The sequence below is a fragment of the Cognatishimia sp. SS12 genome (assembly GCF_028369055.1).
In the GTDB taxonomy this organism is placed as follows: Bacteria; Pseudomonadota; Alphaproteobacteria; order Rhodobacterales; family Rhodobacteraceae; genus Cognatishimia.
This window is the reverse complement of record NZ_JAQNCZ010000003.1, coordinates 1-114,053: the sequence shown is the minus strand read 5'-3', so window position 1 is coordinate 114,053 and position 114,053 is coordinate 1. Positions and strand designations below refer to the sequence as shown.

The 114,053-nt window shown below is 58.3% G+C and carries 106 protein-coding genes and 1 tRNA gene (1 of these 107 running past the window's edge); 69 read left to right on the top strand and 38 right to left on the bottom strand.

Features of this window, described 5'->3' with window-relative positions; all coding sequences use genetic code 11:
• From meaB to N6L24_RS07600, 5 genes are all read left to right on the top strand, one after another.
• Window positions 1-976 carry the 3' portion of a methylmalonyl Co-A mutase-associated GTPase MeaB gene (meaB, locus tag N6L24_RS07620; protein ID WP_271844079.1) on the top strand. Its footprint begins 11 nt before the window's first position, so 976 of the gene's 987 nt are visible here — the last part of the coding sequence; its start codon lies off the left edge, out of view; its stop codon occupies window positions 974-976.
• A gap of 197 nt (window positions 977-1,173) precedes the next feature.
• Window positions 1,174-1,464 (top strand): 50S ribosomal protein L28, encoded by a 291-nt coding sequence (gene rpmB / locus N6L24_RS07615; protein WP_271844078.1) that lies wholly within the window; start codon window positions 1,174-1,176, stop codon window positions 1,462-1,464.
• Window positions 1,465-1,568: 104 nt separating this feature from the next.
• Window positions 1,569-1,916 carry a hypothetical protein gene (locus N6L24_RS07610; RefSeq protein ID WP_271844077.1) on the top strand — a complete coding sequence of 116 codons (348 nt, stop codon included), beginning with the start codon at window positions 1,569-1,571 and terminating at the stop codon, window positions 1,914-1,916.
• 40 nt (window positions 1,917-1,956) lie between these two features.
• Window positions 1,957-2,481: a copper chaperone PCu(A)C gene (locus tag N6L24_RS07605; protein WP_271844076.1), complete on the top strand. Its 525-nt coding sequence runs from the start codon at window positions 1,957-1,959 to the stop codon at window positions 2,479-2,481.
• Window positions 2,482-2,607: 126 nt separating this feature from the next.
• Window positions 2,608-3,063 (top strand): low molecular weight protein-tyrosine-phosphatase, encoded by a 456-nt coding sequence (locus tag N6L24_RS07600; protein WP_271844075.1) that lies wholly within the window; start codon window positions 2,608-2,610, stop codon window positions 3,061-3,063.
• Window positions 3,064-3,198: 135 nt separating this feature from the next.
• Here the strand turns inward: N6L24_RS07600 and N6L24_RS07595 are convergent, their stop codons facing one another.
• Complete coding sequence (locus N6L24_RS07595) at window positions 3,199-4,164, bottom strand: LysR family transcriptional regulator (RefSeq protein WP_271844074.1); 966 nt, start codon at window positions 4,162-4,164, stop codon at window positions 3,199-3,201.
• A 92-nt stretch (window positions 4,165-4,256) separates the two neighbouring features.
• Here N6L24_RS07595 and hisD point away from each other — a divergent pair, with 92 nt between their 5' ends.
• On the top strand, window positions 4,257-5,531 hold the full coding sequence (hisD, locus tag N6L24_RS07590; protein ID WP_271844073.1) for a histidinol dehydrogenase: 1,275 nt from the start codon (window positions 4,257-4,259) through the stop codon (window positions 5,529-5,531).
• A gap of 6 nt (window positions 5,532-5,537) precedes the next feature.
• Here the strand turns inward: hisD and N6L24_RS07585 are convergent, their stop codons facing one another.
• Both N6L24_RS07585 and N6L24_RS07580 read right to left on the bottom strand, forming a co-directional pair.
• Entirely contained in the window at window positions 5,538-5,858 is a 321-nt protein-coding gene (locus tag N6L24_RS07585; protein WP_271844072.1) for a hypothetical protein, read from the bottom strand.
• A gap of 104 nt (window positions 5,859-5,962) precedes the next feature.
• Window positions 5,963-6,622, bottom strand: a complete 660-nt coding sequence (locus tag N6L24_RS07580; protein ID WP_271844071.1) for a hypothetical protein — start codon at window positions 6,620-6,622, stop codon at window positions 5,963-5,965.
• A gap of 143 nt (window positions 6,623-6,765) precedes the next feature.
• Here N6L24_RS07580 and N6L24_RS07575 point away from each other — a divergent pair, with 143 nt between their 5' ends.
• Both N6L24_RS07575 and N6L24_RS07570 read left to right on the top strand, forming a co-directional pair.
• Entirely contained in the window at window positions 6,766-7,083 is a 318-nt protein-coding gene (locus tag N6L24_RS07575) for an antibiotic biosynthesis monooxygenase family protein (RefSeq protein WP_271844070.1), read from the top strand.
• A gap of 8 nt (window positions 7,084-7,091) precedes the next feature.
• Window positions 7,092-7,499, top strand: coding sequence for a universal stress protein (locus N6L24_RS07570; RefSeq protein ID WP_271844069.1), 408 nt, complete (start codon window positions 7,092-7,094; stop codon window positions 7,497-7,499).
• 12 nt (window positions 7,500-7,511) lie between these two features.
• On the opposite strand, the gene uvrB is transcribed toward N6L24_RS07570, so the two are convergent.
• Window positions 7,512-9,695, bottom strand: a complete 2,184-nt coding sequence (gene uvrB, locus N6L24_RS07565; protein ID WP_271844068.1) for an excinuclease ABC subunit UvrB — start codon at window positions 9,693-9,695, stop codon at window positions 7,512-7,514.
• A 632-nt stretch (window positions 9,696-10,327) separates the two neighbouring features.
• On the opposite strand from uvrB, the gene N6L24_RS07560 reads away from it, so the two are divergent.
• The 5 genes from N6L24_RS07560 to ilvD all read left to right on the top strand — a co-directional run bounded on the left by N6L24_RS07560 (window position 10,328) and on the right by ilvD (window position 16,851).
• A complete protein-coding gene (locus N6L24_RS07560) occupies window positions 10,328-10,639 on the top strand; it encodes an ETC complex I subunit (protein ID WP_271844067.1) in 312 nt (103 codons plus the stop codon).
• A 265-nt stretch (window positions 10,640-10,904) separates the two neighbouring features.
• Window positions 10,905-12,344, top strand: coding sequence for a glucose-6-phosphate dehydrogenase (gene zwf, locus N6L24_RS07555; protein WP_271844066.1), 1,440 nt, complete (start codon window positions 10,905-10,907; stop codon window positions 12,342-12,344).
• A gap of 32 nt (window positions 12,345-12,376) precedes the next feature.
• Window positions 12,377-14,188, top strand: coding sequence for a phosphogluconate dehydratase (edd, locus tag N6L24_RS07550; protein ID WP_271844065.1), 1,812 nt, complete (start codon window positions 12,377-12,379; stop codon window positions 14,186-14,188).
• Window positions 14,188-14,835: a bifunctional 4-hydroxy-2-oxoglutarate aldolase/2-dehydro-3-deoxy-phosphogluconate aldolase gene (gene eda, locus N6L24_RS07545; RefSeq protein WP_271844064.1), complete on the top strand. Its 648-nt coding sequence runs from the start codon at window positions 14,188-14,190 to the stop codon at window positions 14,833-14,835. The genes edd and eda overlap by 1 nt, the downstream gene beginning before the upstream one ends.
• Before the next feature lie 165 nt (window positions 14,836-15,000).
• On the top strand, window positions 15,001-16,851 hold the full coding sequence (gene ilvD / locus N6L24_RS07540; protein WP_271844063.1) for a dihydroxy-acid dehydratase: 1,851 nt from the start codon (window positions 15,001-15,003) through the stop codon (window positions 16,849-16,851).
• 107 nt (window positions 16,852-16,958) lie between these two features.
• On the opposite strand, the gene N6L24_RS07535 is transcribed toward ilvD, so the two are convergent.
• On the bottom strand, window positions 16,959-17,183 hold the full coding sequence (locus N6L24_RS07535; RefSeq protein WP_271844062.1) for a DUF1127 domain-containing protein: 225 nt from the start codon (window positions 17,181-17,183) through the stop codon (window positions 16,959-16,961).
• 142 nt (window positions 17,184-17,325) lie between these two features.
• Here N6L24_RS07535 and N6L24_RS07530 point away from each other — a divergent pair, with 142 nt between their 5' ends.
• From N6L24_RS07530 to N6L24_RS07520, 3 genes are all read left to right on the top strand, one after another.
• Window positions 17,326-17,793 (top strand): hypothetical protein, encoded by a 468-nt coding sequence (locus N6L24_RS07530; RefSeq protein ID WP_271844061.1) that lies wholly within the window; start codon window positions 17,326-17,328, stop codon window positions 17,791-17,793.
• Window positions 17,794-18,158: 365 nt separating this feature from the next.
• Window positions 18,159-18,839: a ribulose-phosphate 3-epimerase gene (rpe, locus tag N6L24_RS07525; protein ID WP_271844060.1), complete on the top strand. Its 681-nt coding sequence runs from the start codon at window positions 18,159-18,161 to the stop codon at window positions 18,837-18,839.
• 140 nt (window positions 18,840-18,979) lie between these two features.
• A complete protein-coding gene (locus N6L24_RS07520) occupies window positions 18,980-20,215 on the top strand; it encodes an MFS transporter (RefSeq protein ID WP_271844059.1) in 1,236 nt (411 codons plus the stop codon).
• Here the strand turns inward: N6L24_RS07520 and N6L24_RS07515 are convergent.
• A complete protein-coding gene (locus tag N6L24_RS07515) occupies window positions 20,212-21,198 on the bottom strand; it encodes a 2-hydroxyacid dehydrogenase (RefSeq protein WP_271844058.1) in 987 nt (328 codons plus the stop codon). The two genes, N6L24_RS07520 and N6L24_RS07515, sit on opposite strands and share 4 nt — an antisense overlap.
• Window positions 21,199-21,310: 112 nt before the next feature.
• Between N6L24_RS07515 and N6L24_RS07510 the strand changes: the two genes are divergently transcribed.
• Complete coding sequence (locus N6L24_RS07510) at window positions 21,311-21,844, top strand: SH3 domain-containing protein (RefSeq protein WP_442872587.1); 534 nt, start codon at window positions 21,311-21,313, stop codon at window positions 21,842-21,844.
• Window positions 21,845-21,850: 6 nt separating this feature from the next.
• On the opposite strand, the gene N6L24_RS07505 is transcribed toward N6L24_RS07510, so the two are convergent.
• The 3 genes from N6L24_RS07505 to panC are packed head-to-tail and all read right to left on the bottom strand — an operon-like array spanning window position 21,851 to window position 24,438.
• Window positions 21,851-22,762 (bottom strand): glutaminase, encoded by a 912-nt coding sequence (locus tag N6L24_RS07505; RefSeq protein WP_271844057.1) that lies wholly within the window; start codon window positions 22,760-22,762, stop codon window positions 21,851-21,853.
• Between the two features lie 30 nt (window positions 22,763-22,792).
• Window positions 22,793-23,602, bottom strand: coding sequence for a 3-methyl-2-oxobutanoate hydroxymethyltransferase (gene panB, locus N6L24_RS07500; protein WP_271844056.1), 810 nt, complete (start codon window positions 23,600-23,602; stop codon window positions 22,793-22,795).
• Window positions 23,599-24,438, bottom strand: coding sequence for a pantoate--beta-alanine ligase (gene panC / locus N6L24_RS07495; RefSeq protein WP_271844055.1), 840 nt, complete (start codon window positions 24,436-24,438; stop codon window positions 23,599-23,601). The genes panB and panC overlap by 4 nt, the downstream gene beginning before the upstream one ends.
• A 236-nt stretch (window positions 24,439-24,674) precedes the next feature.
• Between panC and N6L24_RS07490 the strand changes: the two genes are divergently transcribed.
• The 3 genes from N6L24_RS07490 (at window position 24,675) to N6L24_RS07480 (ending at window position 26,383) form a co-directional block, all read left to right on the top strand.
• On the top strand, window positions 24,675-24,989 hold the full coding sequence (locus N6L24_RS07490; RefSeq protein ID WP_271844054.1) for an antibiotic ABC transporter: 315 nt from the start codon (window positions 24,675-24,677) through the stop codon (window positions 24,987-24,989).
• Between the two features lie 112 nt (window positions 24,990-25,101).
• Entirely contained in the window at window positions 25,102-25,239 is a 138-nt protein-coding gene (locus N6L24_RS07485) for a hypothetical protein (RefSeq protein ID WP_271844053.1), read from the top strand.
• Between the two features lie 121 nt (window positions 25,240-25,360).
• The gene (locus tag N6L24_RS07480; RefSeq protein ID WP_271844052.1) at window positions 25,361-26,383 is read left to right on the top strand and encodes a hypothetical protein; all 1,023 of its coding nucleotides are present in this window, start codon (window positions 25,361-25,363) and stop codon (window positions 26,381-26,383) included.
• On the opposite strand, the gene N6L24_RS07475 is transcribed toward N6L24_RS07480, so the two are convergent.
• From N6L24_RS07475 to xdhA, 8 genes are all read right to left on the bottom strand, one after another.
• Complete coding sequence (locus N6L24_RS07475; RefSeq protein WP_271844051.1) at window positions 26,380-27,351, bottom strand: aldo/keto reductase; 972 nt, start codon at window positions 27,349-27,351, stop codon at window positions 26,380-26,382. The genes N6L24_RS07480 and N6L24_RS07475 overlap by 4 nt on opposite strands.
• Window positions 27,352-27,486: 135 nt before the next feature.
• Window positions 27,487-28,557: a BMP family ABC transporter substrate-binding protein gene (locus tag N6L24_RS07470; RefSeq protein ID WP_271844050.1), complete on the bottom strand. Its 1,071-nt coding sequence runs from the start codon at window positions 28,555-28,557 to the stop codon at window positions 27,487-27,489.
• A 44-nt stretch (window positions 28,558-28,601) separates the two neighbouring features.
• A complete protein-coding gene (locus N6L24_RS07465; RefSeq protein WP_271844049.1) occupies window positions 28,602-29,522 on the bottom strand; it encodes an ABC transporter permease in 921 nt (306 codons plus the stop codon).
• Between the two features lie 133 nt (window positions 29,523-29,655).
• On the bottom strand, window positions 29,656-30,741 hold the full coding sequence (locus tag N6L24_RS07460; protein WP_271844048.1) for an ABC transporter permease: 1,086 nt from the start codon (window positions 30,739-30,741) through the stop codon (window positions 29,656-29,658).
• The gene (locus tag N6L24_RS07455) at window positions 30,738-32,276 is read right to left on the bottom strand and encodes an ABC transporter ATP-binding protein (protein WP_271844047.1); all 1,539 of its coding nucleotides are present in this window, start codon (window positions 32,274-32,276) and stop codon (window positions 30,738-30,740) included. Before N6L24_RS07455 ends, N6L24_RS07460 begins: the two co-directional genes overlap by 4 nt.
• Window positions 32,273-33,220, bottom strand: coding sequence for a xanthine dehydrogenase accessory protein XdhC (gene xdhC / locus N6L24_RS07450; protein WP_271844046.1), 948 nt, complete (start codon window positions 33,218-33,220; stop codon window positions 32,273-32,275). Before xdhC ends, N6L24_RS07455 begins: the two co-directional genes overlap by 4 nt.
• Window positions 33,213-35,516 carry a xanthine dehydrogenase molybdopterin binding subunit gene (gene xdhB / locus N6L24_RS07445; protein ID WP_271844045.1) on the bottom strand — a complete coding sequence of 768 codons (2,304 nt, stop codon included), beginning with the start codon at window positions 35,514-35,516 and terminating at the stop codon, window positions 33,213-33,215. Before xdhB ends, xdhC begins: the two co-directional genes overlap by 8 nt.
• Entirely contained in the window at window positions 35,513-36,883 is a 1,371-nt protein-coding gene (gene xdhA / locus N6L24_RS07440) for a xanthine dehydrogenase small subunit (protein WP_271844044.1), read from the bottom strand. Before xdhA ends, xdhB begins: the two co-directional genes overlap by 4 nt.
• Window positions 36,884-37,155: 272 nt before the next feature.
• Here xdhA and dnaE point away from each other — a divergent pair, with 272 nt between their 5' ends.
• Window positions 37,156-40,674 (top strand): DNA polymerase III subunit alpha, encoded by a 3,519-nt coding sequence (gene dnaE / locus N6L24_RS07435; protein WP_271844043.1) that lies wholly within the window; start codon window positions 37,156-37,158, stop codon window positions 40,672-40,674.
• Window positions 40,675-40,763: 89 nt separating this feature from the next.
• Here the strand turns inward: dnaE and N6L24_RS07430 are convergent, their stop codons facing one another.
• Window positions 40,764-40,958 carry a SlyX family protein gene (locus tag N6L24_RS07430; RefSeq protein ID WP_271844042.1) on the bottom strand — a complete coding sequence of 65 codons (195 nt, stop codon included), beginning with the start codon at window positions 40,956-40,958 and terminating at the stop codon, window positions 40,764-40,766.
• Between the two features lie 84 nt (window positions 40,959-41,042).
• Between N6L24_RS07430 and N6L24_RS07425 the strand changes: the two genes are divergently transcribed.
• The 6 genes from N6L24_RS07425 to N6L24_RS07400 all read left to right on the top strand — a co-directional run bounded on the left by N6L24_RS07425 (window position 41,043) and on the right by N6L24_RS07400 (window position 45,713).
• Entirely contained in the window at window positions 41,043-41,525 is a 483-nt protein-coding gene (locus N6L24_RS07425; protein ID WP_271844041.1) for an MgtC/SapB family protein, read from the top strand.
• 76 nt (window positions 41,526-41,601) lie between these two features.
• A complete protein-coding gene (gene hisS, locus N6L24_RS07420) occupies window positions 41,602-43,101 on the top strand; it encodes a histidine--tRNA ligase (protein WP_271844040.1) in 1,500 nt (499 codons plus the stop codon).
• Window positions 43,101-44,183, top strand: coding sequence for an ATP phosphoribosyltransferase regulatory subunit (locus tag N6L24_RS07415; RefSeq protein ID WP_271844039.1), 1,083 nt, complete (start codon window positions 43,101-43,103; stop codon window positions 44,181-44,183). Before hisS ends, N6L24_RS07415 begins: the two co-directional genes overlap by 1 nt.
• Complete coding sequence (gene hisG / locus N6L24_RS07410; RefSeq protein WP_271844038.1) at window positions 44,180-44,872, top strand: ATP phosphoribosyltransferase; 693 nt, start codon at window positions 44,180-44,182, stop codon at window positions 44,870-44,872. The genes N6L24_RS07415 and hisG overlap by 4 nt, the downstream gene beginning before the upstream one ends.
• A 191-nt stretch (window positions 44,873-45,063) precedes the next feature.
• Window positions 45,064-45,309 carry an AbrB/MazE/SpoVT family DNA-binding domain-containing protein gene (locus N6L24_RS07405; RefSeq protein ID WP_271844037.1) on the top strand — a complete coding sequence of 82 codons (246 nt, stop codon included), beginning with the start codon at window positions 45,064-45,066 and terminating at the stop codon, window positions 45,307-45,309.
• Between the two features lie 86 nt (window positions 45,310-45,395).
• Window positions 45,396-45,713, top strand: a complete 318-nt coding sequence (locus N6L24_RS07400; RefSeq protein WP_271844036.1) for a hypothetical protein — start codon at window positions 45,396-45,398, stop codon at window positions 45,711-45,713.
• Between the two features lie 76 nt (window positions 45,714-45,789).
• Here N6L24_RS07400 and N6L24_RS07395 read toward each other — a convergent pair whose 3' ends face one another.
• Complete coding sequence (locus tag N6L24_RS07395) at window positions 45,790-47,550, bottom strand: serine protease (RefSeq protein WP_271844035.1); 1,761 nt, start codon at window positions 47,548-47,550, stop codon at window positions 45,790-45,792.
• A gap of 152 nt (window positions 47,551-47,702) precedes the next feature.
• Between N6L24_RS07395 and N6L24_RS07390 the strand changes: the two genes are divergently transcribed.
• The 8 genes from N6L24_RS07390 (at window position 47,703) to glmM (ending at window position 58,076) form a co-directional block, all read left to right on the top strand.
• Window positions 47,703-48,635 (top strand): glycine--tRNA ligase subunit alpha, encoded by a 933-nt coding sequence (locus N6L24_RS07390; protein ID WP_271844034.1) that lies wholly within the window; start codon window positions 47,703-47,705, stop codon window positions 48,633-48,635.
• On the top strand, window positions 48,632-49,159 hold the full coding sequence (locus N6L24_RS07385; RefSeq protein ID WP_271844033.1) for a DUF6446 family protein: 528 nt from the start codon (window positions 48,632-48,634) through the stop codon (window positions 49,157-49,159). Before N6L24_RS07390 ends, N6L24_RS07385 begins: the two co-directional genes overlap by 4 nt.
• 2 nt (window positions 49,160-49,161) lie before the next feature.
• Window positions 49,162-51,213, top strand: coding sequence for a glycine--tRNA ligase subunit beta (gene glyS, locus N6L24_RS07380; RefSeq protein WP_271844032.1), 2,052 nt, complete (start codon window positions 49,162-49,164; stop codon window positions 51,211-51,213).
• A 205-nt stretch (window positions 51,214-51,418) separates the two neighbouring features.
• Window positions 51,419-53,911, top strand: a complete 2,493-nt coding sequence (gene ppdK / locus N6L24_RS07375) for a pyruvate, phosphate dikinase (protein ID WP_271844405.1) — start codon at window positions 51,419-51,421, stop codon at window positions 53,909-53,911.
• A 152-nt stretch (window positions 53,912-54,063) separates the two neighbouring features.
• A complete protein-coding gene (locus N6L24_RS07370) occupies window positions 54,064-54,705 on the top strand; it encodes a cell wall hydrolase (protein WP_271844031.1) in 642 nt (213 codons plus the stop codon).
• A gap of 67 nt (window positions 54,706-54,772) precedes the next feature.
• On the top strand, window positions 54,773-55,684 hold the full coding sequence (locus N6L24_RS07365) for a dihydroneopterin aldolase (protein WP_271844030.1): 912 nt from the start codon (window positions 54,773-54,775) through the stop codon (window positions 55,682-55,684).
• Between the two features lie 39 nt (window positions 55,685-55,723).
• Window positions 55,724-56,743 carry a dihydropteroate synthase gene (folP, locus tag N6L24_RS07360; protein ID WP_271844029.1) on the top strand — a complete coding sequence of 340 codons (1,020 nt, stop codon included), beginning with the start codon at window positions 55,724-55,726 and terminating at the stop codon, window positions 56,741-56,743.
• A complete protein-coding gene (gene glmM / locus N6L24_RS07355) occupies window positions 56,733-58,076 on the top strand; it encodes a phosphoglucosamine mutase (RefSeq protein ID WP_271844028.1) in 1,344 nt (447 codons plus the stop codon). Before folP ends, glmM begins: the two co-directional genes overlap by 11 nt.
• Window positions 58,077-58,079: 3 nt before the next feature.
• On the opposite strand, the gene N6L24_RS07350 is transcribed toward glmM, so the two are convergent.
• The 4 genes from N6L24_RS07350 to ilvC form a co-directional block, all read right to left on the bottom strand.
• Window positions 58,080-58,985 carry a DMT family transporter gene (locus tag N6L24_RS07350; protein ID WP_271844027.1) on the bottom strand — a complete coding sequence of 302 codons (906 nt, stop codon included), beginning with the start codon at window positions 58,983-58,985 and terminating at the stop codon, window positions 58,080-58,082.
• A 68-nt stretch (window positions 58,986-59,053) separates the two neighbouring features.
• Entirely contained in the window at window positions 59,054-59,620 is a 567-nt protein-coding gene (locus tag N6L24_RS07345; RefSeq protein ID WP_271844026.1) for a hemerythrin domain-containing protein, read from the bottom strand.
• Between the two features lie 102 nt (window positions 59,621-59,722).
• The gene (locus tag N6L24_RS07340) at window positions 59,723-60,190 is read right to left on the bottom strand and encodes a GyrI-like domain-containing protein (protein ID WP_271844025.1); all 468 of its coding nucleotides are present in this window, start codon (window positions 60,188-60,190) and stop codon (window positions 59,723-59,725) included.
• A 114-nt stretch (window positions 60,191-60,304) separates the two neighbouring features.
• Window positions 60,305-61,327 carry a ketol-acid reductoisomerase gene (ilvC, locus tag N6L24_RS07335; RefSeq protein ID WP_271844024.1) on the bottom strand — a complete coding sequence of 341 codons (1,023 nt, stop codon included), beginning with the start codon at window positions 61,325-61,327 and terminating at the stop codon, window positions 60,305-60,307.
• Window positions 61,328-61,456: 129 nt separating this feature from the next.
• Here ilvC and N6L24_RS07330 point away from each other — a divergent pair, with 129 nt between their 5' ends.
• Entirely contained in the window at window positions 61,457-61,912 is a 456-nt protein-coding gene (locus tag N6L24_RS07330) for an Lrp/AsnC family transcriptional regulator (RefSeq protein WP_271844023.1), read from the top strand.
• Window positions 61,909-62,364, top strand: coding sequence for an Lrp/AsnC family transcriptional regulator (locus N6L24_RS07325; RefSeq protein WP_271844022.1), 456 nt, complete (start codon window positions 61,909-61,911; stop codon window positions 62,362-62,364). The genes N6L24_RS07330 and N6L24_RS07325 overlap by 4 nt, the downstream gene beginning before the upstream one ends.
• On the opposite strand, the gene N6L24_RS07320 is transcribed toward N6L24_RS07325, so the two are convergent.
• Window positions 62,361-63,563, bottom strand: coding sequence for a UbiH/UbiF family hydroxylase (locus tag N6L24_RS07320; protein WP_271844021.1), 1,203 nt, complete (start codon window positions 63,561-63,563; stop codon window positions 62,361-62,363). The two genes, N6L24_RS07325 and N6L24_RS07320, sit on opposite strands and share 4 nt — an antisense overlap.
• 64 nt (window positions 63,564-63,627) lie before the next feature.
• The gene (locus N6L24_RS07315; protein ID WP_271844020.1) at window positions 63,628-64,272 is read right to left on the bottom strand and encodes a pyrimidine 5'-nucleotidase; all 645 of its coding nucleotides are present in this window, start codon (window positions 64,270-64,272) and stop codon (window positions 63,628-63,630) included.
• A gap of 103 nt (window positions 64,273-64,375) precedes the next feature.
• Between N6L24_RS07315 and N6L24_RS07310 the strand changes: the two genes are divergently transcribed.
• On the top strand, window positions 64,376-65,014 hold the full coding sequence (locus N6L24_RS07310) for a GntR family transcriptional regulator (protein WP_271844019.1): 639 nt from the start codon (window positions 64,376-64,378) through the stop codon (window positions 65,012-65,014).
• Window positions 65,015-65,020: 6 nt separating this feature from the next.
• Here N6L24_RS07310 and N6L24_RS07305 read toward each other — a convergent pair whose 3' ends face one another.
• Window positions 65,021-66,925 carry a glycosyltransferase gene (locus N6L24_RS07305; protein WP_271844018.1) on the bottom strand — a complete coding sequence of 635 codons (1,905 nt, stop codon included), beginning with the start codon at window positions 66,923-66,925 and terminating at the stop codon, window positions 65,021-65,023.
• A 64-nt stretch (window positions 66,926-66,989) separates the two neighbouring features.
• A complete protein-coding gene (carA, locus tag N6L24_RS07300) occupies window positions 66,990-68,153 on the bottom strand; it encodes a glutamine-hydrolyzing carbamoyl-phosphate synthase small subunit (RefSeq protein WP_271844017.1) in 1,164 nt (387 codons plus the stop codon).
• A 189-nt stretch (window positions 68,154-68,342) separates the two neighbouring features.
• On the opposite strand from carA, the gene N6L24_RS07295 reads away from it, so the two are divergent.
• Window positions 68,343-68,798 (top strand): GatB/YqeY domain-containing protein, encoded by a 456-nt coding sequence (locus N6L24_RS07295; protein ID WP_271844016.1) that lies wholly within the window; start codon window positions 68,343-68,345, stop codon window positions 68,796-68,798.
• 213 nt (window positions 68,799-69,011) lie between these two features.
• A tRNA-Gln gene (locus N6L24_RS07290) sits at window positions 69,012-69,086 on the top strand.
• Window positions 69,087-69,167: 81 nt separating this feature from the next.
• On the opposite strand, the gene N6L24_RS07285 is transcribed toward N6L24_RS07290, so the two are convergent.
• Window positions 69,168-70,064: a LysR family transcriptional regulator gene (locus N6L24_RS07285; RefSeq protein ID WP_271844015.1), complete on the bottom strand. Its 897-nt coding sequence runs from the start codon at window positions 70,062-70,064 to the stop codon at window positions 69,168-69,170.
• A gap of 163 nt (window positions 70,065-70,227) precedes the next feature.
• On the opposite strand from N6L24_RS07285, the gene N6L24_RS07280 reads away from it, so the two are divergent.
• The 6 genes from N6L24_RS07280 to N6L24_RS07255 all read left to right on the top strand — a co-directional run bounded on the left by N6L24_RS07280 (window position 70,228) and on the right by N6L24_RS07255 (window position 78,455).
• Complete coding sequence (locus tag N6L24_RS07280) at window positions 70,228-70,854, top strand: glutathione S-transferase family protein (protein WP_271844014.1); 627 nt, start codon at window positions 70,228-70,230, stop codon at window positions 70,852-70,854.
• Window positions 70,855-70,906: 52 nt separating this feature from the next.
• The gene (locus N6L24_RS07275) at window positions 70,907-72,574 is read left to right on the top strand and encodes an FAD-binding oxidoreductase (protein WP_271844013.1); all 1,668 of its coding nucleotides are present in this window, start codon (window positions 70,907-70,909) and stop codon (window positions 72,572-72,574) included.
• Between the two features lie 478 nt (window positions 72,575-73,052).
• On the top strand, window positions 73,053-74,096 hold the full coding sequence (locus N6L24_RS07270; RefSeq protein WP_271844012.1) for a TAXI family TRAP transporter solute-binding subunit: 1,044 nt from the start codon (window positions 73,053-73,055) through the stop codon (window positions 74,094-74,096).
• Window positions 74,097-74,155: 59 nt separating this feature from the next.
• Entirely contained in the window at window positions 74,156-76,750 is a 2,595-nt protein-coding gene (locus tag N6L24_RS07265; RefSeq protein WP_334312319.1) for a TRAP transporter permease, read from the top strand.
• A complete protein-coding gene (locus tag N6L24_RS07260; protein WP_271844010.1) occupies window positions 76,743-77,168 on the top strand; it encodes a universal stress protein in 426 nt (141 codons plus the stop codon). Before N6L24_RS07265 ends, N6L24_RS07260 begins: the two co-directional genes overlap by 8 nt.
• Before the next feature lie 147 nt (window positions 77,169-77,315).
• Window positions 77,316-78,455, top strand: a complete 1,140-nt coding sequence (locus N6L24_RS07255; protein WP_271844009.1) for an NAD(P)/FAD-dependent oxidoreductase — start codon at window positions 77,316-77,318, stop codon at window positions 78,453-78,455.
• Window positions 78,456-78,560: 105 nt separating this feature from the next.
• Here the strand turns inward: N6L24_RS07255 and N6L24_RS07250 are convergent, their stop codons facing one another.
• Complete coding sequence (locus N6L24_RS07250) at window positions 78,561-79,946, bottom strand: trimethylamine methyltransferase family protein (RefSeq protein WP_271844008.1); 1,386 nt, start codon at window positions 79,944-79,946, stop codon at window positions 78,561-78,563.
• Between the two features lie 303 nt (window positions 79,947-80,249).
• On the opposite strand from N6L24_RS07250, the gene N6L24_RS07245 reads away from it, so the two are divergent.
• The 6 genes from N6L24_RS07245 (at window position 80,250) to N6L24_RS07225 (ending at window position 87,809) form a co-directional block, all read left to right on the top strand.
• On the top strand, window positions 80,250-83,867 hold the full coding sequence (locus N6L24_RS07245; RefSeq protein ID WP_271844007.1) for a hydantoinase B/oxoprolinase family protein: 3,618 nt from the start codon (window positions 80,250-80,252) through the stop codon (window positions 83,865-83,867).
• A 14-nt stretch (window positions 83,868-83,881) separates the two neighbouring features.
• Window positions 83,882-84,637: an SDR family NAD(P)-dependent oxidoreductase gene (locus tag N6L24_RS07240; RefSeq protein WP_271844006.1), complete on the top strand. Its 756-nt coding sequence runs from the start codon at window positions 83,882-83,884 to the stop codon at window positions 84,635-84,637.
• Window positions 84,638-84,640: 3 nt separating this feature from the next.
• Entirely contained in the window at window positions 84,641-85,339 is a 699-nt protein-coding gene (locus N6L24_RS07235) for a GntR family transcriptional regulator (protein WP_271844005.1), read from the top strand.
• Window positions 85,340-85,473: 134 nt separating this feature from the next.
• Complete coding sequence (locus N6L24_RS07230) at window positions 85,474-86,112, top strand: GntR family transcriptional regulator (protein ID WP_271844004.1); 639 nt, start codon at window positions 85,474-85,476, stop codon at window positions 86,110-86,112.
• A 15-nt stretch (window positions 86,113-86,127) separates the two neighbouring features.
• Window positions 86,128-86,427, top strand: a complete 300-nt coding sequence (locus N6L24_RS15575; protein WP_442872586.1) for a (2Fe-2S)-binding protein — start codon at window positions 86,128-86,130, stop codon at window positions 86,425-86,427.
• On the top strand, window positions 86,424-87,809 hold the full coding sequence (locus tag N6L24_RS07225; RefSeq protein WP_271844003.1) for an FAD/NAD(P)-dependent oxidoreductase: 1,386 nt from the start codon (window positions 86,424-86,426) through the stop codon (window positions 87,807-87,809). The genes N6L24_RS15575 and N6L24_RS07225 overlap by 4 nt, the downstream gene beginning before the upstream one ends.
• A 263-nt stretch (window positions 87,810-88,072) precedes the next feature.
• Here N6L24_RS07225 and N6L24_RS07220 read toward each other — a convergent pair whose 3' ends face one another.
• The 7 genes from N6L24_RS07220 to N6L24_RS07190 all read right to left on the bottom strand — a co-directional run bounded on the left by N6L24_RS07220 (window position 88,073) and on the right by N6L24_RS07190 (window position 95,427).
• Window positions 88,073-88,873, bottom strand: a complete 801-nt coding sequence (locus N6L24_RS07220; RefSeq protein ID WP_271844002.1) for an HpcH/HpaI aldolase family protein — start codon at window positions 88,871-88,873, stop codon at window positions 88,073-88,075.
• Between the two features lie 8 nt (window positions 88,874-88,881).
• Window positions 88,882-89,664 (bottom strand): 2-oxo-hept-4-ene-1,7-dioate hydratase, encoded by a 783-nt coding sequence (hpaH, locus tag N6L24_RS07215; RefSeq protein WP_271844001.1) that lies wholly within the window; start codon window positions 89,662-89,664, stop codon window positions 88,882-88,884.
• 30 nt (window positions 89,665-89,694) lie between these two features.
• A complete protein-coding gene (locus N6L24_RS07210; protein WP_271844000.1) occupies window positions 89,695-90,288 on the bottom strand; it encodes a carboxymuconolactone decarboxylase family protein in 594 nt (197 codons plus the stop codon).
• A gap of 1 nt (window position 90,289) precedes the next feature.
• A complete protein-coding gene (locus N6L24_RS07205; protein WP_271843999.1) occupies window positions 90,290-91,564 on the bottom strand; it encodes a TRAP transporter large permease in 1,275 nt (424 codons plus the stop codon).
• A complete protein-coding gene (locus tag N6L24_RS07200) occupies window positions 91,561-92,019 on the bottom strand; it encodes a TRAP transporter small permease (RefSeq protein WP_271843998.1) in 459 nt (152 codons plus the stop codon). Before N6L24_RS07200 ends, N6L24_RS07205 begins: the two co-directional genes overlap by 4 nt.
• Window positions 92,019-94,343: a xanthine dehydrogenase family protein molybdopterin-binding subunit gene (locus N6L24_RS07195; RefSeq protein WP_271843997.1), complete on the bottom strand. Its 2,325-nt coding sequence runs from the start codon at window positions 94,341-94,343 to the stop codon at window positions 92,019-92,021. Before N6L24_RS07195 ends, N6L24_RS07200 begins: the two co-directional genes overlap by 1 nt.
• 82 nt (window positions 94,344-94,425) lie before the next feature.
• Window positions 94,426-95,427, bottom strand: coding sequence for a TRAP transporter substrate-binding protein (locus tag N6L24_RS07190; protein WP_271843996.1), 1,002 nt, complete (start codon window positions 95,425-95,427; stop codon window positions 94,426-94,428).
• Window positions 95,428-95,606: 179 nt separating this feature from the next.
• Between N6L24_RS07190 and N6L24_RS07185 the strand changes: the two genes are divergently transcribed.
• Genes N6L24_RS07185 through N6L24_RS07170 form a run of 4 tightly spaced genes read left to right on the top strand, consistent with a single transcriptional unit; the run spans window position 95,607 to window position 98,363 of the window.
• Window positions 95,607-96,197 (top strand): cupin domain-containing protein, encoded by a 591-nt coding sequence (locus N6L24_RS07185; protein WP_271843995.1) that lies wholly within the window; start codon window positions 95,607-95,609, stop codon window positions 96,195-96,197.
• A gap of 20 nt (window positions 96,198-96,217) precedes the next feature.
• Complete coding sequence (locus N6L24_RS07180; RefSeq protein WP_271843994.1) at window positions 96,218-97,108, top strand: dioxygenase family protein; 891 nt, start codon at window positions 96,218-96,220, stop codon at window positions 97,106-97,108.
• A 27-nt stretch (window positions 97,109-97,135) separates the two neighbouring features.
• The gene (locus N6L24_RS07175; protein WP_271843993.1) at window positions 97,136-97,621 is read left to right on the top strand and encodes a (2Fe-2S)-binding protein; all 486 of its coding nucleotides are present in this window, start codon (window positions 97,136-97,138) and stop codon (window positions 97,619-97,621) included.
• A gap of 1 nt (window position 97,622) precedes the next feature.
• Window positions 97,623-98,363: an FAD binding domain-containing protein gene (locus tag N6L24_RS07170; RefSeq protein WP_271843992.1), complete on the top strand. Its 741-nt coding sequence runs from the start codon at window positions 97,623-97,625 to the stop codon at window positions 98,361-98,363.
• Window positions 98,364-98,965: 602 nt separating this feature from the next.
• Here N6L24_RS07170 and N6L24_RS07165 read toward each other — a convergent pair.
• Entirely contained in the window at window positions 98,966-99,721 is a 756-nt protein-coding gene (locus tag N6L24_RS07165; protein WP_271843991.1) for an IclR family transcriptional regulator, read from the bottom strand.
• A 214-nt stretch (window positions 99,722-99,935) separates the two neighbouring features.
• Here N6L24_RS07165 and N6L24_RS07160 point away from each other — a divergent pair, with 214 nt between their 5' ends.
• The 10 genes from N6L24_RS07160 (at window position 99,936) to N6L24_RS07115 (ending at window position 108,555) form a co-directional block, all read left to right on the top strand.
• Window positions 99,936-100,772 (top strand): cyclase family protein, encoded by an 837-nt coding sequence (locus N6L24_RS07160; protein ID WP_271843990.1) that lies wholly within the window; start codon window positions 99,936-99,938, stop codon window positions 100,770-100,772.
• Between the two features lie 66 nt (window positions 100,773-100,838).
• A complete protein-coding gene (locus N6L24_RS07155; RefSeq protein ID WP_271843989.1) occupies window positions 100,839-101,183 on the top strand; it encodes a cupin domain-containing protein in 345 nt (114 codons plus the stop codon).
• A 1-nt stretch (window position 101,184) separates the two neighbouring features.
• The gene (locus N6L24_RS07150) at window positions 101,185-101,979 is read left to right on the top strand and encodes an SDR family NAD(P)-dependent oxidoreductase (protein ID WP_271843988.1); all 795 of its coding nucleotides are present in this window, start codon (window positions 101,185-101,187) and stop codon (window positions 101,977-101,979) included.
• Window positions 101,980-101,982: 3 nt separating this feature from the next.
• The gene (locus tag N6L24_RS07145; protein ID WP_271843987.1) at window positions 101,983-102,906 is read left to right on the top strand and encodes a 3-hydroxyacyl-CoA dehydrogenase family protein; all 924 of its coding nucleotides are present in this window, start codon (window positions 101,983-101,985) and stop codon (window positions 102,904-102,906) included.
• Between the two features lie 48 nt (window positions 102,907-102,954).
• Window positions 102,955-104,235: an ABC transporter substrate-binding protein gene (locus N6L24_RS07140; RefSeq protein ID WP_271843986.1), complete on the top strand. Its 1,281-nt coding sequence runs from the start codon at window positions 102,955-102,957 to the stop codon at window positions 104,233-104,235.
• A gap of 50 nt (window positions 104,236-104,285) precedes the next feature.
• Complete coding sequence (locus tag N6L24_RS07135; protein ID WP_271843985.1) at window positions 104,286-105,014, top strand: ABC transporter ATP-binding protein; 729 nt, start codon at window positions 104,286-104,288, stop codon at window positions 105,012-105,014.
• Window positions 105,007-105,714 (top strand): ABC transporter ATP-binding protein, encoded by a 708-nt coding sequence (locus N6L24_RS07130; RefSeq protein ID WP_271843984.1) that lies wholly within the window; start codon window positions 105,007-105,009, stop codon window positions 105,712-105,714. Before N6L24_RS07135 ends, N6L24_RS07130 begins: the two co-directional genes overlap by 8 nt.
• A gap of 1 nt (window position 105,715) precedes the next feature.
• Window positions 105,716-106,579, top strand: a complete 864-nt coding sequence (locus N6L24_RS07125; RefSeq protein WP_271843983.1) for a branched-chain amino acid ABC transporter permease — start codon at window positions 105,716-105,718, stop codon at window positions 106,577-106,579.
• On the top strand, window positions 106,576-107,604 hold the full coding sequence (locus tag N6L24_RS07120) for a branched-chain amino acid ABC transporter permease (RefSeq protein ID WP_271843982.1): 1,029 nt from the start codon (window positions 106,576-106,578) through the stop codon (window positions 107,602-107,604). The genes N6L24_RS07125 and N6L24_RS07120 overlap by 4 nt, the downstream gene beginning before the upstream one ends.
• Window positions 107,605-107,616: 12 nt before the next feature.
• Window positions 107,617-108,555: a 3-keto-5-aminohexanoate cleavage protein gene (locus N6L24_RS07115; protein WP_271843981.1), complete on the top strand. Its 939-nt coding sequence runs from the start codon at window positions 107,617-107,619 to the stop codon at window positions 108,553-108,555.
• A gap of 420 nt (window positions 108,556-108,975) precedes the next feature.
• Here the strand turns inward: N6L24_RS07115 and N6L24_RS07110 are convergent, their stop codons facing one another.
• On the bottom strand, window positions 108,976-109,698 hold the full coding sequence (locus N6L24_RS07110) for an SDR family NAD(P)-dependent oxidoreductase (protein WP_271843980.1): 723 nt from the start codon (window positions 109,696-109,698) through the stop codon (window positions 108,976-108,978).
• Window positions 109,699-109,845: 147 nt separating this feature from the next.
• Here N6L24_RS07110 and N6L24_RS07105 point away from each other — a divergent pair, with 147 nt between their 5' ends.
• The 3 genes from N6L24_RS07105 (at window position 109,846) to N6L24_RS07095 (ending at window position 113,772) form a co-directional block, all read left to right on the top strand.
• Window positions 109,846-110,574: a GntR family transcriptional regulator gene (locus N6L24_RS07105; protein ID WP_271843979.1), complete on the top strand. Its 729-nt coding sequence runs from the start codon at window positions 109,846-109,848 to the stop codon at window positions 110,572-110,574.
• Between the two features lie 36 nt (window positions 110,575-110,610).
• Window positions 110,611-111,615 carry a TAXI family TRAP transporter solute-binding subunit gene (locus N6L24_RS07100; protein WP_271843978.1) on the top strand — a complete coding sequence of 335 codons (1,005 nt, stop codon included), beginning with the start codon at window positions 110,611-110,613 and terminating at the stop codon, window positions 111,613-111,615.
• Between the two features lie 144 nt (window positions 111,616-111,759).
• Window positions 111,760-113,772 (top strand): TRAP transporter permease, encoded by a 2,013-nt coding sequence (locus N6L24_RS07095; protein ID WP_271843977.1) that lies wholly within the window; start codon window positions 111,760-111,762, stop codon window positions 113,770-113,772.
• Window positions 113,773-114,053 lie beyond the last annotated feature (281 nt).

The window sequence follows — 114,053 nt, the reverse complement described above, 5'->3', positions numbered from 1 at the left end:
CGCACTGCGTGAAAAACTGATCGGGCAGGACCGCCGCGCGCTGGCGCGGGCAATCACGCTGGTGGAAAGCGGGCGCGCCGATCACCGCGCCATGGCCACCGAGCTGCTGGACAGTCTGTCGGGTCAGCCCCACAAAGCTTTGCGCATTGGCCTCTCGGGCACGCCGGGGGTCGGTAAATCGACCTTTATCGAAAGCTTTGGCATGTTCCTGATCGGGCAGGGCAAACGGGTTGCTGTTCTGGCGGTTGACCCCTCCTCAGCGCGCTCCGGCGGTTCGATCCTAGGGGATAAAACCCGGATGGAGCGACTGACACGCGAAAGGGCGGCGTTTATTCGCCCTTCCCCCAGCCAATCGCATTTGGGCGGCGTGGCACGGCGCACCCGCGAGGCAGTCGCGCTTTGCGAGGCGGCTGGATTTGACATTGTTCTGATTGAAACCGTGGGGGTTGGCCAATCGGAAACCGTGGTGTCGCAAATGTCTGATCTGTTTCTGTTGTTGCTGGCCCCGGCGGGTGGGGACGAATTGCAGGGCGTCAAGCGCGGCATCATGGAAATGGCGGATATGATTCTGGTCAACAAGGCCGATGGTGACCTGAAGGCGACCGCCACCCGAACCTGCGCCGATTACGCCGGGGCGCTGCGCTTGCTCCGAAAACGGCCGCAGGACCCGCAAGGCTTTCCAAAGGCCATGACCGTTTCCGCGCTGGAGCATGAGGGGCTGCAAGCTGCTTGGGAGGATATGCAGGCTTTGAAGTCCTGGCGGCAAGAAAATGGCCATTGGAACAGTCGCCGCGCCGCGCAGGCCCAATTCTGGTTTGAAGAGGAGCTGCGCCAGGGGCTGCTGGCGCAGCTTGATGCCGCCCCGATCAAGGCCCAGATTGCCAGTCTGGCGGATAAAGTGGCTGCCGGGCAGCTCTCGCCCAGTTCGGCGGCGCAGGACATCTTGTCTGCGCTCAAGCTCTCCGCGCGGGGGTGACGCCGGGGCAAATTGCCACGCGGCGGCGGAATTGCTGTCTTTGTCTGCAGAAAGTCATTTCCTTTGGGTGAATCACTTGACGCCCGCCGAATTCAGGCCTAAAGACGCCCAACGAAATTCTGGGTGTTGCCCTTGGCAGCGCCCGTTTGCTTTAGCGGGGCCGTTATCCCCGATGACCGTAAAACGAGGATGATCCTATGTCGCGCCGTTGCGAATTGACCGGAAAAGGCCCGATGACTGGCAACAATGTCAGCCACGCCAACAACAAAACCAAGCGTCGTTTCCTGCCGAACCTGAACGATGTGACACTGCAATCCGAAACTCTGGGTCGCGGTGTAAAGCTGCGCATTTCGGCATCTGCTCTGCGTTCCGTTGACCACCGCGGTGGCCTGGACGCATTCCTGGCAAAAGCCAAGGATGTTGAGCTTTCTGCCAACGCGCTGAAAGTCAAAAAAGAGATCGCAAAAGCTCAGGCAGCACAAGCCTAAGCTTTTTGGTCTACTGGACAGTGAATGCGCCTCGGTCTGATACCCAGACCGGGGCGTTTTTTTGTCGCCTTTCCAAATCAGGCCGCCCGGGGTATGGCACCTGCATGACCATGTTGCGCCGATATATTGCCTATGGCCTGGTGGCGGTGCTGCTCTTGACCGGGCAGGGCATGGCTGTGGCGCGCGGCATGCCGACGGCTGTCGGGTATATGGAGCTTTGCACCGGCACGGGCCCGGATATGGTGCCGGTTGACGCCAATGGCCAGCCAACAGGCGCGCCGCATATCTGCCCGGAATTTTCGTTGATGCTGATGCAGGGCGTGATTGCGGATGTCGATCTGCCCAGCTGGCAGGCCCCGGCTGCACCGTTTCGCCCCGCTCTGTTCACCCAAGCGCCTGCAGAGCGCGTTGCTTTCGCAGCCTCAGCGCGCGGACCTCCAGTGTTGTCCTGACCAGATCAAGACAACGTTCAAACATATACTGGAGCTAACGATGACCATTAAATCCATAACTCTGGCCAGCAGCCTGATTGCTGCGCTGGCCGCCCCTGCCTTGGCTGAGGGCGAAATCATGATCAAAGACGCCTATCTGCGCGTCGCCACCAAAGCCGCAAAATCCGGCGCTGCCTTTATGGAGCTGCACAATATGGGCACCGACAGGGATCAGCTACTGTCGGTGCATTCAGATATCGCTGCGCGCACAGAACTGCATACCCATGAGGACATGGGCGATGGGGTGATGAAGATGCGACACGTGGAAGAAGGCTTTGCCATTCCGGCGGGAGCAAGCCACGACCTGGCGCGGGGCGGAGACCACGTGATGTTCATGGGGCTGACCCGATCGCTGACCGAAGGGGACACCGTGCCGCTGGTGCTGGTCTTTGAACACGCCGGTGAAATCACCATTGAGGTGCCGGTGGACAACAGCCGTGCCGCAGGGGCCATGACGCAAGGCGGCCACGATCATTCCGGCGGCCAAGGGGACGCCGCGGCAACTGGCAAACACAAGCATCATTAAACAACCTCTAACGGGGCAGGTTCAAAGGCTGGACCTGCCCCCGGAGCTTGCGTTGCAAGAGCCGCACCGTTGCGTTTGGCGACCCGGCACCGCTACACATGAGGCATCTAACCAAAGGAGCACGTCGTGAAGGTTCTGTTTGTTTGCCTTGGAAATATCTGTCGCAGCCCCGCCGCCGAGGGCGTGTTTCGCATGATGTCGGGCGCGACGGTTGACAGCGCGGGCACCGCAGGCTGGCATGTTGGTAAACCGCCTTATGGACCAATGCAGGCCGCGGCGGCCCAGCGGGGGATTGCGCTGGGCGATTTGCGCGCGCGGCAATTTGGGCGCGGTGATTTTGAAGCCTTTGATCTGATCATCGCCATGGACGCCAACAACCTTGAAGATATCGAGGCGCAGCGCCCGCGGGGCAATGAAACATCCGTGCGCCTTTTTACCGATTACGCGCCTGATTTGGGGGCATCCGAAGTCCCTGATCCCTATTATACGCGCGACTTTGATGGGGCGCTTGATCTGATCGACGCCTGCGCCAAGGGCCTGACTGAGGCGCTAAACGCGCAGTCGCGGGACAAGCTAGATTAAGATTTTCCAAAACTCCCGACTGAACTTTCGGAATGGCAGTGCTACACACTTGCCCAAAGCCTCGGCCTCTGGCGCTATGGCTCGGGTCAATCGAAAGTGTTCACCGTGCCGGATCTATGCCTTTACATTCAGGGGTCATCCCGTCAGCACCGTCAATTCCCCTTCAAGGAATGGATGGCCGCGCAGCGCAGGTGTGATGATGTTGTCCTGCACCAGATGGCGCACGGTTTGCGCCACGTCGCGCGGGACTTGATCAGTCCAGTCCATGCTGGCGTAAAGCGATATCTGCCGCGAAAAATGTGCAAATGGCAGCGGGTGGGCCGCCACCTGATCGTGAAAGCGGGTTGCGCGCATAAAGCCAAGGGGCGTGGTGATCGCCCAGCCGATGCCGCGCGCCACGCAGGCCATCAGGGCCAGGTGGCTGCCGATCTCAAACCGCTCCGGAATGTCGAGTTTCATCCGCGACAGATGCGCTTCGATCTGGCGCGAAATCAATTGACTGCGTTCGTACCGCAGAAACGGCAGCGTGCGCATCGCCTCGCGCAGATCCCCGCCGCGCGGTGTATGCTCACTTGGGGTGACGAGGATGAAGGGGTCGCGCACCAAAGGATGCTCCACCACGCCATCCAGCACTTCGCCGCTGCTGGCCGAAATGCCCAAGTGCAGGCGTTTGGCCTTCATGTCGGCGGTGATATCGATACTGCTTGCCGTGATCATCTTGAACCGGCAGTTTTGCATGTTTTCCGCCAGGGTGGTGACAAGGCGCGGCGTCAGGTCATTGTCAAAATCGTCAATGATCCCAATCGACAGATTGCTGAGGTGCCCCAGATCCATCACCGTGAGTTCAGATTGCGCCAGACGCAATTCGGACAGCACAGAGGTGGTGCGCGCCAGAAAGCTGCGTCCGGCCGCTGTCAGCTGCATCGGACGTTTGCCGTGATCGATCAAGTCCACGCCAAGCGCGGTTTCAAGGTTGCGCAACTGCTGGCTGACCGCCGGTTGGCTCAGCCCTGTTGCTGTCGCGGTCAGCGCCACGGAACCGCTGGATGCCAGCGCCTCAAACACTTCAAGCCCGCGCAGGGTCACGCCTTTGCTCAACATGGCACTGTCCATCCTAGATTTGCCTTTTGTGAATATAGCCATTCTTTGCGCCAACCGGAACCTCAAGTGATTCAAAACAGCGGAGGGTCCCGATGACACGTGAGTATCTGAAAAAATCCGTAGGGCTGCCGCCCCTGGAGAAACAAGAAACCGGCAAGATTGTCAGCGCGATGCTGGCGCGTATCACGGCAGAAGGCGAAGAGGCGGTCCGCGCTTTCTCGCGTGAGCTGGACGGGTGGCAGGGGGACATCATCGTCGGTCCGGATGCGCTGGCGGCAGCGGCCGCGCGGCTGCCGCCCGAGGTGAAGGATGACATCCGCTATGCCCATGGCAATATCCGCGCCTTTGCCGAGGCGCAGCGCGGCTCGGTTCAGGAATTTGAATGCGAGCTGCGCCCGGGGCTTTTTACCGGGCAGCGGGTGATCCCCATGAAGGCAGCAGGCTGTTATGTCCCGGGGGGGCGGTATTCTCATGTGGCCAGCGCGCTGATGTCGATCACCACGGCCAAGGTCGCAGGTGTCAGCGATATCACCGCCTGTTCGCCGCCCCGCCCCGGGCAGGGCATACCGGACGCGATCTTGTTCGCCATGCACTTGGCAGGCGCTGATCGGGTTTGGGCGCTGGGCGGGGTGCAGGCCGTAGCCGCCATGTCAGGGGGGCTATTTGGGGCGATGCCGGCGGATATTCTGGTGGGGCCGGGCAATCAATTTGTGGCCGAAGCCAAGCGGCAGCTCTTTGGGCCGGTCGGTATCGACATGTTTGCCGGGCCGACGGACAGCCTGATCTTGGCCGATGACACAGCGGATGCGGAAATGGTGGCGCTGGATCTGATTGGGCAGGCGGAACATGGGCACAATTCGCCCGTTTGGCTGGCGACCACGCACCGGCCGCTGGCCGAAGAGGTGCTGCGCCTGATCCCGGGGTTCATTGCCAGCCTGCCAGAGCCGAACAAATCCGCAGCCCATCAGGCCTGGTCGGCGCTGGGCGAGGTCATAATCTGTTCTGATCGTGAAGATATGGCGCAAGTGGCGGATGAATATGCGCCAGAGCATCTGCATGTGCAGGCCGCAGACTTGCCTTGGTGGCTGGCACGCCTGCAGGCCTATGGGTCGTTATTCTTGGGGCAGGAAACCACCGTGCCATTCGGCGACAAAGCCAGCGGTCCCAACCATGTGCTGCCGACCAGCCGCGCGGCGCGCTATACCGGGGGGCTGTCGGTGCACAAGTTTCTGAAAACCGTCACATGGCAGCGGGTCGAGACCGAAGCGCTGCCGGATTTGGCGCGCGTCTCGGCGGCCATCTCGCGGCTGGAGGGCATGGAAGGCCACGCCCGCAGCGCCGAGATCCGTTTGGCAAAATGCCTGTGAGGGCGATCAGCTACGCTGCGTGCAGGCGGCGGCCACGGTCTGCCCGTACCCCTTGTAGCGCAACCAGAACTTCTCATGGGTGCGGCGATCAGATTGACGAATTTCCTGCGCCTTGTGCGGGTCTTTGAAAAAGCTTGCCGCAATGCGTTGATCAGAGCGCGACAATTCGCTGTTCGCGACGCTTTGCAAGCAATTGCACAGCCGCCGGGATACGGCTTTGCGATCTGATTTGATGCAGGCGGTAGAAATAGGGCCTGCCTGGGTGATCTCTGCCTGTAACGGGACCAGCGCAACCGCCAGTGCCATACTCAGAATGAGTGGTTTCATCTCGAGCCTCTTATGCATGTCCGCGCTTTGCGCGTGTGTTTATACGCGCAATTATGCCAGAGATTCGCGATTTTTCAAAGTGGGGTTCAAACGGCTGGCTGGCCTTAGAATTCCTGCCAAACGCCGACTTTTAGGCCGATATCCGCTGGCGCGCGACTTTCGGTGTAAAGACCGACCAGCAGATGGGTCTCTGCGCTGAGCGGGATCGCAATGCTTGGCGCAAGACGACCCTGCCAATCGCGGCCATCGAGTTTGTCGGCCGTGGCTTGCAGGATGTATTTCCAGCCGCCCGTGCCATTTAGCCCCAGCGTCGCTTCGACCTTGCTGGTGCTGCCGACGTCTTGAAAATCATGATAGCCCATCAGGCTGACCCAACCGCTGCGCGCCCCAAACGAAATGCCGCTGCCGATCGCCGCCCCCGCGCGCACAAAGGCACGGGCCTGCCCGGACACATCGCGTTGCCCAATGCCCAGTTCATAGGAGGCACGGGGCCCGCCCTCGGTGGCGAAGAGACTGCGTTTTAGGCTGACGACGGCATCGATGTTGTCGCTGCGGTCAATCCCGGCGTGGAATATCAGGGTGGTGTCGCGCGACAGCCCATATTCGAAAAAGACGCTTGAATAGCGGTCCTGCAAGGTGCCGCTTTCGCTATAGCGGCTGGTGTCCTCAAGGGACAGAAAGCTGCTGCCCTCATCGCGCAGCCAGGGGTTCGCTGCAATCGGGGTGGCAAGACAGGTTGCAATAATAAGGCTGAGCCAACGCATAAATCGTCCAATAAGCTATTAAAATATATCGATACTCCCGGAATACGGGAATTCTGGTTGCGGGCAAAGTCCGTTTCGGAGAAATTTCGATAGCGCTTGCCCGTGCAACAGCGTTAAGCTGAGGAAAAGTCAGGGAGGAACATATGCCAACCATTCGAAAAGGCGAATTGCGTCAGACGGTTATCACCACATTTGAGGTCACGCCTGGAACCTGTCAGGACCTGGTGGATGCGCTGACGGAGGCCTATGATTTGTTCATCTCCAACCAGCCGGGGTTCATTGCGGCTGGCATCCATGTGAATGACGCCCAGACACGTATCGCCAATTATTCGCAATGGGCCAAACGGGAAGATTTCCAAGCCATGCTGCGCACCCCTGAAATGCGCGAACGGAATCGGCGGTTCAATGAGATGTGCAAGACCTTTGAACCGGTGATGTATGACGTCGCCGCGACCTTCTAGCCACGCCCATGTATGATCGCATTCTGATCCCGCTCTCGTTTGACGAGGATAAGAACACGGATGATGTTCTGCGGGCCGCCGCGGCCTTGGCGCATGCTGAGACGGTTGTGACCTTGCTGCATGTGATGGCACCCATCCCCAAATATGCCAGCAGTTACCTGCCCGCGGGCTACCGACATGATGCCCAGGACACGATTGAGGCCGCGATGACCGATATGGCGCGCGGTCTGCCGAACGCCAAGGGGATCGTGCTGGAGGGGCAGCCGGGGCGCAGCATTCTGAATTGGGCCAAAGAGCACAATGTGGATTGCATCGTCATGGCGTCACACCGGGCGGGCCCGCAAGAAGAGCTGCTGGGCTCCACCGCGGCGCAGGTGCTGCGTCACGGGCGCTGCGCCGTGCATCTGGTGCGCTGATCGCTTTCCGATCTAACTGCGGCGGCGGCGTACGTTGCCGCCACGCTGCCCTGGCCGACCGGCTGTGGAGCGGCCCTTGGGTTTCGTGGCGCTGTCCACGGCCATATCGACCGCCGATTGCCGCGCCAGTGGATCATCGGCGACAACAAGATCCACCGCTTCCAGTCGCTTGACCTCATCGCGCAGACGGGCGGCTTCTTCAAACTCAAGGTTCTCAGCGGCTTTGCGCATGTCTTCACGCAGCCCGTTCAGGTGCGCCTCAAGGTTGGCACCGTGCATGGGTTTGTCGATTGTGGCGGTGACGCGCGACATATCAGTGTCGCCTTGATACAGACCAGAAAGCACATCTTCGACGTTCTTTTTGACAGTCGCGGGGGTGATGCCATGCGCTTCGTTGTAAGCAATCTGCTTGGTGCGCCGGCGGTCGGTCTCTCTCAGCGCGCGCTCCATGCTGCCGGTCATGCGGTCGGCATACATGATCACGCGCCCCTCGGCGTTGCGCGCGGCGCGGCCAATGGTTTGCACAAGTGAGGTTTCGGACCGCAAGAAGCCTTCTTTGTCCGCGTCCAAAATAGCCACCAGACCACATTCCGGGATGTCGAGCCCTTCGCGCAAAAGGTTGATGCCGATCAGCACATCAAACGCCCCTAGGCGCAGATCGCGCAGGATTTCGATCCGTTCGAGCGTGTCGATATCGCTGTGCATATAGCGCACTTTGATGCCCTGTTCGTGCAGATATTCGGTCAGATCCTCGGCCATACGCTTGGTGAGTGTTGTCACCAAGGTGCGGAAGCCATTGGCGCTGACCTTGCGGATTTCATCCAGCAGGTCATCGACCTGCATCTCGACCGGACGGATTTCGACCTCAGGGTCCAAAAGGCCGGTGGGGCGAATGACCTGTTCGGTGAACACGCCGCCAGATTGCTCAAGCTCCCAAGCGGCGGGGGTGGCCGACACAAAGATCGACTGCGGGCGCATGGCGTCCCATTCCTCAAACTTCAGCGGGCGGTTGTCCATGCAGGAGGGCAGGCGGAAGCCATGTTCCGCTAGGGTGAATTTGCGTCGGTGGTCGCCTTTGTACATCGCGCCGATTTGGGGCACGGACACATGGCTTTCATCTGCAAAGACAATCGCATTGTCGGGGATGAATTCAAACAGGGTGGGGGGCGGCTCCCCCGGGGCACGGCCCGTCAGATACCGCGAATAGTTTTCGATACCGTTGCAAAAACCTTGCGCTTCCAGCATCTCAAGATCGAAATTTGTCCGCTGCTCCAGTCGTTGCGCTTCCAGCAGTTTGCCGTCTGAGACCAGTTGATCCAGCCGCATGCGCAGCTCGTTCTTGATGTTGACAATGGCCTGCTGCAGCGTTGGTTTCGGCGTGACGTAGTGGGAATTAGCATAGACGCGGATCTTGTCGAATGTCCCGGTGCGCTCCCCCGTCAGCGGATCAAATTCGGTGATGCTTTCCAGCTCTTCGCCAAAGAATGACAGCCGCCAGGCACGATCCTCAAGGTGGGCCGGGAAAATTTCGAGGCTGTCGCCACGCACCCGGAAAGAGCCGCGTTGAAATGCCTGATCATTGCGCCGGTATTGCTGCGCCACAAGGTCGGCCATGACGGTGCGCTGGTCATACTCTTTGCCCGCTTCCAGATCCTGCGTCATGGCCGAATATGTCTCGACAGAGCCGATGCCATAGATGCAGGACACAGAGGCCACGATGATCACATCATCCCGCTCCAGCAGGGAGCGGGTGGCCGCATGGCGCATGCGGTCGATCTGTTCGTTGATCTGGCTTTCTTTCTCAATATAGGTGTCGCTGCGCGGCACGTAGGCTTCGGGCTGGTAATAGTCATAGAAGGACACGAAATATTCGACCGAGTTTTCGGGAAAGAAGCCTTTGAATTCGCCGTAAAGCTGCGCCGCGAGGGTTTTGTTGGGCGCGAGGATGATCGCGGGGCGCTGGGTCTCTTCGATCACCTTGGCCATGGTAAAGGTCTTGCCGGTACCCGTCGCCCCAAGCAGCACCTGATCGCGTTCGCCGTCCTTGATGCCGCCACTCAGCTCAGCAATTGCGGTGGGCTGATCGCCTGCGGGGGTAAACTCGGTATTCATGACAAACCGCTTGCCGCCTTCCAGCTTTTCGCGGGCGGGGATTGGTTTGGCTGGAATCTGAATATCGGTGCTGGGTTGAGACATGCGGTTTCCTTTGCTGCCCCATAATTTGATCTGTTTTTGTTCTCTTGCAACCCCTCAATGCGGGCGGCGTGTGATTGAGGGGGCTCTGTACAGGTTTCGGGGCGCTAGCGGGAATCGAATCCCTCCGCAGGCTCTTGATCTCGTAGCATTTGCTGCGGGTGCGCGAGAATGTCGCAGCCTGTGATCCGGTCTGAAGTTACCGAAAGTGACGCTAAGTCAACTTATTGGTGTTTTACCGCCCAATCAAATAATGAACCTAAGTCGTTCAATCCAAACCAAAAGACCTGCGGTGTGAAAGAATTGGAAAGAAATCCGGATTGGATTGAATTTTTATTCCAAACTTTGGTTGCTAAGAGTTTCACATAATTCGTATATTCAGGGTGCAAGCAGCGCTTGGTTGCTGAAAAGACCACAAATACCCCTCGCTCCCCGTGGGCTGATCGGCAACCAAGACCGCTTGACGTCTCCCGAATATGATTTCGCATTGCCGCCTGGAACGGCAAAGCGCATTTGTGCGCCAAAGCCACGGCATGGATGCCGCATTTGGCGGAAAATCACGGCCTGTTTGGGCAAATCCCCCTTGCCGCTGGCGCGCAAATTTCAGATAAAGCCCAAAGTTCTAGGAGTTCGAGATGATCGCACGAATTTATCAGCCTGCCCGAAACGCCATGACCTCGGGCACTGCAAAGACCAAAACCTGGGTGCTGGAATATGCGCAGGCGGCGGCACGCGATATTGATCCCCTGATGGGCTGGACCGGCTCAAACGATACGCAATCTCAGGTCAAACTACGGTTTTCCAGCAAAGAAGCGGCGCTGGAATACGCAAAGGAACATGGCATTCAGGCGCAGGTGACGGAACCGAACAAGCGCAAGCCTGTGATCCGCAAGGGCGGCTATGGCGAAAACTTCGCAACCGACCGTCGCGCCCCCTGGACCCACTGACCGCGCTGACGCTTGGCTTTCCGAAAGCGGCCCCTGCAGGCCGCTTTTTATTTGCGGTGCCGAAAATTCGAAATCGGATACCTTGTGGATATCGTAAAATAACGCTATGTTAGCGCTATCATTCGCGAGTCGTGATCGGCGCGCTGTGATGGGGAGAGACATGGCCATTCTGGATTGGTTGCGCAGCGCTGCGCGGCCTCTCTGTGTTTTGCGCGCGATTTCCTCATCTATTGCGCTACGTCGGTGACGTATCTAGGAGGAAACGATGGTTTCACGAGTCATCCCGGTTAATTCCTTTGACCTGGTGCTGTTTGGCGCGACGGGCGACCTTGCCCGGCGCAAGATATGGCCGGGGCTGTATCACCGGTTTGTTGCGGGGCAATTTGATCAAAGCAGTCAGATCCTCGGGGTTTCGCGATCAGAACATGCGCGCGCCGAGTTTCAAGACATCGTGCGCCAAAGCCTGCTTGAGGCTGGGGCAGGTGATGATGCCACGCTGACCGGTTTTCTTGATTTGGTGGATTATATCTCGCTGGATGCTGCAGGGGATCGTGGTTGGGAGGCCCTGACAGCGGCGGTCCGCGACGATGCTGTGCGTGCCTTCTATCTGTCTGTTGCCCCGCGCTTCTTCGGCCCGATTGCGCGCCGTTTGAAAGATCGCGGCATTGCCACGCCCGACAGTCGCATTGTGGTGGAAAAGCCCTTTGGTCACGATCTGGCCTCCGCCAAAGAGCTGAATGCCGAGCTGCGCGCCTGTTTCCAAGAGCACCAGATTTACCGCATTGACCATTATCTGGGCAAAGAAACCGTGCAGAACCTGATGGCGCTGCGCTTTGCCAATTCGCTGTTTGAACCGCTGTGGAATGCATCGCACATTGATCATGTGCAGATCACGGTTTCAGAAAGCCTGTCGGTGGACGGGCGCGGCGAATATTATGACCAATCCGGCGCAATGCGCGACATGGTGCAAAACCACCTGATGCAGCTCTTGTGCCTGACCGCGATGGAGCCGCCGTCAAAATTCACGCCCAACGCCGTGCGCGACGAGAAGGTCAAAGTGATCGAAGCGCTAGAGCCGGTCCCCATGTCCGACATTGCGCGCGGACAATATCGCAAGTCTGGCGATCAGGCCGGTTATCTGGAACATGCCGGCAACCCGGACAGCGCCACCGAAAGCTTTATCGCGATGAAGGTGAATGTCGCCAATTGGCGCTGGGCGGGCACGCCATTCTACCTGCGCACCGGCAAATGCCTGCGCGAACGTCTGTCGGAAATCGCTGTGTTCTTCCGCGCGCCGCCGCATATGATTTTCCCGGGTACGGAAACGCCGCAGGGCAATGTGCTGGTGATCCGTCTGCAACCGGACGAAGGCATGACGCTGCATACAACGATCAAAGACCCGGGGCCGGGGGGCATGCGCCTGACCGAGGCGTCCTTGGACATGACCTTTGCTGACAGTCTGAAAGGGTCCGAGCAACCGCAGGACGCCTATGAGCGGCTGATCATGGATGTGATCCGCGGCGATCAGACTTTGTTCATGCGCGGCGATGAGGTCGAGGCCGCCTGGGCCTGGGCCGACCCGATCATTGAAGGGTGGTCCGAACGCCGCCTGAAACCGCAGCCCTATGACGTTGGCGGCTCCGGCCCCGAAGATGCGCTGCTGCTGATGCACCGTGATGAGCGCCGCTGGCGCCCGATCGGTTAACCCACGGACCTGAAAAGAGAAAGCGACCCAAGATGACCTTGAACGCCACCATTCAATCCGTAACCGAGCGCATTATCAAGCGCAGCGAAACGCCGCGCAGCGCCTATCTGGCGCGTATGGCCGCAGCCACCCACAAAGGACCAAGCCGGGCGCATCTGTCCTGCAGCGGACAGGCGCATGCCTATGCTGGCGCGGGCGAAGATCAGGACCGGCTGGCGACGGAAAACGCTGGCAACCTCGGGATTGTCACCGCCTATAACGACATGCTGTCCGCGCACCAACCGTTTGAACGCTATCCCGCGCTGCTGCGCGAGGCGGCGCGCTCGGTCGGGGGCACAGCGCAGGTGGCTGGCGGCGTGCCTGCCATGTGTGATGGTGTGACCCAGGGCGAAGCCGGCATGGAGTTGAGCCTGTTCTCCCGCGATGTTATCGCCATGGCGACGGGCGTGGCGCTGAGCCACAACACTTTTGACGCAGCCGTCTTTCTTGGCGTGTGCGACAAGATCGTCCCCGGTTTGGTGATCGGCGCGCAGGCCTTTGGGCATCTGCCTGCGGTGTTTGTGCCGGCAGGCCCAATGACCAGCGGCATTTCCAACGATGAAAAAGCGAAGGTCCGTCAGCAGTTCGCCAAGGGCGAAGTGGGGCGGGATGCGCTGATGAAATCCGAAATGGCCGCCTATCACGGCCCGGGCACCTGTACATTCTACGGCACGGCGAACACCAATCAGATGCTGATGGAGTTCATGGGGCTGCATCTGCCGGGATCCAGCTTTGTGACGCCCAACACCGAGCTGCGCGATGCGCTGACCGCAGAAGGCGCGCGGCGTGCGCTGTCGCTCTCGGCCCTCGGCAATAACTATACGCCGACCTGCGATATTCTGGACGAAAAGGCCTTTGTGAACGGCATTGTCGGGCTGATGGCCACGGGCGGCTCCACCAACCTGTTGATCCATTTGCTGGCGATGGCCCGCGCTGGCGGTATTGTGCTGGACTGGGAAGATTTTGCTGATTTGTCTGGGGTGGTGCCGCTTTTGGCGCGGGTCTATCCAAATGGCCTTGCGGATGTGAACCATTTCCACGCCGCGGGCGGGCTCGGGTATATGATTGGCGAGTTGCTGAATGGTGGCCTGCTGCACCCTGATACCAAAACCGTCGCAGGCGAAGGCCTTGAACATTACACCGCAGAGCCTTTCCTGTCTGACGACGGCCTGACATGGCGCGCCGGGACCAAGGTATCGCTGAACGACAAAATCGTGCGTCCCTTGTCTGAGCCGTTTCAAGCCAATGGCGGTCTCTCGCGCCTGTCGGGCAACCTGGGTACGGGCGTGATGAAAATCTCTGCCGTCGCCGAAGAGCACCGTGTGGTCGAAGCCCCGGTGCGGGTGTTCCATGATCAAGAAGAGGTCAAGGCAGCGTTCAAGGCAGGCGAGCTGACCGGAGATGTCATTATCGTCGTGCGCTTTCAGGGGCCAAAGGCCAACGGCATGCCTGAACTTCACAGCCTGACCCCGATCATGCAGATCATGCAGGGGCGTGGGCAAAAGGTGGCGCTGGTGACAGATGGGCGCATGTCCGGGGCATCCGGCAAGGTGCCTTCGGCTATCCATGTCTGCCCAGAGGCGCTGGATGGCGGCCCGATCGCCTATCTGCAGGACGGCGACCTTTTGCGTGTCGATGCGGTCAGCGGCGATCTGAATATCCTGACCGACGGTGTGCTCGCGCGCACGCCCGTCACCGCCGATCTATCCGGTAATCAGGCCGGGGTCGGTCGTGAGCTCTTTTCATCTTTCCGCGCCGCTGTTGGCTCCGCCGACACGGGCGCATCAGTCTTCGGAGAATTTTAATGTCGATATCCCCTCAAGAGGCCAGTATTGCGACCCGCGAGATCTGCCAGTTGGCGCCGATTGTGCCGGTTTTGGTGGTGCATGATGTCGCCCATGCCCGTCCCTTGGCCGAGGCTTTGGTGCGCGGCGGCCTTCCGGCGCTCGAAGTGACTTTGCGCACGCCTGTTGCGCTGGATGTCATTGCCGAGATGGCGAAAGTTGAAGGCGGTGTGGTTGGCGCGGGCACGCTGCTGACGCCAGCGGATGTGAAAGCCGCAAAAGCGGCAGGGGCGAAATTCGGGGTTTCGCCCGGCGCGACCGATACGCTGCTGGACGCCTGCGAAGCCGAAGGCTTGCCAACGTTGCCAGGGGCCGCCACCTCGTCTGAGGCGATGCGTCTGCTGGAACGTGGTTATGATATGCTGAAGTTTTTCCCTGCCGAGGCCAACGGCGGTGCGCCCGCGCTCAAATCTATCGGCGCGCCCATTCCGCAGATTTCGTTCTGCCCAACCGGGGGCGTCAGCCCGAAAAATGCAGAAAGCTATCTGTCGCTGCCAAATGTCGTTTGTGCTGGCGGCAGCTGGGTCGCGCCCAATGATTTGGTCAATGCCGGGGATTGGGACGCCATCGAGGCGCTGGCACGTGCCGCAAGTCAACTGCCGCGATAGGGCTGTCATGATTGGTAGATCCGGCACGAAACCGCGCGCGGATCAACTCTCTTGCGAAAAACCCCTTCAATTCGCAAGAATCTGTCCCATATCGCTTGCAAATCATCGTCACAGGTGGCACCGGAAGGGCCACAGCAACGCGCCATTCACTACAGGGGTCTTACCATGCCTGATCTTCGTTCCAAGACATCCACATTTGGTCGCCGCATGGCGGCAGCCCGCGCCCTGTGGCGCGCAACGGGCATGGGCGATGACGACTTTGGCAAGCCGATCATTGCGGTGGTCAACTCCTTTACCGAATTTGTGCCCGGTCACGTCCATCTGAAAGACATGGGCCAGCTGGTTGCACGCGAGATTGAAAAAGCGGGCGGCGTCGCCAAAGAAATGAACACCATTGCGGTGGATGACGGCATCGCCATGGGGCACGACGGTATGCTTTATTCGCTGCCCTCGCGCGAGGTGATTGCCGACAGCGTCGAATATATGGCCAATGCGCATTGCGTTGACGCGCTGGTCTGTATTTCCAACTGCGACAAGATCACCCCCGGCATGCTGATGGCGGCCATGCGGCTGAACATCCCGGCGATCTTTGTGTCCGGCGGCCCGATGGAAGCGGGCAAAGTCATCCTGTCAGATGGCGAAACCAAGGCGGACCTTGTGACCGCGATCGTTGGCGCGACCGACGAAAAGCGCACCGAAGAGGAAGTGGCGAAACTTGAGCGCTCTGCCTGCCCAACCTGCGGCTCTTGCTCGGGGATGTTCACCGCCAACTCGATGAACTGTCTGGCCGAAGCGCTGGGTCTGGCGCTGCCGGGTAACGGCTCTCTGTTGGCGACACATTCCAAACGCGAGGCGCTGTTCAAAGAAGCGGGCCACAAAATCGTTGAGCTTTGCGAACGCTGGTACAAACAGGAAGATGAAACCGCGCTGCCGCGTGGCATTGCCAACTTCAAAGCGTTTGAAAACGCGATGATGCTGGACATCGCGATGGGCGGCTCGACCAATACCGTGCTGCACCTTTTGGCCATTGCCCACGAGGGGCATGTTGATTTCACCATGGCGGATATGGATCGCCTCAGCCGTGAAATTCCCCACCTGTGCAAAGTGGCCCCATCGACGCCGAAATATCACATGGAAGACGTGCACCGCGCTGGCGGCATCGCCCGCATCCTGGGGGAATTGGACCGCGAAGGCCGCATTCACCGCGATTGCGCCACCGTCCATGAACGGACGGTGGGTGAGTTCATCGACAAATGGGATGTGCGACGCGCAAGCGCTGGCAACGAAGCCCATGATCTTTACATCGCCGCCCCGGGCGGGGTGCGCACCACGAAGGCGTTCAGCCAAAGCCGCATGTACACCGAACTGGATCTGGACACCGAAGACGGCTGCGTGCGTGATTTCGCCCACGCCTATTCGCAAGAAGGCGGGCTTTGCGTTCTGTTTGGTAACTTGGCAGAACAGGGCTGCATCGTGAAAACCGCGGGCGTGATCAAGGATATGTATGAATTCGAAGGCACCGCGAAAGTCTTTGAATCGCAAGACGATGCGATGAACGGCATTCTGCGCGGCGAGGTCAAAGAACATTCGGTTGTGATCGTGCGCTATGAAGGCCCCAAAGGTGGCCCGGGTATGCAAGAAATGCTCTATCCAACGGCCTATCTGAAATCCAAAGGGCTCGACAAAACCTGCGCGCTGGTGACGGACGGTCGTTTCTCTGGTGGTTCGGCAGGTCTGTCCATCGGGCACGTTTCCCCGGAAGCGGCGGAAAAGGGGCTGATCGCGCTGGTGGAAGATGGCGACAAAATCACCATTTCCATCCCCAACCGCTCGATCAACCTTATGGTCAGCGACGAAGAGATCGCGCGGCGCCGCGCAAACCATCCGCAGGCTGACAAGAAAGCGTGGAAAGCCATCGGTCGCCCCCGCGCGGTGTCAAAGGCCCTGAAAGCCTATGCCGCCCATGTCGCCAACGCCTCGCTTGGGGCGGTGCGTATGGTGGAGGAGGATGAGTGACGCCTCGGCGTCCTCACCCAATTCTTTCAAAAACAAAAAAAGGGCGCTGCAGAGCGCCCTGTTTTTTTACCGCCACAGGTTTTGTGCCGGTCTAGCTGATCTTGGGATCAGATGCCCAATTTGTCGGAAAAGACGTGGCGGACAATGTCTTCACGGGTCAGGCCACGTTTTGCCAGATCTTCGTCGGTCAGGCTGTTCAGATATTGAACCTGCTTGGCGCGGTTGCTGGCTTCGCTCAGTTGAACCAGAAAATCACCGATAGCGGCGAAAACATTGGTCAGGCTGCGCAGGAAAGAAAATTCTGGGCGGGCATTTAGCGTTACTTGTGTCATCGGTCGGCTCCGTTGATGCTATCATGTCTCCCTGAGATATGGATAGCAAAGCCAACCGGGCGGCACTACAGACGCTTTGGAATGCCCGCCTTGCGTATGGTGCAAGGCTTAGCCCTGCTTCTTCTCGGGCATTGGGGGCGGCGTGGAGGGCGCGCGTGTTTTCTTGCCGGCCGGCGCAGAGGCTTTGGGCGCGACCGGTTTTGATGGCCCGCCTGTTGTCGCTGTTGCAGGGCTGGCTTTCTTGGGTGGCGTGATCTCTGCTTTTGGGGTCGGCTGCGCGGCTTTTGCCACCACGGGGGCTTTGGGCTTGGGGGCCTGCGCGGCGGGTTCTGTTTTCGGCTTTGTCACCGGGGCTGGCTTGGCCTTTGACACCGGGGCCGGTGTGGCCGCTGCAGCGGGCTTGGATGCTGTCGTTGTTTTTGCGGAGCCTTTCGCCGCAGGTTTCGCAGCTGGCTTGGCCGCGGGCTTTGGCACCGCTGATGCGCGTGCGCTGCGTTTTTTCGGAGTCGCCTTGCTCGGGGTCGCCTTGGCGCGTTTTGCTCGTGGCGGGCGGACAGGGGATGGCGGCGCTACCGCGATCGGCATTGACAGTGAAGGCACCAGCGCCTGACTGAAAATCCGGCTGACCCGAAGCTGCGTTTCGATGGATTTGCCCCAGAATTTCCACCCTGCCAGTGTGGCTCCGAGGGGATCGAAAAGTATATTCATGCAAAATTCCTTTCTGGTCCTGCAATCTTGCGACCAAATCTTGCCACTCATGCCTGTGATCTGGACCTGCAGCGGCGGGCAGTCTCAGTCTGATCCAAGCTTGGAACGAAATTGTAACAATGGAAATTAATTGTGCCCTGATTTGTCGCAAACACGCTTGAAACCGCCGATCTTGTTTATTTCATGGGCATGAGGGGGCTGTGCGTTGCACTTCAGCGGCGTTCAGCGCATTTTGCGGCAACGAATCAACGCCCTGAGGAGACCACCGTGAGCTTTGACCGCAGCCTGAAAATTGCCCCGTCCATCCTGTCTGCTGACTTCGCCAACTTTGGTGCCGAAATTGAGGCCGTCGAAGCGCAGGGAGCAGATTGGATCCATGTGGATGTGATGGATGGGCATTTCGTGCCGAATCTGACTTTTGGCCCGCCGCTTTGCGCGGCGATCCGCAAGCACATCAATACGGTGATGGATGTGCACCTGATGATCGCGCCGGTCGATCCCTATATTCAGGCCTTTGCCGATGCAGGGGCTGATGTGCTGACCGCCCACCTTGAGGCTGGACCGCATATTCACCGCACGCTGCAAGCCATTCGCGCAGCCGGCTGCAAGGCCGGGCTGGCGCTGAATCCGGGCACCGGCGTCGAAGATATCGAATACCTGCTGGATATGGTGGACCTCATCTGTGTGATGACAGTGAACCCGGGCTTCGGTGGGCAGAAATTCATTCACAGCCAGATCGACAAGGTCAAGAAACTGCGCGCCATGATTGGCGATCGTCCGATCCATATTGAGATTGACGGTGGTATTACCCCGGAAACCGCCCCCTTGATGGCCGCTGCCGGTGCGGATGTTCTGGTGGCAGGCTCGGCGGTGTTCAAAGGCGGCTCGGTCAGCAATCCGGCCCCCTATGGTGACAACATACGCGCGATCCGCAATTCTATCGGGTAAATCACGCGCCTTACCCCGCTTTGAACGCCAGCCTTCATCAAGGCTGGCGTTTTGCATTTCGTCGCATTTTCCGGCGAAATACGCTATGCTGCGGTCTTTGCCGCGCGCATGATGCCAGCGCAAAAGCAGGAGGGGACAGCATGAGCGTTCAACCAATGCGCCAAACACCGGAGCAGGTCACTGAACCGCGCTATCGCTGGGTGATTGTCAGCGCCGCTGCGCTGCTGCTTGGCATTGCGATGGGCACTTTGGTCAATGGGCTGTCCAGTTTCCTGGTGCCGCTTGAAAATTACTTTGAATGGGAACGCGCGGATGTGGCGGCGATCAATTCGCTGGGCCTGATTGGAATCGCACTGGGCGGCATTGTGATGGGTTTTCTGGCGGATCGTATTGCGACACGCATCATCTGCCTGATTGGTGCGGTGACGCTCTCGGCCGTTTTACTGTTGGCGGCGCAGGCCACGGCGCTGTGGCAGTTTTACCTGTTGTTCTTTCTGGGCGGTGCCATTGGCGGGGGCGCGCTCTTCGCGCCGGTCATTGCGCTTGTCGGCGGCTGGTTCCGCACCGGGGCCGGGCTGGCGATTGGAGTCGCCTCAGCCGGGCAGGGGCTGGGGCAGGGGATGGTGCCCTTTGTGTCCGGCCATTTGATCGAAGCCTACGGCTGGCAGTCTGCCTTTGGGCTGCTGGGGCTATTTTCGGCGCTGACGTTGGTGCCGCTCGCCATGCTTTTGCGCGCGCCGCCTGTGGCCGCTGGTGGCCCGGCAATGGGGTCGGAGGATGCGCCGCTGCTCTCACCGCGGATCGTGCTGCCTGCGTTGTCGTTGGCGGTTCTGGGCTGCTGCACCGGCATGGCGGTGCCGCTGATGCATCTGGTGCCGTTGGTGCAGGGCGTGACCGGGGCCACCGCCGAAGCGGGCGGGCCGCTGCTGATCATGCTAGTGGCCGCAATTTTCGGACGCGTATTTTTTGGCAAGCTTTCTGACATCATCGGACCCATTCGGGCCTGGATGGCGGCCACAGCCTGGCAGACGGTCTTTATGCTGGGGTTTGTCATGCTTGGCAGCATGACGGCGTTTTGGATCTATGCGCCGATCTATGGCTTTGGCTACGGCGGTGTCATGACAGGGGTTCTGGTCACGGTGCGCATGCTGACGCCTGCGGCGCGGCGGGCCTCGGCCACGGGGTTCGTATTGGCCTTTGCCTGGATGGGGCATGCGCTGGGGGGCTGGCAGGGGGGGCTGCTGTTTGACCTGACAGGGGCGTATTACTGGACCTACACCAATGCGGCGATCGCAGGGCTGATCAACCTGATTGTCATGGGCAGTATCTATATGACGCTCAAGCGCCGCCGCTTGGCGGTGGCCTCGGCCGCTTAGATCATATCCGGCAGCACCAGATCCGGCGGGCTCAGGCCATCTTCGAAGGTCTTGATATTCAGCATGACCTTTTCGCCCATTTCGATCCGGCCTTCGATGGTCGCAGATCCCATATGGGGCAGAAGCACCACATTCCCAAGCGTGCGCAACGCGGCACCGACCTCTTCGCCGCCCTCATAGACGTCAAGTCCCGCACCGTTGATGGCACCTGATTGCAGGGCCTGCACCAACGCCGTTTCGTCGATCACTTCGCCGCGCGAGGTGTTGATCACCACGGCGCTTGGTTTCATCAGCGCAAGCCGGCGCGCGTTCACCAGATGAAAGGTCGATGGCGTATGCGGGCAGTTGATCGACAGCACATCCATCCGCGCCATCATCTGATCCAGGCTCTGCCAATAGGTGGCTTCATAGCGTTCTTCGATCTCTGGGTGCAGGCGACGGCGGTTGTGATAATGCACCTGCATGCCAAAGGCCTTGGCCCGGCGCGCCACCGCCTGCCCAATGCGGCCCATGCCCAGAATGCCCAAGCGACGGCCGCCAATGCGCCCGCCCAGCATGGCGTTGGGCGACCAGCCCTCCCATTTGCCCTTTTCCATCTGAGCAAGCCCTTCGGGAATGCGGCGAGTCACAGCCAGAATCAGTGCCATGGCCATATCGGCGGTGTCTTCGGTCATCACACCGGGCGTGTTGGTCACAGCAATGCCCTTGGCGCGCGCCGCCTCAACATCGATATGATCCACGCCAGCGCCGTAATTGGCGATAAGTTTGAGACGCGGTCCAGCGTGCTGCAGAACATCGGAATCAATGTTGTCATTCAAGGTTGTGACCAGCACATCAGCATTGGCCAATGCGGCATGCAGCGCCTCTTGCGGCATCGGCGCGTTGTCTGGGCGCAGCTCAACGTCAAAGAGTTCGGATAGCCTGGTTTCTACCGCTTCTGGCAACCGTCGCGTTACAACAACACTCAGACGTTGCTTTGGCATATTATGGCTCCCCGTTCTTTCAAAACCCGGTTCTTGATGGCACAGTGCCTCACAGAATGACGGGGCACAAGAACCCCCGCGCAATTTTATTAGCAGGCGAAAGTTTCGGGCGATGGTCAGGCGGGCTGGATCAGTAAGTTGGCGGAAGGCCGCTGGCAAATTCCTATGTAGTTTTCTTGTTGTCCTGTGCCTTGTTGGCGCGGCCCATGCAGAGGTGCGGCGTGGCCCCGTGACCAACCTGCCGTTGCCGCGTTTTGTCAGCCTGAAAGCCAGCAAGGCCAATGTGCGCCGCGGTCCGTCGCTGACGCACCGCATCGACTGGATATTCACCCGCCGCGACATGCCACTTGTGGTCACAGCAGAACATGGGCATTGGCGCCGCGTGCAAGACCGCGACGGCGCCGGGGGCTGGGTGCATTACACGCTGCTGTCGGGCAACCGCACCGTCATCGTTGATTCCGACATGCTGCCCTTGAACGTCCGGCCCGAGGCCGACACACCAATTGCCGCCCAGCTGGAGCTGGGCGTGGTGGCCAATCTTGATAAATGCCTGCCAGAGTGGTGCCGCATTGCGGCGGGCGGCTACAAGGGCTGGGCCCGCAAGAGCGACATTTGGGGTGTCGGTGCGGATGAGCTGCGCGACTAAGCGGGGCTAGCCAAAAATCGACCAGCCGGTGGCCTGTGCCAACCGTTCGACCGCCAGCGTGCCGAGCTGGGAATTTCCGTGGCGGTTAAGCCCGGGCGACCAGACCGCGATCGAGGCCCGCCCCGGCGCGATCACCAGAATGCCGCCGCCGACACCGCTTTTGCCGGGCAGGCCGACACGGTAGGCAAAATCGCCCGACGCATCGTAATGCCCACAGGTCAGCATAAGCGCATTGATCCGCCGAACCCGCTGCGGCGAGATCATGTGCGGCGCGCCGTGCCCCCCGGCCAGAAACCGCCCAGCCATCGCCAGTTGGCGACAGGTCATCTCGATGGCGCACTGATGAAAATAGGTGCCGCAGGTCAATTCTGGCCGATTGGAAAGATTGCCATGCGCCGCCATGAAATGCGCCAGCGCCATGTTGCGATCTCCATGTTCTGTTTCCGACTGGGCGACCGCCTCATTGATGTGGATATCGGCATCTTCTGCTGAGGTCTGCACAAAGCGCAACAGCTCACCAAGCAGTTCCTTGGGCTGATGGCCCGCAAGGATCGCATCCGTCACCGCCAGTGCTCCGGCATTGATAAAGGGGTTTCTCGGGATGCCGTTTTCCTGCTCAAGCTGCAGGATAGAATTAAAGGGCAAGCCCGAGGGTTCACGCCCCACGCGCGCCCAGAGTTGATCACCCAGCCGCCCCAACGCCAGCGCCAAAGTGAAGACCTTTGAGACAGACTGGATCGAAAACGCTACCTCGGCATCCCCGGCGGTCATGCAGCGCCCATCGGGCAAGGCAACGGCGATGCCGAAACGTTTTGCATCCACAGAGGCAAGCTCGGGAATGTAATCCGCGACCTTGCCACGATCGGGGGCCGCGGCCATTTCTGCCGCGATATCATTGAGGATACTTTGCAGATCCATGTGCCACCTGTCGCTGAGCGGCTGTGCGCGTTATCGGTAAACTTCGTCTTCTGATGGGAAGGCGCGGGATTTGACATCGTCGGCATAAGCCGCCACAGCGCGTTCAATCGCCGGACCAAGATCGCCATAAACCTTGACGAACTTTGGTGTCCATTCATTGAGGCCCAGCATATCTTCAAGCACGAGGATTTGGCCATCGCAATCCGCCGACGCGCCGATGCCGATGGTTGGAATCGGGCAGGATTTGGTGATTTTGGCAGCCAGAGGCTCCACCACACCTTCGACGACGACGGAAAAGGCCCCGGCCTCTGCAACAGCTTTGGCATCCTCGATGATGGCGTCCCAGCCTGCCTCGTCCCGGCCCTGGGTTTTAAAACCGCCCATGACGTGGCTTGATTGAGGGGTCAGGCCGATGTGGGCCATGACAGGGATGCCGCGTTCCACCAGGAAATGGATGGTCTCTGCCATCCGCTTGCCGCCTTCGAGTTTGACCGCGCCGCAGCCGGTTTCCTTCATGATCTTGGCCGCATTGCGAAAAGCGACCGATGGGCTTTCTTCATAGGAGCCAAAAGGCATGTCGACCACAATCAGCGCCTTTTTTGTACCGCGCACAACGGCTTTGCCGTGCATGATCATCAGATCAAGCGGCACGCCCACGGTGCTTTCCATGCCATGCATCACCATGCCAAGGCTGTCGCCGACGAGGATGAAATCTGCGTAGTTGTCGACGATGGCGGCCGTATGCGCATGATAGCTGGTCAAAGAGACGATCGGCTCGCCGCCCTTGCGCGCGGCGATTTGTGGCACCGTGGTGCGGCGGATCGGAGTTTGTTTGCTCATGGTTGGATTACCCTTTGATCAAGCAGAAGGACGCCGCCAAATTCCACTGACATCATAATGGCAGCGGGGGCGATGAGAGGGCCGCTGATGTCATCCAGCGTTTCTGCCGCAACAATGTCAAGACCACGCAGCGTGGCGCGATGTTCTTGGCCTATCATGTCGGCGATGGTGTCATACAGCGACTGGGTGGTCTTTTCTGGTATCGCCTCTGCGGCATCCAGCGCCCGGCTCAGGACCAGCGCGGCGGCGCGATCCTCGGGCGTCAGGCGGACGTTGCGCGAAGACATCGCAAGCCCATCGGCCTCGCGGACGATCGGAACGCTGATGATATCAATCGGGAAACCCAGGTCGCGGGTCATGCGTTTGATGATTTGCAGCTGCTGGTAATCCTTTTCGCCAAAGGCGGCGAAATCGGGCTGCACGAAGTTAAAGAGCCGCGCGACAACCGAGGTCACGCCGCGAAAGTGACCGGGGCGCACCTCGCCATGCAGGATATTGGCCATGCGTGTGGTTTCGACGATGGTTTCGTCGCCCTTGGGGTAAACCTCTTCGACCTCGGGGATCAGCACCAGATCCACCCCCGCCGCTTCGAGCATGCGCAAATCGCGCGCCTCATCCCGGGGGTAGCTGTCCAGATCTGCCGCCTCGCCGAACTGGGTGGGGTTCACGAAAATAGTGGCAACCACGCGATCCGCGCGCGCTTTGGCCGCGGCGACCAGGGCCAAATGGCCGTCGTGCAAAAACCCCATGGTCGGCACAAGTGCCACCGTTTCCCCTGCGCGGCGAAAGGCTCGGACGGTGTTGCGGCAATCTGAAACCGTGCGGCACACTTGCATGGGCAGGCCCTCAGTTGGTTGTTTTTTAAGCATTTAGCAAATGCCGCCGCAGCGCGGCAAGGCTTATGTCATTCTGTTACGCGGTGTTCCTTGCCCATTTTTTGGCCAGGTCCGCCAGAAATTCAGGCAACCGCGGCCATCCGCGCCGAAATACGCTTGGCTGTGTCACTCCTGTCATGTTGCTGCAGCAAAACGGGCCTAGTCTTGGGGCTCGGCTCAACGATGATACTGGGGTGATGACGATGTTTGTGGGGACTGCGCCATTGGGGTGTGCTGCACAGATGATGCGCATGGCAAGTCAGGCGCAGGCGATCATTCTGCTGCGCAGCCTTGGCATGATTGGTTTGCTGCCCGCAGAGCGCTCTGAGGCCTGCACAATGGTGCTTGAGAAGGTGAACGCATTTGGGGAAAGCTGGTGCACCACGGTCATGACGGCCACTGCAGGCCGGCCCGCAGACGAAGTTTTTGCTGCGGCGCTTGGCCCCTACCAGCGGGCAACCTCTGAGAACTTTGAGCGCCTGACACAGCCAGTAGAACGGGACCTGACGTGAGTCGCGCCCCGCAGTCAAAAAGGTGCGGCTGCCTTGATTTCGGCATGATCTTGCACCGAAAAACGGCACGGTTTTTGCTCATGCTGAGGGCAGGGATATCGGAGGAGTCGCCATGCGACGTGTATTTCCAGTCATCATAGTCGGCGTTCTGATCGTCAGCTTTGCTGTTGCACAGGCGCAGCAATCGCGTGCGGATCAGACCCAGGCCCTAAGTGTCGCCAGCCCGGTTGCGGTCGAAGAAATCCAGTGATCGAACCGCTTTCCTAAGCGCGCAGATTTCTTGTCCGGGCGCCTTCTTGCCCGCTTTCCTTCCAAATTCGGCCAGACAACGCCACTAGACAGACACCAATGACAGAACGTCGGAGTGTGTGATGTATAAAGTGATCCCAGCGGCATTTGCCGTGATTGCCCTTGGTGCCGTAGCCGCGGTTGATTATCTGAATTTTTCCAAACGCAGCGTTGCGCTCGCCTCGTTGCAGGATGCGCCGGGCGTGGCGCAGCCGTTGTTGTCGGATGGGCAGCCGAGCTATTTTGACCACCTCTTGTCCCGCGTCGGGCTGGGCACAGGACTGCCCGCGCCCTCGGAAGCCATTACGTTGGCCCAACGGGATGCGTTGCGGGCTGCGCCGCTGACCAGCTATATGCCCACCCCAAGCGAGGACATTCTCGCGGGCTGGGAACGCATTAACTGGGATGACAGCTATCACACCGGCTTTGGCTGGCCCGACGGGATGCAGGATGGGCCGGGCGCTGCGTCTGACCTGCAGCAAACTACCGCGATTTACCTCAAGGGGCGCAGCTCGATTTTCCTACAGATTGAGCGCGCGGAACCGACTGAAATTTTGGCCACACGGCTCAAGCAATCATATTGGGTGGTGGCAACCGGGCGCGATCTTGACCGCCTGCGCGAGGGACGCCCGAGAGCCAGCTATTTCATGACCAACGTCGCCGAAACCGCCAATGGCAGCAGCGTGGTGAATGCGATTGAGCCGACGCATTTTGCGCAATTTGAAGGCGTGCATTTCATCAGTGCCAAATCCGCCGTTGCGCGCCGCGATGAAACCATGCGCTACGTGTTTGCCGCGCTGGGCGGCGGCGTGGTGATCAAATTGCGCGCCCATGCGCCAGAGGCAGACATCAAGGCGGTGCTCGCAGCGCTTGATTTTGACAGCCTGAACCTGATGCAGACCTTGCCCAGCCCTCTGATTGCAAGCGGTTTGCCCAAGGTGCCCGCCGACACGCCCGAGGCTTGGCTTGTTACCCAGGGCTACCAAGCCGCGCCAAGCGCCGCTGAACCCCAGACCGCTGCGCGACCCGTCGCGCAAAAGGGGGGCTTTTCCAGTAGCAATTGCATTGGCACCGGGGTTGGAAAACGCTGCAAGATCGGCGACTAGGCGCGGTTCGCGATTTCTTCCAATCGGTCGGTCGCAGGGGCGGGCGTGGGGCTGAGCGCAGAGAGCTTTTCGTAAAGATCATTGCTGAGAGTCACGCTGCTGGCGGCCAGGCTGGGTGCCAGCTGCGCCGCATTGCGGGCCGAAAGGATCGGGCTTGGCCGCGCTGGATGCGCTGCGACCCAGGCGACGGCGAGGGTCGCGGGATCAAGCCCCACCTCAGCCGCCAGAGCGGCGAGGGCAGCTGCGCTCTGCCACATCCAGTCTTGACTATAGCGCGCGCGATAACGGCGATCCTCTGACAGTCGCCCATCCCCGCCGCCGCCGCCCTCGGTTGCGCTGCCGTACTTCCCGGTGAGCAGCCCCGCCCCAAGCGGCGAATAGGGGGCGGCCTTTAGGCCCATATCCATCGCCATGGGTAATAGCTCCACCTCGGCTTGGCGTTTCACCAGGTTGTACATCGGCTGGAGAATGTCGATTGTCAGATCACGTTCTGCGGCCACGGCAATGGCCTTCATCACCTGCCAGGCCGCGAAATTGCTGACGCCAATATACCGGATTTGGCCGCGCAGTTTCAGTTCGGCCAAAGTGTCAAATGTTTCCTCTAGCGGCGTCGTCGGATCAAACCGGTGCAAATAGAGGATATCCACAAAATCCATGCCCAAGCGCTGCCGCGATATGTCAAAGCCCGACAAGATATTGTCGCGTCCCGAGCCGCCCTGATAGGCGGCTTTAGTGGCAATCACGAGCTGCTCGCGCAGCGGCGCGGCGAACTGGCCCAGCAGAGTTTCCGATGCGCCGTCCGTATAGACGTAGGCCGTGTCAAAATGGCTGATCCCGGCCGCGACGCAGGCGTCAAACATGGCCGCGCTCTCCTTGGCGTCTGCGCGCCCCCCAAATTGCATGGTGCCAAACGCAAAGCGGCTCATAGGCGCGCCATTGGGCGCGGTCAGGGAATGGGGGTGCGGCATGGGGCGGCCTCCGTCAAATTATCAGGCGCTGGTAGGGGCGCGATATGACGAAGGTATGACAGCCGCGGCCAGCGCCCAAACAAAAAGGCCCGCCGAAGCGGGCCTTTGAATGGCAAAGAATGGCAAAGCCAGTGTTTACTGGGGCAGTTCTGCGGTCAGGCCTTCGACGTAGAAGTTCATGCCCGCAAGGGTGCCATCATCGGCGGTTTCACCATCCGCGAGCCAGGCAGAGCCGTCCTGTTTGTTGATCGGGCCGGTGAAGGCGTGATATTCGCCGGAGGCCAGCATGTCGCGCAGCGCTTCAGCTTCTTCTTTCACTTCCGCTGGAACGCGATCAGAGATTTCGCCAATCCCGACCATGCCAGCACCGATGCCATCCCATGTGCTCACTGTTTCCCAGCTGCCGTCCATCACGGCCTTAGTACGCTGGACGTAGTAGGGGGCCCAGTTGTCGATGATCGAGGACACGCGCGGGAAAGGCGCGTATTCAGACATGTCGGATGCTTGGCCAAAAGTGATGACATTGCCTGCCGCCTGCGCTGCGGCTTGCGGCGCGGTAGAGTCGGTGTGCTGCAGGATCACATCTGCGCCTTGTTCAATCAGCGCCTTGGCAGCGTCGGCTTCCTTGGCGGGGTCAAACCATGTGTAAACCCAGATGATCTTGAACTCGACATCCGGGTTCACCTTTTTGGCGTGAAGATAGGCAGAGTTGATCCCGCGCACCACTTCTGGGATCGGGAAGGACGCGATGTAGCCGATGGTGTTGGTTTCGGTCATACGGCCCGCAATGTGACCCTGAACCGCGCGACCTTCGTAGAAGCGGGCGGAATAGACCGACACATTCGGTGCGGTTTTATAGCCTGTGGCGTGCTCGAACTTCACGTTCGGGAATTTCTTGGCGACGTTCAGCGTCTGGTCCATGTAGCCAAAAGACGTGGTGAAAATCAGGTCCGCGCCTTCCAGGGCCATCTGCGTCATCACACGTTCGGCGTCCGGGCCTTCTGGCACATTTTCCACATAGACGGTTTCCACGTCATCACCAAAGGCTTCTTCCACAGCCTTGCGGCCCTGATCGTGTTCATAGGTCCAGCCGCCATCGCCGACGGGGCCGACATAGACGAACCCTACCTTGGTCTTTTCGGCCAGCGCGGTTGTCGCAAGACCCATGGTCAGGGCTGCTGTCGCGAGGAACTTTGTCAATTTCATCTTAGATTACTCCGCTGTTAAACGTGATTTGCACCATCGCAAAGCTATTGCGAGGCATGGAAAATGCGCCCCAGAGAGGCGGGTGCCCGGCTTTTGTCAGTCGACATGATGACAAGCACCAGAATGGTAATGATGTACGGCGACATCGCCAGGTATTCGACGGGGACCGCAATGCCAGCTGCCTGCAGGTTCAGCTGCAACACGTTGATGCCGCCAAAGAGATACGCGCCCAGTAGAACGCGCCAGGGCTTCCAGCTGGCAAAAACCACCAGCGCCAGCGCGATCCAGCCAATGCCGGCGGTCATGCCTTCGGTCCATTGCGGTACGCGAATAAGGCTGATGTAGGCCCCACCCAGACCCGCGCAGGCCCCGCCAAATAGGATTGCCAGCACCCGCACCCGTACCACGTGATAGCCCAGCGCATGGGCGGCTTCGTGGTTTTCACCAACAGCGCGCAGCACCAGGCCGACGCGGGTGTATTTCAGCATGGCCCAGGTCGCCGCCGTCAGCGCAATCCCGATGTAAAGCACCGGGTCATGGGAAAACAGGATCGGGCCAACCACAGGCAGATCCGAAAGGATCGGCAAATCAAGCTTGCTCATCGCCGGGGGTTTGATCCCGACATAGTTCTGCCCCAGAAGCGCCGAGAGCCCCAGCCCGAACAATGTCAGCGCGAGGCCCGAGGCGACCTGATTGGCCAGCGCGACCTGCGTCAGGAAAGCAAAAAGCAAGGACAGAACCGCGCCACCCACCATGGCCGCCAGCAATCCGGCATAGGGGTTGGTGGTTTCAACCGCGATGGCAAAGCCGCAGATCGCGCCGATGATCATCATACCTTCGACGCCCAGATTGAGAACGCCCGCCTTTTCAACGACCAATTCACCTATTGCCGCCAACAAGAGGGGGGTTGCCGCCACCATGAGTGACGCAATCAACAAGACGGGATTGATCGTCGACAGATCCATTAGCAGTCGCCTTTCTGTGCAGAACCATTAGGGGCGGCGCGCAAGCTGTCAAGCAGCGCGTGCAATCCATCAGCGGATATCAACCTGCGGTATGTCAAACCATTCAATCGGTCAGTTGAGAGGAAAGGCTGTTTCACGCTGCGGCCCCCTTTGCGGCAAGGCGGATGCGGAAGTTTGTCAGCACATCCAGCGCCAGCAAAAAGAACAGCAACATGCCCTGAAAAACCTGGATGGCCGCCGCGGGCAGCGACAGCGTGCCTTGCGCAATCTCTCCGCCAATATAGGTCAGGGCCATCAAAAGCCCGGCCAGCAGAATGCCAACCGGATGCAGCCGCCCAAGGAAGGCAACGATAATGGCGGTGAAGCCATAGCCAACGTTGAAATCAATGCTGATCTGCCCGGCCGGGCCGGAGACTTCAAACAGGCCAGCCAGACCGGCCAGCATGCCCGAGATCCCCAGGCAGAAGAGGATCAGCCGGGTGGGGTTCACCCCCCCGAACCGCGCGGCGCGCGGGGCCTCGCCGGTCAGGCGGATGTTGTATCCCAGAATATGTTTGTTCAGCAGCACATAAGACAGGATCACTGCGATGAAGGCCGCGACCACGCCCCAGTGCATGCCTGTGCCGGCAATCAATTCGCTGTTAAAGGCGCTCTCATAGCCCTGCAGGTTACGCGAGCCGGGAAAGCCGAATCCTTCAGGGTTCTTCAAGAGCCCCAATGACATGGAGGCCAGCATCTGTTCGGCGACATAAACCAGCATCAGAGAGACCAGAATTTCATTGGTGCCGAATTTGACCTTCAGAACTGCTGGGATCATCGCCCAGGCCCAACCGCCCAATGCGCCTGCGATCACCATCAGTGGAAAGATCAGCACGCTTTCGGTGGGGTAAAACGCAAGGCCCGCCCCCGCACCGCAGATCGCGCCCATGATATATTGGCCTTCGGCCCCAATGTTCCAGATGCCGGCCCGGAAGCCCAGCGAAAGACCAATGGCAATCAGGATCAAAGGCCCGCCTTTGACCAAGAGCTGGGGGCGATAGTAAAAGGCAAACTCGCCAAAGAGTGGATCATAAAAAATGACCCGAATGGCCTCAAACGGGTTTTTGCCAAGCGCCGCAAACAGCAAACCGCCAGCAAACATCGTGATAATCACCGCAACCAGCGGCGTCAGCAGCGACCAGGCGCGGCTGGGCTGTGGGCGTTTTTCAAGGCGGATCATGCTGTGGCCTCCTCAGCGACGGGGCCGGGGGCCTCCATGTCGTGGGCACCGCCCATCATCAGGCCGATATCCTCGATGGTCAGCCCGGTTGTCGGGCGGATCGCGGACAAACGCCCTTCGTTCAGCGCGCCAAAGCGATCTGAAATTTCCATAAGCTCGTCCAGATCCTGGCTGATCACAACAATGGCCGCCCCTTTGGCCGCAAGGTTCATCAGGGATTGACGAATGGCGGCCGCCGCCGCTGCATCCACGCCCCAGGTGGGCTGGTTCACCACCAGAACGTCCGGCGCTTGCAGCACCTCACGGCCAATCACGAATTTCTGCAGATTGCCGCCTGACAGCGCGCGCGCTGCCCGATCAGATCCCGGCGTGCGGACGTCAAATTGCGTGATGATATCCTCGGCAAATGCCTTGGTTGTGCGCCAATTGACAAACCCGTTTCGCGTCAGCCCCTGGCGGATTGCGCCAGTCAAAAGCGCGTTTTCGATCAGGCTCATGTTTGGGGCGGCCGCATGGCCCAACCGTTCTTCGGGGGCGGCCAGGACGCCAATGCCGCGCCGCTGGCTGGGGCCGAGGTTGCCGACGGCTTCGCCTCTGATCTGGATGGTGTCCGCGTTGGTCAAGAGCTCGCCTGAGAGGGCGGCCAGCAGTTCATCTTGCCCATTGCCGGCCACGCCACCAAGACCAAGGATTTCACCGGATTTTACCGCAAAGCTGATCTCTTTCAATGCCGTGCCAAAGGCTTTGCCCGATTGCGCCGAGAGGTTCGTGACCTTTAGCAGGGTGCTGCCATCAGGTGCGGCGCTGCGGGTTGGGGTTTGCAGCGTGCTGCCCACCATCATTTCCGCCATGTCGCGGGCCGACGTGGTGGCCGGGGTGCAGCTGCCGACGTTTTTACCCAGCCGCAGGATCGTCGCATGGTCGCACAGCGCGCGGATCTCTTCCAGCTTGTGACTGATATAGAGGATCGACGTCCCTTCGGATTTGAGCTTGCGCAGGGTTTGAAACAGGATTTCGACTTCCTGCGGTGTCAAAACGCTGGTCGGTTCATCCATGATCAAAAGCTTGGGGTCTTGCAGCAGGCAGCGGATGATCTCAACCCGCTGCCGCTCGCCCGCCGAAAGATCGCCGACGGTGCGGCCCGGGTCCAGCGGCAACCCGTAGGTTTCCGAAACATCGCGGATGCGCTGCGCCAGATCGCGCATGGGGGGCGGGTTTTCCATCCCAAGCGCCACGTTCTCGGCGACATCAAGCGCGTCAAACAGGGAAAAATGTTGAAATACCATGGCCACGCCAGTGGCGCGGGCCTGACGTGGTTCGCTCGGGGCAAATTCTGTGCCGCGCCACAGCATGGTTCCGCTGTCCGGCTTCACCAAACCATAGATCATTTTGACCAAAGTGGATTTGCCCGCGCCGTTTTCGCCCAAGAGCGCGTGGACCTCCCCTTCTTGAATGTCAAAGGACACGGCGTCATTGGCGACCACCCCGGGGTATGCCTTGGTCAGCCCTTGCAGCGACAAAAGGGGAGTTGTCATGCGCGTCTGTCCTTTCGGGTCAATTGATCTTTCTGGTTTCTCAATAGCTTAGAGGCGACGCCAATGGCAATGGCTTGCGGATGCTTGCCCAGTTCCGGCGCGCCAATCGGGCAGGTGATGCGCGATATTTGAGCGTCCGAGTGCCCAAGGGCGCTCAGGCGGGATCGAAACCGCGCCCATTTGGTGCGTGATCCGATCAGCCCGGCAAATCCGAAGCGATGGCGCAAAAGCTGGTGGCACAGCTCCAGATCCAGCGCGTGTGAATAGGTCACAATCAGGTGCTGTGCCTCTTGGGGGGCGCGCGGCACTACGCGGGCGGGATCGCTCGCAACAAGCGGCGTGACGGCGGTTGGCACGTCGGGGGGGAAGCGGTCTTGCGCTGTATCGACCCAGGTCACGTCGAAATCCGGCAAGGGCGCAAGCGTGTTCACCAAGGCGCGCCCCACATGTCCCGCGCCCCAGATCCACAGCGGCGTGCGCGGCGTTTGCAAGGCTTCTAACAGCCAGCCGCCGCTGAACGTAATGGTGGGCGACAGGCCCTGATTGCGCGCATCGGCAAGGCTGCGGCGGATCACAAGCGGCATGTCAGCTGCCGGGACCAGCGGGCGGGCATAGCAAAATTGTCCTTCCAGGCTGCGCAGCAGGCTCATGGTAATACGTTCGCTCACCAGCGTGACCGCCCCGCCGCAGCATTGCCCGAGCGCCGGGCCAAGCGGATGGTGGCTTTGAATGATGTCTGCGCCGCTCTTTAGCTGCGCCCGTGCGGCGGCGGCCGCCGCAAATTCCAGCTGGCCACCACCGATGGTGCCGCTTTGCCCGTCGTGCCACACCAGCATTTGTGCCCCCACTTCGCGCGGGCCGGAGCCTTTGACCGCCGCGGTGACAACCCGGATAATCGGGCCGTGGGCGGCGCAGTGCCGCTGGAGGTGGGGCAAATCAAACATCTTGCACCCGTTGTACTGCGCTGAGGATTTTCTCTGGCGTCGCAGGGCTTTGCAGGTCGGGGTAGCTGGCCCCGCAGGCCGCAACCGCATCGGAGAGGGCCATCAGCGCCGAGATGCCCAGCATCAGCGGCGGCTCCCCCACGGCCTTGGAGCGGTAAATCGTGTTCTCAGCATTTTCGTTGTCATACAGCGCGACGTTGAACACCTCGGGTCGATCCGAACAGGCCGGGATCTTGTAAGTGCTGGGCGCATGGGTGCGCAGATGGCCTGTCGTGTCCCAAACCAATTCTTCCGTCGTGAGCCAGCCGAGGCCCTGCACATAGCCGCCTTCGACCTGGCCGATATCAATCGCCGGGTTCAGCGAGCTGCCGGCATCATGCAGGATATCGCAGCGCAGAACACGGTTTTCCCCAGTCAGCGTATCTATCACCACTTCGGTGACGGCTGCGCCATAGGCGAAATAGTAAAACGGCCGCCCGTCGCCCTTTAGCCGGTCCCACTGTAGCTTCGGGGTCTTATAAAACCCCGTGGCCGAGAGGCTGATGCGGTTTTCGTAGCACAGCTGCGCCGCCTGCGCGAAGGTCAGAACATTGTCGCCTGCATGCACCAGACCGCCGGCAAAATTGATTTCATCCGCCGGGCAGCCCAAATGGGAGCCGAGAAAATCACTCATCCGGGCGCGGATCAGATCACAGGCGTTTTTGACCGCCATGCCATTCAGGTCGCTGCCAGAACTGGCCGCCGTGGCCGAGGTATTGGGCACTTTGCCAGTGTCGGTTGCGGTGATGCGCAGGCTCTCCATGCCGACGCCAAAACGGCTGGCGGCGACCTGCGCCACCTTCTGATTAAGGCCCTGACCCATTTCGGTGCCGCCATGATTGAGCTGAACGGAGCCGTCCTGATAGACATGCACCAATGCCCCGGCTTGGTTGAGGTGGGTCAATGTGAAAGAGATGCCAAATTTCACCGGCGTCAGCGCGATGCCTTTTTTCAGAACCGGGCTGTCCTCGTTCCAGTCTGCAATCGCCGCCCGCCGTGCATCGTAATCGGCGCTGTCACGCAGTTTGGCCACAAGATCATGCAGCACAAAGTCCGTCACCTGTTGCCCATATGGGGTGACGTTGCGCTGCGCCGCGTCTCCTTCTGTCGCGCCAGTTTCGTCGTAAAAATTGATCTGCCGCACGGCCAAAGGGTCAAGCCCCAGATCATGGGCGATGTGATCCATCACCCGCTCAATCCCCAGCATGCCTTGGGGGCCGCCAAATCCGCGAAAGGCGGTGGCCGATTGTGTGTTTGTCTTTAGCCGATGGCTTTCAATGCGGATATCTGGCAAGCGATAGGCATTGTCTGCGTGCAGCATCGCGCGGTCCGCGACGGGCAGCGACAGGTCTTGCGCCCAACCGCAGCGCGCAAGCTGCACAAACTCCAGCCCCAAAACCCGGCCCTGATCGTCATGGCCCACGGTATAGTGAATGCGGAAATCGTGGCGTTTGCCGGTGATGATCATGTCATCGTCACGGTCATAGCGCATTTTGCAGGCCATGCCGGTGATGGCACTGGCCACCGCGCAGCTTACCGCCAGCGCATTGCCCTGACTTTCCTTGCCACCAAATCCGCCGCCCATGCGCCGGGTTTCCACGCGCACGGCGTGCATCGGTTTGCCAAGGGCTTCAGCCACTTTATGCTGAATTTCGGTCGGATGCTGGGTGGAGCTTTGCACCACCATATCGCCATTGTCCTGCACCTGCGCCAGCGCAGCTTGTCCTTCAAGGTAGAAATGTTCCTGTCCCGCGACTTCCAGTGTCCCCGACAGTTGGTGCGGTGCGCTTTTGAGGGCGGCGGCGGCGTCACCGCGCGCCCAAATCCGCGGGCCATCTTCAAAACGGCTGTCAGCAGCCATAGCCTGATCTATCGTCAAAATAGGCGTATCTTCGCGATAGCTGATCTCGCCTTTGCGCGCGGCTTTGCGCGCAGCCAGATGGCTGTCGGCAATCACCAGAAACAGCGGCTGGCCCAAATAATGCACGCTGCCATCCGACAGCAGCGGTTCGTCATGGGCCGAGGGGCTGACATCATTGGCAAAAGGCAGATCATCCGCCGTCAGCACAAGGCGCACGCCGGGGGCCGCGCGCACCGCGCTGAGGTCCATGTCGGTGACGCGGCCCTTGGCGATGGTGGCAAGGCCAAAAGCCAGATGCAGGCAGTTGCGCGGCACCGGAATGTCGTCAACATAGCGGGCCTGCCCGGTCACATGCTGCCGGGCACTGTCGTGGGGTAGGGGTTTGGCGACACTCATGGCCGCACCGCCAGAACTGAGGTTTCTGCCCCGAGATCTTCCAGAAAATAGCGTGTCAGCATGTTGCGCGCCGCGTCCAGGCGGTAGCGGGCCGAGGCCCGCATGTCGCTGAGCGGTTCAAAATCCTGCTGCCAGGCTTTCCAGGCATTGGCGATGGTCTCTTCATTCCAGGGCTGGCCGATCAGGGCCGCTTCGACCGCTGCGGCGCGTTTGGGCACCCCGGCCATGCCACCAAAGGCGATGCGGGCGGCGCTGACTTTGCTGCGTTTGACGGTGATGTTAAACGCTCCCAAAACCGCTGAAATATCCTGATCAAACCGCTTGGAGAGCTTATAGACCTTGAGGCGATCGGCCTGCCGGGGGATCACCAGCTTTTCGACGAACTCGCCCGGCGCGCGATCCTGCTTGCCGTAGGCGATGAAGAAGTCTTCAAGCGGCAGGGCGCGCGTTTCCTCGCCCTTGCGCAGATGCAAGGTTGCGCCAAGCGCGATCAGGGCCGGGGCGTTATCCCCAATGGGGGAGCCATTGGCGATATTACCGCCGATGGTCGCGGCATTGCGGATCTGGGTGCTGGCAAAGCGGCGCAGCATCTCGCCATAGCTGGGATGCAGCGGGGCCATCACATCGCGCATTTTGCGCATCGTGACCATCGCGCCGAGCGTGATTTCTTTGCCGGTGACTTTCACATCGCGCAGATCAGCGCAGCGATTCAAGAAAATCACCGGGTGCAGATCGCGCAGGGATTTTGTGACCCAAAGCCCCACATCTGTCGCCCCGGCCACAAGTGTGGCCTCTGGCATTTGGGCATAAAGCCGCGCCAGAGCATCGCTGCTTTCCGGTTGCAGCGGCTCGCGCTCAGGCTCTTCAACTGCGCTGGGCAGGGCGTCTGTCAGCCACTCGGGCACGGGCGCTTCGGCGGCGTCCTCGGCGGCGCGGATGATGGGCGCATAGCCGGTGCAGCGGCAGAGATTACCGGCAAGCTGGTCATCAAAATCGCGCGCGCCATTGCTGTGCGCAGCGACCAGAGAGGCGACAAACCCCGGCGTGCAGAAACCGCATTGGCTGCCATGGTGCGTGATCATCGCCTCTTGGACCGGATGCAACGTGCCATCCTGCGCCGCAAACCCTTCGACTGTGCGCACGGCTTTGCCCTGCAGTTGCGGGAGGAACAGAATGCAGGCGTTCAGCGCATGGAGGCCATCCTGGTCCTGCACCGTGACCGAACAGGCCCCGCAATCGCCTTCGTTGCAGCCCTCTTTGGTCCCGGTAAGGCCCCGATGCTCGCGCAGCCACTCCAGCAGCGTCATCGTCGGTTTGACCTGCGTCAGTGTGACGGTCTCTCCATTCAGAAGAAACGTGATGTCCATCAAAGAAACCTGTCGCCTTACCCAAACTTTGCCGATCTGCCCCCGTTCGATGCGACGTAGAAAAGGGGCGGCGTTGTGCACCTATTGGGTAACTCTAAGGACGGAGTTGCGCCTATGACAAGAAAAACTTGGGTCGCGTTTCAAGCGAAGCGTGGCTCCGGCGCGTTTTTAGGCAGGCCGTCTGGGCCCATCCGGGCGGCGCGGAGGCAGAGGTGGCAATACAGATCGAAAGGATCATTTCTTCGCCCTCCAAGCTGCGGTAGGGTGCGGCCATGAGCACTGATCCCCGATTCATTCACCTGCGCGTCCATACCGAATACTCCCTGCTGGAAGGGGCTATTCGCACCAAAAAACTACCTGGTATGTGCGCCGCGATGGACATGCCTGCGGTGGCTATTACCGATACGAACAACATGTTCGCGGCGCTGGAGTTTTCCGTCACCGCGCTGGGGGAAGGGGTGCAGCCGATCGTCGGCTGTCAGGTTGATCTGCAAATGCCGCATGATGATCCAAGCGGGCGCACGCAGACGCCAAAACCCGCGCCAATTGTCCTGCTCAGCCAGAGCGAGCAGGGCTATGAGAACCTGATGAAGCTCAACTCCTGCCTTTATGTGGACAAAGGCGGGCAGCTGCCGCAGGTCACGATGGAAGAGCTGGCGCAACATTCGGCAGGGCTGATCTGTCTGACGGGTGGCCCAGATGGCCCGATGGGGCGTATGTTACGCGCCGGTCAACGCCCCGCGGCCGAAGAGATGATGCGCGCCTTCAAAGCCATGTTTGAGGACCGGCTTTACGTGGAATTGCAGCGCCATCCCGGCGAAGACGGCAAACCCGAAGCCGAGCAGTTAAGCGAGCGCGGCTTTGTGGAAATGGCCTATGCGATGGATATCCCGCTGGTCGCCACCAATGACGTTTATTTCCCCAAGACTGAAATGTATGAAGCGCATGATGCGCTGATCTGTATTTCCGAAGGGGCCTATGTCGATCAGGCCGACGGGCGTCGTCGCCTGACGGCGCAGCATTATTTCAAATCGCCGCAAGAAATGATCACCCTGTTTGCCGATCTGCCAGAGGCGATTGAAAACACGGTTGAGATCGCCAAACGCTGCGCCTTTGCCACCTATCGGCGTGATCCGATCTTGCCCAAATTCGCCGATGACGAGGTCGCCGAGCTGCGCCGCATCGCCAACGATGGCTTGCAAAAACGACTGGCCGTGATCCCACATGCGGTGAGCGTCGAAGACTATCAAAAACGGCTCGACTTTGAGCTGGATATCATCGAAGGCATGGGCTTTCCGGGCTATTTTCTGATCGTTGCCGACTTTATCCAATGGGCCAAGGACAATGACATCCCCGTCGGGCCGGGGCGCGGCTCGGGCGCGGGCTCGCTTGTGGCCTATGCGCTGACCATCACCGACCTTGACCCGCTGCGCTATTCGCTGCTGTTTGAACGGTTCCTTAACCCGGAACGGGTGTCGATGCCCGATTTTGACATCGATTTCTGCATGGATCGCCGCGAAGAGGTGATCCGCTATGTGCAGCAGAAATATGGCCGCGACAAAGTGGGGCAGATCATCACCTTTGGTGCGCTGCTGTCCAAGGCCGCCGTGCGCGACATCGGGCGGGTTTTGCAGATGCCCTACGGGCAGGTGGATCGCCTGTCCAAGATGATCCCGGTGGAAGGCGTCAAACCGGTGTCCATCGAAAAGGCCCTCAAGGATGAGCCGCGCCTGCGTGATGAGGCCAAGAACGAAGAGGTTGTGGACCGGCTGCTGAAATACGGGATGCAGGTCGAGGGGCTGTTGCGCAACGCATCGACTCACGCGGCGGGCGTGGTGATTGGCGATCGGCCGCTGGATGCGCTGGTGCCGCTTTACCAAGATCCGCGCTCTGACATGCCGGCCACGCAATTCAACATGAAATGGGTGGAGCAGGCCGGGCTGGTCAAATTCGACTTTCTGGGCCTAAAAACCCTGACCGTCATTCAGAACGCTGTGGATCTGATCAAGGGCGAAGGGCGCGATATTCACATCGCCCAAGATGGTCGCACGCTTTATGAGCCGCCCGAAGGCGCGGTGAATGAGATCAACGCCATCCCGCTGGATGACAAGAAGACCTATGATCTTTATGCCGCCGCCAAAACCGTTGCGGTGTTCCAGGTGGAATCCACCGGCATGATGGATGCGCTCAAGCGCATGAAACCGACCTGCATTGAGGATATCGTTGCGCTTGTCGCGCTCTATCGTCCCGGCCCGATGGAGAATATCCCCACCTATTGCGAGGTGAAAAACGGGCAGCGCGAAATTGAATCCGTGCATCCGCTGATTGACCATATCCTGGCGGAAACTCAGGGCATCATCGTTTACCAAGAACAGGTGATGCAGATTGCCCAGGTCATGGCGGGCTATAGCCTGGGCGGCGCGGATCTGCTGCGCCGCGCCATGGGTAAAAAGATCAAAGAGGCGATGGATGCAGAGCGTCCGAAATTTGAGAAAGGCGCTGCCGAAAACGGGGTGCCGGCCAAGAAAGCCTCTGAGGTTTTTGACCTACTCGAAAAATTCGCCAACTACGGGTTTAACAAATCCCACGCCGCGGCCTATGCGGTGGTGTCCTATCAAACCGGCTGGCTGAAAGCCAACCATCCGGTCGAGTTCATGGGCGGGGTCATGAACTGCGATATCCATCTGACGGACAAGCTGGCGATTTATTTTGAAGAGGTGAAGAAAAAGCTGCAGCTGCCCTATGTGCCGCCCTGCGTAAACCGCTCAGAGGCGACGTTTACCGTGCGCGAGGGCAAGTTGATTTACGCGCTCGGCGCGCTGAAAAACGTTGGCGTTGAGGCGATGACCCTCGTGACCGAAGGGCGCAAGGTCGACGGCGAGGACAAGCCCTTTGCCAACCTCTTTGATTTTGCCCGAAGGGTGAACCTGAAGAAGGTCGGCAAACGCCCGCTTGAAATGCTGGCCCGCTCTGGGGCCTTTGACGAATTGGACCGCAATCGCCGCAAAGTGTTTGAAAGCCTTGAGGGGCTGGTGAATTATTCCGCCGCCATCCATGAACAGAAGGAAAGCAATCAGGTCTCGCTTTTTGGCGAGGCGGGTGATGATCTGCCCGAACCGCGCCTCAGCAAAGCCGCCGATTGGCTGCCGGCTGAAAAGCTGGATGAAGAGGCCAAGGCGATTGGCTTTTTCCTCTCGGGCCATCCGCTGGAAGATTACATGCCCGCGCTGAAACGCAAAAAGATCATGACGCTGGACGAGCTGACCGATAAGGCGCGCGGCGGGCCTTGCGTGGCCAAAATTGCCGGGCGTGTCTCGGGCCGGCAAGAACGTAAATCCGCGCGCGGCAACCGCTTTGCCTTTGCGCAGCTGTCTGATCCGACCGGGGCCTATGAGGTGACGATCTTCTCGGAAACTTTGGAAAAAAGCCGCGAGCATTTGGAAACCGGCTCCAAGGTGGTGGTGACGGTGGAAGCGACGATGGAGGCGGACCAGCTCAAGCTCTTGGCGAAATCCATCGGGCCGATTGATGCGGTGGTGGCGGATGCCGGATCCGCCGGTTTGCGCATTTTCATTGAGAAACCCGAGGCGCTGTCAACAATCGCCAATGTGCTGAATGATGCGCGCGCGGACATCAAGACTGGCCCGCGCGGACCTGTTGTGTTCAACCTTATGAACCCGGAGCTGCCGGGCGAAGTTGAGATCGACACCGGGCAGGAATACCCAATCAATCCGCAGATCAAGGGCGCGCTGCGCTCGCTGGATGGGATCATGGATATTCAGGATTATTAATCTCGGTTTGGGCGAGAGGCTTTGCCCCTCAGCCACAAGGGCGGCCTTGTGGCTTCACCCCAGAGTATTTTTAAAAAGCTGAAGCGCGATCAGTAATGGGGCGGGCGTTCGTCGCCGATGACCACGCCGCCAGACCCGGCTGTTTCGCGGTCAGCCTCACGCTCCAGGAGCATCTGCACGCGGCGCTTCAGGATCTGCAATTCCACATCCTGGCGCGCGACCACGTCGGAAAGCTCTTCGACGGTGCGGGTGAGATGGGCGAGTTGTTCTTCAAGGGCTTGCATGGGTGTCGCCTACGCCGCCCAAAGCAAGCCGTCAAGTGCCGCATGTTTTGGTCTTTGGCCGCGATCGCGCTATTGTCTTGATATATGAATGAACTTTTCGCACCCGACACTCTGAGCTGGGGCAATGCCCTTTTGAAACTTGCCGCTGCCATTGTTTTGCCAATGGCCTTGGGGCTGGAGCGGTTCTGGCACAGGAAACCGATGGATTTCCGCCCCTTTGTGATCATTTCCCTGGTCGCTTGTGCGGTTCTGATTGCGACGCTGGATTTTCCGCTTTCAGGTGATCGCACGGTAGAAAGCGTGGACGCCACAAAGGTGATGCAGGGGGTTTTGACGGGCATCGGCTTTCTGGGGGCGGGGGCGATCTATCGCGAGGGTGATTATGTCAAAGGGGCCGGCAGCGCGGCCAGCATCTGGAGCGCAGGCGTCATTGGATTGATCTGCGGCATTGGCGAATTATGGCTCGCCGGGGGCGTGACGGCGCTGATCCTGGCGCTCATGTTTTTTTCCGAGCCGTTTACCCGCCGCTGGAGCAATGAAAGCAAAGGCAGCGCCGAGGAGGATTGAGCCACGGCTTGGGTTGCCTGCAGCGGGGGGGTGCGGTAAGTGCGGGCCACGACAGTTTGCCAAGGAAACATGAGCGATGGCCAAGCAAAAGAAAGCCCCGCGCCCCAAGGCGGTGACGCCCAAGGGATTCCGCGATTATTTTGGCACCGAAGTTACCGAGCGCGCCGAAATGCTGCATCAGATTGCTGGGGTTTATCATCGCTATGGGTTTGAGGCCCTGGAAAGCTCTGCCGTGGAAACGGTGGAGGCGCTGGGGAAATTTCTGCCCGATGTTGACCGCCCCAACGAAGGGGTCTTTGCCTGGCAGGAAGCGGATGAGGATGGCAAGGGCGACTGGATGGCCCTGCGCTATGATCTGACCGCCCCGCTGGCGCGGGTCTATGCCCAGCACCGCAATGATCTGCCGCTGCCTTATCGGCGCTATGCCATGGGGCCGGTCTGGCGCAACGAAAAGCCCGGGCCAGGGCGGTTTCGCCAGTTTTATCAATGTGATGCGGATACGGTTGGCGCGGCCTCGGTGGCGGCGGATGCGGAAATATGCGCGATGTTGTCCGATACGCTGGAAACGGTGGGCATCCCGCGCGGCGACTATCTGGTGCGCGTCAACAACCGCAAAGTTTTGAACGGCGTACTCGAGGCCATGGGTCTGCCCGAGGGCGACGGGGCGCGCGACAATGTGCTGCGCACCATCGACAAATTCGACAAAGTTGGCGAAGCCGGGGTGCGGGCGCTTTTGACCAAGGGGCGGCTGGATGCCTCTGGCGCGTTTATCGACGGGGTGGGCCTGTCAGAGGACCAGGCAGAACCGGTGCTGGCGTTTCTGACGTCAAAGGCCGATGACGTCGCCAAGACTTTTGCGAATCTGCGCGCGGCTGTCGGCGGCTCGGCTGTCGGCGCGGAGGGCATAGCGGAGCTTGAGCAGATCGGCGATCTGCTGGCTGCGGGCGGGTATGGCACCGACCGGATTGAGATTGATCCCTCGGTCGTGCGCGGTCTTGGATATTACACAGGGCCGGTGTTTGAGGCCGAGTTGACCTTTGAGATTTTTGACGAGAAAGGGCGCAAACGCCAGTTTGGCTCTGTCTCAGGCGGCGGGCGCTATGATGATCTGGTGAAGCGGTTCACCGGCCAGGCCGTGCCTGCGACGGGCGTCTCCATTGGTGTCGATCGCCTGCTGGCGGCGCTGCGCGAAAAGGGGCGTATGTCCGGGCAGGTCAGCGGACCTGTGGTTGTGACCGTAATGGATAAGCAGCGCATGGCAGATTACCAGGCCATGGTGGCAGAGCTGCGCAATGCCGGCATTCGCGCTGAGGTCTATCTGGGCAATCCGAAGAATTTCGGCAATCAGCTCAAATATGCGGACAAGCGCCATTCGCCCATCGCCGTGATCGAAGGTGGCGACGAGAAAGGGCGCGGGGTCATTCAGATCAAGGATTTGATCTTGGGGTCCAAGATTGCTGAAAGCGCAACGCTGGAAGAATGGAAAGAGCGCCCCAGTCAGTTTGAAGTGGCGCGCGGCGATCTGGTGGCCAAGGTGCGCGAGATCCTCGCCAGTCAAAGCGAAGGATCTGTCTGATGCCGAACAAAGCGTTGGTCCGCAGCCGTGCCGCAGAGTTGCGGGCGCGATTTGAAAAGGCCGGGGCTGCGGTGGCGGAAACCTCGCTGTTGCAACCCGCGGATGTGCTGCTGGATCTTTATGGCGAGGATATCCGCGCCCGGGCCTATGTGACCTCTGATAGCCTGTTGGGCGAACAGATGCTGCGCCCGGATTTCACGGTGCCAGTTGTCCGAATGCATATGGAGCATGGGGCCGAACCTGCGCGCTATACCTATGCCGGCGAGGTGTTTCGCCGGCAGGAAGCGGATGCGCGCCGTGCCAACGAGTACACTCAGGTCGGCTATGAGGTGTTTGATGGCCAGGATCCTGCGGCGGCCGACGCTGAGGTATTTGCGCTTATTCAAGACACGTTGTCCGGGCTGCGCCTGCGGGCCGCAACCGGCGATATCGGCCTGCTTTTGGCCGCAGTGCGCGGTCTGGACACCACCGAGGCGCGCAAGGCGGCGCTGACACGGCATATCTGGCGGCCGCGCCGGTTCCGCGCTTTGATCGAGCGGTTTGCCGGGCGTACCACCGAGCCCCCCCATCGCGCCGCGCTTTTGGCGGATGGCGACCCGCTGCAAAGTGGCGTGCCTTTTATCGGCCTGCGCACCCCGGATGAGGTGCGTGCCCGGATCGCGCGGTTGCGCGAAGATGCGGCAGAGCCGCCGCTGAGCACCGTGCAGGTTGACCTGATCGACGCGATTCTGAACGTGCGCGAAACCCTGCCCTTTGCGCTCGAGCGGCTGCGCGACATTGCGGTTGATATGCCCGCCATCACCGAGGCGGTGTTCTGCTTGCGCGACCGGATCGAGGCGCTGGACAAACGCGGCGTTGACGTCAACGCGATTCAATTCGAAGGCAGCTACGGGCGCACCAATATGGAGTATTACGACGGCTTTGTGTTCGGCTTTTATGCCGATCATGCCGATCTGCCACCCGTGGCAACCGGCGGGCGCTATGATGCGCTGACCCGCGTTTTGGGGCAGGACAGTGGTATCCCGGCTGTGGGTGCGGTGATCCGCCCGGATGTGATGCTCAAGCTGGAGGGACAGCTATGACGATCAAACTGGGTGTCCCCTCCAAAGGGCGGCTGATGGAAAAGACCTTTGACTGGTTTGGTGCACGCGGTATTGCGCTGGCGCGCACCGGATCTGACCGCGAATATGCGGGCAAGGTCGAAGGGGTCGATAACGTGGAACTGGTGCTGCTGAGCGCCGGGGAAATCCCGCGCGAGCTGGCCGCAGGGCGCATTCATCTGGGTGTGACCGGCATCGATCTGGTGCGCGAAAAGCTGGGTCTTTGGGATCAGCAGGTCGAAGTCATGGCCGAACTCGGCTTTGGCCGCGCCGATCTGATCATTGCCGTACCGGCCTGCTGGGTTGACGTTGATGTGCTGGATGATTTGGACGCCGCCGCCGCGGCCTTCCGTGCTGAACACGGGTTCCGCCTGCGGATTGCCACGAAATACCACCGACTTGTCCGGGAATTTCTGCGCGAGAACGGCGTTGCCGATTACCAGCTGGTGGACAGCCAGGGCGCCACGGAAGGCACGATCAAGAATATGACAGCTGAGGCTGTGGCGGATATCACCTCGACTGGGGAGACCCTGCGTGCCAATCACCTTAAGATCCTGTCAGACGGGATGATCTTGCGCTCGCAAGCCACGCTGTTCCGCGCCCGTCGCGCCCCGCTTGAGGGGCAGGATCGCGAAACACTGGACGCATTGCTGGATACGCTGGGGCTTTGATCGCTTCGCTAAAGAATGAATGGCGCAGTCAACGCTGATCTCGGCGATAGAAAAGATACGCTTGTGCAAAGCTTGATCTGAGCACCGCTGAGAGTATATACGTTCTGTATAAACATTCATATTTCCTACACGATCTGGGTGAAACCAACCGGGGTTCGTGCAGGGATCTGGTCTCATGGTCAGGAAAGTGCATGGCAACGACGATCAATAAGGTCAAGAAGATCGGAAACGGTCACTTTATTCCTGTCTCGGCTGCGGCGATGGAAGAGCTAAAGCTGCGCGCAGGACAAGAATTGATGATTTCGACAGAGCAGGGCGCATTGCTGGTGCGCGCTGTGGACGATGAATATGTCGCGACCCGCGCGATGGCCGCCACGATGGTTGATCGCTATCGCCGGACTTTGGTCAAGCTTGGCCGAGAGGGTGAGGCTCCTTGAATGATCCTGCCAACAGCTATGTTTGGCCCAATTCGGATGCTGTTTTAGACGTTTTGTCAGAGTTCATGGAGACCATGGAGCATACGATGGTCATCAATGATCGCAACGCATTTGAGGCGGACCTAGACCGCGCAAAAACTGCTGCGGACTACCAGGCCGATGCGGGTGCTGCCTATTACGCCGCTTTGATGTTTGATGGTATTGCGACGCGCCATGCGCTGCTAGATGGCAACAAACGCGCTGGCGCTATTGCCGCGCTGACGTTTCTGGGGTTGAACGGCGCGTTCCTGGATGTGCCGGAAAATGAGCTTGAGGCAAAGCTGCGTGGCCGCGTCGCCGGAGAGCTGAGCGTCGAAGATCTCGCCATGTATTTTGACGCAAACCTCTATCCGCTGACAGAATAAGCCCGCCAATCTGACTTGGCGGGCTTGGTGCATGTCATTCGATTGCGACCGGCACACTGGGTAGACGCGGCCGATCTTACCAGCAGCTCACCAAGACCGTGATGTCGCTGGCGTGGGCGGTCAGGTCCACCGGGTCCATAAAGGCGGCAATGGTGCTGCCGGCGGTGCTGATGCCTTCCGCGCCCAAGAGCTGGCGGATCGCGTCGCCGCGTGCGGCAAAGCTGACATCTTCGGGCAACACCCGCGTGCCGCCATCCGCTTTGGGCAGCAACATGCCAAGGACGGAGCCACCGGCGTCAAATACAGGGCCACCGGCATCGCCCGGTAGGGGGGTGAGGGCAAGGCGGCTCAGGTTTTCTTCGCCATTCAACCCACTCAGGTCTGCCAGCGTGCCATAAGTCACGCTGGGCGCGCCCAGCACGCCCTCAAAGGAATAGCCTGCGACAGCCACTTCGGATTGCAGGCGGGGGGCTCTTTCGCTGAAGGTGGCCACGGCCATCGGGGCCAGCGCGGTGCGTGGCTTTAGAACCGCGACGCCAAGTTGCTCGTTCGCGCCCAGAACATCGGCTTCGTGATCGCCGTCGATCGTCACCCGCTCACAGCGCCCGACAGCCTCGGCTGTGGTGACAACCGTGCCAGCGGCGTCAATGAAGAAGCCAGATCGCGACAGTTTGGGGCGGCGGATTTCCAGACCTGACAGCAGATCGATATCCTGTTCGGCCTCTGCGCCTGCGCTCGGGTCAAGCACACCGGGGATGCGCTGGAAGGAGGCGCGCATTTCGCTCAGAACACGGCGGCGGCGTTCTTCGTCTCCGGCGGGCCAGACAAGGGTAAAGCCCTTGATCTCGCCAGCTTGCAAGCTGACTTCGGTGTGGCTGATGCGGGTGGCGTCTTCGCCGACCAGCACAAAGCTGGTGTTTTTGCGTTCGCGCGGGCCTTCTAGCGGCACCAGTTCCAGCGTCTGCATGATGTCATAAAGGCCAAAGAGCGTGGTCTGATCCCCCGCCTGGCTGATCAGGACAACCTGCGCATCAATATCGGCCGAGGGCGCATAGGTCACAAACGGGTATTGGGTGGATTTCAGAGCGACAATCTCGGTCGGGATTTTGATTTCAATCCCGGCCTCGGTGTTGGTCACAGCCCGCAGGCCAAGCCCGTCCAGCACCGCGTTATACTGATCGCGCAGCGCCGCGCGTTGCAACGTCGTCAGCACGCCCGTGGTTTCATAGCCGTTGGCGGCCTGCCAAGCAGACATGGAGGCGCGCGTGCCGCGACCAAAGGCCCCGTCGATGGCGGCATTATAGTGACCGGACCATTGCAACCAGACCTGAAGCTCTTTTTTCTCGTCACGGCTCAGGCGTGCTTCGCTGGCGCGCGCTTCGCGTGGGGTTTCATCTGGCAATTGCAGCTCTGGCGCCGGTGTCACCTGCACCGTGGCCGCAACCTCTGCCTCCACCGCGGCGGGGGTCGCCTCTTGCACAGGGTCAAGCGCTACATTCAACAGATTCGCGCCGACCGGCCAGAACTGGCTCTGAAAGGAGGAGGTGAAGGTGATATAGGCATCGCGCGGGATCAGTTGATCGCGGCGATAGGCGCGCAGCACGGTTTCGGCATCCTCGCGGGTATATGGCCCCAGGGCAATACCATACCAGCCGCCGCCCAGAGAAAACCCGTTCACATCCTGCAAGCGACTGGCATATTTGCGAATTTCTTCGTTGGCTTGGGTCAGGCTTGGCTGGGCCTCGATCTGCACCCAGACCACTTCTTCTTGCTGCGCAATTGCAGCCTGCGCAGTGATCATCAGCGCAGAAACCATGGATAAAATCAGACGCGGCATTGTGGCACTTGCCCCTTAAGCTCGATAAATTGCTCTTTAGAGGCTCTTTTACCAATTTGTCGCCGTCTTGCACCCTTAAAATCCATACAGGCGCAATTGACCCGCCTGCTTGTTGCGCATAGGAACTACTCGCGTTTGAAAAGGGCAGGGCCATGGCACATCACGACAGCAAACCGCGTTCTTTCCAGGAAATCATCCTGCGTTTGCAGGCCTATTGGGCCAAACAGGGCTGCGCGGTGATGCAGCCGTATGATATGGAAGTGGGCGCAGGGACGTTCCACCCGGCCACAACCCTGCGTTCGCTCGGCTCCAAACCCTGGGCGGCCGCTTATGTGCAACCCTCGCGGCGCCCAACCGATGGCCGCTATGGCGAGAACCCGAACCGGCTGCAGCACTATTACCAGTATCAGGTGCTGATCAAGCCCAGCCCGCCCAATCTGCAGGCGCTTTACCTTGGCTCGCTTGCGGCAATTGGCATTGAGATGGAGCTGCATGATATCCGCTTTGTCGAAGACGACTGGGAAAGCCCAACGCTTGGCGCTTGGGGGCTAGGCTGGGAAGTTTGGTGCGACGGCATGGAAGTCAGCCAGTTCACCTATTTCCAGCAGGTCGGCGGCCATGATTGTCACCCGGTTTCTGGCGAGTTGACCTATGGTCTGGAACGTCTGGCGATGTATATCCTTGGCGTCGATCACGTGATGGACATGCCGTATAATGACCCAGAGGCGCTGATCCCGCTGACCTATGGCGATGTGTTCAAACAGACCGAAGAAGAATACGCGCGTTGGAATTTTGACACTGCCAATACCGAAGTTCTTCTGCGGCATTTCGAAGAGGCCGAGGCAGAATGCGAAAACACCCTTGCGCAGGCAGAGATTGACCCCAAAACCGGCAAGCGCATCATTATGGTGCATCCGGCCTATGACCAATGCATCAAGGCCAGCCATATCTTTAACCTGCTCGATGCGCGCGGCGTGATCTCTGTCACCGAACGTCAGGCCTATATTGGCCGCGTGCGCAGCCTTGCCAAGAAATGCGCGGATGCCTTTGTGCAGACCGAGGCTGCTGGTGGGGCCGCAGCGTGACCGGAAAAATTCTCGCAGGGTTGGTGGTTGTGTCGGCACTCGCAGCAGGGATCGCGGTCTGGTATTTCCAGGTCTATCATTTCTATGAACCTGTCGCCGCGCGCGGTGAGGATGACGTGCAGCTGACGTTGCTGGCGACCGATGCTGCCGAACCCATCCTTTATTCTGACTTTCAGGCCATTGACGCTGACAGCTCGCCGATCCGCTATCGCGCCTGTTTTACCACCGAAATGAGCCAGGCGCTTCTGACCGAAACCTATCAACCTTATGATGGGGCCGTGCCGCTGAATGCGCCGGGCTGGTTTGACTGCTTTGATGCCGGCGAGATTTCCGCTGCGCTAAAGGACGGACGCGCGCTGGCCTTTCTGGGGGTCGAAAACATTTCCTATGGCATTGACCGCATTGTTGCGATCCTGCCCGACGGCCGGGGCTTTGCCTGGCATCAAATCAACACCTGCGGCGAGATCGTTTTTGACGGTGATCCCGCCCCCGACTTTTGTCCGCCCAAACCGGAAGGCCAATAACCATGCCTGATCTGCTGATTGAACTGTTCTCCGAAGAGATCCCCGCGCGCATGCAGACCCGTGCCGCAGAGGATCTGAAAAAAGCTGTCACCAATGGTTTGGTTGAGGCGGGCCTGACCTATGCGCATGCCTCGGCCTTCTCCACGCCGCGCCGCCTGACGTTGGCGCTGGAAGGCATGTTGGCCGAAAGCCCAACCGTGCGCGAAGAGCGCAAGGGTCCCAAAGTGGGCGCGCCTGAAAAAGCCATCGAAGGGTTTTTGCGCGGTGCTGGCCTGACCATGGATCAGCTCGAAGAACGCGAAACTCCCAAGGGCAACGTCTATTTCGCCAGCATTGAGAAGCCCGGCCGCCCTGCGGCGGACATTGTGGCCGAGGTGCTGGAAGCGACCATTCGCAATTTCCCATGGCCCAAATCCATGCGCTGGGGCGCGGGCAGCCTGCGCTGGGTGCGCCCGCTGCATTCGATCCTCTGCATCACCAGCGACGAGGCGGGCACCGAGATTGTGCCTTTGACCATTGATGGTATCACCGCTGGGGATACCACCGAAGGCCACCGTTTCATGGGCACAGGCCGCTTTGCGGTCAGCAACTTTGAAGATTACGCCGCCAAGCTGAAGCGCAATCATGTGGTGCTCTCGGCTGAGGAGCGCGCCGAGATGATCGCCGCTGATGCCCAGAACCTCGCGTTCGCGCAGGGGCTGGAGCTGGTGGATGACAAAGGCCTGCTGGCTGAGGTGGCCGGACTGGTGGAATGGCCTGTGACGCTGATGGGCGATATCGCCGAAGATTTCCTGAGCCTGCCGCCAGAGGTTCTGCAAACCTCGATGAAAGAGCATCAGAAATTCTTCTCGGTGAAAAACCCAAAGACCGGGCGCATTGAAAAATTCATCACCGTGGCCAACCGCGAAACCCGCGACACTGGCGCGACCATTCTGGCGGGCAACCAAAAGGTGCTGTTTGCGCGGCTGTCGGATGCGAAATTCTTTTGGGAAAACGATGTGCGCACCGCCAAGGCGGGCGCGTCTGAATGGCTCGAAAAACTTGGCAATGTGACCTTTCACAACAAACTAGGCAGTCAGGCCGAACGCATTGACCGCATTGCTGCGCTGGCGCGCGAGATTGCCCCGATAGTGGGCGCAGATGCCGATCTGGCCGAACAGTCCGCGCGCTGGGCCAAGGCGGATCTTTCCTCTGAAATGGTCTATGAATTCCCAGAGCTGCAGGGCCTGATGGGCCGCTACTATGCCGAATTCGCCGGCCACCCGGCAGAGGTTGCCGCGGCCGCGCTAGAGCATTACTCGCCGCTGGGACCATCCGATGATGTGCCAACAGCGCCTGTGTCTGTGGCCGTTGCGCTGGCCGATAAGCTGGACCTGCTGACAGGCTTCTGGGCGATTGATGAAAAGCCAACGGGGTCAAAAGACCCCTTTGCGCTGCGCCGGGCTGCGCTGGGTGTTATTCGGCTTATTCTGCAAAATGGCATTTCGGCACCGTTGCTGGCCCTGCCACTGCGTGAAGATGCTGACAAGGCCGACCTTCTCGCCTTCTTCCACGACCGCCTGAAAGTCTTCCTGCGCGATCAGGGCGTGCGCCATGACATCATCGATGCGTGCATCGCGATGGAGGGCAACGACGACATCGCGCTTCTGGTCAACCGCGCCAAAGCGCTGCAGGCCTTCCTCTCCACCGAAGATGGGGAAAACCTGCTGCAGGGGTTCAAGCGTGCCAACAACATCCTCACCCAAGCTGAGGAAAAGGACGGCGTTGAATATTCCTTCGGCGCGGATCTGAAATTCGTTGAAGATGACAGCGAAAAAGCCCTCTTTGACGCGCTCGACACATTGGAAGCGCCGATTGCCGAAGCCATCAAAGGCGAAGATTTCGCCGCCGCCATGGCAGGGCTGGCCAAGCTGCGCGCGCCAATTGACGCCTTCTTTGAGGCCGTGCAAGTCAACAGCGACAACGAGGTGGTGCGCCGCAACCGCCTGAATATGCTCAGCCGTATTCGTGGCCTTTGCCTGAGCGTTGCCGATCTGACCAAAGTCGAAGGCTAAGCCGCTTCATCTTTTCCCAAATACTCTCGCCGAAGGCCGCGCCGAATTCCCTGAATTCGGCGCGCTGTTCTTTTGCGACCCTGCGTCCCGTGCCGCAGCTTTTCCTTGCCAGACAATGCGCGGCGGCTATGCTGCCAACTAGAGAAGGAATGCCGCAGTGCAGCAATGCCATGATCCATTCACGCTGATTACAGCGGATGCCCCGATGTCCCCGGCCAGCCATGGCGGGCGGGCAAAATGCTTGCAACGGCTGGTGCGCCTCAATCTGCCGGTGCCGACCACCGTGGCGCTGTCCTTTCAGGCCGTGCACCGGATCGCGAGCGGCGAGGCGCTGGACGTTGAGGCGTTGATGGCCCCATTTGAGGCCGGGCAGCTCCTTTGTGTGCGCCCCAGCTCCGAGGACCCGGATTGGGGTGGTCCGGGGGCGGTGCTCAATATCGGCATGAACGCCGCGCGCCACGCCGCGTTGAGTGGTGAAATCGGCACGGCCGCAGCCGATGGCCTCTATCTGCGGTTCATTCAGGCTTATGCCACACAGGTGGCGCGGCTTGATCCGGATATTTTCGACGAGATTGATCTTTCCGGGCCCAATGCGCTCTCGGCGGCGCTTGAAGCCTATGCGCTTGAAGCCGATGCACCATTTCCCGAGGATCCCAAGGTTCAGCTGACAGGGGTGTTGCGCTCGATGGCGCGCGCTTGGGAAGGCACCACCGCGCGGCTCTTGCGCATGGCCAAAGGCGCGCCCGCAGATGCCGGGCTTGGCCTGGTGGTGCAGGCGATGGTGCTGGGGCTTGGCCAGGGCGAAAGCGGCGCAGGCGTCTTGCAGCTGGTGGACGAAAACAGCGGCACACCTTTGATCAGAGGGCGCTACCTGTCGCAATCACAGGGGCGCGATGCTTTGCAAGCCGGGCGCAATGCGCTGTTTTTGACGCGCGATCCGCGCGGCCCCAGTCTTGAGGACAAATTGCCCGAAGCCTTTGCCGATCTGGTCTCGCATGCACAGCTGATGCGGCGGCGTTTGCGCGAAGAAATGGAGATGGAGTTTACCGTTCATAACGGCAAGGTGCATGTTCTTGACGGGGTGCGGTTGCAGCGCAGCGCCCGCGCGGCGGTGCGCATTGCGGTGGATCTGGCGCGCGACGGGATTATCCCGCGCGAAGAGGCGCTGATGCGGATTGATCCGCGCGCGCTGAATGAAATGCTGCACCGGCAGGTCGATCCTGCGGCCAAACGCGACGTGATCGGCGAAGGCGTGGCCGCCAGCCCCGGCGCGGCCGTCGGCAAGATTGTGTTCAGCGCCGCGGAGGCGCAGGCGGCCGGCGCACGCGGTGAGGCGTGCATTCTGGTGCGCCGGGAAACCAGCCCCGAGGATATCCGTGGCATGAACGCCGCGGCGGGCGTGCTGACCGAACGCGGCGGCGTCACCAGCCATGCCGCGGTGATCGCACGGGGCCTTGGGCTCCCCTGCGTGGTGGGTGCCAATGCACTGCGCTTTCAGACCCGCGCACAAAAACTGATTACTCGCGATGGGCGCGAGTTTGCGGCCGGGGATGTGATCACCATTGATGGCAGCAACGGCGAGGTGCTTTCAGGTGAGCCCAAGATGGTCGAAGCCACGCTGGATGAGGGATTTCAGACGCTCATGGCCTGGGCCGATGATTGCCGCGACATTGGCGTGCGGGCCAATGCCGACACGCCTTCGGATGCCAAGACCGCGCGCAATTTCAAGGCGCAGGGTATCGGGCTGTGCCGCACCGAACACATGTTCTTTGACGAAGATCGTCTGACCGTGATGCGGGAAATGATCTTTGCGGACGAAGCCAAGGATCGCAAAGCGGCCTTGGACCGGCTGCTGCCCATGCAGCGGGCCGATTTCGCCGAATTGTTTGACATCATGCAGGGCAAGCCGGTCTGCATCCGCCTGTTTGACCCGCCGCTGCATGAATTTTTGCCGAGCGAGCGCGAGGGCATGCGCCAATTGGCCGAAGCGTTGAACCTGCCGTTGTCTCGCGTGGAACGCCGGATCGACGCTTTGTCGGAATATAACCCGATGCTGGGTCTGCGCGGGGTGCGCCTGGGTGTGACCGTGCCGGAAATTTACGACATGCAGGTGCGCGCCATCTTTGAGGCCACGATCGATGCGTCAACCAAAGGCGCGGCAGTTGTCCCCGAGATCATGATCCCACTGGTCAGCGCCAAGCGCGAAGTCGAACTCGTCAAGACCCGCATTGATGCGGTCGCGGCGGCCGTCCGCACAGAGCGTGGCGCTGAATTTGATTATTTGCTTGGGGTCATGGTGGAAACACCGCGCGCCGCGTTGCGCGCCGAAGACATCGCGCCGCATTGCGACTTCTTCAGTTTCGGGACGAATGATTTGACACAGATGACCTATGGGCTGTCGCGCGATGATGCCGGGCGGTTTATGTCGGTCTATGTCCAGCAAGGCGTCTTCCCCGAAGACCCCTTTCACATCTTGGATGCCGATGGTGTGGGGGAGCTTTTGAAACTGGGTGCCGAGCGTGGCCGCCGGGCGCAGCCGGGGCTCACACTGTCGGTCTGCGGTGAACATGGCGGCAGTCCCGAATCGATTGCATTCTGCCGAAAGGTGGGAATTGACTACGTATCCTGCTCTCCGTTCCGGGTCCCCGTTGCGCGGCTTGCCGCCGCCCAGCTCGCGATCAGGGACAAGATCGGGTAGGCGGGCTGCAAAAAACCCACTGTATTTAGCGTGAAACACGGGGTTGCATTTGCCGCAGGGCTCGCCGGGTAGACCAATGCAACAATTTTATGTATGCCCTGCCGAAGTTTTTGGCCGGGGATGTGGCCAGTGCTGAAAAACGTGGGGCTGCCATGAATATCATTTCGAAGACCGTTGTTGCCATCGCATTGATGGCTGGGACTGCTGTCGCAGATACTTCCGCTGACGCTGTCAGCGAGGCGCTGGCGCAGGAACGGAACCAACTTGCGTCGCTGGACGAGGGCAAGGTTAAGACCCTCTTTAACCGCAAGAAAGCCGACAAAAAGACCATTGCCTTTGAGCGGTCACGCACTTGGGTTGACGCGCAACCCGTGGTGAAAACCGGCGACGCGCAGTGGGAGTGCCTCGCGCAGGCGCTTTATTTCGAAGCGCGCGGCGAAAGTGTGCGCGGACAGTTTGCGGTGGCTGAGGTGATCCTCAACCGCGTGGACAGCCCGAATTTTCCTGACTCTGCCTGCGCGGTGATCAACCAGGGCACCGGGCGCAAATATGCCTGCCAGTTCACCTATACCTGTGATGGTCATCCTGAAACGATCCGCGAGAAGAGCGCTTATCAGCGGGTTGGTAAAATTGCCAAGATGATGCTGGCCGGTGTGCCGCGCGATCTGACCGATGGGGCCACCTATTATCACACCAAGGCGGTGAACCCGCGTTGGGCACGCAAGTTTGCGCGCACAACCACCATTGGCGTGCATCACTTCTATCGTCCGCACACCCGGCTGTCGCAAAACTAAGCTGGCTGGTCCTTGGCACGGCGCGCTGCTATAGCGGCGGCGCAGCCAGCCGCAGGATCGATGCCAGATGACCGACGAAATTTCTAACGCCTTTGCCCATCCCGAGGCCCGCGCCGCCGCGATGCCGGTGGATGGGGTGCACGACCGTCTGTCCCTGCGAGATCATATCGTCTCTGTTGAGATCGGGGCCTTTCAGGCCGAGCGGGACATGACCCAGCGACTGGCTTTTGATATTGTCGTCGATGTTGCTGCGCCTGCGGCTGATCTGGGCGATGACGTGGATCAGATCCTGTCCTATGACCGTCTGATCTGGGCCATCGAAGAAGAGCTGGCCGCCGAACGCTTGAACCTTCTGGAAACTCTGGCCGAGCGCATTGCCGATCGGATCTTGCGCGAGCCGCTGGCGCTGCGGGTGTTTGTCCGCATTCACAAGCTCGACAAAGGCAATGGCAAACTCGGGGTTGAAATCATGCGCGTGGCTGCGGAGCAAGCGGCCGCGCCGCAGGAAGCAACCGGCCCGCGCGCGCCCAAGGTGGTGTTCCTGTCGGGCGCGGCACTTGCCTCTGATCATCTGGGCGGGTGGATTGCGCAGCTCTGCGGCCAAAATCACCCCTTGGTGCTGACGCTTGAGCCGCCAGAAAACCGCCCAAGGGCCGCCACAGCGGCCGCGCAGCGCCATGTGGATCTGTTGGCGGTCGAGCAGCGTGCCTGGCAGCTCGTGGCCGAGCATCCGGCCCTGACGGTGGCAGCCACGCGCACGGAACTGGATTGGGCGATGAAAAACGCCCTGCCGGTGGTCTGGGCCCCGGCCAAACTGGTGCTGGACGCCACAGATGAGCCGCCGCAAGACTTTGCATCTTTGGCGCTTTGGTTTGCCGAGCTTTGGGGCGCAGATCACGCGCTCTTTGTCGGCAAAACACCGCCAGTCCATCACACAATTGCGACGCAAGTCGTAACAGTTGATCAATCCCAGCTTTGATTGCTTGCCTTGACGCCATTGATCGCGCATTCAGCGGCTATGAAGATGTATTTTCGCCCAATAGTGCATTGTGATCCGGCCCGCCCCAGTGGCGCGCAGGCCCTGGCTGGCGGCTGGGGGTGGTTCACCCATGTGGAGCGTCTGCGTCGCGGCGCACAGCCTGAGATTATTCCTGCGTCAGACGTCCCGGCCAAAGTGCTGTCGCATTTGACCGCGCCGCGCGCGGATGTCGCCGGGCTCTCGATGAGCACGCCGCAAATCATGGGCATTCTCAATGTGACGCCGGATAGTTTTTCCGATGGCGGGCTGTTCAACGCGCCAGCAGAAGCGATTGCGCGCGCAGAGGATATGGTGCGGCAAGGGGCAGGCATCATTGACATCGGCGGGGAAAGCACCCGCCCGGGGGCAGGGTTTGTCCCGGTCAAGGACGAGATCGACCGTACCGCGCCGGTGATCGCCGCGGTTGCGCCAGCGCTAAAGGCACCGATCAGCATCGACACCCGCAAGGCCCCGGTGGCCGAGGCGGCGCTCATGTCTGGTGCGGCGCTGATCAATGATGTGTCGGGTTTTACCTTTGACGCGGCGCTGGCCCCGCTGGCGGCGGCGCGGGGGGTCCCGGTTTGCGTGATGCATGCGCAGGGCGATCCAGCCACGATGCAAGACGATCCGAGCTATGACGACGTGCTGCTGGATGTTTATGATTTTCTTGAGGCGCAGGTTTCGGCGCTGACGGCGCTGGGGCTGCCGCGCGATCAGATTGTGGTCGATCCGGGCATCGGTTTTGGCAAAACGCTGGCTCATAATCTTGCGCTTCTGGCGCGTATCAGCCTGTTTCACGCGCTGGGCTGCCCGATTTTGCTGGGCGCCTCGCGCAAGCGCTTTGTCGGCACCATTGGCGCGACGACGGAGCCGCAGGCGCGCATGCCGGGCTCGGTCGCCGTGGCGCTGCAATCTGTGGCGCAAGGCGTGCAATTTTTAAGAGTACATGATGTGGCCGAAACCCATCAGGCGTTGCGCCTGTGGATGGCGGCCACGACAGGAGAATTTGATGACTCGTAAATTTTTTGGCACCGATGGCGTGCGTGGCACGGCCAATACATATCCGATGACGGCCGAAATGGCGCTGAAACTCGGGGCCGCCGTTGGGCGCTATTTCCGCAATGACGGCAACAACCAGCACCGAGTTGTTATTGGCAAGGATACGCGGCTGTCAGGCTATATGTTTGAGAACGCACTGACCGCAGGTCTGACGTCCACAGGTATGAACGTCTTGTTGCTGGGTCCGGTGCCCACCCCGGCTGTGGGGCTTTTGACCACATCTATGCGTGCCGATCTGGGGGTAATGATCTCGGCCAGCCATAATCCGGCGGTGGACAATGGCATCAAGTTCTTTGGACCGGACGGCTTTAAGCTGTCTGATGAGGTCGAAGCTGACATCGAGGCGCTGGTGCTCTCTGGGGTTGACCCGGTGCAGCCGCAAAATATCGGCCACGCCAAACGGATCGACGATGGGCGCTTTCGCTATATCGAGCGGGTGAAAAGCGCGCTGCCATCGACCCTACCGCTGAAGGGGCTGAAAGTGGTGGTCGATTGCGCCAATGGCGCCGCCTATCGCGCCGCACCCGAGGCGCTGTGGGAATTGGGCGCTGAGGTCATCACCATCGGCACCAACCCCAATGGCATCAATATCAACAAGGATTGCGGCAGCACGTCGACCAACGCCGCAGCCAGCGCGGTCGTGTCCCATGGCGCAGATGTGGGGATTGCGTTGGATGGGGATGCCGACCGTGTGATGATCATCGATGAAACCGGCAAAGTGGCCGATGGCGATCAGATCATGGCATTGCTGGCAGAACGCTGGGCGGCGTCCGGCCTGCTGAAAGGTGGCGCGCTGGTGGCCACAGTGATGTCCAACCTCGGGCTTGAACGCTATATGCACAGCAAGGGTCTGCGGCTGGAGCGCACGGCGGTTGGCGACCGCTATGTGGTGGAGCGTATGCGCGCGGGCGGCTTTAACCTGGGTGGCGAGCAATCGGGTCATATCGTCATGACCGATTATGCGACCACCGGCGATGGGCTGCTGGCCGGGCTGCAATTCCTGGCCGCGATGGTGGAAACCGGCAAACCCGCCTCTGCGCTATCACAAAGCTTTGAAACCGTGCCGCAGCTGTTGAAAAACGTGCGTTACACTGCGGGGCAAGAGCCACTGGCGCAGCAATCTGTCAAGGCGGTGATTGCCGAGTCTGAGGAGCGTTTGAACGGCAAAGGGCGGCTGTTGATCCGCAAATCGGGCACCGAGCCTTTGATCCGCGTAATGGCGGAATGCGAAGATCCGGCGTTGCTGAATGCGGTGGTCAGCGACATTGTCGCTGAGGTTGAAGCCAGCGTCTGACGCCTAGCTGCGCGCGCCAAACAGGCGGCGCAGCGCCCCATATTGGCTCAGGGCGACCCCCGAGAGGATCAGCGCCAGCGCCATCAGCAAGGTTGGCGGCAGCGGCTCCCCCAAGACCAGCGCGCCCATCACAACAGCCCAGATTGGCACCTGATAGTTGGTCAGACTCATAAAGGTCGGGCCCGCCTCGCGCACGACAAGGACGCGCAGGTAATTTGCGATGGCTGTTGAGGCACAGCCAAGGACAACAATGACCAGCGCGGTCCGTCGATCAATGGCACCTGGCAGCCCTTCGGCCAACAGGGCCGCGGGCAAGATCACAAGCGCCCCGAACCACAAAAGCATGGTGGCCAATCCCAGAGAATCCACCGGCGGCAGGCGGCGCACGAGGATGGAACAGATCGCATAGCTGACGGTGGCACCAAAGATCGACAGTCGCCCCCAGACCTCCAGCTCTGCGCCGCTGCTTTTCAGCGCATCAACTCCGATCAGCAGCACAACGCCGACAAAGCCCATTGTAAACCCGACGGTCTTGCGCAGGTTCATTCGCTCGCCGGGCACAAAAACATGTGCAAGCGGCAAGATCATCAAAGCGATGGCCGTCATGCAAACGCCGGTATAGCCAGAGGTCACATATTGCTGCCCCCAGCTGATCAGAAAGAAAGGCAAGGCTGAACTGCCAATGCTGGCGATCGCAAGCCGTCCATATGCCGTTTGCCCGTGAAACAGGCGAAAGCCGCGCAGACCCCAGATTACGGTCAGCAAAAGGGCGGCAAACCAGATCCGCCCAGCGGCCAGCCAGATCGGCGTCAGCCCCTCTAGAGCCAGTTCGATCAGCAGAAATGTGGATCCCCATACGAACCCCATGATCGCGATCATGGCCCAGTGACGGGGGGCAATGTCCATCATGGTTGTCCCTCTTATCCCGTCCGGCAATTGACCTGCCAAGCGGGGGCAGGTCAATCGAAATGCTGCGGTCAGCCGCGCATTTTATGGTGCAACAGGATCGGCACCACCAGATCTTCTTCGTCGCTGAGGTGCCGCTCAAGGAACCGTTCAATCCCCTCGCCAGCTTTCTGAATCGCCCCAATTTCCGCCTCTGCGTCCTTTGGGGAAAGATCCATCAATTGCAGATAGCGGTTGCTGGCGCGGGTGAAGCTTTCAAGCCGCTGGTCCATTTCCAGATGGTCGCTTTCCAACATCTCCAGCCCGCGCGCAAACCGGCCATCTGCGGCCTCAAGCTCGGGAAAAAAGCGGTGGTCTTCCCAACCGTGATGCCCATGTAGGTTGCGCACCAGAAGGTTGCCAAAGTGGCCCAGCCGACTGGCATAGCGGGTAGGGTCACTGGCCTTGTCCAAAAGGGCCTGCGTATCGGTGACGATCAGCTCTGCCAATTGGCGGAACATGCCGTGTGCCCCCATCCAGTTGCGGATGGAGGTGGCGAAATTCGGGTGGTCCGGCCAAGCGTCGCGCGGATACTCCCGAAGCAGGAGCTGCATCTCTTCTGGCAACCCCTGTCTGACGTTGATGTCATATTGGGTCATGCTCATGAGGTAGGGGTGGGGCGCAAGCGTTACAATATAACAATATGTGCAGCCCCGCAGACCTTCTGTGGGATTTCGCCCGTCAGCCCAGGCGCTGACCGCTTACCCCAGTCGGTGAAACACCTCGGTGCGCAGGGCCTCTGGCTCGACCTCATTGGGGTCATCCAGATAGATTTCCCAGACTGGCATGGCCGAGGCCAGCCCGCTTGCCTTGGCATGTGCCCAGATCGCGCCATGGGTCTGATTGAGGTCGGAGAAAGGGCCGACATGCTGCGCATAAAGGGCGTCACCCGCCGGGATGGATGCACAGGCGGCCGCCTCAGTGGCTTTGTCGGCATCGTCTGCGGACACGAAAAAACCGCAGCGGAAGGTCATCTTTTCCCCGGGCATTTCGGTATATACGGTGATCGGCGGGCTTGTGGCGGTGATCCCGGCGCTGCCAAGCGCGGCAAAGGCCTGCGCAAAAGCTGCCCCCATGGATTGCGCGATGGCCTCGCCATCATTCATCGGCGACTCGCCGGCGATGTACATATAGTGCTGGGTTTCAAAGTTCTTCTTTTCAATGTTCATTGCGTTTCCTCCCCGGACAATGATCACCGCCAGCCTAGCGCAAAAAATCGGAGCGCCATAAGAAAAACGCCCCGCAAGGGTGCGAGGCGTTTCCAAAGTAAGGGGTTTGCGCCCTTAGTTCTTTTCTTTGTCGACCATCTTGCCGGCAGAAATCCATGGCATCATGCCACGCAGTTTCGCGCCGGTTTCTTCGATCATGTGCTCGTCGTTGGCACGGCGCGACGCTTTCAGCGTTGGCTGACCCACTTGGTTTTCCAGCATGAAGTCGCGTACGAATTTGCCGGACTGGATGTCTTCCAGAACTTCTTTCATGCGCGCTTTGGTTTCGTCGTACTTCAGGATGCGTGGGCCGGTGACATACTGGCCGTATTCCGCAGTGTTGGAGATCGAGTAATCCATGTTCGCGATGCCGCCTTCGTAGATCAAATCAACGATCAGCTTCACTTCGTGCAGACATTCGAAATAGGCCATTTCTGGTGCGTAACCAGCTTCGACCAGCGTTTCGAAACCACAGCGGATCAGCTCAACCAGGCCGCCACACAGAACAGCTTGTTCGCCGAAGAGGTCTGTTTCACATTCTTCGCGGAAGTTGGTTTCGATGATGCCGGAGCGGCCGCCACCGATTGCGGAGCAATAAGACAGGCCGATTTCCAGCGCTTTGCCGGTCGCGTCTGTGTCCACAGCAACGAGGCATGGCACGCCGCCGCCTTTGGTGTATTCGCCGCGCACAGTGTGGCCCGGGCCTTTTGGTGCCATCATGATCACGTCTACGCCTTCTTTTGGCTCAATCAGGCCAAAGTGCACGTTCAGGCCGTGGGCAAATGCAATGGCTGCGCCCGGCTTGATGTTGTCGTGAACGTACTTCTTGTAGGTCTCTGCCTGAAGTTCATCGGGCATGGTGAACATGATCACGTCACACCAGGCCGCGGCTTCGGCGATGCCCATCACCTGCAGGCCTTCGCCTTCGGCTTTTTTAGCAGAAGGGGAGCCTTCGCGCAGGGCAACTACAAGGTTCTTCGCGCCAGAGTCGCGCAGGTTCAGCGCGTGGGCGTGGCCCTGAGATCCGTAGCCCAGGATGGCCACTTTTTTGTCTTTGATCAGGTTAATGTCGCAATCGCGATCGTAGTAAACGCGCATGTCAGCGTCCTCCGTTTGGTGTTTGAGGCGAATATAGACAGTTGCGCCTGATGTGCGAGTGTAGATTTGGTGTATTTACGTATGAATTTGTCATTTCTATTCGTGTAAATTTGAAATAGTAATAAATTCATGCTTGATGATGTTGATCGGCGCATTCTGCGCCTCATGCAAAGTGACCCGGACCGCGCGATTCCTGATTTGGCGGATGAGATCGGCTTTACCACCACGCGCTTGGCGCGGCGGATCGACAAGCTGCGCGACTTGGGGGTGCTTATAGGTCAGCGCGCCATCATCGATTGGCGCGCTTTGGGATATGAGGTTGAAGTGAGCTTGCGGATTACGCTTGATAAAACCCAACCTCGTGCCTTTGATGAGTTTATTGATCAGGCCCGCGATATTGCCGAAGTTATTGAAATACAGACATTTTTGGGTCGTGTTGATGTGCGCCTGTCGGTGATCGCGCGGGATATGCCGCATTATCAGGATATCTATCGCCACCAGATTTTGGCCTTGCCGCATATCGCAGATATCGAGGCATTGATGCATGTCGCGCGGATCAAAGCAGATGAAAGCCTGCCGATATGATGACGCTGGATGACATCGATCGTGCGATCCTGCGCGCGCTGTCCGACGATGCCACACAAAATGCCGGCGCGCTGGGTCGGCTGCTCGACCTCAGCCAGCCGGCAACTTGGCGGCGCATCAAGCGTTTGCAAGATGCGGGCGTGCTCGTCGGGCGCAAGCTGGATCTGGACCGCGAGAAACTGGGCTTTGGTGTCACGGTGTTCCTGGGCATCAAGCTGGCCACAAAAGGGCGCGTCAGCCTGGATGATTTTGAGCGCGCGGTATCGGCCATCCCCGAAGTGCAAACAGTCGAACATGTGCTGGGCATGTACGACTACCGGCTGCGCGTGACCGCGCGCGACATTGCCGATTTTGAACGGGTGCTGCGCCGCCGGGTGATGACCCTGCCAGGCGTGGGCGATGTAGAGGCCAACGTGCTGCTTTCAGAAGAGCGCCGCCCGGGGCCGATTTAGCGCGCGCCCAGCCCCATTTGCATCAGCATTCTGCGCACGGGGGGCAGGCTATAAAGGCTGTTCAGCCCCGCCGCGCGCAGATCGCGCAGCACAGGTGTTTCCACCATTGAGGCACGGTTGAGCAAATCAATGCCGCGCACGCGCATCGCCACTTCGCCGCGGCGGGTGCGGTCATAGGCGGCAAGCATCGCGGCATCGCCCAGCGAGCCCGGGGTTTTCTGCGCCAGATCGAGCAGGATCTGGATGTCTCCCAAAGAGGTGTTCAGCCCCTGCGCCCCGATCGGCGGCACCACATGCGCCGCTTCGGCCACCAGCGCCAGACGTTCGCCGGACAGGCGGGTTGCCATCTGACTGATGATGGGCCAGATCGTGCGGTTGGACGCCAGCGTCAGCGGGCCGAAGAGGCCACAGCTGCGCTCTGTCATCGCGCGTTCAAAGTCTTCTTTGGGCAAGTTGAACAGCGCTTGCGCTTTGGCCGCCCGCTCCATCCAGACCAGCGCCGAGGACGGCATGCCGTTGTGGTCAGGCAGCGGCACCAGCGTGAAGGGGCCGCCGCTGCGGTGAATTTCGGTTGAGACATTCTGGTGCGGGATCGGATGCGTGACCGCCAGTGCCAGCGCTTTTTGGCCATAGCGCGTTGTCTTAACGTCGATGCCGGCCGCCGTGCGCATTTTTGAATTTCGGCCATCTGCGGCGATCACCAGTTTGCAGGTGCTGCTGGTGCCGTCGCTCAGCCCGACGCGGGCACTGCCCGCGCGTGTGAACAAGGTTTCGGTGCCGGTGCCCATGCGCAGATCGACGTTGCCCATGTCCTGCAGCGCGGCAATCATCTCGCGCCGCAGCAGCCAATTGGGCAGGTTCCAGCCAAAAGGTTGGTCGGAAATTTCCGAAGCGTCGAAATCTTTGACAAGCCGTGCCTCGGCCTTGGGGCCGCCCGCATCGACAATACGCATGATCTGAAGGGGCGCAGCGTGGTCCGCAAGGCGCTCCCAAAGGCCGGCGGCCTCCAGCAGGTTGCGCGCGGGCTGCAAAAACGCCGTGGTGCGCAGATCCGCGCCATCTGTGTCGCGTTCCGTCACCGGCGGGGTGGGGTCAAGGCATTGCACAGAGAAGCCCGCCTTGGCAAAGGCCGCCGTTGCCGTCAGACCGGCGATACCGCCGCCTGAAATCACAATGTCAAATTCTGCGCTTGCGTTCATGCTGCACCTCTTGCCCTTGAGGATCTAAATAGGCCGCCGCCCGCAAAGTGCCAAGGTACAATCCCTAGTGCAGCCGCCCCAAGAAACCGGATAAATCATCCGTATGATGATGAATATGCGCTGCATCAAATTTGGCGGGGGCCACGTGCACGGTGCGCATGCCCAGATCATGCGGTGCCTTGAGGTTGCGGGGGTCGTCCTCAAACATGGCGGCGCGCGCGGTGTCCAGCCCATCCTGGGCAAAAACCTTGGCAAAGGCGGCCGGGTCGGGTTTGGGCAGATACCCGGCGTGTTCAACGCCATAAACTGCGTCGAACAGGCCGGATAACCCGCGTCCGGCCAGCACATTTTCCGCATAAGGCGCGGTGCCATTGGTATAGACAACGCGCCGCCCGGGCAGGCCTGCAATATGGCTGCGCAGATCGGCGTCGGTTTCCAGCGCATCAAAGGAAATGTCATGCACATCGCGCAGAAACGGCACTGGGTCGACATCATGTTCACGCATCAGCCCGGCCAGCGTGGTGCCATAGGTCTGCCAATAGGACGCGCGCAGGCGTTGCGCCTCGCGTTCCGTCACCCCAAGGGTCGCGGTGATGTAATTGGTCATCTTGACTTCGATCTGGTCAAACAGCCGCACGCGCGGCGGATACAGCGTGTTGTCCAGATCAAAGACCCAGGTTGTCACATGTGAAAAACTGTCTTTGGGCATGCGGGCAAGCTAGGGTTTGGTCGCGGCAAGTCAATGCTTTGCTTGCATGTTTTGCAGCGGGATGCTTAGTCTGTGCGCTACCGGCAGGGAGAGGAACCACAAAATGAGCCAAGCGCGCCCGCAGCAGAGGGATGCCTATTCGCTGATCCTTGAGGCGATAGATGTCGGGATCTATAAGCCCGGTGATCGTTTGGTGGAAAGCGACCTTGCCGATCGCTTTGGCGTATCGCGCACCCCCATTCGCGAGGCGTTGCAGCGGCTGGAAACGCAATCCCTGCTGGCGCGTGATGGGCGCAGCCTGATCGTGGCGTCGTTGGATCACAATCAGCTGTCAGAGCTTTACGCGGTGCGCAGCGAGCTGGAAGGGCTGGCCGCGCGACTGGCGGCGCGTCATGCCACGCCCGAAGAGGTGCGCGTTTTGGGTGCAATGGTGGCCGAAGATAGCGCCTTGGTGAATGATGCGCAGGCACTGGCGCGTGCCAATCGGCGATTTCACAAGATGATTCATCTGGCGTCTCACAATCGGTATCTTGTGCAGCAGCTTGATCTGGTGCACCGCTCCATGGCGCTGATGGCGACAACGTCCTTGGCGGTCGAAGGGCGCGGCGAAGTTGCTTTGGCGGAACATGCTGCCATTGTCAAAGCCATTGAAGATCGCGATGAAAACGCCGCTTACGAGGCGCTGAAAACCCATATTTCCAAAGCCTTTGAAACGCGCCTACACCTCAGCGCCGATGGCTAAATACCGTCAGGTATCCACTGCGGAAAATTCGGCAATCTGGCCCTCCAGCGTTTGCCCATGGGCGGTCTTGTCCCAGTAAAACGGTTTGATCAGCAATTCATACAGCGCCTTATAGGCCCCCAGCGTTGCGAGCGGAAAATAGATTGGTAGGGTCACAGCCCAGCGGATCAGCGGATCGCGCCCCTGACCGATCATCGAACTGGCGGCCAGCGCCGTGTCCAGAAACGCGACCCCGATAAACAGTGTGATGACGGCGGCCAGCACCGGATCGGGCAGGCCGCCAAACCAGGGGGCATAGACCCCGGTGGCCAGGATCCAAAAGCTCCAGACAAAAGGCGCAAGCAGAAACTGCGCCAACGTGCTGAGGAAGATCACGTTAAACCCGATAAACCGCCGCGCGCCCAGGGCCCGCATCAGCGAGAGTGGGCGGCGCATATGCACGAAATACGTGACCATATAGCCCTTGAGCCAGCGCGAGCGTTGCTTGACCCAGCGGTGCAATTGGCAATTGGCCTCTTCCTGCGTGACGGTATGGGCCAGCTCGGTGTGATAGCCATAGCGGCAAAGCCGGACGCCAAGGTCCGCGTCTTCCGTGACGTTCTGCGCATCCCAGCGCCCGACATCTTCTAGAACGTGTCGCCGCATAAAAAGCGTTGTGCCGCCCAGCGGGATCGCCGCACCAAGCCGTGCCATGCCACGCAGGATCACGCGAAACCACATGGAATATTCCAGCGTAAAGCAACGCGACATCCAATTGGTATAGGGATTGTAGTAATCCAAAACACCCTGCAGACAGCCCACGTTTGGGTCAGCGGCAGCAAAATGGGCAGCGATCACCTCGAGTTGGTTGGGGGCGGGGGCGTCTTCGGCGTCCCAGATGCCGATAATGTCGCCTCGGCAGAAATCCAACGCATAGTTCAGCGCCCGCGGTTTCGTCGTCAGGCCACTGCCGTCGGGCACGGTGATGATCCGCATCCAACCGGGCAGCGTCGTTTCCGACAAAGCGTCGCGGGTCAGCGTGTCATGCTCTTCCAGGATCAACACCACATCCAGCAGAATCTTGGGATAGGTCAGCGCGCTGAGGCGGCGCACCAATGCGCCTGCGATCTCTTTTTCATGATACAGCGGCACGAGCACTGAAATCTTGGGCAGTTTGCTGCCCGGCGGGGCCTCACGGCGCTCTGTTTCAAACCCGCGACTGGCGAAAAAGGCCGAAATTTTCATGGCCACCGAAGTCAGCTGCATCACCACGGCAATGGCGGTGAGGACGGCAAATGTCGTCTGCATATCCTGCCAAAGCGCATACATCAGCGCCGTGAGGCCCATCAGGAACAAAAGGCAGCGCCGCAGGCGTGACTGCCCCATATCCCGGCAGCTTTCGTGCGGCGCGACACGCGCTTCGCAGGCTGTCGTTAAATCCGCGCGATGCACGGCGGCGATTTGTGCCTGGATCTGCTGTTCCGGGGCCAGCACCATCTGGGCGGTCCTCAGGGCCTCTGGCAACTCCGCGCGCAGATCATCAAAATATTCCGGGCGGCTCGTTGCCAGAATATAGCCGGGCGCATCGTCGCCGCCCTGAAAGGCCACCCAAGGCAAGACCGAATGGCGCAGGCAAAACTCTGGTGTCAGAAGCTGCGCCAGCGTTGGGTCCGGTGGGGCTGCGTTTAGATTGACGACCTGAGTGTCAAAATGCACCGCCGCCGCCTCGAGGGCAGTGTCTTCGTCGATCCACTCTTCGCCGCGCAGCACTTCGGTTAAGGTGGCGTCCCATTCCTCTTGCTTTTTGCGCGCAAAGAACAATTGCCAGGGCTGGATTGCCCCGGTTTCGATCAGATGTCGCGCGACGCCAATTTGGGCCGCGCTCCGATTGGGCACCGCCGAATGAAACAGTGCAGAATGGGCGATCTGCATGAAAAACCCCTCATCTTTGTGCAAGATGAGGGGCCTATGCTTAAGGGCGCGTTAATGGCGACGCTTAGGCGGACTTGCAATTGTCCATGTGCTCGGCAAAACGCTCAAACAGGTAAAAGCTGTCTTGCGGGCCCGGGCTGGCTTCGGGGTGGTGTTGCACCGAAAAGACAGGGCGGTCCGCGATGCGGATGCCGCAATTGGATCCATCAAACAGCGAGGTGTGGGTTTCCACCACACCGTCGGGCAGGGTCTGGCTGTCCACAGCAAAGCCGTGGTTCATCGAGGTGATCTCAACCTTGCCGGTTTCATGATCTTTGACCGGGTGGTTGGCCCCGTGGTGGCCATGGTTCATCTTGATGGTCTTAGCACCCAGTGCCAGCGCCAGCATCTGGTGGCCCAGGCAGATGCCGAACACCGGCAGATCCTTCTGTTCCAGCACTTTCTGGATCATGGGCACAGCATAGGTGCCGGTGGCGGCCGGATCGCCCGGACCGTTGGACAGGAACACGCCATCGGGGTTATGCGCCAGCACCTCTTCGGCAGTGGCCGTGGCGGGCAGGACGGTCACGTCGCAGCCCGCAGAGGCGAGGCAGCGCAGGATGTTGCGTTTGGCCCCGAAATCAATGGCGACAACCTTGTGGCGCGCGTTGTCCTGGCGGCTGTAGCCCTCTGGCCAGGCCCAGCGTTTTTCATCCCAGCGGTAGCTTTGGGCGCAGGTCACATCTTTGGCGAGGTCAAGGCCTTCAAGCCCAGAGAATTCCCGCGCCTTTTCAACCAGCGCAGCGATGTCAAAATTGCCATCAGGATCATGGGCCAAGGCAACATGTGGTGCCCCTTGGGCCCGGATCGCGCGGGTCAGCCGGCGGGTGTCCACTCCGCCGATGGCAATGCGGTTGCGGCTGGTCAGCCAATCAGAGAGCCGCGCGGTTGCGCGCCAGCTTGAGGGTTCTGTTGGGTCCCATTTGACAACCATCCCCTCTGCCACCGGATCGCCGGTTTCGTCATCCTCGTTGTTCACGCCGGTATTGCCGATATGCGGGAATGTGAATGTCACGATCTGGCCCGCATAAGACGGGTCGGTCATGATTTCCTGATATCCGGTCATTGCAGTGTTGAAACACAGCTCAGCGACGGTGATACCCGTCGCCCCAAAGCCGCGACCATAGAAAATGGTCCCATCAGCTAGAGCAAGACAAGCGGTTGGGGTGTTTGAAGGCACCTGGGCCATGGCAGCGACTCTCCGGGGTGTGGACAAATTGTCGGGAAACTAAGGCGCAAACGCCGCTGCGTCAAGGTTAGAATTTAACGAAAAAATTGTTAAATTACAATAAGTTATCCTGATGGGGTCGCATCTTGCACCCCAGAGGGGAATTCAGTATGGTCCGAGCCTCACTGACAATAACAGGAAATTTAGCGGATGAGCATGCGAGCCACCATCACAGAGGCAATGAAACAGGCCATGAAAGATCGCGCCGCAGCTCGTCTTTCGACCCTGCGCCTGATCAATGCTGCAATCAAAGATATGGATATCGCGCTGCGCGGCGAAGGCAAGGACGAGGGCGCGAGCGATGCGGATGTGCTTAAGATCCTGAGCAAGATGGTCAAACAACGTCAGGAAAGCGCGCGCACCTATGAAGAGGGCGGGCGGCTGGATCTGGCCGAACGTGAACTGGCCGAAATCGAAACCATCGAAGAGTTCCTGCCGCAAAAACTCAGCGACGACGAGGTTTCGGCTGCCCTGGACGCCGCAATCGCTGAAACCGGCGCAACCTCTATTCGGGATATGGGCAAAATCATGGGCGTGTTGAAAGCGAAATACACCGGCCAGATGGACTTCGGTCAGGTCGGCGCGCTGTTGAAAGAACGGCTGTAGTCGCGCCGCCCCATCATCATAGCGGGTTGAAAAGGGGGGCGGGCGCGCCCCTTTTTTGCTAGTATGCCCCCCGCACAGATCGGGGAATTCGCCGCACTGTTCAGCAAAAACAGCGCATCATTCTAAGCGAAAAAAATTTTCGAATTTTGAACGAAAAATTGCTTTTCGGCTCTTGCGCATGCTGAACCGAAGTCGTATTCAGCGCTCCACAGTTGGGATGTAGCCAAGTGGTAAGGCAACTGTTTTTGGTACAGTGTACCGTAGGTTCGAATCCTACCATCCCAGCCATTTTCCTCTTCAGACATCGAATTGCCCCAACCGCCGCGCGCTTCTGCGCGGAGGCTGCACTGACCGCTGACCGCCTTTCTGTTATCTCAGGACGGGCACGCTGCGCAGGCGCGCCTTGGCAAAGTCGATGAAGGTGCGGACTTTGGCCGGGGCGCGGCGCCCTTCGATATGCACCAGATGGATGGGCAGTGGTTCGGGTTCGTACTCTTCCAGAACTGCGCGCAGGTGGCCTGTCTCAAGTTCTGGCCCCACTTGATACGATAATATGCGCACCAAGCCCCAGCCCTGCATCGCGACGGTGCGCGCCGCGGCAATGCTGCTCAGGCGCAGGCGCGGCGTCAGGCGCACGATCTCTGATTGATCGCGCCCAAACCGCCATTCGGTGGTCGGGCTGACGGGCGCGGCAGAGACAATGCGATGGTTGCTGAGGTCGTTCGGGTGTTTGGGTTCGCCGTGGCGCTTAAAATACAGCGGCGCGCCGCACACAATACGCCGCACGCTGCCGACACGTACCGCAGTCAGGCCCGAAGATTGCAAAGGCCCGATGCGCACGGCAACGTCAAAGCCCTCTTCCACCATATTGACCACGCGGTCGACCATGACGACATCCGCGCTCACATCGGGGTAGGTATCGAGAAACTCGGTCAGGATGGGCGTGACATAGATGCGCCCAAATTCATTGGAGCAGGTGATGCGCAGCTTTCCCACCGGGTTGGCCATCGCGCCTGCCGCCGCATCATCGGCGGCTTGAAGTTGCGCCAAGATATGGCGCGCATCCTCCAGATAGCTGCGCCCAACGTCGGTCATCCGCACCTGGCGCGTCGTGCGCGTGAACAGACGTGCGCCCAGGCGGTCTTCCAGCGCGTTGACACCGCGCGTGGCCGATGGCGCGCTGATGCCAAGGCGACGGGCTCCGGCGGCGAAACTTTCCGCTTCGGCCACGGCAATGAAAACTTCGAGGGTCTGTAGGCGGTCCATACAGGTTTATTATCATCATTTCCCAAAATAGTATCTTTTATTTTTGGTATATTCATTCGTTTTTTGGCGTGAGTTACGGTTCAGCTACCCCCGATGAAACAAGGGATCACCCGAGGCTGACCACATTGGCCTGAGACAGCCACCAACAATGAAAGATCTGACCATGACGACCCCAATCAAACTTTATCGCGCCGCCAAATCCGGTCACAGCCACCGCGTCGAACTGATGCTGTCCTTGCTGGAACTGCCCTATGACATCATTGAAATGGACATGGCCAATGGTGCCCATAAACAGCCGGAGTTCCTGAAGATGAGCCCCTTTGGCCTGGTGCCCGCCATTAATGATGATGGTTTCACGCTGGCGGACAGCAATGCAATTTTGATCTATTTGGTGCAGACCTATGCCAAAGGCGGCCCATGGTTGCCCGAAGCGCCCAAAGAGGCGGCCGAAGTACAGCGTTGGCTGACAGTGGCGGCGGACAACATCTATTCCGGTCCTTGCGCCGCGCGCCTTGTAAAGGTATTTGGCGCCCCGTTGGATCATGCGGCCGCTGTCAGCAAAGCGCATGCGCTTTTCAAGATCGTCGACGCCCATTTGGCCGGCCGCGACTGGCTGGCCACCGATCACATCACGATCGCTGATGTCGCCGTCTATAGCTATGTCGCCCATGCGCCCGAAGGCGGCGTTGACCTTGCCCCCTATGACAATATCCGCGCTTGGCTGACCCGTGTTGAGGCGCAGCCGAACTTTGTGCCGATGGTGAGCTCTCCAATTCCTGAATTGGCGTAACGCAATCAGTCGCCGTGGCCTTCGGGCTGCGGCGCGAACCGGGATGACACTGATGACCTCGCTGAACAAGCCAAACCCATTTCACGCCGGAGAGCGGGCCGCGCAGGCGCGGGCCGGTGTCGGCGATGTGGCGCGATGGGCGGGTGGTTTTATCCGCGATGCCCTGCCAGAGCAGCATCGCGCATTTCACACTGCTTTGCCATTCCTGGTGCTTTCTGGGGCCGATGCGCAGGGGCAGGTCTGGACCACGTTAGTTGAGGGCGACGACGGTTTCATTACCTCGCCGGACCCGACACATCTGGTCCTTGATACAGCGATCAGCAAGCAAGATCCTTTGGCTGACCGGTTCACCGAGGGGGGCGATATTGGCGGGCTGGGGATCGAGCTGGCCACCCGGCGGCGCAATCGCTTTAGCGCTGAAATTCAACCGGGCGGCTCTGCCGTGGCGCTTAGAATGCGCCAGACTTTTGGCAATTGCCCGCAATACATCCACCCGCGCGGTTTGCAACGCGTGGCCCCGGCGAAAGAGGTCACAGCGCAGCGCACAAGCGAGCTCACCGAGGACCAGATCACCCTGATCAAGGGGGCCGACACCCTTTTCATCGGCTCTGGTCATCAGGGCGCGGCAGGGGCGCGGTCCAACGGGTATGATGCGTCCCATCGGGGCGGGGCACCGGGCTTTGCGCATGTTGCCAGCCCCCGCCGACTGCTGATCCCTGACTATGCGGGCAATAATTTTTTCAACACCATTGGCAACCTGATGACAGATCCGCGTATCGGGTTGCTGCTTGTGGATTTTGCGAGCGGTCGGCTCTTGCATTTGAGCGGGCGCGCCAAGATCGACTGGAGCCCAGAAGGCGCGCATGACCCCGACGCCTGGCGCATGATCGAGGTGGAGATTGACGCTGTTATCGACCGGCAGGCAGCGCTGCGGCTGCGCTGGCAGCGACTGGATGATCGGGCGCGCAAGCTGCGGCTGGTGGAGCGGGTCAAAGAGGCCGAGCAGATCAGCTCTTTTTACTTTACGCCCGTTGACGGCCAGCCGCTTGATCCGGCCCGCCCGGGGCAGCACCTGCCGATTGCGGTTCAGATTCCCGGGCAGGGCGGGCCGACAAAGCGCAGCTATTCGCTGTCGGGGCGGGCGATGGACCGGTCGCAATATCGGCTCAGTATCAAACGTGAAGAGCAGGGGCTGATGTCGCGGTTCCTGCATGACACGCTGCGCCCCGGCGATGTGATCGAAGCGATGCCGCCGGAAGGCAGCTTTGGCATCCCCAAGGGCACCGGCCCCGTGATTTTGATCAGCGCCGGGGTGGGCCTCACGCCTATGCTGCCGATCCTTCATGCGCTCGCGGGCAAAGAGCGCCGGGCGTGTTCTCTGCATGCCGCCCGTAACGGGCGCGAGAGCGCGCTTGCAAGCGAGGTGAACGCGCTTGTGGCGCAGCATGCCAATGTGAGCAAATGCCTATTTTTTAGTCGGCCGGCACCAGGTGATCAGCGCGGCATCGATTTTGATCGTGCGGGCCACATCACGGCAGCAGAGGTGATTGCCGCAGCCGAGGGGCTGGGTCGATTAAGCGAGGCGCAGTTCTTAATGTGCGGTCCGCGGCCCTTTTTGTCGGATATCAAAGCCGGCCTAGAAGCGCAGGGCGTGCCCAGCGACCACATCCACTTTGAAACCTTCGGACCGAGTGCGCAGGGCGCGAAAAAAGCAGAATAACATCGGCCAAATTTAATGGGTGGTCTTTTGGCACTCTAGACGGATTGCGTGCTGCTTTTCATTCCTTGGTGGTGATCCTGAGAGAGATTTTTCGGCCTTTGCGACGCGCTCATTCATAAATGGAAGAGTGCCAAAACGCAGGAAAACAGCCGCGCTAATCGAGAAATTCTCAAGGGATTGGCTTGAAAATCTAGGAATTTTCTGTGTCAGATGCTCCTTAGAGCGGGCTGCTTTCAGAAAAAGGAAGTTAGTTTACGCTTGCCAAAATAGTATACGTACAATATGCAATTTATTGTGGCGCGTGCTTCACGGCAAGGGAGTCGACATGAGATCGAGTGCATTAGGCATCCAAATTAGGGGGTTTGATCATAAGACCTGGCTTAGCGAAATATGCGGGGAACCGTATGATCCCTCGCCCTTTGATGCCGCGCCGTTGGAAACCTGTCTCGATCAAAAAAACGACCCACGAAGAGGTCGCATGATTCATCAGACTGATAGAAAACAAAACAAATCCGAAACGCTTGGAAAAGGAATATCCAACATGGGAAAATTCACAAAGTTCACATTTGCTGCAGGTTTGTCCGCTGTAATGGCGACAGGTGCCGTCGCGCAAGATCGGCAGTATGTTAACATCGGTACGGCCGGTATCGGCGGTGGGTACTACCCAACCGGTGGTTTTATCTGCAACGTTCTGAACAAAAGCCGCAAAGACAATGGCCACAACATTCGTTGTACCGTTGAGTCAACCGGTGGCTCTGTTGCCAACATGCGTTCGATTCAGGTTGGCGACCTTGAAGTTGGTATCGCGATGTCTGCATGGCAATATCACTCTTGGAATGGTTCTGACCGCTTCGCCGAAGATGGCAAGAACGAAGATCTGCGCTTCCTCTTCTCCCTGCACGCGGACGCAGCACATATTGTGACACGCGCCGATTCCGGGATCGAAGACTTCCGTGGTCTTGAAGGCAAAGTTGTCAACACAGGCAACGCCGGCTCCGGTACCGAAGCGCAGGTTTATGAAATGCTGGCGCGTTATGGCGTAGAAGCGGACACTTTCTTCAAGCAAGAAACAAAACTGACATCCAAAGAACAGGCTCAGGCCCTTTGTGATGGCAAAATCGACGCTTTCTTCTATCCGACCGCAGTTGGCGCAGCTTCGATCCTGGAAGCCACAAATACATGTGACGCGAAAGTCGTGTCCTGGAACGATGAAGTTGTTGCTGCAAAAATGGAAGAGCAACCCTTTGTTATCCCAGTGGTCATCCCGGCGGGTACCTACAAAGGTCAAGAGGAAGAAGTTGTAAGCTGGGGTACACCGGCGACAATCAACGCGCATAAAGATACGCCAGAAGATGTTGTGTACAACATGGTGAAAGCCGTGTTTGACGATTTTGAGGCCTTCAAAGCTCAGTCGCCAATGTACAATGCGGTTCAGATCGAAACCGCAGCGACCGCAGGTCGCACAGCACCTTACCATCCTGGTGCAGAGCGTTACTTCCGCGAAGTCGGTTTGCTCAAATAAATCCTCCCTGAAACTCATGAGCTCTGGACACCGTTCCAGAGCTCTTTTTTTTGAAATGGATGCACATGGAAAACTCGGCTGAAAAAACCGTCGATCATGCACGGCTCATTGAAGAAAATGATCTGGGAGGGCGCAATCTCACAGGATCAGCGCATAAAATAATTGCTGGTATAGCATTACTTTGGTCGATCTATCAGCTGTGGATTGCATCGCCATTTCCCTTTTGGTTTGATTTCTTAATTCTCAACGACACGTTGCAACGGTCTATCCACCTCGCGTTTGCGCTGGGCTTGGTCTTTCTGACCTTTCCGGCAACCTCTCGATCGCGTCGCGACAAGATCCCGCTCTTGGATATAATTCTATGTCTGATCGCGGTCAGCACCTGTCTATACACGGTCGTAAACTACGAAAGCGTGGTATTGCGTTCAGGCGGTGCCCGCACCGATCTTGAGTTTTTTGTCGCATTCGCGGGCTTGGCGCTATTGCTCGAAGCAACGCGCCGGGGCCTTGGCATTCCGATGGTGATCATCGGCGTCGTCTTTATCGGCTATGCTTTCCTCGGTCCGTACATGCCAGAGATCATTTCGCATCGCGGGCTTTCGGTGAACCGGTTTACCGAACACATGTGGCTCTCAACCGAGGGTGTGTTCGGCTTGCCTCTGGGCGTATCCAGTGGGTTCATCTTTCTTTACGTGCTGTTTGGCAGCCTTTTGGATAAGGCCGGAGCCGGCAATTATTTCATCCAGCTGTCCTTTGGCTTGCTGGGGCATTTGCGTGGCGGCCCGGCAAAAGCTGCCGTGATTTCATCGGCCCTGACAGGCATGATCTCGGGATCGGCCATTGCGAACGTCGTCACCACCGGCACATTCACCATCCCTTTGATGAAGCGTGTGGGGTTCTCGCCTGAGAAAGCCGGTGCCATCGAAGTTTCGTCCTCAATCAATGGGCAGATCATGCCCCCGATCATGGGTGCAGCCGCATTCCTGATGGCGGAGTTCGTCGGCATTAGCTATTTTGAAGTTATCACCCATGCCTTCATTCCGGCATTCATCTCCTACTTTGGGCTCTATTGCATCGTGCATATCGAAGCGCTGAAGGGCCGGATGTCTGTTCTGGAACGTGCTGTCACGTATTCTGGCACCCAACGCTTGATGCGCTCTGTTCTGACCATCATTTTGCTGTCGGGCGTCGCGTTTGCGCTTTACTTCCTCTTTGAAACGATTGGCGCTGTCTTCGGGGATAACGCCCTGATCGTGACTGTGCTGATTTTGGCAGCGCTTTACATCGGCCTGATTTGGACATCCCGTCGCTATCCTGAAATTGAAGTCGACGATCCGGATGCACCATTGCTGAAGGTGCCTGCGGCACTGCCGATTTTCTTGGCGGGTCTGTTCTACATCCTGCCCATCGGTGTGTTGGTCTGGTGCCTGATGATCGAACGCTTCTCGCCAGCATTGTCTGTGTCCTGGGCGATCTTGTCGATTTTCGTGCTACTGCTGACACAGAAACCGCTGATGGCGCTCGCCCATAAACGTCCGGTGACGTCGTCACTCTGGCGTGATGGCGCGGCTGACCTTGTCAGTGGTCTGATCGCGGGGGCCCGCAACATGACGGGTGTCACCGTCGCGATGGCGGCCGCCGGGATTATCGTTGGCGTTGTGTCCGCGACCGGTCTGGGCCTGTTGATGACTGAGATCATTCAAACACTGTCTGGGGGTAGCTTCTTCTTGATGATGTTGCTGACCGCGGCCATGTGCGTTGTGCTTGGCATGGGTCTTCCGACGACGGCGAACTATATTGTTGTTGCAGCAATTATGGCGCATCCCTTTGTCACACTCGCTGCAGAACAAGGGATCGAAGTTCCACCAATTGCTGTGCATTTGTTCGTGTTCTACTTTGGTCTGCTGTCTGGGACGACGCCGCCAGTTGCGATCGATGCTTTCGCAGGTGCCGCCGTGGCGCGGTCTAACCCGCTGCGCACAAGTCTGATTGCTTTTGTCTACGGGCTTCGGACCGCAATTCTTCCCTTCATCTTTGTGCTCAACCCAGCACTTTTGCTGATCGGAATTGACAGTGCCTGGCAGTTTGCCGTCGTGATTGGGTCGTCCTTGTTGGCGATGGTGATCTTTGCGGCAGGGACCCAGGGGTACTTTTTTGCAAAATCACGCCTCTGGGAATCTATCGCACTTGTCGTCATCGCGATCTTGCTCTTGCGCCCGGCGACCCTGCTTGATCAGGTTCAGCCACCGTTTGAGACACAACCTGCGCCAGCCTTGATGCAAATTGCTGACGGTCTGCAGGGTGAAATGAATGTACGGTTGCTTGCCGAAGGCGAAAACCTGTCAGGTGCGATCGTTTCCAAGAAGGTCTTGCTGACCCTGAAAGGAGATGGCACCCAGGATGCTGAAACGGTCCTGTTTGAGTCCGCAGGACTTGAACTTGAGCCAGACGGCGAAAACCTGATCGTTTCCAATCTGAGCTTTGGTGGGCAGGCCCAAACAAGTGGTTTGGATTATGATTGGCAGGTGCTTGCACTGCAACGTCCTGTGGAGCGGATCAATCCCAACTGGCTGATACTTCCACTATTGGCACTGGTCGCGTTGATCATCACGCTTCAACGCATGCGTGCGTCACGAGGTCCAAAAAATGTATAAAGCTATCCTCTTACCCATCGATCCAGAAAATACCGCTTCTAGTTCCAAGGCCATTGAGACCGCAGTACAAATGGTACGGGCCTCCGGCGCTGTGTTGCATGTTCTTTCTGTCGTTCCGCGGCTTGGGCAATATGCGGCGAATATCTTCCCAAAGGAGTTTTCGCAAAAGAACAAGGCTGCCGTAACCGCAGCGATCGAACGCATTGGCGATGACATTGATCTGCCCAATGACCAGATACAGCTGCACATCGCGTCGGGTTCAGTCTATGATGAGATCATCAGCCTGTCGCGTAAGGCGAAGGTTGATCTGATCATCATGAACTCACATCGGCCAGAGCTTAGTGACTATTTGCTTGGCCCGAATGCGGCGCGTGTCGTGCGACACGCAGACTGTTCGGTCATGGTCGTAAGGGACTGATCACAACGCAGGAGCCGCACCTCTTGTTCGGCTCCTGCGTCCAAGGCTGTCATTGTCCGTGCTGGTGCATGGGGTGGCTGTCGTTTGGGTGGGCGTGTCCGAATCCAATAGGCACGTTGAAATTCTGGAAAATAAGACGCAATTCAGATGATGCAGACAGCAGATGTGGCCATTATCGGCGGGGGTGCGGTCGGTCTTGCCTGCGCAAGATCACTAAAGCAACGGGACCCGTCGCTCAGTGTTCTGGTGATCGACAAAGGCGATTTTGCGTCTGGTGGATCGGGTCGGAACGGGTCGGCCTTTCGGACACTTTGGTCGCGCGATTTCAACATCCTTCTGAGCAAAGAAAGCCTGGATGTGTTTCGCAACGCGGAAGAGGAGTTTTCCTATCCACGCGGCATCGATTTTAAAGAAGACGGCTATCTGTTGGTTGCGACAGATCAATCAATGCTTACCAAGCTTGAGAGTTCTTCCGCCACGCTTGAAAGGCTCGGCGTAAAGTCCGAGCTTTTGTCGGCGGACGAAACCCGTGACAGATGTCGGCATCTTGCGCCCGAAAACATTCACGGCGGGCTTTTTGGCCCTGAATGCGGGACTTTGTCCCCCTTTCGGTATCTGGATGCGCTGCTGACCTCTTGTAGAGATCTTGGTGTACAGGTCGACTATCTGCGCAATGTTCTGAAAATTGAACCGTCTGGACAAGGGTTTGTTCTGGATACGGCCACGGAACAAGTGAACGCCGCCAAAGTCATCGTTTGCACCGACTTTGATGCGCCTGACTTGCTGGAGCCCATTGGGATTGACCTCCCGGTGACAAAGCAGCGCAAAGCCGCGATGGTCACAGAGCCAACCCAAGTCATCTTGAACACATCAATCGGCTTTCCCGCCGATGGGTTGTTCGTCAAACAATTGGAGCGTGGGAACCTGATCCTGACGCTCACGACGGAAATGGCAAATACCGCGAGCGATGTCACCGCGCCAGGCTGGTTGCATGCCTGTGCCTCAAAGGCGGTGGAAAAATTGCCGTTCTTGGCGGATGCGGCAGTGTTGCGGTGTTGGACAGGGCTCATTTCCAAGACGCCGGACATGCAGGCAGTGATGGGCGAAACCGACTGTCCAAACCTCTATGTTGCTGTTTCGGCCTACAAGGGCATCATGTTGTCACCAGCCATGGGGCGCGTGATGTCCGAAATTGTTCTGACGGGGACCACCAACCATCCCTCCAAAGTCTTGGCACCTTCGCGCTTCCGCACGGGTAAGCTTGAGGGGGAGTTGCTGACCATCTAGCCGCTAGGCAATGCAGCTACGCCAAGGGCTGGGGTTACTGTGCAAAAGAAAAGTCGCTGAGTTTCTCAGCGACTTTTTTTGTGTGGAATTGTGACCCCGAGGCTTTTAGCTCGCCTCAAGCGCTGCGCTGCGGTCCCGCACAAACGTGTCGAGCTCAGCGCGCGCCGATGCGGTCAACTCGATAAAGTCTGGCTGCGTCTGCTCAGTCGACAGTTGATAGTTCTGTTTTAGCGCGTCCTGCGTTGCAGGATCTTCCATGTGTGATTTGCCGGCCCCCCAGGCCACAAGCGCGTCTTTGGCATTGGCACCGCCTGAAAGATCAAGCCCCTGCTGCCGAAAGCGCGTTTTTGCCAAAAGCTGGCAGTCGTACTCAAACTTTTCTTTGGAAATCGTCAGACCATTCTCAAGCCAGCCAGCGGCATGAAACAAGAACTGAGCGCCCGCCATCAGCGAGGTGTTCAAGGCGTCTGACGCTTCCGTTGCGGATTGAACGTCCAGAACCGGCGCATTTGTCAGCCCCCCAGACGCGCGGAAGGGGAGAGACAGCAAACGCGCAATCTGACCACTCGCGGCCAGCATACGATCCACGGCGACTTGTGGAATATCCCGGCGATCGCTGCGCATCGCGAAATGGGGGCCAAAGAGCACAATGGTATTTGGTCTGATTGCCTGACAGTACACAAGCGCGGAGAGAATTTCGGCAGTAATCTGGGTGAGCAAAGCGCGCGGCTCAGCGGCGGCGTTCGCGCCAATGACCGCAAAGGGCGCAAGCATGATGGCCTGACCGGATTCAGCAAAAATACGCATCGCGTCCAAGGCGGGGGCTGCCCATGTCAGAGCCGTGACACATGTTGCGACACCGACCATGGACGCACCGCGATCGAATTTTTCGCCAAGCGCGATGCGCGCCATTGCAACAGAATCCTCGGCGCGTACACCTGCCAGACCAAGCGCTGAAACCGCCGCATCTCGGGAGGAGGTCACTGGCATGAAGGATTTATCGCAATTTACCAAGACAGAGCGCATTGTTTCTAGATGGCGCAATGCGGGCGGAATATCGGTTGGCTCGACAATGTTGGAACCAACGTTTTGAAGCTCTGCTGAGGCTTGGGCCATTTTGTGAAACGCCACAAGATCACTGAGGGTGCCATCGCGTTTGGTCCCATCGGGATCAAGTACGTGTGTTGTGCCGTAAATCGGTGTCGCAACTGTTTCGGTGGTGCCAAGTTCGACGTCATAAGCCGGGTTGCGCGCGTAGAGTTTGGCGCTTTTGGGGGCGAGGCCCAACATGTCTTTAACCAGATTCGGATCGAATCGTACTGTATTGCCGGACACACGCGCGCCAAGTTTGGCGAGGGTCTGACGTGCGTTTTCGTCCTCGAAATCCACGCCGCATTCCGACAGAACGCCAAGCGCATCGATCAGTATTTCATTCGTTTCCTGCTCGCTCAGCGGAGCGCAATACTCACCGGAAAGATATAGACGTTTCATTCGCTTGGAACCTTTTTCATGGATTTCGCGCTGTCAAATTTGACTACACAGTGTATACTATTTATCGCGTGGGAGCTTAAATGCAATGGAAAACAAGATTTCGAGCACCACAAAATCGTATGATCTCTGAGTGCAGGTTGAAGCATTTTGGGGCGCAAGAACCCGTGCTGCACGACGGCAGCACCGGAAGAATTTCCCAATTTTTTATACGGAATGTCGTTTAGGCCTTTTCTTTAGTATACTTTAAGCATACTATATTTTGACATATGACAAACCAGCTTTGGCTTTCAGGAGAATAGGCACGTGTGGCAATTTTGGATCGACCGTGGTGGCACCTTTACTGACATCGTTGCGAGAAAGCCGGATGGAACGTTTCAAGCGCATAAACTGCTCTCGGAGAACCCGGAGCAATATGTAGACGCGGCGGTGCAGGGTATTCGTGAATTGCTTGGTCTTGAAAAAGAGCAGCCAATTCCGCCGCACACGATCGACACCGTGAAAATGGGCACCACTGTCGCCACCAATGCTCTGTTGGAGCGTAAGGGGGATCGCACGCTGTTGTTGATCACCAAAGGGTTTGGCGACCTGCTTCGCATTGGCTACCAGAACAGACCGCGCATTTTCGATCTGAATATCCAGCTTCCAGAGATGCTCTATGAAAACGTTTCGGAAATTCCGGAGCGGCTGGATGCCGAGGGGAACATCCTGACTGAACTGGATGAACAGGCGGTTCGTGACGCGCTGCAAAGCTCTTATGCGCAGGGGATTCGTTCGGTCGCAATCGCGTTCATGCATGGCTATAAGAACAATGTTCATGAGGTTCGCGCAGCTGAAATCGCCCGTGAAATCGGGTTTGAACAAGTCTCGACGAGTCACGAAACCAGCCCGCTCATGAAACTTGTCGGGCGCGGCGACACAACTGTTGTGGACGCCTATTTGTCGCCAATTCTAAGGCGCTATGTACAGCAGGTGCGGACCGCATTGTCCTCTGGAGAGCAGGACAACAAACGCTTGCTGTTCATGCAGTCGCACGGCGGCTTGACCGACGCCTCGATGTTCAAGGGCAAAGACGCAATTCTGTCCGGCCCTGCCGGGGGCGTGGTCGGTATGGTGAAAACATCCGAACAAGCCGGAATGCACAAACTGATCGGTTTTGACATGGGGGGCACCTCGACGGATGTCTGCCATTTCGCCGGTGAATACGAGCGTTCGCTGGAAACCGAAGTTGCCGGTGTGCGCATGCGCGCCCCGATGATGAACATCCATACTGTGGCCGCAGGTGGTGGGTCGATCCTGAGCTTCCGGGATGGGCGTTTCCAGGTTGGCCCGGATAGTGCGGGGGCCAACCCAGGGCCTGCCTGTTATCGCCGCGGCGGTCCTTTGACGATCACCGATTGTAACGTCCTATTGGGTAAGCTTCAGCCGGATCACTTCCCGAATGTCTTTGGTCCAAACGCCGACGAACCTTTGGATGTCGACGTTGTAAAGAGCAAATTTTCTGAGCTCGCAGAGCAGATATCGCGCGAAACGGGCAAACCCCTGATGAGCCCGGCAGAAGTTGCAGAAGGTTTCCTGCGCATCGCAGTTGAAAACATGGCGCGCGCCATCAAGAAAATTTCGGTGCAACGCGGCTATGATGTGACGTCTTATTCCTTGGTCTGCTTTGGCGGAGCAGGGGGGCAACATGCGTGTCTTGTCGCAGACTCTCTGGGGATGAGCGAGGTTCTGGTGCATCCTTACGCAGGGGTTCTGTCAGCCTATGGCATGGGCCTCGCAGAGGTCCGGGCCCTACGTCAAAGCCAGTTCAACAAGCCTTTGAACGCAGAGACTGCTGAGGCGGCGTCGATTGAGGTCGCAGCGATGGAAGAGAGCGCCTTTGAAGAGGTCGCGGCTCAAGGCTCTGAGCGCAACGAAATCTCCGCGCTCAAACGGGCCCACCTCCGGTATACCGGGTCGCACCAGGCGCTCGAGGTGCCTTTTGGGACCGCTGAGGAAATGCGCGCCGCGTTCAACGAGGCGCATAAATCAATCTACGGATTTGCCGATACCGATCGCGATGTCGTCTTTGAGGCATTGTCTGTTGAAGGCATCGGTGTCGCAGAATCGGTCCCAGACCATCGCACCGAAGCAGATGGAACCGATCCTGTCCCGGCTGACACTGTGGAAATGAGCATTTCTGGCGATCAGCAAGATGCGCCACTTTACCTGCGTGAAGAAATGAAGACAGGGCATCAGATCCTTGGGCCTGCGATTATTTCTGAACAAACCGGTACAGTCATCGTCGAGCCAGGCTGGCGCGCAACCATGGATGCGTTCCGCAACCTGGTGCTTGATCGCGTTGTGCCGCGCAGCAACATCGAACTGGTCGCATCAGAAGCGGACCCGGTGATGCTTGAGGTGTTCAACAACCTGTTTATGTCCATCGCCGAGCAGATGGGCGCAACACTCGCGAATACGGCCTATTCGGTGAACATCAAGGAACGTCTGGACTTTTCCTGTGCCTTGTTTGATCCGGAAGGTGGGCTGGTGGCCAATGCGCCGCACGTGCCTGTGCATCTTGGGTCGATGGGTGAATCCGTGCGCACCATCATTCGTGAGAACCGCGGCAATATGAAGCCCGGTGATGTGTTCATGCTAAACGCACCGTTTAACGGCGGCACCCACCTGCCGGATGTCACGGTGATCACGCCGGTCTTTGATGATGCGGGTACCGATATTCTCTTCTTTGTGGGGTCGCGCGGACACCATGCAGATATCGGCGGTAAGACCCCCGGATCTGCGCCACCGGATTCAACTCATATTGATGAAGAAGGCGTGCTGATCGACAATTTCAAGCTCGTTGATCAAGGCACCTTCCTTGAGGCAGAAACACGCAAGCTTCTTGCATCCGGCCCATATCCTTGTCGCAATATTGATAACAATATCGCGGACCTCGCGGCGCAAATCGCAGCCAATGAAACCGGCGCGCAGGAAGTGCGCAAAATGGTGGATCAGTTCGGTGTCGAGGCGGTGCAGTCTTATATGCTGCACGTCCAGGACAACGCGGAAGAAAGCGTACGCCGCGTGCTGGGGGCTTTGACTGATGGGCACAATGTCTATCACCTCGACTCGGGTCTTCAGATCGAAGTCGACATCAGCGTGAACCAGAAAACGCGCGAAGCGGTGATCGATTTCACCGGAACATCCGCGCAAGACAAGGGCAACTACAACGCGCCTGTCTCGATCTGCCACGCGGTTGTTTTGTATGTCTTTAGAACATTGGTCGGCTCGGACATTCCTATGAATGAAGGGTGTTTGAAACCTTTGACCATCATTGTCCCCGAAGGCACGATGATCAACCCGACCTACCCAGCAGCCGTTATTGCCGGCAATACCGAAGTCAGCCAATCCATCGCGGATACGCTTTACGGTGCATTGGGCGTCATCGCGGGCAGCCAAGGGACGATGAACAACCACATTTGGGGGAATGACACCTTCCAGAACTATGAAACCATCTGCGGTGGCACCGGCGCTGGTCCAGATTTTGACGGCACTGATGCGGTGCATTCGCATATGACCAACACGCTCATGACAGACCCTGAGGTGTTGGAGTGGCGGTTCCCGGTTCGGATTGACGAATTTTCTATTCGTCGCGGTTCTGGTGGCGCGGGTCAGCACTCAGGGGGCGATGGCATCGTTCGGCGCTTGCGCTTCTTGGAGCCAATGACCTCAACGGTATTGACCTCTCACCGCTCTGTTCCACCACAGGGCATGAACGGCGGGGACAACGGCAAGGTTGGACGCAACGCGGTTCAACGCGCCAATGGCGAAATTGTCGAGCTGAGTGGCAATGATGCCATTGATGTCGATGTCAACGATGTCTTCGTAATGGAAACACCAGGCGGCGGCGGCTTTGGCGCTCGGCCGCAGGATCAGACGTAATCGGGGAAGCCGAAATGAAACTATCAAACAAAGTTGCAGCGATTACTGGCGGTGCTAGCGGGATTGGCCTGTCATGTGCACAGGCCTTTCTTGAAGAAGGCGCACGTGTCGTGATCTTCGATGTGAACGAAGACAATTTGAACGCAGCGCTCGCGACATTGGGCGAAAATGCCCGCGGCGAAGTGCTCAATGTCGGTGATGCAGAGGCGGTCACGGCCGCCTTTGACAAAATCACCCAGGTCGAAGGCCGACTGGACATTCTTGTTGCGAGTGCAGCGGTGCCGCTGGTCAAGCCGATCATCGAAATCGAGCCAGATGAATGGCAGCGTGTGATCGACGTCAATCTGACCGGATTGTTCTATTGTTCAAAGGCTGCCGCGAAAATCATGGTTGCCCAGGGTGACGGTCGCATTGTGCATATGTCATCCGTGAATGGCATTCGCGCGATCACGGGTCGCGGTGCCTATTCGGTGGCAAAAGGCGGCGTGGAAATGCTGACCAAAATGATGGCCGCTGAACTCGGTGGGGCCGGTATCACAGTGAACTCTGTTGCGCCTGCACCGGTAGATACGCCAATGATCAAGCAGATGCATGGCCCCGATACACGTGCAAAGTGGCACGGCGTTTTGCCAATAAAGCGCTACGCAACCCCTTCAGAGGTTGCCTCAGCCACACTTTTTCTTGTATCTGATGAAGCGCGCTACATCACAGGTCACACCTTGCCGGTAGACGGCGGTTTCTCCGCAGCGGGGTTGTTAATGGAAAGCTGATGCATGAATCTGGAGAAGCCCGGTAAGATTAAGCGGCGTGGAGAACACGCCAACCGAGCTTATTCAGAGATTAGGCGTAAGATTCTTGAATTGGAGCTGGAGCCCGGCAGCGATCTGGATGAAAAGTCCCTCGCTGAGGTGTTCGGTGTGTCAAGAACGCCGTTGCGCGAAGCTTTGAACCGCCTGTGGTCCGAGCAGCTGGTCGTTATCACACCAAACCGTGGCGCAATTGTTGCGCCTTTGACGCTGACGGATTTCCCGGCCTTCATCGAAGCTTTGGCTTTTGCACAGAAGCGGATCTATGAGCTGGCGGCCACGAATGCGGTCGCCGCTGATATTGCCGCCATTAAAAAAGCGGAAGATGCTTTTGTATCTTGCTTCGGCAATAACGGGGCCGATTTGGCCGAGCTGAACCGGTCCTTTCACGCTGCGATTGCCAGCGCTGCCAAGAACTATCACCTAGAAACGTTTTACATGCGGCTCTTGTTTGAAAGTGAACGTTTGGCGGGCGTGTGTTTTTCTTATCAGGCAGAAGGGCGTGATCTGCACCTGGATCAAGTTATCCAGGAACACCGGGCAACTGTCGAAGCCATCGCCTACGGTAATGTTGAACTTTCCGGAGAGATTGGCCTGCAGCACGCGGAGCTTTTTCAGAGCCGTATTCTTCGATATCTTTCGCGCAATGCCGCTGATTGCTTTTAGAGTTGGCTGGCAGTTTTTTCGAAAGTAAGCAAAGAGAAACCTCCTTTTGTGACTTGCTTTGCGTACACCGTGCATACTAAAGTTTTCGCATGTAAGCGAGTCGTGTAACGTCCTTTGCCGTTTGGGAACATGAAATGCAGCCAAAATCACAGACGTCTATCCTGCAAAAAGGGAGCGGCCTCAAATTTGCTTACGCACAAATCAAGCAAGCCATCATTGAAGGGCAAATCCCCCCGAATACGCCTGTAATCGAAAGGGAGATGATCGAACGCTTCTCGATCTCGCGGACGCCGTTGCGCGAGGCGATCACGCGCTTGTCCGCTGAGAATCTGGTCGTCTTGCGTCCGAACAAAAGTACAATTGTTGCTGATCCCGTTCCAAGTGGTCTCCCTGCGTTTTTTGAAGCGTTCAAAAGCATAAGCCAAGCCATCTGTTATTCAGCTGCCCGTGCTCAAATGCGTCGGAAACAAGCGCACATTGGGGACCACAGGGCGAAAATTGAAGGCATTGAAAATCCTGAGTATGCGGATGTTTTGGCGCTCTTGGGTGCAATTGGACGCGCGTCACGCAACAGATATTTGGCGCTCGAATTCATGCGGCTGCACGAAAATTCTATTCGGCTCTCCTACCTCAATGACGCGGTGGAAAGCTATCGTGACTTAATTTGGACATGGGGTTTGCAGGTCTCCAAACTGATCGAAGACGGTCAGGACGTTGAGGCTCGAACTTCGGCCGAAACGATGTCGGATCGCGCGCAAGATCTGCTTGGATGATGTGATCAAATTGAAATGACCAAACCGGGCCAAAATAATCGACGCATTGCTCCACGGGGCGGTCAGCCCTTCAAATTCTTTTTTGAAGGAAACGAAGTAGAGGCCTGGCCCGGAGAGTCGATCGGTGCCGCACTTCTGGCGGCAGACCAAAGATTTTTGCGCGTCTCTGAAACAGACAGCCCGCGCGGGTTACTTTGCGGGATTGGCGTGTGCTGGGAGTGCCGCTGTGTCATCGACGGGCGCCCAAATACGCGGAGCTGCGTGACGCCTGCGGCACCGGGAATGATTGTGAAGCGTCAAAAGGGTCTGAAATGAACGCGCGTGTTGCAATTGTGGGCTCTGGCCCCGCAGGCATGGCAGCGGCAATCGCCGCGCATCACGCCGGCACAGCAGTGACAATTATCGACGACGCCCCGCGCGAGGGGGGGCAAATCTATCGCCAAGGCGCGGCTGAGTTACAGCTTCCGCCCGTGGGATTGCCAACCGAACTTGCCCGGAAAAAAAAGCTGCTAAAGGCCTTCGAGCAGATCAAAGATCAGATTGATCTGCGCTTTGAGACCACAGCGCATAGTCTGTATGAGGGGCCTGAAGTTCAGATTTCGACCTTCGATCAGTCTGAACGGCTGAACGTTGACGCCGTTGTGGTGGCGACCGGTGTCAGCGAATATACGGTTCCATTTCCCGGTTGGACGCTGCCGGGCGTGATGTATGCCGGCGCGGCACAGTCGTTGTTGAAGGCGCAGGGCGTTCGCGCCGGAGACAAAATCGCGATTTCCGGGGCGGGGGCTCTCCCCATTGCCGTGGCAGCACAATTGGCGCTGGCTGGCGGGAAAATCGAAGTGCTTTCCTTGGTTAACAGTCCGATGAAGGCGCTGCTGGATCCAGCTGCGGTTTGGGCCGGACGAAAGATCATGAGAGAGGGGCTGCAGTACCTTTGGCAGCTGGCGTCACGGGGCGTATTTTACAAATCTGGCCACGCGATAATTCGGGCACATGGGGATGAGCGACTGGAGGGTGTGACCTTAGCGAAGCTGAACCGTGACGGATCTCCGGATTTGACCACCTGCCAAGATCGTGAAGTTGACCTTTTGCTTTTGAACCACGGGTTTACCGCAAATACCGAGCTGGTGCGCATGGCAGGGGCTGCGCATCGTTATGATGCAATTCGGGGCGGATGGTTGCCCGTCGCGGACCGTGGTGGGCAGACCTCGGTACCAGGCGTGTTTGTGGCCGGAGACGGGGCCGGCCTGCGCGGCGCGCTGAATGCCGAGGCCGAAGGGTACATCGTTGGCGCAGCCGCAGCAGCACATGCAAAAGGGCAGTCTGCGCCAAAAAACCAACCGCAGGAACGTATTCGGGCGCAGCAAGAGCGATTTCAGTCCGGGCTTCGCCGGACGCTGGAATTGCCCGCCGGAATTACGTCTTGGATGGATAATGAGACGACCATTTGCCGCTGCGAGGGTGTGACTGCTGGCCGTTTGAAGCAGGCGACATCAGCGGGGCATCTGAGCTTGGATGCGATCAAACGCAATACACGCTGTGGGATGGGCTGGTGCGGAGGCCGAACCTGTCTGAAAAACGCAGCATTGTTGGCCGAAACCGCGGGTGCAACAACACCGCCTGACCAGATGCGCGCAAGGCCGGTTGCGCGCCCTGTGAACCTTGGCGCTTTGGCAAATGAGATCAAACCAAGCTAGCGCTCAAACGGCGGGGCGACAGGCGTGAGCATGAATGTGGTCAACTTCCCGGATCCCGATAAGCGCGACTTTGTTGACCGGGGGCACTGTGCGCACAGCGCCAATATTGGCAGCGGCACATTGCCCGTCGCGGCACGAAGATCATTTTTTCGATGCGGTCCTGACATCCAAGACTGCCGCTCTTGGCGCAGAAAGTTTGGACATCATTGCAGAACGTACCCCGATGGTCTTACCGTCATAGCCCGCGAGCGCTTGTTGCAGGCCTAAGAACGCGGAGCCCCATCTTTTTGGGGTCTCTTGGTGCCAAGTGATGTCCTGTTTTCGGCCAGTCCCTTCATCAACAGCGATGAATCCATCGCCGACGCGATAAAATCGACACCCATATCTATGCACTCTTGTGCGAACTTTGGGTTCAGGGTCAAAATTCCGCACCGCACGTTTTTGTCGGCCAGCCGCTTACAGATCAAACGCACTTGATCCAGCACCGCCGGATGGTTGGGTTTCCCCGGGTATCCCATGCTGGCGGCTAGGTCAGCGGGCCCAATGAAAACAGCGTCAATACCGTCGGTTCCCGAGATGGCATCCAGGTTTTCAATGGCCTCCATGGTTTCGACCTGCACGATGACACACAGCTCCTGCTCGGCCTGGCGTGCATAGTCGGGCACCGATCCAAATCGACTGGCGCGGGTCAAACCAGCAACACCACGTCGCCCAACGGGCGGATAGCGGACTGCGGCAACGGCTTCGGCGGCTTCTTCGGCGTTCTGAACATAGGGAATAAGCAGCGTCTGCGCCCCCTGGTCCAGATGACGTTTGATCAACACGGTGTCATTTGACGCCGGGCGAACGATTGCCGAGGTATCGGGGTAGGCTGCGATCATTTGAAGGGCTGGCAGAACGCCTGTCACCTCCACCGGGGAATGTTCGGTATCGATCAGAATCCAGTCATAGCCAGCCACGGCGAGCATTTCAGCAACGGCAGGGCCACCCAGCGAATGCCAGACGCCAAATTGCAGCTCACCAGCGATCAGTTTTTGTTTAAAAAGGTTTTTCGGAAGTTGCATGTCTGATCCTAGTCAAATTTCACACTGATCTGCCCCAGCGGTCCGTAGTCCGCCGTCGCCACATCACCTGACGTGATGTCAATCGGGCGCGTGAATGACCCCGCCAGAACGATCTGCCCTTTTTCGAGCTTGGCACCGACGCCGTGCAATTTGCGCACCAACCAGGCGATCCCTGCCGCCGGATGCCCCATGACGCCGGCGGAGACGCCCGTTTCCTCGATAACGCCATTTTGCGACAGGGTGGCGGAGATCCACCGCAGGTCATGGTCAAAGGGGCGAAAAACCTGGCCGCCCAAAACGATTGCGCCGAACGCAGCGTTATCGGCAATCGTATCGGTGATCGCGCGCGGGACCTCTGTTCGATAGTCGATAATTTCCATGGCCGGGGTCACGAATTCTGTTGCGCGCAACACATCGTGGCTTTCACATCCTGGCCCTTCCAGATCCGTCCCCATGACAAAGGCAAGCTCCACTTCCAGACGCGGTTTGACAAACCGGTCCGCGGGTATGGTTGCCCCATCACGAAACAAGGCGTCATCCAGCATAACGCCATAATCCGGTTCGGTCATTTTGGAGGCCTTTTGCATCGCGCGGCTGGTCAGTCCAATTTTGTGACCAATGACGTTGGCCCCGTCTGCGATACGACGTGTCGCCCAAAGCGCCTGAATCGCATAGGCGTCTTCTAATTCCATCTCTGGCCACTGTTTGCTGGGCTGCTCGATAATGGTGCGGTTAAGATCGGCAGTATAAAGCGCGTCGGCAGCCGCCTGGCGCTGGTCTTGCGAAAGCATGAGCGGTTCCTTTCCGTGTACGGTAAATGATCAGGTTTTGTGTTTGCCGGGTTGCCAGGGCGTATCGGCCAGATTGTTTTCGGCAAAACTGAGCGGTTCGTCCTCAAGGCCGGTGGCCATGCTGTCGTTCCAGCGGTTGAGGAAGCCGAACATGGCGACCACGGCCATCAACTCGACAATTTGGTCTTGTGAAAAATGCTGCTTCAGATCTTCCACGATCTCATCCGTGACGGCGTTGGGCACAGACCCCGCCGCAAGCGCAAACCGCAGGGCGGCGCGTTCTGCGTTGTCAAACAGCGGGTGGGTTTCAAATTCCCAGACGGCAGCAATTTTCTCGGCAGAGAGACCCGCGCGGCTGGCATTGGAACTGGTATGGGCCTGACAATACAGGCAGCCCGCCGCCTGCGAGGCGACCATGGCCACCATATTGCGCAACGGCAAAGGTGTCTCTGCGTCCGGATCATAGACCGCTCGGGTCAGTCCGATAAACGCGGTGAGGATCTTGGGCTTGCGCGCCATGACACGCTGCGAGGTCGGGACAAATCCCATTCGGTCTTTGACCGGCGCGAGCAAGTCGTGCAATGCGCTCATGTCTTCCCATTCAAGAGGATCGATGCGGTTCATTTTACCCTCCAATCCGGGTCAACCAAAGGGACAGGCCGGGCACATAGGTTATGGTCAGCAGAACAAGGATCGAGATCGCGATGTAGGGCGCGATACCGCGATAGATGACGCGCAAATTTTCGCCAAAGATCGCCTGGGCCACAAAGATGTTCAGCCCGAAAGGTGGTGTGAACATGCCAATCGACAAATTCACCGTCATGATGATACCGAAGTGGACCGGATCAATCCCCAGTGCCTTAATGATCGGCACCAGCAGCGGTGTGAGCAGCAAGATCGACGATGCCGTATCCAGCACCGCACCCACCAACAATAGAAACACGTTGATGGCCAAAAGCGCCACCAACGGAGACATGTTGAGGTCTTCGAACCAACTGACCAGGGCAGGCGCGGTCCCGGAGGTTGTGAGTAGCCAGGAAAACACGCCAGAGCAGGCCACAATCACCATGATTTGCGCGGTCCGAAAGGCGCTATCACCGGCAATCGTAAACAGCCCTTTCAGATCGACCTCTCGATAGATGAACATGGTGACAATGATGGCGTAGACACAGGCCACGCCTGCGGCCTCGGTCGGGGAAAACACCCCTGTGTAAATCCCACCCAAAATGATCGCTGGCATCCCCAGCGCAAAGACGCCTTTGCGTGTTTCCGTCCAAAGCCGCCGCCAGCTAAAGGCGTGGGCGCTCGCCATGTTTTCTTTGACTGCGCGCCAGTAGATGTAGCCTATAAACGATGCTGCAAACAAAAGGCCTGGCAGAATGCCCGCTGTGAACAGCTTTACAACTGATTCCTGCGCAGACGCCCCGTAGAGGATCATGGCCACAGACGGGGGAATAATATTGGCGATAACGCCGGATGATGTCAGAACACCTGTCGCAAATTGCGGTGTGTAGCCTGCGTCGCGCATCGGCTGGTATGTGATCCGGCCAATGGCGGCCACGGTCGCAGGGCTTGATCCGGAAATCGCGCCAAAAACGGTACATGCGGCCACTGAGGTGATTGGCAAGCCGCCGCGAATGTTGGCAAACAGGGCATCGCACCAGCCAACGAGTCTGCGGGACACGCCGCCCGAGCCCATGATCTCGCCGACAAAGATAAAGAACGGCACCGCCAATAGCGCAAAACTGTCGAGCGTGCCGAAGATCACCTGGTGCAAAACGGTGGGCGACACATTGAAATGCACCAAAACGCTCACCGACGCAGCGCTGAGCAGCACCAAGAACACCGGAAAACCGCAGAGCAAAAGAAAGAGGGGAAAAACGAAGAGCGTCCAGATCACTTAAATGGTCTCCAGATTAAGAGGAAGGCAACCACAGTGGAGAGGCCAAAGCCCAAGACCACTGCGCCATGCGGAATAACCATCGGAATTTCGAGCGATATGGATTTCATCTCGAATTTCCAGAGCTTCTGGATCGACGCCCAACTTTGAAGTGTCACATAGCCCATGGCGACCGTTCCAACGATCAGGCCCAGACGCTCAACGAGGTTGCGACGGGTTTCGGGTAGAAAATCAAGCAAAAGGTCCATCTTAAGGTGGGCCCGGGATGCTGTCACAGCAATGAAGGCCGGGAACACCGACCAGAGCACCAGAAAGATCATGGCCTCTTCGGCCCAGAAAATGGGGGAGCTAAAGACGTAGCGGCCGATGACATTGGCGAAGTTGATCCCAATCCCCGCCAACAAACAGAGTGCGGCCAGGTATTTGGGAATTCGGATCGCGAGAAGTTCAAACATCAATGCCCTTTCGAGTTTTGAAGGGTCGCCCAAATGCGTTCGGGTGTCATTGGCTTGGCAATGTCGGACACGCCGTAGGGGGACATCGCGTCCAGCACAGCATGTTTTAATGTGGATATCGAGCCTACAGTTCCGCCTTCGCCCGCGCCTTTGAAGCCGCCAGGGTTTGTTGTGCAGGGAACCGGGCGGAAATCAGCGTCAATGTTAGGCAGATCCGTCGCGCGCGGCATGGCATAGGTGCCAAAATTGCGCGAAATCATGTCGCCGGTTTCAGCGTCCGACACAATTTGCTCGATGAAGCTTTCTCCAAACCCATTTGCAATCGCCCCATGAATTTGGCCTTCACATATCATCGGGTTCAGCATGTTCCCCAGATCATCCACAACCGTATATCTGTCGATTTTTGTCTCCCCTGTTTCCGGGTCAATCACGACTTCGGCGACATGGCAGCCATTTGGGAAACTCGGTGAAATCTGCTTAAATGCGCCAACTGCCGATAGACCGATCCGATCCGTGATGGGCACATATGGACGGTAAGAGAGATTGGCGACTTCGCTGATGGTCATCGATTTATTGCTGTTGCGGTCAGAAAATACGCCGGTCTCGGTATCAAAGGTCACTGTTTCAACGTCGACCTCAAATTCCATCGCGGCAAAGAACTTTCCCTTTTCGATAATTTGATCGCACGCCAGCTCGATTGCGCTGCCGACCATGGTCGTGGAGCGAGAAGCAAAGCTTCCTCGGCCAAAGCTGACTTTTTCTGTATCGCCCTGAATGACCCTGATGTTGGCAGGATCAATTCCAAGTCGACCAGCGACCTGATTGGCAAATGTCGTCTTGTGCCCTTGGCCTGTGTCCGTTGTCCCCGACACAACCGTGACCGTGCCACTGGGGTTAAACGAGACTTCGGCCTGATCATTCATCGACCCGGTGTCGTGTATATAAAGCCCAATCCCTCTGCCACGCAAAAGACCCTGTTCCGCATCCGCCGCTTTGCGGGCTTCAAACCCCGCCCAATCGGATTTTTCGATGCAGCTGTCCATCAGGGCCTCAAATTCACCTGTGTCATAGGTAAAGTTGACCTTGGTCTGATGTGGCATCTGGTCTGGCTGGATGAAGTTGCGCCGACGGATGTCGACCGGTGATATGCCAAGATCGCGCGCGGCTTTATCAAGGGCCTGTTCAATCCCAAAGATACCCTCGGGGCGCCCGGCACCGCGGAACGGCACCGTTGTTGGCAAATTTGTATAATAGGCTGCGCCGCGAACATCGACGATGGGAACATTGTAGACACCTGGAACCAGGCGGGCAGTATGAATCAACGGCATAGGACCAGCGCCGACCATATAGGCGCCGACATCCTGTTGAAAATAGGAGCGCATGGCCAGGATTTTGGCATCCTCGTCCAAGGCGATTTCAACCTTGCCTTGGCTGCCACGGCCATGTTCGTCGGTGCGTAATGAATCCCGACGATTGCAAATCCACTTGACCGGGCGACCAACCCGTTTGGCGGCCCAGAGCACCAGGGAGTCTTCTGGAAACGTCGAGGTCTTCATGCCAAAGCCGCCGCCGACATCATCGGTCAAGACGCGCAATTGGCTTTCCTTGATGCCGAGGGCCATGTTTGCAAGTTCGGTGCGCACCACATGCGGGTTCTGCGTCGTGGTATGAAGTGTGTATAGGTCTTCCACATCGTCATAGACGCCAACGCCGCCGCGGGTTTCCATGGAGTTCGCTGTCATACGCGGATGTTCATAGGTGATCGAATGGGTCGAATGGGCCTGCGCAAAAGCCTTCTCGCAGGCGTCGACATCGCCCATGGTCAGATCATAAGCCATGTTGTTTGGACGCGCCTCGTGGACCGGGGCCCCGACACCGTCGATTGCGGCTTGCAAAGATATGGCCGCGGGCAGGGGATCGACATGAACGATGACCTCTGCGGCGGCGGCCTCTGCCTGCGCGCGGGTTTCGGCGATCACCATCGCCACGCGGTCACCCACGTGGCGCACCTTGTCTGTCACAAGCGCCGGGCGCTCGATCGGGAGGGCCTCGCCAAAGCCAAACATTTGCGGCAGATAGCGGGGCCGAATGCCTTTGATGCCATCTTGCGCGCAGTCCGATCCCGTCAAGATCGCAATCACACCGTCACATTGTGCGGCCTTGGCCACATCTATGGACAGCAGATGGCCATGTGCCACATCGGAATACACCATTGCGGCGTGTGCCATTCGGGGCAGGGATATGTCGTCGACATAATTGCCGCGCCCGGTCACAAGACGTTTGTCTTCACGCCGCTTGTGCAGCTGGCTCTTTCCGTAGGCCATGGGAACACCTGTACTTTGGATCTTCAGAATTGCTTTGAGACCTGCAGGCGCACATGCGCCTGCAGGTTACACTGATTAGCGATCAGTATTTTGCCCCAACCCGCTGGAGGAGCTCAAAGAATGGTCCTGTCACGCTGTCGCCGTTGGTCGCATCGGCACCAACTGTCGACAGGCGAGAGATGACTTCTGTTTGATCCGCTGCAGGCAGTTCAACAAAGTTACCGCCATTTTCGATCCAGACGTCGCGTAGACCGGCGTGGAATTCGAAACTTTCAGCCTGCCAGCGCGCCTGTGCGGCTTGTCCTGCGTCCAGGACGTCCTTCTGCAGGTCTTCAGGCAGCCCGTCGAACCAAGACTGCGAAACGAGCGCAACGGAGACCAACATCGTATCATTGATGACTGTTACCGTTTTCGCATAGTCCCAGTACTTAAAGGCGATGAAGATCGTGATCACAGAGCGTGTCCCGTCAATGACCCCTTGCTGCAGGGCTGGCATGACTTCGCCAAGCGGCATCGGAACGCCGGTCGCGCCCAAGCGATTCATCGCTTCACGTTCCATTTCGGTGGCATTCACGCGAATTTTCTTGCCTTCAAAGGACTCAATCGAAGTGATCGGATCTTTGGCAACGTAGTCGTGATTGCCATAGGCGAATTGCCCCAAAAGCAACATGCCCTTTGCCTTGGCCATTTCGTCCACGGCGGCCTGAACTTCTGAATCTGACATGACTTGTGCCGCATGCGCCTTGTTACGGAACATGCCAGGCGCGCTGAACACGCCAAATCGTTTATCAACGCCAGCATAGAAATCTACCGGAGAAATGAAGGCTTCTTGCGTTCCGAATTGCAGGCCTTCGATTTGTCTGGGGATCGGGCCGAGCTGACTTTGCGGGTAAATCTCGACTTCGATTCGATCCGTGCGATGCCCAAGCTCCTCTTTGAACATCTCAATAAATTTATGTTGGTCGTCATTGAAGGTCGCTGTGCCGAATTTCATCGTGAAATCCGCCGCGTAACTCACTGACGCGACAGCCATCGATGCCACAAATCCAAGCGCGACCAAGCCTTTTGAGCCAAGTACTTTCATGGTTTCCTCCCTGATCCATGTTTTCAATTAGCAACATTAATGGTCAATAATTTGCTGTTGTCAATTTTTTTTGGCTAATTTAAAGTGTGGTCAAATATTGGTAATGCTGAGCTACGACTGATGGACCTCAAAAGATATGGTATGCATGCGCGTCCCTCAGATCAGGCAGGAGTTTAAAAGTGGAAATTGGTTCAACCTTCAGACGGCTTAGAAAAGAGGCCGGATTGACCATCGGAGATTTGGCGGACACCACCGGTCTGTCACGCGCCTATATTTCTCAGGTGGAAACGTCCAAGGCCTCTCCCTCGCTGCAGACCGTGCGCGCGATGTGTGATGCGCTGGGCGTTTCGCCTGCGATCCTGTTTGAAGATACCGAGGCGCAATGTGTGTTTCTTCCAAAGAAACGCCAGAAGGTTCTGCACTTTGAATCCGAAAAGGACGAGCAGGTATTTTCCAAGACAATCAATGTGTTATCTGATCAAAACCGCAAACTCGAAGTTGTCATACTCGAGCTATCCCCTGGCACCACTGCGGGTGATCATGCACATCCGGGTGAGGAAGTATTCTTCATCCTGGAAGGTGAGTTGACCGTCACTCATGGCAAAAAAGAATTCATGATGTCTGTCGGCGATTCGATCCATATCGAGAGCCAGCAACTTCATAAATTATACAACCACACCGACCAAAACGTTCGAGTCATTAGCGCAAGAACCCCCCCCGGGTTCATTAATCTGCGACATGACGAGACGCTCAAATCCTTGAAAAATTAGCCGCTAGGAGAGTTAGGCCGATGCTAATCCGAACTGAAGCAGACGTCACACCCGCCGTGTTGAATGTGATGGAGCAGACCAAGGATCCGCGATTGAAGGAGATCATGGTTGCTCTGATCAAACATTTGCACGGCTTTGTTCGGGAAGTGCGATTGACAGAACCGGAATTTCGCATGGCGACCAAACTGTTGAATGACTTGGGGCAAGCCTCTGATGACAAACATAACGAGCCGGTGTTGATGGCTGGCTCCTTGGGGGTCTCGACTCTCGTTTGCCTGTTGAACAACGGCGATAATGGCGCAACCGAAACGACGCAAAATCTGCTTGGACCGTTTTGGCGTATGCATTCGCCGGACACCGAATTGGGCGGCAGTATCGTTCGGTCTGAGACGCCCGGTACACCGATGGTTGTTGATCTGACTTTTGTGGACGTTCATGGCCAGCCGATCGCTGATCTGGAAGTGGACGTGTGGCACTGTTCGGCTGAGGGGTTTTATGAAAACCAGGAAGAGAGCCAGGCCGACCACAATTTACGAGGCAAATTTCGCACGGGTGCGGATGGGCGCATTTGGTTCACCTCCGTTAAGCAATCGGGCTATCCGATCCCAACCCATACGGTTGTTGGCCGCCTTTTGGAGGCACAAGACCGCCACCCCTTCCGGCCAGCACATCTGCACGTGTTGGCCCATAAAGAAAACTACAAGACACTGATATCGCAGATCTATTCTGACGATGACCCACATTTGGACTCAGATGTTCAGTTTGGCGTCACCGCCGCGCTGATCGGCCGATATGTGCGTCACGAAGATGGCCATCCGGACAGTGCCGTGACGGGGCCATGGTTCAGCCTAAGCCATCAGCTTGTTGTTGAACCCGGTGAAAGCGAATTGCCCATTCCACCGATAAAATGATGTGACGTGCAATTTAGGGAGGACACCATGATTACACTCAACACCAATGTGAACGGCGAAGACATCTCGCGATCCATCGAGGGCTCGACGCTGCTTATTCACTTTCTTCGAAATGAGCTGGGCCTGACGGGCACCCATGAGGGCTGCGATTCGGGTCATTGCGGGGCCTGCACGGTCACAATTGATGGTCAGACGGTCAAAAGCTGCATGGTTCTGGCGGCCTCCACCGAGGGCGGCGCGGTGACAACAATCGAGGGCATCGCGAAACCTTCAGACCTCCACCCCATGCAATCGGCATTTAATGATCACCATGGGTTGCAATGTGGCTTCTGCACACCAGGCATGGTCGTCACCGCGATCGACATGGTGGAACGCTATCAAAAAAACAACAAACTCTTGGACGAAGACGCCATTCGGCAAGAGCTGACCGGAAATATCTGCCGGTGCACAGGGTATCAAAACATCGTGGCGGCAATTCAAGACGGCGCAGCCCGCATGCAAGAGGGCAGCTGAGATGACAAAACTTGACTATCACAGGGCTGACAGTGTTGAGGATGCCGTGCGCGAGCGCGGTGCCAGTGCGTCACATATGTATCTGGCCGGTGGGCAGACTTTGCTGAACCTGATCAAAACCCATGCGGTCAGCGCAGAAATGCTGATTGATATCTCGCGCTTGGGCTTGAACAAAATTAGCCGTAAAGGGGATGTCCTAAGCATCGGGGCAGGGGCCACGCACACGCAGATCAGTCAGGATCCTGCGGTCCTTGAACATCTTCCAGCGCTGGCGCGGCTTGCAGCCTGCATTGGTGATAATGCCGTTCGCAACCGCGGCACGCTGGGGGGCGCGGTCGCCAACAATGATCCGAGCGGTGATTATCCAGCCGCTCTCTTGGCGCTGGGTGCCAGGATTGAAACGACAGCAGGCACAACTGACAGCCACAGGTTTTTTGGTCAGGGTCCGACCGGAGATTTGATCTTGGCAGTTCATATTCCACTGCCAGAGCGCGCCGCTTTTGCACGTATCCAGCACCAAGCGAGCCGAAGCTGCCTGGTGGGCGTTTTTGTCGCCGAACGAGAGGGAAAGCGGCGTTTTGTTGCCTCTGGATGTTTCGCAGATGGGGCGAAAGAGATCGACATTCAGACCCCCATAGACGACCTGAGCGCCGTTCTGGATGATAGTTTCGGATCCGCCAAATATCGCGCGCATTTGGTCCACGTGCTCGCAAAGCGCGCCTTGCTTGAATTGGAAAGCTAACGCGGCTTTCCAAGCGCTCGCATTCAACAGAGTTGGCGGTTTTGATCATCGGGTGCGGTGCCCACCACATGGCCCCATGATCCGCATAAATGTGCGCAACAGTTTCATACTGGCAAGCGCGATAGCAATGATGCACTTAAATTGCCGAAAGCCTTGGAAAAATATGGAGGCGCGTACCGGAATCGAACAGGTGTACACGGATTTATGATCCGGAAAATTTCTTTGATTTCAAAGAGAAAAATTGTAACCGGACTTGTTTCGTTCAGGGTCACTTTTCAATAGGTTACGAGGCCCAAGTAAACGGTTTTTCACAGTCCCCCGCGCAGGCGAAAGGGCAAAGAAAAACCGCTGAGGGGGCGGCCATCCATCGCAACGGTATAGAAGAATATTTCCATCCTATTACGGACGGCATTTCTGGTCTGACCTCAACCCAATTGGCGGTGAGATCATGCGCTGGCGCATCGCGAACGAATGCGCCGAGCGCCCCATTGCTCTTTGAAGCGCCTCTTGCCGAGGGGCACGCCGACCCCTCGAAATTGAGGGAATCCAACATGGGCGCACCGCAGTTCATGACCAACCCGGTTCTCACCTCCGCTCTGTGTTTACTCAAATGTGCGCTGAATATTCGCACTGGTGTCGATGAGGGCCTTTTCAATTGTCTTCCTTTGTTCGGCAAAGCGAGTTGACGGAACCGGGACGGATATGGAGTGCAATTCTCCCGCCCAATCATGAAAGGCAAACCCGATCGCCGAGACGCCGGAAGCATGCTCGTCGAGATCGTAGGCGAGCCCGCGTGTGCGAACATCTTCAAGTTGCTCCAGCAATTCGGCCATATCCCGCTTCACACCGTTTCGGTCCCATTCATTGCGGATCAGCTTGGTTGCCTCCTGCTGGTCCATTTTAGCCAAGCAGGCTTTGCCGTTGGCGGTTGTGGTCAGGGGGAATACCTCTCCGACCTTGGAGACAGTGGTCAGCCGATGCGTTCCTGGAACCTGATCCAGAAAAACCATGCCAATGCCGCGCATCACGGCAAGATCTGTGGTCTCTCCAGTCTTTTGGGTCAACTCGGTCAGCAGCAAGCGGCAGTGTTCCACGATGTTATATTGCGCTGCGCCCGCCAGTGCGCTGAGTTCCGGGCCAAGCCTTAGACCGCCGCCCTGAGCATCGCTGATAACGAAATTTTCTTCCGCCAAAGCGCTTGTGATTCTCTGTACCGTAGAGCGGGGCAGGTCCACCTGCTCGGCGATCTTACCCAGGCTCATACCTGCCTGCGCTTCTTTCAGAACCCGCAGGATCGATGCTGCACGCGATATAACCTGGATCCCGGTTCGGTCGCTTTTTGTTTCCTTTTCAGACATGTCCCGCCTTTCTTGTGGTCGTTTGCCGCCCTGAGTCCCGAAGCTATTTCAATCAGTACTGTCCCGCATTGCGATACATGTCAACCGCATCGTAAACTTTTTCTTGACCGCAATGCGGTGCGCATGCATCACTATGTGGAACAGGTGGAGGAGCCACCCTGACAATTTGAAACCAGAAACGCCGGGGCTCCGGCGAACAGAGGAGATGTGCCAAATGGTTGAAATCCGCGGCATCGAGTTCCAGGCCAATGACGATAACGACATGGGGCTGGAGTTTGTGAACTTGAGCCACCGGTTTGGTTACCAGTGTCCGAACTGGCCCTATTTCAAGGACGTCCAGATTGACCGGAAGCACTACATGGCCAAATCCGGCGTACTGAGCCAGACGATCACCACCACGATGCATGTCACCACGCACATCGATGCGCCTGCACATGTGGTGCAAGGCACGCCCTTCATTGACGAAGTGCCGCTGCCACATTTCTTCGGCTCGGGTCTGGTCGTGTCGATCCCTAAGAAGAAGTGGGAATCCATCACCGGCGACGATCTGGAAAAAGCCTGTGGCCACGCCATTCGCAAGGGTGATGTGCTTATCATCAACACCGGTTGGCATAAGCAGTATGAAGATGGCGATTACTTTGCCTACTGTCCCGGCCTTGTTCAATCCGCTGCGGATTGGATGGTTGAAAAGGGTGTAAAGGTTGTTGGCCACGACACCCAGGCCAACGACCACCCGCTTGCCACGGCCATTGGCCCTCAACGGAACGGCCCGATCCTCCCGCACCTTGAGGAAGAATACAAGGAATGGTCCGGCGGCAGAGACTGGAAAGACGATTTCCCCGAGTGGGAACCGGTTCACAACACCCTGTTTTCGAATGGAATTATGGGGATTGAAAATGTCGGCGGCGATCTGGACTCCGTCACCGGAAAGCGGGTGACCTTTGCCTTCTTCCCGTGGAACTGGGATCGCGGCGACGGCTGCATCATCCGGTTGGTTGCCATGGCTGACAAAAGTCAGAATTACCGCATCGAAGCGGGCGAAGAATTCTGATCGCTCCCTGACGGGTCGCCGGGCAACCGGCGGTCGTCTTTTCACTGAAATTTCGGGAGGAGACCCATGCACATCAAGCGCTTCAATGACGCCCAGCCCTATGAGGCTCCGAACCATTTTGGCTGTTATGGCCTGCGGTTGCAGGGGTTCGAAGTAGGTGGCCCGACAAACCAGTGGGTTGGTTATAGTCAGTTTCTTCCTGGCGGCGGGGCTGGACCGGACAGTACGCCCTTTGAAAAGGTCTATGTTCTGCTGGAAGGCGAGATGACGCTGACCATTGATGGTAAAGAGACCACGCTTGGCCCGCTTGACAGCTGCACTATTCCGCCGGGCGAGGTGCGCCTTCTGGAAAATCGATCCAACCAGACCAGCAAGATGTTGGTTGTCATTCCTTACCCTTCGGAGAGCTGACATGAACGTAATGGCAAACCCTCTTTCCATGTTCGATGTGAAAGGCAACACCGCTTTGATCACCGGCGCTTCGGGCGCGTTTGGTATGGTCGCGGCTCGCATTCTGGCGGGCGCGGGATGCAAGCTGGTGCTGGTCGCGGGGAATCAGTCTGCGCTGGACGAGATCACCGAAGAATGCCGCAGCATGGGCGCCGAAGTCACCGCTATCAACACCCGCCCGACCGATGAAGACATCTGCAACGGCTTGGTGGCCCAAGCAGTCAAAGCCTATGGCGCGCTGGACATACTGGTGGTCGCTTCAGGCATGAACAAAGTCGCGCTGATCAATGACATGACACCTGAAACTTTCAATTCCGTCATGGAAGCCAATGTGAGTCAAAGCTGGCTTTTGGCGCGCGCTGCCGCTGGCCAGATGAAAGCCCAAGGGCATGGTAAAATCGTTCTTGTTTCGTCTGCACGCGGCCTTTTGGGCCACCCGGCAGGGTATACAGCATATTGTGCGTCCAAAGCCGCAACAGACGGGATCACCAAATCTCTGGGCTGTGAGCTGGGCGCACATGGGATCACCGTGAATGCGATTGCGCCAACCGTGTTCCGCTCACCCTTGACCGCATGGATGTTCGAAGACACCCCGGAGGCCAAAAAGGTCCGCGATGGCTTTTTGGCCCGCGTGCCTGTTGGTCGTCTGGGCGAGCCGGAAGATTTGGCCGGGCCATTGTTGTTCCTGGCCTCGAAGGCATCTGATTTTTACACCGGGCATATCCTTTATGCCGACGGTGGCTATACGGCGGGCTGAACGATGGTTGCCAAGAAACAGCAGATCGCCGTTATCGGTGCAGGCCTTATGGGGCACGGGATTGCCCTGACATTCGCGCGCGCAGGTCAATATGTCAGAATTACCGATCCGGTCGAAGATACTCTACTTTCGGCGCCAAAGAGGATTTCCGAAAGCCTCCGTCTGCTGGGTGCACGCGACACGGAAATTGCTGCCACCCTCAAAAAAATTGAACTGTGCGGCTCTGTGGCGGGGGCCGTCGGCGAGGCGAAGTTTGTGTTTGAAGCCGCGCCTGAAAAGCTTGAACTCAAACAGAAAATCTTCGCCGAGGTTGAGGAACATGTGCCCGAGGACGCGATCCTTGCGTCCAACACATCAGTTATTCAGATCAGCAAAATCATGGCGGAGCTGCGCCTGAAAGGCCGCGCGATCGGCACCCATTGGTGGAACCCGCCACATATGATCCCGCTTGTTGAAGTGGTAAAGACCCAGTGGACTGACCCCGTTGTGGCAAATGCGATCTTCGACTTGCTGGAAGACGCAAGCAAGACGCCGGTCATGGTTGAAAAAGACGTGCCGGGGTTCATCGGCAATCGGCTACAGCATGCTTTGTGGCGCGAAGCCGTAAGCCTTGTTGAAAATGGTATCTGCGACGCTGAGGCAGTTGATACCGTGGTGAAATCCTGTTTTGGGCGCCGCCTTGCTGTGCTCGGCCCGCTGGAAAATGCTGACCTTGTTGGCACCGACCTCACGCTCGATATCCACGAAAACGTCCTGCACGACCTCGAAAGCCGCCAAGGGCCGTCGCCTTATTTGGAAAAACTCGTGGCCGATGGCCGGTTGGGCATGAAGTCGGGCGAAGGGTTTCGCAAATGGACGAAAGACGAAGCGGACGCGGTCCGTGCCCGTGTCGCCCGCCACCTGACGAAACTAGAAACCATACTGTAAGATTCACGAAAGAAGTCGGCGAGGAGGTCGACGAAAGGGAGGAAGAGAATGACAAAGATTTTTAGGTCGCCTTCGCGGCGCAGCTTTCTGACCGGTGCCACAGCCGCATTGGCCGCTCCGGCACTTCTGAGCGCGACACGCGCCTACGCCGCCAACCCGACCTTGCGCATTGGCCATGTCAGTCCGCGCACTGGCCCGCTCGCGGGTTTTGCAGAGGCGGATGATTATGTGCTTGCGGGCATCAAAAAAGCCTTAGCTGGCGGGATCGAGAACAACGGCAAGAGCTGGAATGTCGAGATCCTATCGAAGGACAGCCAGTCGAATCCGAACCGTGCCGCCGAGGTGGCTGCCGATTTAATTCTTGGTGACGAGGTCGACATCATCGTTGCCGCCTCGACCCCTGACACGGTGAACCCTGTCGCGGACCAGGCTGAAGTGAATGAGGTGCCTTGCATCACCACCGATTGTCCGTGGCAGCCCTATTTCTTTGGCCGCAATGGTGTGCCGGGTGAGGGCTTTGCCTCGACCTATCATTTCTTCTGGGGTTTGGAAGATGTGATCGGCGCGTTCCTTGATATGTGGGGCAAGTCGGGCGTCGCTAAATCCGTCGGTGGGCTGTTCCCGAACGACGCCGACGGCAACGCCTGGGGTCATCCTGAACTGGGCTTGCCCAAACCCCTGGCTGAGGCCGGTTACAATCTGGTCGACCCAGGCCGGTTTCAGCCTTTGTCGGATGATTTCTCCAATTATATTGCCGCTTTCAAGAATGCGGGTTGTGAGATCGTTACCGGCAACATGATTCCGCCAGATTTTGCCACCTTCTGGGCGCAGGCTGCGCAACAGGGCTTCACCCCAAAAGTCGTGACCATCGGCAAGGCTTTGCTATTCCCATCTGTTATCGAATCCCTCGGCGAGCGCGGCGACGGCCTCTCTTCCGAAGTGTGGTGGTCTCCGAACCATCCCTTCTCGTCCTCCTTATCGGGCGCGTCTTCCAAAGATCTGGCCGAAGGATACGTCGCCGCATCCGGCCGCAGCTGGACACAGCCGATCGGTTTTAAACACGCCTTGTTCGAAGTTGTCGCGGATGTGGCAAAGCGGGCAGAAGACCTGGAAGACCCAGAGGCCATCGTTGCAGCCATCAATGGCACCAACCTCGACACCATTGTCGGCAATGTGAACTGGGCAAACGGGCCGATCAACAACGTCACCAAAACACCCCTGGTCGCTGGCCAGTGGCAAAAGGACGGTGATGCGATGGATCTGAAAATCGTGGCGAATTCTGCGGCTCCGAACATCCCACTGACAGGCGAGCTAAAACTGCTTGGCTAAACCCCAATGGGTGGTGCCCAGGTGCCGCCCTATCATCTGGTGAGGATACCATGAGTGCGATTCTGAAACTCGACAGGCTGAGCAAAGCCTTTGGTGCCGTGACTGTGGCTGACGCGCTTAGCTACGAGGTGCAGGAGGGCGAAGCTTTGGGTGTGATCGGGCCTAACGGGGCGGGAAAGACTTCGATGTTCAACCTGATCACTGGAACCCTGTCCGCAAATTCCGGCACGGTGGAGTTCGCAGGTCAAGACGTCACAAAATGGAACGCGGCCCGCCGCAGTCATGCAGGCGTAGCGCGTTCGTTTCAGGTGCCCCAGCCGTTTTCCGGCATGACTGTGTTCGAAAACGCGATGATCGCCGCGACACAATCTGCGGGTCTGTATGGGCATGAAGCCGAACGATTTTGCCTGCATGTGCTGGAGCAGACTGAACTGCTGCCCAAGGCCAATGTGTTCGCCGGAAGCTTGACCTTGCTGGAACGGAAGCGGCTAGAATTGACCCGGGCGCTATGTGCCAAGCCAAAGCTGTTGCTGCTGGACGAGATCGCCGGGGGCCTGACCGAGGCTGAATGTGCCTCGCTGGTGCAGACGATCAAAGACATCCATGCCTCGGGGGTGACGATCATCTGGATCGAGCATGTGGTGCATGCCCTGTTGGAAGTCGTAGACCGGCTGATCGTGATTGATTTCGGAAAGCAAATCGCCGAGGGCGAGCCGCATGCGATCATGAACAGCCCGGAAGTAAAAGAAATTTATCTGGGGATTGAAGCTGATGCCTGAACCTATTCTCCAGATACAAGGGCTTAACGCCCACTACGGTGATTTTCAGGCGTTGTATGGCGTCGATATGGAAGTTTCAGAGGGCGAGGTGCTTGCCGTCATTGGCTCCAACGGGGCCGGCAAGACCACGTTGATGCGCTCGATCACCGGGCTTTTGTCCAATGGTCCGGGTCAGATCAAATATCACGACAAGGACATCAGCCGTCTGCGTGCCGATGAGATCGCCATTCAAGGCCTCTCTATGGTGCCCGAAGGGCGACAGCTATTCCCGTCGTTATCGGTGCGCGAAAACCTGATGATCGGGGCGCAGGTCGGCCGCAAGGGACCTTGGTCGCTAGAGTCTGTCTACAAACTGTTTCCGATCCTAGAAGAGCGCAAGGACCAGCAATCCACCTCTTTGTCTGGCGGACAACAGCAGATGGTTGCGATTGGCCGCGCGTTGATGGCCAATCCCGACTTGATCCTGTTCGACGAGATCAGTCTTGGCCTGGCACCGATCATCATAAAGGATATCTACGATGCGCTGCCCGGCATCATTGGCGAAGGCATGAGTGCCATCATCGTTGAGCAGGACATCAGCAAGGCGCTCTCAGTGTCGTCCCGCGTCTATTGCCTGCAAGAGGGGCGCGTCTCGCTTGAGGGCACCTCAGATACAGTATCGCGTGAGGACATTTCCCGCGCCTATTTCGGGATCGAATAACATGGACTGGCTAAATGTAATCGTTCAAGGCACTTTGCTGGGCGGGCTATACGCCCTGTTTGCGGCCGGTTTGTCGCTGATCTTCGGGGTCATGCGACTGGTCAACATCTCGCATGGAGACCTGATTGTTCTGGCGGCCTATCTGGGGCTGACCGTTACCTCCGCCACCGGGCTGCATCCGCTTCTTGCGCTGGTCTTGGTTGTCCCGACGATGGGTGTGATCGGCTATGTGCTGCAACGTGGGTTGCTGAACCAGACACTGGGCGACGATCTGTTGCCCCCCTTGCTCGTGACTTTCGGGTTGAGCGTCATCATTCAGAACGGTCTGTTAGAGGTGTATACCGCTGACCCGCAAAAGATGGATGCAGGTACACTGGAAACCGCAAGCTTAGCAGTAGGCGGTCTCAATCTGGGTGTGCTGCCGCTTTTGACCTTCGCTGTCGCCATCGTGGTGATCTGGGGCTTGCAATGGACATTTTACCACACTGCCCTTGGCCGCGCATTCCGCGCCGTCTCAGATAATCAGGACATTGCGCAGCTCATGGGGCTGAACCGTCGCCATATCTTTGGTGTCGCCATGGCGCTGGCGCTGGGGGTAACGGCGATTGCCGGTGTTTTGCTCGGCATCCGCACCAGCTTTGACCCCTCGATTGGCGGTGGCCGGCTGATCTTTGGCTTTGAGGCCGTGATCATCGGCGGACTTGGCAATCTTTGGGGCACGCTGGCTGGTGGTGTGATCCTGGGTGTGGCCCAGACCGTGGGTGCCAAGGTCGACCCGGGTTGGCAGATCCTATCCGGTCACCTGGCTTTTCTCTTTATCCTCGCAATCCGCCCCAACGGCCTGTTCCCTAGGATTTCAGCATGACCCTGCAGGATTATCACGTTACCCGTTCCTCAAATGCTGCCCGCACCGCCGCAATTCTGGGCGCACTCATTCTGATCGCGCTTGTGGCAGCCCCCTGGTGGGCTGGCCGGGCCGATATGCGGCTGATGGGAGAAATATTTCTTTACCTCGCGCTGGCGAGCCTGTGGAACCTGATGGCTGGCTATGCCGGGCTTGTTTCGGTCGGCCAGCAGGCCTTTGTCGGCTTTGGCGGATACATGCTGTTTGCCCTGACGATGTTCGCTGGGCTGCACCCGATTGCAGCCATCGGGCTGGCGGGCGTGTTTGGCGCTTTGGTTTCGGTCCCGGTGGCGGTTCTGATCTTCCGGTTGCGCGGCGCCTACTTTGCCATCGGCACCTGGGTGATCGCCGAAGTGTTCCGCCTTGGGTTCGCACAGATCTCGTCTCTTGGGGGCGGGTCGGGCTCTTCTCTGCCTGTGGCCATCGTGAAATCGTTGGCCTCCAAACGCGCGATGCGTGAATCGCTCAGCTATTGGCTGGCGCTTGGGGCTGCCGTGACCGTCATCACCGCCGTTTACCTGTTTCTGCGCTCGCGAAAGGGGCTGGCCCTGACCGCGATCCGCGACAACGAACTGGCGGCGCGCAGCCTAGGCATCGATATTTGGCGCACCAAGTTCACCGTCTATGTGGTCACTTCGGCGCTCACCGCGATGATCGGCGCTCTGATCTTTCTGCAAAAACTGCGGATATCACCCGATGCGGCGTTCTCGGTCAACGACTGGACCGCCTTCGTTATTTTCATCGTGGTGATTGGCGGCATCGGTACCATCGAAGGGCCGATCGTCGGTACGCTGGTGTTCTTTGCCTTGCGCGAAACGCTGGCTGATCTCGGCACCATCTATCTGATCGTTCTGGGCGTGGTCGCCATCGTGATAATGCTGAAAGCACCCAAGGGTATTTGGGGCCTGATCCGCGCCCGTTTTGATCTGCAACTCTTTCCGCTGGGCTATCGCGTCATGGTTCCCGGTAAAACAGACAAATCCTGAGGAGCACGCCCAATGGCACGCCAAAAGAAAACCGTCATCACCTGCGCGATCACCGGGGCGATCCATACGCCCACCATGTCGCACGCGCTGCCCTATACCTATGACGACATTGCCATTCAAGCGATGGACGCCGCAGAGGCTGGCGCGTCGATCCTGCACCTGCATGCACGTGACAACGAAACCGGTGCACCGTCGGTTGATATCAAAAATTTCGCCCCCTTTCTGCCCCGGATCAAACAGGCAACGGATGCGGTCGTGAACATCTCGACCGGCGGGTCGCTGACCCTTTCAATTCAGGATCGGATCAACCCGGCCAAAACCTTCAGCCCCGAGATGTGTTCGATGAACATGGGCTCGATGAACTTCTCGTTCCACCCGCTGGCCAACCGTTACAAAGATGATGATTGGAAGTTCGACTGGGAGAAGGACTATGTCGCCAACTCTGACGGCAACATTTTCCGTAACACCTTCCGCGACATCAAGGAGGCGGCAGAGACCCTGGCACCGCATGACATCAAGTTCGAGCATGAATGCTATGACGTTGGCCACCTCTACAACCTGAAGTTTTGCATGGATATCGGGCTGTTCAAGGCACCCGTCTTCATCCAGTTCATCTTTGGTATCCTTGGTGGCATCGGGCCGGAAATCGACAACTTGGTCTTCATGAAGCGCACTGCAGATCGCCTATTTGGTGACGATTATCGTTGGTCGGTTCTGGGCGCGGGCGGCGCACAGATGACATTGGGCACGACTGCCACGCAGATGGGCGGCAACGTTCGCGTTGGGCTGGAAGACAGTCTGTTCATCTCGCGCGGCAAGTTGGCCGAAAGCAACGCAAGCCAGGTCGCCAAGATCCGCCGCATCGTCGAGGACCTCGGGTGCGAAGTGGCGACGCCGGATGAGGCGCGGGAGCTTCTGGATCTGAAGGGGGGCGACAAGGTCGCGTTTTGAGGTCAGCCAAAACTGGTGCCCGATCTCGTTCGGCATTAAGACCGATCTGCAATTTGCCTCTGCAGATGCGCGGAATACCTAACAACTGCTTCACCGGATCGATCTTGCTGATCCGGTGTGCGCCCCCCACCGGATGGCAAAGGGCGGGTCCGTGACAACATCTGCGTGGAACGGCTGTAGCGATCTGTGAAATGCGAATGCGCCTCGCTGCCTGGTTGGAAAACAGAAGCAAAGCCTATGCTTGAGACGCCAAATGGGTCGAGTTCTACAACCACAAACGTCCGCACAGGGCCCAGGGCGGCAGACCGCCCGCAGTGGCCACTGGTTGGAGACATGCGGCATGCAACCCGATCAGCAGGAGCGCAGAGGCGCTGAGGTTACATCCGATCCTATCCAACAAAGAGGGCGTCGCTCAGTTTTTCAAGAAGTAGACACCTTAACAGCGCTGACGCCTCCGTCGATTGCGACGACTTGTCCGTTTATGAAACTCGCGCTGTTGGATGTCAGCACTGCCGCCATCTCAGCCACTTCTTCCAAATGTGCCACACGGTGACTTGGGGTGGCATCCAACCAACCTTGGCGTGAGCTGGGGTCTGGCATCATGCCGCCGTCGATTGCGCCTGGCGCGAGGACGTTGACCCTGATGTTTTGGCTCGCAAGCTCTGCTGCCATGACACGAGCGAGAGATGCGATCGCCCCTTTGCTCGCGGCGTATGCGCTGCGACCGGGAACGCCAAACTGTCCATGAATCGACGTGATGAAGACAATCCGCCCGCCACGGCTCAACATATGTTTTACACAACGTTGTGCGACTCGGAAGGCACCCATCAGATTGACATCCAAATGCTGTGCCATCGCGGGTTCATCGAGTTCGCAGAAAGGTGCAGTTTTCATTATGCCAGCAGCGTGAATCAAAACGTCGATCCCGTCTAATCGCTTGACTGCCCAGTCAACTGCGCGTGCAACCGAGCCGGTGTCGGTCACATCAATGTCGACAAAATCAATGGTGCCATCTTTGGGCCGCCGCTGATCCATGCAGACCACATGATCGCCGCGCGCGACAAGATTGGACACGATTGCCTGGCCCAACGCGCCAGAACCGCCTGTAACGATAGATTTTAGCTGCTTAGTGTACGTATTCAATGACGAGATCCCTTGAGTCCCAGAGCATGAAGATATGATATCTTTCAAAATCATATTATAGAGCAGATGTATATATAGTAAATTCTTGCCTCTTGGCGGATCGTGCCCTAGTGTGCGACAAACAACGGGTAAAAAGGGGGGGACGTGTTGAAAAAGCCGAAGTCGGTAATTGCCGCCTTGACCGATGAGTTGCGCCGAGACATTTCGCTCGGGGTGATCAAACCCGGTGATAAGTTGAACATTGAAAGTTTGAAGCGGGACCATTCAGTCTCGCACCCTTCCGTCAGGGAAGCGTTGTCTATGCTGGTGGGCGAAGGATACGTTTGCTTCGAAGAATCAAAGGGTTTCCGCGTTCAGCAGTTGTCCAAAGCGGCCATGCAGGACACGATCCGAGTGCGCGCAGAACTTGAAGCCCTGGCGTTTGAATGGGCTGTTTCAAGGTCCAATTTGGATTGGCGGTCAAAGATTGTAGCGGCGCATTATGCGCTGTCCGAAGTCGAAGATCAGATGATCAAGGATTCGCATAATACGGTTTTGGAATGGGATGCGCGGAACCGTGAGTTTCATATGATGATTTCTGCGAATTGCGGGTCCCAGAAGCTGATCGACCTCATTGAACAGCAATATGACCAAAGTCGTCGCTTCCGGCTGATGGCCCATGCAGACAGTCGCAGCGAGACCTCGCGGATGCGCTGGGTCCGCAAGAGTGGTGAAGAACACAAGGCGTTGAAGGATGCTGTCTTGGCCGGTGATGTGAAAGCGGGCCGGGATATTCTGCGAAAACACATCACCAAAGCCCCCTTGCACGCGGTCAGTGGTGCTGCGGACGACAGCCAAGACATACAATCCAACCAAGAAATACAATCAAGGGCTTAATCTACCAACAAAAAGCCCCCAACACAGGAGGATCAGATGATCACAAAACTTAAGTCCATTGCCGTTGGCGCAGCCTTGTCGCTGGGCCTTGCCTCAGGCGCAATTGCGCAGGACATTCAGTTCTTTAGCATCGGTACAGGCGGCACAGCCTTCACCTATTATCCAGTTGGCGGTGTGATTGCGAATGCGATCTCCAAACCTCCGGGGTCTCGTGAATGTGGCCAAGGGGGCTCTTGTGGCGTTGACGGGCTGATTGCCTCGGCCGTGTCGTCACGCGGTTCGGTGGACAACGTGAATGCGATTATTTCCGGCCTGCGCAACTCAGGTTTCGCGCAATCCGACGTCGCCTATTGGGCCTATACCGGCACTGGGACCATGGAAGGCCAAGAACCCGCCAAAGAATTGCGCACCATCGCGGCGCTGTTTGAAGAGCACATCCACCTTGTGGCGCTTGCTGACAGCGGCATTAACTCCGTCGCGGATCTCGCGGGCAAGGCCGTGTCTCTGGATGAGCCTGGCTCAGGCACTTTCGTTGACGCGACGCTGATCCTGGAAGCCAACGGCCTGGGCATCGATGATGTGAAGGCCGAAGCCCTGAAAGGGAATGCGGCAGCAGAGGCCCTGCGCAATGGCAAAATTGATGCTTTCTTTGCAGTGGCCGGCTACCCAACGGGTGGCATTGTTGAACTTGCATCCTCGGCTGATATCAAATTGGTTCCGATTGATGGCGCGGGTGCCGCAGCACTGACTGAAAAATTTGGCTTCTTTGCACAATCCGAAATCCCAGCGGGCGTTTATGAAGGCATCGATGCGGTTTCCACCGTTTCTGTCGGCGCGCAATGGTTCACCTCTGCAAAAGAGGACGAAGAGCTGATCTATAACATCACCAAAGCACTGTGGAACGATGAGTCCCGCAAGCTGCTGGACGTGGGCCATGCCAAAGGCGCGACCATTACAGCAGACACAGCTTTGAACGGTATCGGTGTGCCTTTGCACCCAGGTGCTGAACGCTTCTATCGCGAAGCAGGTCTGCTTCAGTAAGGTGTGACATTTTGGGGGAAGGGTCTGCGCAATCTGCTCAGGCCCTTTTTCTATGGCATGCTCGCATCGATAGGCACGCCTTTTAGCCCCCATACAAACTGAGCGGCAGACAAACTACAGTCTGCAAATTCGAAGGATGATCGAATGAGTGACAAAGATCTCACCGCTGAAGAACTCGCGGCTATTGAGCGAAAGTATGATTCAGAATCCGCTTTCCGGCCGACCGGTGACAGAATTGGCAAGGTGATCACCGCAGCCCTCGTGGCGATGACCCTGTATCATGTCTATCAAGCCGGGTTTGGGACCACAAACGAACTCATGCGCTTTGGTGTGCATTTGGCATTTGTGTTGGGCCTGACCTTTTTGCTGTTCTCTTGGCGGCGCAGCCCGGACACTAACCTCCCGCCCAAAGTGTGGTACCGCGTAGACGGGGTGAATATTCTGGATATCATCCTCGCGCTCCTTGCCGTGGCTGCGGCAATGTATCTGCCATTGTTGCCATTGGACGTGGCCGCTGCGCGCGCGGGCAACCCGAATGCCATGGATACCTTCATGGGCTCGGTCGTTCTGCTTTTTACCTTAGAGGCGGCGCGCCGCTCAATTGGCCCGACGCTTCCGGCGATTGCCCTGATCTTTGTGTTGTATGCGATCTTTGGCCGCTATGCACCGGGACCTCTGATCCATGCAGGCGTCTCATGGGCTGGGTTTGTTGATGGCATCTACGGCGCGCAAGGCATTTACGGCATCGCGATTGGCGCAATGGCGAAATACGTTTTCTTGTTTGTGGTCTTCGGCGTTCTTTCAACTCGTATCGGTTTAGGGGCGTTGTTCATTGATCTTGCGACCGCCTTGGCGGGCCGGTTTTCTGGTGGCCCTGCAAAAGTGGCGATCTGCGCCTCTGCCTTCATGGGTTCGATTTCAGGCTCTTCAATTGCCAACACCGTCACAACAGGATCTTTGACGATTCCAGCAATGAAAAAAGTTGGGTACCCACCCCACTTTTCTGGTGCTGTTGAGGCCACGGCTTCGACAGGTGGTCAGATTACGCCCCCCGTTATGGGGGCTGCTGCCTTCATCATGGTGGACTATCTGAATATTCCATTGCGGGATGTCTTGGCGGCCGCCTTGTTCCCAGCATTGCTGCACTACTTCGGTATCTTCGTCATGGTGCACCTAGAGGCGAAAAAGCTGGGTCTGCGCGGCTTGCGGGCCGAAGAACTGCCAAAAGTTATTCTGGTTCTGAAAGAGCACTGGATGGCGCTCGTCCCCTTGATCGTTCTGATCTACTCGATCTTCTCAGGACGCACGCCTGACTATGCAGGTGTGAATGCGATCATTGCCTGTGTTGTCGTGGGCTTCCTGAAGCCCAACAACCGTCTGACCATTCCCGCCCTTTACGCAGCGCTGGCCATGGGCGCGCGTAATACGATTGCGATTGGGACCGCAGCCGCCTGTGTGGGCGTCATCGTAGGCGTGATTACGCTGTCCGGCTCTGGTTTCCGGATCGGCGCAATTGTGATTACGACGGCCAATGACTTTGCGGGATTTTTCTCGGCTCTGCCAGTATTCAACTACTTTGATCTGCAACAATGGGCGCTGTTTTTCTCATTGGTTCTGGTGGCCATGGCCTGCATCGTAATGGGCGCCGGGGTGCCAACGACGGCGACCTATATTATTCTGGTGTCTGTGACAGCGGGTGCCTTCCAAATCCTTGGGGTCGAGCCGTTGGTGGCGCACTTCTTTGTGTTCTACTATGGTGTTCTGGCGGATATCACACCACCGGTAGCGCTTGCGGCTTATGCCGCAGCAGGCATTGCCGGATCGAACCCGTTCAAGACAGGGAATACAGCATTCCGCCTCGGTATTGCCAAAGCGCTCGTGCCATTTGTGTTTGTCTACTCGCCGGCTTTGTTGCTGGTGGCGGACGGATTCACCTGGGCGGCCTTTTCTATCACTTTGGCAGGCGCCATGATGGGGATCGCTTCGCTTGGTGTCGCATTCTCTGGCTATCTGATTGCCCCTCTTGGCAAGTTGGAGCGCTACTGGATTGGCTTGGTCTCTGGGCTATTTATCGCGCCAGGACTTGCGACCTTTGTAATCGGTTTCATCCTTTTGCTTCCTGTCCTGGTCCTACAAGTAAGAGCGCGAAGGTCCTAGGACCCAGACGCGAAGGTCCTCGGACCCAGACGCGAAGGTCTTAGGAAACAGAAAAGACAATTAAACCCCGGGCGAGAACTCGGGGTTTAATTTTGTCCGACTGAACAGTTGGGAGTTTGGCGTCGCGCAAGAGCGACAGCGACTTCAGCTAGTCTATGGGTAATCCCCCCGAACATTAGGGGTGTTTGAAAGTAGAATTTTCTCGAATGATGAAAGAGGAGATTCTGATGAAGAAATCGAAATATAGCGACGCTCAGATCATGAGTATTTTGAAGCAGGCC

Bases quoted from the DNA above. Each gene is read 5' to 3' on its own strand.
- rpmB (WP_271844078.1), top strand. From the start codon at position 1,174: ATGTCGCGCCGTTGCGAATTGACCGGAAAAGGCCCGATGACTGGCAAC.
- N6L24_RS07610 (WP_271844077.1), top strand. From the start codon at position 1,569: ATGACCATGTTGCGCCGATATATTGCCTATGGCCTGGTGGCGGTGCTG.
- N6L24_RS07605 (WP_271844076.1), top strand. From the start codon at position 1,957: ATGACCATTAAATCCATAACTCTGGCCAGCAGCCTGATTGCTGCGCTG.
- N6L24_RS07595 (WP_271844074.1), bottom strand. From the start codon at position 4,164: ATGTTGAGCAAAGGCGTGACCCTGCGCGGGCTTGAAGTGTTTGAGGCG.
- hisD (WP_271844073.1), top strand. From the start codon at position 4,257: ATGACACGTGAGTATCTGAAAAAATCCGTAGGGCTGCCGCCCCTGGAG.
- N6L24_RS07585 (WP_271844072.1), bottom strand. From the start codon at position 5,858: ATGAAACCACTCATTCTGAGTATGGCACTGGCGGTTGCGCTGGTCCCG.
- N6L24_RS07580 (WP_271844071.1), bottom strand. From the start codon at position 6,622: ATGCGTTGGCTCAGCCTTATTATTGCAACCTGTCTTGCCACCCCGATT.
- N6L24_RS07575 (WP_271844070.1), top strand. From the start codon at position 6,766: ATGCCAACCATTCGAAAAGGCGAATTGCGTCAGACGGTTATCACCACA.
- N6L24_RS07570 (WP_271844069.1), top strand. From the start codon at position 7,092: ATGTATGATCGCATTCTGATCCCGCTCTCGTTTGACGAGGATAAGAAC.
- uvrB (WP_271844068.1), bottom strand. From the start codon at position 9,695: ATGTCTCAACCCAGCACCGATATTCAGATTCCAGCCAAACCAATCCCC.
- N6L24_RS07560 (WP_271844067.1), top strand. From the start codon at position 10,328: ATGATCGCACGAATTTATCAGCCTGCCCGAAACGCCATGACCTCGGGC.
- zwf (WP_271844066.1), top strand. From the start codon at position 10,905: ATGGTTTCACGAGTCATCCCGGTTAATTCCTTTGACCTGGTGCTGTTT.
- edd (WP_271844065.1), top strand. From the start codon at position 12,377: ATGACCTTGAACGCCACCATTCAATCCGTAACCGAGCGCATTATCAAG.
- eda (WP_271844064.1), top strand. From the start codon at position 14,188: ATGTCGATATCCCCTCAAGAGGCCAGTATTGCGACCCGCGAGATCTGC.
- ilvD (WP_271844063.1), top strand. From the start codon at position 15,001: ATGCCTGATCTTCGTTCCAAGACATCCACATTTGGTCGCCGCATGGCG.
- N6L24_RS07535 (WP_271844062.1), bottom strand. From the start codon at position 17,183: ATGACACAAGTAACGCTAAATGCCCGCCCAGAATTTTCTTTCCTGCGC.
- N6L24_RS07520 (WP_271844059.1), top strand. From the start codon at position 18,980: ATGAGCGTTCAACCAATGCGCCAAACACCGGAGCAGGTCACTGAACCG.
- N6L24_RS07515 (WP_271844058.1), bottom strand. From the start codon at position 21,198: ATGCCAAAGCAACGTCTGAGTGTTGTTGTAACGCGACGGTTGCCAGAA.
- N6L24_RS07510 (WP_442872587.1), top strand. From the start codon at position 21,311: ATGGTCAGGCGGGCTGGATCAGTAAGTTGGCGGAAGGCCGCTGGCAAA.
- N6L24_RS07505 (WP_271844057.1), bottom strand. From the start codon at position 22,762: ATGGATCTGCAAAGTATCCTCAATGATATCGCGGCAGAAATGGCCGCG.
- panB (WP_271844056.1), bottom strand. From the start codon at position 23,602: ATGAGCAAACAAACTCCGATCCGCCGCACCACGGTGCCACAAATCGCC.
- panC (WP_271844055.1), bottom strand. From the start codon at position 24,438: ATGCAAGTGTGCCGCACGGTTTCAGATTGCCGCAACACCGTCCGAGCC.
- N6L24_RS07490 (WP_271844054.1), top strand. From the start codon at position 24,675: ATGACGATGTTTGTGGGGACTGCGCCATTGGGGTGTGCTGCACAGATG.
- N6L24_RS07485 (WP_271844053.1), top strand. From the start codon at position 25,102: ATGCGACGTGTATTTCCAGTCATCATAGTCGGCGTTCTGATCGTCAGC.
- N6L24_RS07480 (WP_271844052.1), top strand. From the start codon at position 25,361: ATGTATAAAGTGATCCCAGCGGCATTTGCCGTGATTGCCCTTGGTGCC.
- N6L24_RS07475 (WP_271844051.1), bottom strand. From the start codon at position 27,351: ATGCCGCACCCCCATTCCCTGACCGCGCCCAATGGCGCGCCTATGAGC.
- N6L24_RS07470 (WP_271844050.1), bottom strand. From the start codon at position 28,557: ATGAAATTGACAAAGTTCCTCGCGACAGCAGCCCTGACCATGGGTCTT.
- N6L24_RS07465 (WP_271844049.1), bottom strand. From the start codon at position 29,522: ATGGATCTGTCGACGATCAATCCCGTCTTGTTGATTGCGTCACTCATG.
- N6L24_RS07460 (WP_271844048.1), bottom strand. From the start codon at position 30,741: ATGATCCGCCTTGAAAAACGCCCACAGCCCAGCCGCGCCTGGTCGCTG.
- N6L24_RS07455 (WP_271844047.1), bottom strand. From the start codon at position 32,276: ATGACAACTCCCCTTTTGTCGCTGCAAGGGCTGACCAAGGCATACCCC.
- xdhC (WP_271844046.1), bottom strand. From the start codon at position 33,220: ATGTTTGATTTGCCCCACCTCCAGCGGCACTGCGCCGCCCACGGCCCG.
- xdhB (WP_271844045.1), bottom strand. From the start codon at position 35,516: ATGAGTGTCGCCAAACCCCTACCCCACGACAGTGCCCGGCAGCATGTG.
- xdhA (WP_271844044.1), bottom strand. From the start codon at position 36,883: ATGGACATCACGTTTCTTCTGAATGGAGAGACCGTCACACTGACGCAG.
- dnaE (WP_271844043.1), top strand. From the start codon at position 37,156: ATGAGCACTGATCCCCGATTCATTCACCTGCGCGTCCATACCGAATAC.
- N6L24_RS07430 (WP_271844042.1), bottom strand. From the start codon at position 40,958: ATGCAAGCCCTTGAAGAACAACTCGCCCATCTCACCCGCACCGTCGAA.
- N6L24_RS07425 (WP_271844041.1), top strand. From the start codon at position 41,043: ATGAATGAACTTTTCGCACCCGACACTCTGAGCTGGGGCAATGCCCTT.
- hisS (WP_271844040.1), top strand. From the start codon at position 41,602: ATGGCCAAGCAAAAGAAAGCCCCGCGCCCCAAGGCGGTGACGCCCAAG.
- N6L24_RS07415 (WP_271844039.1), top strand. From the start codon at position 43,101: ATGCCGAACAAAGCGTTGGTCCGCAGCCGTGCCGCAGAGTTGCGGGCG.
- hisG (WP_271844038.1), top strand. From the start codon at position 44,180: ATGACGATCAAACTGGGTGTCCCCTCCAAAGGGCGGCTGATGGAAAAG.
- N6L24_RS07405 (WP_271844037.1), top strand. From the start codon at position 45,064: ATGGCAACGACGATCAATAAGGTCAAGAAGATCGGAAACGGTCACTTT.
- N6L24_RS07400 (WP_271844036.1), top strand. From the start codon at position 45,396: ATGGTCATCAATGATCGCAACGCATTTGAGGCGGACCTAGACCGCGCA.
- N6L24_RS07395 (WP_271844035.1), bottom strand. From the start codon at position 47,550: ATGCCGCGTCTGATTTTATCCATGGTTTCTGCGCTGATGATCACTGCG.
- N6L24_RS07390 (WP_271844034.1), top strand. From the start codon at position 47,703: ATGGCACATCACGACAGCAAACCGCGTTCTTTCCAGGAAATCATCCTG.
- glyS (WP_271844032.1), top strand. From the start codon at position 49,162: ATGCCTGATCTGCTGATTGAACTGTTCTCCGAAGAGATCCCCGCGCGC.
- ppdK (WP_271844405.1), top strand. From the start codon at position 51,419: ATGTCCCCGGCCAGCCATGGCGGGCGGGCAAAATGCTTGCAACGGCTG.
- N6L24_RS07370 (WP_271844031.1), top strand. From the start codon at position 54,064: ATGAATATCATTTCGAAGACCGTTGTTGCCATCGCATTGATGGCTGGG.
- N6L24_RS07365 (WP_271844030.1), top strand. From the start codon at position 54,773: ATGACCGACGAAATTTCTAACGCCTTTGCCCATCCCGAGGCCCGCGCC.
- folP (WP_271844029.1), top strand. From the start codon at position 55,724: ATGAAGATGTATTTTCGCCCAATAGTGCATTGTGATCCGGCCCGCCCC.
- glmM (WP_271844028.1), top strand. From the start codon at position 56,733: ATGACTCGTAAATTTTTTGGCACCGATGGCGTGCGTGGCACGGCCAAT.
- N6L24_RS07350 (WP_271844027.1), bottom strand. From the start codon at position 58,985: ATGATGGACATTGCCCCCCGTCACTGGGCCATGATCGCGATCATGGGG.
- N6L24_RS07345 (WP_271844026.1), bottom strand. From the start codon at position 59,620: ATGACCCAATATGACATCAACGTCAGACAGGGGTTGCCAGAAGAGATG.
- N6L24_RS07340 (WP_271844025.1), bottom strand. From the start codon at position 60,190: ATGAACATTGAAAAGAAGAACTTTGAAACCCAGCACTATATGTACATC.
- ilvC (WP_271844024.1), bottom strand. From the start codon at position 61,327: ATGCGCGTTTACTACGATCGCGATTGCGACATTAACCTGATCAAAGAC.
- N6L24_RS07330 (WP_271844023.1), top strand. From the start codon at position 61,457: ATGCTTGATGATGTTGATCGGCGCATTCTGCGCCTCATGCAAAGTGAC.
- N6L24_RS07325 (WP_271844022.1), top strand. From the start codon at position 61,909: ATGATGACGCTGGATGACATCGATCGTGCGATCCTGCGCGCGCTGTCC.
- N6L24_RS07320 (WP_271844021.1), bottom strand. From the start codon at position 63,563: ATGAACGCAAGCGCAGAATTTGACATTGTGATTTCAGGCGGCGGTATC.
- N6L24_RS07315 (WP_271844020.1), bottom strand. From the start codon at position 64,272: ATGCCCAAAGACAGTTTTTCACATGTGACAACCTGGGTCTTTGATCTG.
- N6L24_RS07310 (WP_271844019.1), top strand. From the start codon at position 64,376: ATGAGCCAAGCGCGCCCGCAGCAGAGGGATGCCTATTCGCTGATCCTT.
- N6L24_RS07305 (WP_271844018.1), bottom strand. From the start codon at position 66,925: ATGCAGATCGCCCATTCTGCACTGTTTCATTCGGCGGTGCCCAATCGG.
- carA (WP_271844017.1), bottom strand. From the start codon at position 68,153: ATGGCCCAGGTGCCTTCAAACACCCCAACCGCTTGTCTTGCTCTAGCT.
- N6L24_RS07295 (WP_271844016.1), top strand. From the start codon at position 68,343: ATGAGCATGCGAGCCACCATCACAGAGGCAATGAAACAGGCCATGAAA.
- N6L24_RS07285 (WP_271844015.1), bottom strand. From the start codon at position 70,064: ATGGACCGCCTACAGACCCTCGAAGTTTTCATTGCCGTGGCCGAAGCG.
- N6L24_RS07280 (WP_271844014.1), top strand. From the start codon at position 70,228: ATGACGACCCCAATCAAACTTTATCGCGCCGCCAAATCCGGTCACAGC.
- N6L24_RS07275 (WP_271844013.1), top strand. From the start codon at position 70,907: ATGACCTCGCTGAACAAGCCAAACCCATTTCACGCCGGAGAGCGGGCC.
- N6L24_RS07270 (WP_271844012.1), top strand. From the start codon at position 73,053: ATGATTCATCAGACTGATAGAAAACAAAACAAATCCGAAACGCTTGGA.
- N6L24_RS07265 (WP_334312319.1), top strand. From the start codon at position 74,156: ATGCACATGGAAAACTCGGCTGAAAAAACCGTCGATCATGCACGGCTC.
- N6L24_RS07260 (WP_271844010.1), top strand. From the start codon at position 76,743: ATGTATAAAGCTATCCTCTTACCCATCGATCCAGAAAATACCGCTTCT.
- N6L24_RS07255 (WP_271844009.1), top strand. From the start codon at position 77,316: ATGATGCAGACAGCAGATGTGGCCATTATCGGCGGGGGTGCGGTCGGT.
- N6L24_RS07250 (WP_271844008.1), bottom strand. From the start codon at position 79,946: ATGAAACGTCTATATCTTTCCGGTGAGTATTGCGCTCCGCTGAGCGAG.
- N6L24_RS07240 (WP_271844006.1), top strand. From the start codon at position 83,882: ATGAAACTATCAAACAAAGTTGCAGCGATTACTGGCGGTGCTAGCGGG.
- N6L24_RS07235 (WP_271844005.1), top strand. From the start codon at position 84,641: ATGAATCTGGAGAAGCCCGGTAAGATTAAGCGGCGTGGAGAACACGCC.
- N6L24_RS07230 (WP_271844004.1), top strand. From the start codon at position 85,474: ATGCAGCCAAAATCACAGACGTCTATCCTGCAAAAAGGGAGCGGCCTC.
- N6L24_RS15575 (WP_442872586.1), top strand. From the start codon at position 86,128: ATGACCAAACCGGGCCAAAATAATCGACGCATTGCTCCACGGGGCGGT.
- N6L24_RS07225 (WP_271844003.1), top strand. From the start codon at position 86,424: ATGAACGCGCGTGTTGCAATTGTGGGCTCTGGCCCCGCAGGCATGGCA.
- N6L24_RS07220 (WP_271844002.1), bottom strand. From the start codon at position 88,873: ATGCAACTTCCGAAAAACCTTTTTAAACAAAAACTGATCGCTGGTGAG.
- hpaH (WP_271844001.1), bottom strand. From the start codon at position 89,664: ATGCTTTCGCAAGACCAGCGCCAGGCGGCTGCCGACGCGCTTTATACT.
- N6L24_RS07210 (WP_271844000.1), bottom strand. From the start codon at position 90,288: ATGAACCGCATCGATCCTCTTGAATGGGAAGACATGAGCGCATTGCAC.
- N6L24_RS07200 (WP_271843998.1), bottom strand. From the start codon at position 92,019: ATGTTTGAACTTCTCGCGATCCGAATTCCCAAATACCTGGCCGCACTC.
- N6L24_RS07195 (WP_271843997.1), bottom strand. From the start codon at position 94,343: ATGGCCTACGGAAAGAGCCAGCTGCACAAGCGGCGTGAAGACAAACGT.
- N6L24_RS07190 (WP_271843996.1), bottom strand. From the start codon at position 95,427: ATGAAAGTACTTGGCTCAAAAGGCTTGGTCGCGCTTGGATTTGTGGCA.
- N6L24_RS07180 (WP_271843994.1), top strand. From the start codon at position 96,218: ATGCTAATCCGAACTGAAGCAGACGTCACACCCGCCGTGTTGAATGTG.
- N6L24_RS07175 (WP_271843993.1), top strand. From the start codon at position 97,136: ATGATTACACTCAACACCAATGTGAACGGCGAAGACATCTCGCGATCC.
- N6L24_RS07170 (WP_271843992.1), top strand. From the start codon at position 97,623: ATGACAAAACTTGACTATCACAGGGCTGACAGTGTTGAGGATGCCGTG.
- N6L24_RS07165 (WP_271843991.1), bottom strand. From the start codon at position 99,721: ATGTCTGAAAAGGAAACAAAAAGCGACCGAACCGGGATCCAGGTTATA.
- N6L24_RS07160 (WP_271843990.1), top strand. From the start codon at position 99,936: ATGGTTGAAATCCGCGGCATCGAGTTCCAGGCCAATGACGATAACGAC.
- N6L24_RS07155 (WP_271843989.1), top strand. From the start codon at position 100,839: ATGCACATCAAGCGCTTCAATGACGCCCAGCCCTATGAGGCTCCGAAC.
- N6L24_RS07150 (WP_271843988.1), top strand. From the start codon at position 101,185: ATGAACGTAATGGCAAACCCTCTTTCCATGTTCGATGTGAAAGGCAAC.
- N6L24_RS07145 (WP_271843987.1), top strand. From the start codon at position 101,983: ATGGTTGCCAAGAAACAGCAGATCGCCGTTATCGGTGCAGGCCTTATG.
- N6L24_RS07140 (WP_271843986.1), top strand. From the start codon at position 102,955: ATGACAAAGATTTTTAGGTCGCCTTCGCGGCGCAGCTTTCTGACCGGT.
- N6L24_RS07135 (WP_271843985.1), top strand. From the start codon at position 104,286: ATGAGTGCGATTCTGAAACTCGACAGGCTGAGCAAAGCCTTTGGTGCC.
- N6L24_RS07130 (WP_271843984.1), top strand. From the start codon at position 105,007: ATGCCTGAACCTATTCTCCAGATACAAGGGCTTAACGCCCACTACGGT.
- N6L24_RS07125 (WP_271843983.1), top strand. From the start codon at position 105,716: ATGGACTGGCTAAATGTAATCGTTCAAGGCACTTTGCTGGGCGGGCTA.
- N6L24_RS07120 (WP_271843982.1), top strand. From the start codon at position 106,576: ATGACCCTGCAGGATTATCACGTTACCCGTTCCTCAAATGCTGCCCGC.
- N6L24_RS07115 (WP_271843981.1), top strand. From the start codon at position 107,617: ATGGCACGCCAAAAGAAAACCGTCATCACCTGCGCGATCACCGGGGCG.
- N6L24_RS07100 (WP_271843978.1), top strand. From the start codon at position 110,611: ATGATCACAAAACTTAAGTCCATTGCCGTTGGCGCAGCCTTGTCGCTG.
- N6L24_RS07095 (WP_271843977.1), top strand. From the start codon at position 111,760: ATGAGTGACAAAGATCTCACCGCTGAAGAACTCGCGGCTATTGAGCGA.